Annotated in this window: 113 protein-coding genes (2 of these 113 running past the window's edge); 51 read left to right on the forward strand and 62 right to left on the reverse strand. The window is 65.4% G+C overall.

The window, feature by feature from the left end; genetic code table 11:
- Positions 1–83: the final stretch of an AEC family transporter gene (locus ASE39_RS22860; RefSeq protein ID WP_057230056.1), read on the forward strand. 871 nt of this gene lie to the left of the window's left edge; the window shows 83 of its 954 coding nt (coding positions 872–954); its start codon lies off the left edge, out of view; it ends in the stop codon at positions 81–83.
- A 78-nt stretch (positions 84–161) separates the two neighbouring features.
- Here the strand turns inward: ASE39_RS22860 and ASE39_RS22865 are convergent, their stop codons facing one another.
- Positions 162–890: a hypothetical protein gene (locus ASE39_RS22865; protein ID WP_057272634.1), complete on the reverse strand. Its 729-nt coding sequence runs from the start codon at positions 888–890 to the stop codon at positions 162–164.
- A gap of 346 nt (positions 891–1236) precedes the next feature.
- Here ASE39_RS22865 and ASE39_RS22870 point away from each other — a divergent pair, with 346 nt between their 5' ends.
- Positions 1237–1647, forward strand: coding sequence for a DUF2141 domain-containing protein (locus ASE39_RS22870; protein ID WP_057272684.1), 411 nt, complete (start codon positions 1237–1239; stop codon positions 1645–1647).
- A gap of 18 nt (positions 1648–1665) precedes the next feature.
- Complete coding sequence (locus ASE39_RS22875) at positions 1666–3177, forward strand: carotenoid oxygenase family protein (protein WP_057272635.1); 1512 nt, start codon at positions 1666–1668, stop codon at positions 3175–3177.
- A 57-nt stretch (positions 3178–3234) separates the two neighbouring features.
- Here the strand turns inward: ASE39_RS22875 and ASE39_RS22880 are convergent, their stop codons facing one another.
- The 3 genes from ASE39_RS22880 to ASE39_RS22890 form a co-directional block, all read right to left on the reverse strand.
- Positions 3235–4062 carry a hypothetical protein gene (locus ASE39_RS22880; protein ID WP_140426863.1) on the reverse strand — a complete coding sequence of 276 codons (828 nt, stop codon included), beginning with the start codon at positions 4060–4062 and terminating at the stop codon, positions 3235–3237.
- Positions 4063–4452: a hypothetical protein gene (locus tag ASE39_RS22885; protein WP_057272637.1), complete on the reverse strand. Its 390-nt coding sequence runs from the start codon at positions 4450–4452 to the stop codon at positions 4063–4065.
- A gap of 233 nt (positions 4453–4685) precedes the next feature.
- Positions 4686–4961: a hypothetical protein gene (locus tag ASE39_RS22890; RefSeq protein ID WP_010466213.1), complete on the reverse strand. Its 276-nt coding sequence runs from the start codon at positions 4959–4961 to the stop codon at positions 4686–4688.
- A gap of 157 nt (positions 4962–5118) precedes the next feature.
- Here ASE39_RS22890 and ASE39_RS22895 point away from each other — a divergent pair, with 157 nt between their 5' ends.
- A complete protein-coding gene (locus tag ASE39_RS22895) occupies positions 5119–5991 on the forward strand; it encodes an alpha/beta hydrolase-fold protein (RefSeq protein ID WP_057272638.1) in 873 nt (290 codons plus the stop codon).
- Positions 5992–6132: 141 nt separating this feature from the next.
- Here the strand turns inward: ASE39_RS22895 and priA are convergent, their stop codons facing one another.
- The 3 genes from priA to ASE39_RS22910 all read right to left on the reverse strand — a co-directional run bounded on the left by priA (position 6133) and on the right by ASE39_RS22910 (position 11085).
- Positions 6133–8256: a primosomal protein N' gene (gene priA, locus ASE39_RS22900; protein WP_057229842.1), complete on the reverse strand. Its 2124-nt coding sequence runs from the start codon at positions 8254–8256 to the stop codon at positions 6133–6135.
- A gap of 651 nt (positions 8257–8907) precedes the next feature.
- The gene (hemE, locus tag ASE39_RS22905; RefSeq protein WP_010466210.1) at positions 8908–10020 is read right to left on the reverse strand and encodes a uroporphyrinogen decarboxylase; all 1113 of its coding nucleotides are present in this window, start codon (positions 10018–10020) and stop codon (positions 8908–8910) included.
- A gap of 69 nt (positions 10021–10089) precedes the next feature.
- Entirely contained in the window at positions 10090–11085 is a 996-nt protein-coding gene (locus ASE39_RS22910) for an MBL fold metallo-hydrolase (protein WP_057272639.1), read from the reverse strand.
- Between the two features lie 82 nt (positions 11086–11167).
- On the opposite strand from ASE39_RS22910, the gene ASE39_RS22915 reads away from it, so the two are divergent.
- Entirely contained in the window at positions 11168–12019 is an 852-nt protein-coding gene (locus ASE39_RS22915; protein WP_057272640.1) for a helix-turn-helix transcriptional regulator, read from the forward strand.
- A 42-nt stretch (positions 12020–12061) separates the two neighbouring features.
- On the opposite strand, the gene ASE39_RS22920 is transcribed toward ASE39_RS22915, so the two are convergent.
- Entirely contained in the window at positions 12062–13642 is a 1581-nt protein-coding gene (locus ASE39_RS22920) for an MFS transporter (RefSeq protein WP_057272641.1), read from the reverse strand.
- Positions 13643–13905: 263 nt separating this feature from the next.
- Between ASE39_RS22920 and ASE39_RS22925 the strand changes: the two genes are divergently transcribed.
- Positions 13906–14499: a hypothetical protein gene (locus tag ASE39_RS22925; RefSeq protein ID WP_057272642.1), complete on the forward strand. Its 594-nt coding sequence runs from the start codon at positions 13906–13908 to the stop codon at positions 14497–14499.
- 66 nt (positions 14500–14565) lie between these two features.
- Here the strand turns inward: ASE39_RS22925 and ASE39_RS22930 are convergent, their stop codons facing one another.
- Both ASE39_RS22930 and ASE39_RS22935 read right to left on the reverse strand, forming a co-directional pair.
- Positions 14566–14745 (reverse strand): hypothetical protein, encoded by a 180-nt coding sequence (locus ASE39_RS22930; protein ID WP_057272643.1) that lies wholly within the window; start codon positions 14743–14745, stop codon positions 14566–14568.
- 197 nt (positions 14746–14942) lie between these two features.
- Positions 14943–15494 carry a MarR family transcriptional regulator gene (locus ASE39_RS22935; protein WP_082615552.1) on the reverse strand — a complete coding sequence of 184 codons (552 nt, stop codon included), beginning with the start codon at positions 15492–15494 and terminating at the stop codon, positions 14943–14945.
- 115 nt (positions 15495–15609) lie between these two features.
- Here ASE39_RS22935 and ASE39_RS22940 point away from each other — a divergent pair, with 115 nt between their 5' ends.
- From ASE39_RS22940 to ASE39_RS22955, 4 genes are all read left to right on the forward strand, one after another.
- Entirely contained in the window at positions 15610–16563 is a 954-nt protein-coding gene (locus ASE39_RS22940; protein WP_010466198.1) for a tripartite tricarboxylate transporter substrate-binding protein, read from the forward strand.
- A 146-nt stretch (positions 16564–16709) separates the two neighbouring features.
- Positions 16710–18044, forward strand: coding sequence for a sulfatase-like hydrolase/transferase (locus tag ASE39_RS22945; RefSeq protein WP_010466196.1), 1335 nt, complete (start codon positions 16710–16712; stop codon positions 18042–18044).
- A 100-nt stretch (positions 18045–18144) separates the two neighbouring features.
- Positions 18145–19113 (forward strand): helix-turn-helix domain-containing protein, encoded by a 969-nt coding sequence (locus ASE39_RS22950; protein ID WP_057272644.1) that lies wholly within the window; start codon positions 18145–18147, stop codon positions 19111–19113.
- Positions 19114–19255: 142 nt separating this feature from the next.
- Positions 19256–19984: an alpha/beta hydrolase gene (locus tag ASE39_RS22955; protein ID WP_010466192.1), complete on the forward strand. Its 729-nt coding sequence runs from the start codon at positions 19256–19258 to the stop codon at positions 19982–19984.
- A gap of 193 nt (positions 19985–20177) precedes the next feature.
- On the opposite strand, the gene ASE39_RS22960 is transcribed toward ASE39_RS22955, so the two are convergent.
- Entirely contained in the window at positions 20178–21080 is a 903-nt protein-coding gene (locus tag ASE39_RS22960) for a LysR family transcriptional regulator (protein ID WP_010466190.1), read from the reverse strand.
- Between the two features lie 164 nt (positions 21081–21244).
- Here ASE39_RS22960 and ASE39_RS22965 point away from each other — a divergent pair, with 164 nt between their 5' ends.
- The 3 genes from ASE39_RS22965 to ASE39_RS22970 are packed head-to-tail and all read left to right on the forward strand — an operon-like array spanning position 21245 to position 22976.
- On the forward strand, positions 21245–22225 hold the full coding sequence (locus ASE39_RS22965; RefSeq protein ID WP_029414296.1) for a TerC family protein: 981 nt from the start codon (positions 21245–21247) through the stop codon (positions 22223–22225).
- A 17-nt stretch (positions 22226–22242) separates the two neighbouring features.
- Entirely contained in the window at positions 22243–22404 is a 162-nt protein-coding gene (locus ASE39_RS26950; protein WP_010466186.1) for a hypothetical protein, read from the forward strand.
- A gap of 11 nt (positions 22405–22415) precedes the next feature.
- Positions 22416–22976 carry a DUF2062 domain-containing protein gene (locus ASE39_RS22970; protein WP_242421540.1) on the forward strand — a complete coding sequence of 187 codons (561 nt, stop codon included), beginning with the start codon at positions 22416–22418 and terminating at the stop codon, positions 22974–22976.
- 105 nt (positions 22977–23081) lie between these two features.
- Here the strand turns inward: ASE39_RS22970 and ASE39_RS22975 are convergent, their stop codons facing one another.
- The 4 genes from ASE39_RS22975 to ASE39_RS22990 form a co-directional block, all read right to left on the reverse strand.
- Complete coding sequence (locus ASE39_RS22975; RefSeq protein ID WP_010466182.1) at positions 23082–24050, reverse strand: tripartite tricarboxylate transporter substrate binding protein; 969 nt, start codon at positions 24048–24050, stop codon at positions 23082–23084.
- 120 nt (positions 24051–24170) lie between these two features.
- Positions 24171–24431: a DUF2783 domain-containing protein gene (locus ASE39_RS22980; protein WP_010466180.1), complete on the reverse strand. Its 261-nt coding sequence runs from the start codon at positions 24429–24431 to the stop codon at positions 24171–24173.
- 24 nt (positions 24432–24455) lie between these two features.
- Entirely contained in the window at positions 24456–26108 is a 1653-nt protein-coding gene (locus ASE39_RS22985) for an FAD-dependent oxidoreductase (RefSeq protein WP_010466178.1), read from the reverse strand.
- Between the two features lie 28 nt (positions 26109–26136).
- Positions 26137–27096: an MBL fold metallo-hydrolase gene (locus tag ASE39_RS22990; protein WP_057272645.1), complete on the reverse strand. Its 960-nt coding sequence runs from the start codon at positions 27094–27096 to the stop codon at positions 26137–26139.
- 143 nt (positions 27097–27239) lie between these two features.
- Here ASE39_RS22990 and ASE39_RS22995 point away from each other — a divergent pair, with 143 nt between their 5' ends.
- On the forward strand, positions 27240–28052 hold the full coding sequence (locus ASE39_RS22995) for an IclR family transcriptional regulator (RefSeq protein WP_057272646.1): 813 nt from the start codon (positions 27240–27242) through the stop codon (positions 28050–28052).
- Positions 28053–28076: 24 nt separating this feature from the next.
- Here ASE39_RS22995 and ASE39_RS23000 read toward each other — a convergent pair whose 3' ends face one another.
- A complete protein-coding gene (locus ASE39_RS23000; RefSeq protein ID WP_010466172.1) occupies positions 28077–28670 on the reverse strand; it encodes a Crp/Fnr family transcriptional regulator in 594 nt (197 codons plus the stop codon).
- Positions 28671–28760: 90 nt separating this feature from the next.
- Between ASE39_RS23000 and ASE39_RS23005 the strand changes: the two genes are divergently transcribed.
- Complete coding sequence (locus ASE39_RS23005) at positions 28761–29216, forward strand: isoprenylcysteine carboxylmethyltransferase family protein (RefSeq protein ID WP_010466170.1); 456 nt, start codon at positions 28761–28763, stop codon at positions 29214–29216.
- 51 nt (positions 29217–29267) lie between these two features.
- Here the strand turns inward: ASE39_RS23005 and ASE39_RS26670 are convergent, their stop codons facing one another.
- From ASE39_RS26670 to ASE39_RS23015, 3 genes are read right to left on the reverse strand one after another with little or no spacing between them, the layout of a single operon-like run.
- Complete coding sequence (locus ASE39_RS26670) at positions 29268–30269, reverse strand: hypothetical protein (protein WP_139019230.1); 1002 nt, start codon at positions 30267–30269, stop codon at positions 29268–29270.
- A gap of 40 nt (positions 30270–30309) precedes the next feature.
- A complete protein-coding gene (locus ASE39_RS23010; RefSeq protein WP_057272647.1) occupies positions 30310–31638 on the reverse strand; it encodes an O-acetylhomoserine aminocarboxypropyltransferase/cysteine synthase family protein in 1329 nt (442 codons plus the stop codon).
- Positions 31639–31698: 60 nt separating this feature from the next.
- A complete protein-coding gene (locus ASE39_RS23015) occupies positions 31699–32214 on the reverse strand; it encodes a CoA-binding protein (RefSeq protein WP_010466166.1) in 516 nt (171 codons plus the stop codon).
- A 105-nt stretch (positions 32215–32319) separates the two neighbouring features.
- Here ASE39_RS23015 and ASE39_RS23020 point away from each other — a divergent pair, with 105 nt between their 5' ends.
- On the forward strand, positions 32320–32667 hold the full coding sequence (locus tag ASE39_RS23020; protein ID WP_010466164.1) for a hypothetical protein: 348 nt from the start codon (positions 32320–32322) through the stop codon (positions 32665–32667).
- 127 nt (positions 32668–32794) lie between these two features.
- On the opposite strand, the gene ASE39_RS23025 is transcribed toward ASE39_RS23020, so the two are convergent.
- The 5 genes from ASE39_RS23025 to ASE39_RS23045 all read right to left on the reverse strand — a co-directional run bounded on the left by ASE39_RS23025 (position 32795) and on the right by ASE39_RS23045 (position 41853).
- Positions 32795–33400 carry a thioredoxin family protein gene (locus ASE39_RS23025; RefSeq protein WP_057272648.1) on the reverse strand — a complete coding sequence of 202 codons (606 nt, stop codon included), beginning with the start codon at positions 33398–33400 and terminating at the stop codon, positions 32795–32797.
- A gap of 106 nt (positions 33401–33506) precedes the next feature.
- The gene (gene lgt / locus ASE39_RS23030) at positions 33507–34349 is read right to left on the reverse strand and encodes a prolipoprotein diacylglyceryl transferase (RefSeq protein ID WP_010466160.1); all 843 of its coding nucleotides are present in this window, start codon (positions 34347–34349) and stop codon (positions 33507–33509) included.
- A gap of 65 nt (positions 34350–34414) precedes the next feature.
- Complete coding sequence (locus ASE39_RS23035) at positions 34415–36658, reverse strand: thioredoxin family protein (RefSeq protein ID WP_057272686.1); 2244 nt, start codon at positions 36656–36658, stop codon at positions 34415–34417.
- 292 nt (positions 36659–36950) lie between these two features.
- Positions 36951–40793 carry a DUF748 domain-containing protein gene (locus ASE39_RS23040; RefSeq protein WP_057272649.1) on the reverse strand — a complete coding sequence of 1281 codons (3843 nt, stop codon included), beginning with the start codon at positions 40791–40793 and terminating at the stop codon, positions 36951–36953.
- Between the two features lie 298 nt (positions 40794–41091).
- On the reverse strand, positions 41092–41853 hold the full coding sequence (locus ASE39_RS23045) for an alanyl-tRNA editing protein (RefSeq protein WP_010466152.1): 762 nt from the start codon (positions 41851–41853) through the stop codon (positions 41092–41094).
- Between the two features lie 112 nt (positions 41854–41965).
- Between ASE39_RS23045 and ASE39_RS23050 the strand changes: the two genes are divergently transcribed.
- The 3 genes from ASE39_RS23050 to ASE39_RS23060 are packed head-to-tail and all read left to right on the forward strand — an operon-like array spanning position 41966 to position 43720.
- Positions 41966–42325, forward strand: a complete 360-nt coding sequence (locus tag ASE39_RS23050; protein WP_057272650.1) for a hypothetical protein — start codon at positions 41966–41968, stop codon at positions 42323–42325.
- A 31-nt stretch (positions 42326–42356) separates the two neighbouring features.
- Positions 42357–43217 (forward strand): creatininase family protein, encoded by an 861-nt coding sequence (locus ASE39_RS23055; protein ID WP_057272651.1) that lies wholly within the window; start codon positions 42357–42359, stop codon positions 43215–43217.
- Between the two features lie 38 nt (positions 43218–43255).
- Complete coding sequence (locus ASE39_RS23060) at positions 43256–43720, forward strand: GNAT family N-acetyltransferase (protein ID WP_057272652.1); 465 nt, start codon at positions 43256–43258, stop codon at positions 43718–43720.
- A 176-nt stretch (positions 43721–43896) separates the two neighbouring features.
- Here ASE39_RS23060 and ASE39_RS23065 read toward each other — a convergent pair whose 3' ends face one another.
- From ASE39_RS23065 to ASE39_RS23120, 12 genes are all read right to left on the reverse strand, one after another.
- On the reverse strand, positions 43897–44568 hold the full coding sequence (locus tag ASE39_RS23065) for a histidine phosphatase family protein (RefSeq protein WP_057272687.1): 672 nt from the start codon (positions 44566–44568) through the stop codon (positions 43897–43899).
- A 96-nt stretch (positions 44569–44664) separates the two neighbouring features.
- On the reverse strand, positions 44665–45648 hold the full coding sequence (locus ASE39_RS23070) for a threonine dehydratase (RefSeq protein WP_057272653.1): 984 nt from the start codon (positions 45646–45648) through the stop codon (positions 44665–44667).
- Entirely contained in the window at positions 45645–46286 is a 642-nt protein-coding gene (locus tag ASE39_RS23075) for a LysE family translocator (protein ID WP_010466140.1), read from the reverse strand. Before ASE39_RS23075 ends, ASE39_RS23070 begins: the two co-directional genes overlap by 4 nt.
- A gap of 5 nt (positions 46287–46291) precedes the next feature.
- Positions 46292–47005: a VOC family protein gene (locus ASE39_RS23080; protein WP_199864324.1), complete on the reverse strand. Its 714-nt coding sequence runs from the start codon at positions 47003–47005 to the stop codon at positions 46292–46294.
- The gene (locus tag ASE39_RS23085; RefSeq protein ID WP_057272655.1) at positions 47002–47877 is read right to left on the reverse strand and encodes a PhzF family phenazine biosynthesis protein; all 876 of its coding nucleotides are present in this window, start codon (positions 47875–47877) and stop codon (positions 47002–47004) included. The genes ASE39_RS23080 and ASE39_RS23085 overlap by 4 nt, the downstream gene beginning before the upstream one ends.
- A 177-nt stretch (positions 47878–48054) precedes the next feature.
- Positions 48055–48918 (reverse strand): PhzF family phenazine biosynthesis protein, encoded by an 864-nt coding sequence (locus ASE39_RS23090; RefSeq protein WP_010466133.1) that lies wholly within the window; start codon positions 48916–48918, stop codon positions 48055–48057.
- Positions 48919–48926: 8 nt separating this feature from the next.
- On the reverse strand, positions 48927–49553 hold the full coding sequence (locus ASE39_RS23095; protein WP_010466131.1) for a glutathione S-transferase: 627 nt from the start codon (positions 49551–49553) through the stop codon (positions 48927–48929).
- 3 nt (positions 49554–49556) lie between these two features.
- Positions 49557–50768: a PLP-dependent aminotransferase family protein gene (locus ASE39_RS23100; RefSeq protein ID WP_010466129.1), complete on the reverse strand. Its 1212-nt coding sequence runs from the start codon at positions 50766–50768 to the stop codon at positions 49557–49559.
- Positions 50769–50855: 87 nt separating this feature from the next.
- Positions 50856–51185, reverse strand: a complete 330-nt coding sequence (locus ASE39_RS23105) for a DHCW motif cupin fold protein (RefSeq protein ID WP_057272656.1) — start codon at positions 51183–51185, stop codon at positions 50856–50858.
- Positions 51186–51190: 5 nt separating this feature from the next.
- Positions 51191–51661, reverse strand: coding sequence for a RidA family protein (locus tag ASE39_RS23110; protein WP_057272657.1), 471 nt, complete (start codon positions 51659–51661; stop codon positions 51191–51193).
- Entirely contained in the window at positions 51658–52572 is a 915-nt protein-coding gene (locus ASE39_RS23115; protein WP_057229779.1) for a DMT family transporter, read from the reverse strand. The genes ASE39_RS23110 and ASE39_RS23115 overlap by 4 nt, the downstream gene beginning before the upstream one ends.
- Complete coding sequence (locus ASE39_RS23120; RefSeq protein WP_057272658.1) at positions 52569–53183, reverse strand: LysE family translocator; 615 nt, start codon at positions 53181–53183, stop codon at positions 52569–52571. The genes ASE39_RS23115 and ASE39_RS23120 overlap by 4 nt, the downstream gene beginning before the upstream one ends.
- 147 nt (positions 53184–53330) lie before the next feature.
- Between ASE39_RS23120 and ASE39_RS23125 the strand changes: the two genes are divergently transcribed.
- Positions 53331–54821, forward strand: a complete 1491-nt coding sequence (locus ASE39_RS23125) for a PLP-dependent aminotransferase family protein (protein WP_010466119.1) — start codon at positions 53331–53333, stop codon at positions 54819–54821.
- A 157-nt stretch (positions 54822–54978) separates the two neighbouring features.
- Here the strand turns inward: ASE39_RS23125 and ASE39_RS23130 are convergent, their stop codons facing one another.
- From ASE39_RS23130 to flgB, 12 genes are all read right to left on the reverse strand, one after another.
- A complete protein-coding gene (locus tag ASE39_RS23130; RefSeq protein WP_057229777.1) occupies positions 54979–56214 on the reverse strand; it encodes an HDOD domain-containing protein in 1236 nt (411 codons plus the stop codon).
- 74 nt (positions 56215–56288) lie between these two features.
- Positions 56289–57542: a flagellar hook-associated protein FlgL gene (flgL, locus tag ASE39_RS23135; RefSeq protein WP_010466115.1), complete on the reverse strand. Its 1254-nt coding sequence runs from the start codon at positions 57540–57542 to the stop codon at positions 56289–56291.
- A 27-nt stretch (positions 57543–57569) separates the two neighbouring features.
- Entirely contained in the window at positions 57570–59546 is a 1977-nt protein-coding gene (flgK, locus tag ASE39_RS23140) for a flagellar hook-associated protein FlgK (RefSeq protein WP_010466114.1), read from the reverse strand.
- Between the two features lie 20 nt (positions 59547–59566).
- Positions 59567–60484 carry a flagellar assembly peptidoglycan hydrolase FlgJ gene (gene flgJ, locus ASE39_RS23145; RefSeq protein ID WP_010466112.1) on the reverse strand — a complete coding sequence of 306 codons (918 nt, stop codon included), beginning with the start codon at positions 60482–60484 and terminating at the stop codon, positions 59567–59569.
- A gap of 140 nt (positions 60485–60624) precedes the next feature.
- Complete coding sequence (locus ASE39_RS23150) at positions 60625–61767, reverse strand: flagellar basal body P-ring protein FlgI (RefSeq protein ID WP_057272688.1); 1143 nt, start codon at positions 61765–61767, stop codon at positions 60625–60627.
- A gap of 410 nt (positions 61768–62177) precedes the next feature.
- Positions 62178–62867, reverse strand: a complete 690-nt coding sequence (locus ASE39_RS23155) for a flagellar basal body L-ring protein FlgH (protein ID WP_010466107.1) — start codon at positions 62865–62867, stop codon at positions 62178–62180.
- 29 nt (positions 62868–62896) lie between these two features.
- The gene (flgG, locus tag ASE39_RS23160) at positions 62897–63679 is read right to left on the reverse strand and encodes a flagellar basal-body rod protein FlgG (RefSeq protein ID WP_010466105.1); all 783 of its coding nucleotides are present in this window, start codon (positions 63677–63679) and stop codon (positions 62897–62899) included.
- A 174-nt stretch (positions 63680–63853) separates the two neighbouring features.
- Positions 63854–64594 (reverse strand): flagellar basal-body rod protein FlgF, encoded by a 741-nt coding sequence (flgF, locus tag ASE39_RS23165; protein ID WP_010466103.1) that lies wholly within the window; start codon positions 64592–64594, stop codon positions 63854–63856.
- Between the two features lie 179 nt (positions 64595–64773).
- On the reverse strand, positions 64774–66054 hold the full coding sequence (gene flgE, locus ASE39_RS23170) for a flagellar hook protein FlgE (RefSeq protein WP_010466101.1): 1281 nt from the start codon (positions 66052–66054) through the stop codon (positions 64774–64776).
- Positions 66055–66095: 41 nt separating this feature from the next.
- The gene (locus ASE39_RS23175) at positions 66096–66752 is read right to left on the reverse strand and encodes a flagellar hook capping FlgD N-terminal domain-containing protein (protein WP_057272659.1); all 657 of its coding nucleotides are present in this window, start codon (positions 66750–66752) and stop codon (positions 66096–66098) included.
- 18 nt (positions 66753–66770) lie between these two features.
- The gene (gene flgC, locus ASE39_RS23180) at positions 66771–67175 is read right to left on the reverse strand and encodes a flagellar basal body rod protein FlgC (protein ID WP_010466097.1); all 405 of its coding nucleotides are present in this window, start codon (positions 67173–67175) and stop codon (positions 66771–66773) included.
- A 36-nt stretch (positions 67176–67211) separates the two neighbouring features.
- Positions 67212–67670 carry a flagellar basal body rod protein FlgB gene (gene flgB, locus ASE39_RS23185; protein ID WP_057272660.1) on the reverse strand — a complete coding sequence of 153 codons (459 nt, stop codon included), beginning with the start codon at positions 67668–67670 and terminating at the stop codon, positions 67212–67214.
- A 212-nt stretch (positions 67671–67882) separates the two neighbouring features.
- On the opposite strand from flgB, the gene flgA reads away from it, so the two are divergent.
- The 3 genes from flgA (at position 67883) to ASE39_RS23200 (ending at position 69524) form a co-directional block, all read left to right on the forward strand.
- Positions 67883–68686, forward strand: coding sequence for a flagellar basal body P-ring formation chaperone FlgA (gene flgA / locus ASE39_RS23190; RefSeq protein WP_241777093.1), 804 nt, complete (start codon positions 67883–67885; stop codon positions 68684–68686).
- Positions 68687–68780: 94 nt separating this feature from the next.
- Positions 68781–69101 (forward strand): flagellar biosynthesis anti-sigma factor FlgM, encoded by a 321-nt coding sequence (flgM, locus tag ASE39_RS23195; protein ID WP_057229764.1) that lies wholly within the window; start codon positions 68781–68783, stop codon positions 69099–69101.
- Between the two features lie 48 nt (positions 69102–69149).
- Positions 69150–69524, forward strand: a complete 375-nt coding sequence (locus tag ASE39_RS23200; RefSeq protein WP_010466090.1) for a hypothetical protein — start codon at positions 69150–69152, stop codon at positions 69522–69524.
- Positions 69525–69806: 282 nt separating this feature from the next.
- On the opposite strand, the gene ASE39_RS23205 is transcribed toward ASE39_RS23200, so the two are convergent.
- From ASE39_RS23205 to motA, 9 genes are all read right to left on the reverse strand, one after another.
- Positions 69807–70523: an RNA polymerase sigma factor FliA gene (locus ASE39_RS23205; protein WP_057272661.1), complete on the reverse strand. Its 717-nt coding sequence runs from the start codon at positions 70521–70523 to the stop codon at positions 69807–69809.
- A 145-nt stretch (positions 70524–70668) separates the two neighbouring features.
- Positions 70669–71466 carry a hypothetical protein gene (locus tag ASE39_RS23210; RefSeq protein ID WP_010466086.1) on the reverse strand — a complete coding sequence of 266 codons (798 nt, stop codon included), beginning with the start codon at positions 71464–71466 and terminating at the stop codon, positions 70669–70671.
- Positions 71459–72958, reverse strand: a complete 1500-nt coding sequence (gene flhF, locus ASE39_RS23215; RefSeq protein WP_057272662.1) for a flagellar biosynthesis protein FlhF — start codon at positions 72956–72958, stop codon at positions 71459–71461. Before flhF ends, ASE39_RS23210 begins: the two co-directional genes overlap by 8 nt.
- On the reverse strand, positions 72955–75036 hold the full coding sequence (gene flhA, locus ASE39_RS23220; protein WP_010466082.1) for a flagellar biosynthesis protein FlhA: 2082 nt from the start codon (positions 75034–75036) through the stop codon (positions 72955–72957). The genes flhF and flhA overlap by 4 nt, the downstream gene beginning before the upstream one ends.
- Positions 75033–76187, reverse strand: coding sequence for an EscU/YscU/HrcU family type III secretion system export apparatus switch protein (locus ASE39_RS23225; RefSeq protein WP_010466080.1), 1155 nt, complete (start codon positions 76185–76187; stop codon positions 75033–75035). Before ASE39_RS23225 ends, flhA begins: the two co-directional genes overlap by 4 nt.
- 243 nt (positions 76188–76430) lie before the next feature.
- Positions 76431–77057, reverse strand: a complete 627-nt coding sequence (locus tag ASE39_RS23230) for a protein phosphatase CheZ (protein ID WP_010466078.1) — start codon at positions 77055–77057, stop codon at positions 76431–76433.
- Positions 77058–77061: 4 nt separating this feature from the next.
- A complete protein-coding gene (gene cheY / locus ASE39_RS23235; RefSeq protein WP_010466076.1) occupies positions 77062–77448 on the reverse strand; it encodes a chemotaxis response regulator CheY in 387 nt (128 codons plus the stop codon).
- A 72-nt stretch (positions 77449–77520) separates the two neighbouring features.
- Complete coding sequence (motB, locus tag ASE39_RS23240; protein ID WP_010466074.1) at positions 77521–78453, reverse strand: flagellar motor protein MotB; 933 nt, start codon at positions 78451–78453, stop codon at positions 77521–77523.
- 30 nt (positions 78454–78483) lie between these two features.
- On the reverse strand, positions 78484–79344 hold the full coding sequence (gene motA, locus ASE39_RS23245; RefSeq protein WP_010466072.1) for a flagellar motor stator protein MotA: 861 nt from the start codon (positions 79342–79344) through the stop codon (positions 78484–78486).
- Between the two features lie 474 nt (positions 79345–79818).
- Here motA and rfbF point away from each other — a divergent pair, with 474 nt between their 5' ends.
- Genes rfbF through ASE39_RS23280 form a run of 7 tightly spaced genes read left to right on the forward strand, consistent with a single transcriptional unit; the run spans position 79819 to position 85562 of the window.
- Positions 79819–80589: a glucose-1-phosphate cytidylyltransferase gene (gene rfbF / locus ASE39_RS23250; RefSeq protein ID WP_057230042.1), complete on the forward strand. Its 771-nt coding sequence runs from the start codon at positions 79819–79821 to the stop codon at positions 80587–80589.
- Between the two features lie 6 nt (positions 80590–80595).
- Positions 80596–81654 carry a CDP-glucose 4,6-dehydratase gene (rfbG, locus tag ASE39_RS23255; protein ID WP_057272663.1) on the forward strand — a complete coding sequence of 353 codons (1059 nt, stop codon included), beginning with the start codon at positions 80596–80598 and terminating at the stop codon, positions 81652–81654.
- The gene (locus tag ASE39_RS23260) at positions 81651–82211 is read left to right on the forward strand and encodes a dTDP-4-dehydrorhamnose 3,5-epimerase family protein (RefSeq protein WP_057272664.1); all 561 of its coding nucleotides are present in this window, start codon (positions 81651–81653) and stop codon (positions 82209–82211) included. The genes rfbG and ASE39_RS23260 overlap by 4 nt, the downstream gene beginning before the upstream one ends.
- The gene (locus tag ASE39_RS23265; protein WP_057272665.1) at positions 82208–83449 is read left to right on the forward strand and encodes a class I SAM-dependent methyltransferase; all 1242 of its coding nucleotides are present in this window, start codon (positions 82208–82210) and stop codon (positions 83447–83449) included. Before ASE39_RS23260 ends, ASE39_RS23265 begins: the two co-directional genes overlap by 4 nt.
- Positions 83450–83938, forward strand: a complete 489-nt coding sequence (locus tag ASE39_RS23270) for an acyltransferase (protein ID WP_057272666.1) — start codon at positions 83450–83452, stop codon at positions 83936–83938.
- A complete protein-coding gene (locus tag ASE39_RS23275) occupies positions 83935–84786 on the forward strand; it encodes an NAD-dependent epimerase/dehydratase family protein (RefSeq protein WP_057272667.1) in 852 nt (283 codons plus the stop codon). The genes ASE39_RS23270 and ASE39_RS23275 overlap by 4 nt, the downstream gene beginning before the upstream one ends.
- The gene (locus ASE39_RS23280) at positions 84783–85562 is read left to right on the forward strand and encodes a cephalosporin hydroxylase family protein (RefSeq protein ID WP_140426865.1); all 780 of its coding nucleotides are present in this window, start codon (positions 84783–84785) and stop codon (positions 85560–85562) included. Before ASE39_RS23275 ends, ASE39_RS23280 begins: the two co-directional genes overlap by 4 nt.
- Before the next feature lie 127 nt (positions 85563–85689).
- On the opposite strand, the gene ASE39_RS23285 is transcribed toward ASE39_RS23280, so the two are convergent.
- Both ASE39_RS23285 and ASE39_RS23290 read right to left on the reverse strand, forming a co-directional pair.
- Positions 85690–87891, reverse strand: a complete 2202-nt coding sequence (locus ASE39_RS23285; protein WP_057272668.1) for an acetylglucosamine transferase — start codon at positions 87889–87891, stop codon at positions 85690–85692.
- A gap of 102 nt (positions 87892–87993) precedes the next feature.
- A complete protein-coding gene (locus ASE39_RS23290) occupies positions 87994–89478 on the reverse strand; it encodes a flagellin (RefSeq protein ID WP_010466054.1) in 1485 nt (494 codons plus the stop codon).
- A 321-nt stretch (positions 89479–89799) separates the two neighbouring features.
- Between ASE39_RS23290 and ASE39_RS23295 the strand changes: the two genes are divergently transcribed.
- From ASE39_RS23295 to ASE39_RS23310, 4 genes are all read left to right on the forward strand, one after another.
- Positions 89800–91287, forward strand: coding sequence for a flagellin (locus tag ASE39_RS23295; RefSeq protein WP_010466051.1), 1488 nt, complete (start codon positions 89800–89802; stop codon positions 91285–91287).
- A 198-nt stretch (positions 91288–91485) separates the two neighbouring features.
- A complete protein-coding gene (fliD, locus tag ASE39_RS23300) occupies positions 91486–92919 on the forward strand; it encodes a flagellar filament capping protein FliD (protein ID WP_057272669.1) in 1434 nt (477 codons plus the stop codon).
- Between the two features lie 65 nt (positions 92920–92984).
- On the forward strand, positions 92985–93440 hold the full coding sequence (gene fliS, locus ASE39_RS23305; RefSeq protein WP_010466047.1) for a flagellar export chaperone FliS: 456 nt from the start codon (positions 92985–92987) through the stop codon (positions 93438–93440).
- A gap of 3 nt (positions 93441–93443) precedes the next feature.
- Positions 93444–93743 (forward strand): flagellar protein FliT, encoded by a 300-nt coding sequence (locus ASE39_RS23310; RefSeq protein ID WP_010466046.1) that lies wholly within the window; start codon positions 93444–93446, stop codon positions 93741–93743.
- Between the two features lie 370 nt (positions 93744–94113).
- On the opposite strand, the gene fliE is transcribed toward ASE39_RS23310, so the two are convergent.
- Positions 94114–94425: a flagellar hook-basal body complex protein FliE gene (gene fliE, locus ASE39_RS23315; protein WP_010466044.1), complete on the reverse strand. Its 312-nt coding sequence runs from the start codon at positions 94423–94425 to the stop codon at positions 94114–94116.
- A 172-nt stretch (positions 94426–94597) separates the two neighbouring features.
- Between fliE and fliF the strand changes: the two genes are divergently transcribed.
- The 13 genes from fliF (at position 94598) to fliR (ending at position 105894) form a co-directional block, all read left to right on the forward strand.
- Positions 94598–96289: a flagellar basal-body MS-ring/collar protein FliF gene (gene fliF, locus ASE39_RS23320; protein ID WP_057229743.1), complete on the forward strand. Its 1692-nt coding sequence runs from the start codon at positions 94598–94600 to the stop codon at positions 96287–96289.
- A 24-nt stretch (positions 96290–96313) separates the two neighbouring features.
- Positions 96314–97309, forward strand: a complete 996-nt coding sequence (gene fliG, locus ASE39_RS23325) for a flagellar motor switch protein FliG (RefSeq protein ID WP_010466039.1) — start codon at positions 96314–96316, stop codon at positions 97307–97309.
- Positions 97293–98018, forward strand: coding sequence for a flagellar assembly protein FliH (locus tag ASE39_RS23330; protein WP_029414290.1), 726 nt, complete (start codon positions 97293–97295; stop codon positions 98016–98018). The genes fliG and ASE39_RS23330 overlap by 17 nt, the downstream gene beginning before the upstream one ends.
- Positions 98008–99402 carry a flagellar protein export ATPase FliI gene (gene fliI / locus ASE39_RS23335; protein ID WP_057229740.1) on the forward strand — a complete coding sequence of 465 codons (1395 nt, stop codon included), beginning with the start codon at positions 98008–98010 and terminating at the stop codon, positions 99400–99402. The genes ASE39_RS23330 and fliI overlap by 11 nt, the downstream gene beginning before the upstream one ends.
- A gap of 19 nt (positions 99403–99421) precedes the next feature.
- Positions 99422–99886 (forward strand): flagellar export protein FliJ, encoded by a 465-nt coding sequence (gene fliJ, locus ASE39_RS23340; protein ID WP_057229739.1) that lies wholly within the window; start codon positions 99422–99424, stop codon positions 99884–99886.
- Positions 99887–99888: 2 nt separating this feature from the next.
- Positions 99889–101238 carry a flagellar hook-length control protein FliK gene (locus ASE39_RS27235; RefSeq protein ID WP_242421541.1) on the forward strand — a complete coding sequence of 450 codons (1350 nt, stop codon included), beginning with the start codon at positions 99889–99891 and terminating at the stop codon, positions 101236–101238.
- 361 nt (positions 101239–101599) lie between these two features.
- Positions 101600–102181: a flagellar basal body-associated FliL family protein gene (locus ASE39_RS23350; RefSeq protein ID WP_029414288.1), complete on the forward strand. Its 582-nt coding sequence runs from the start codon at positions 101600–101602 to the stop codon at positions 102179–102181.
- Positions 102182–102199: 18 nt separating this feature from the next.
- Complete coding sequence (gene fliM, locus ASE39_RS23355) at positions 102200–103204, forward strand: flagellar motor switch protein FliM (RefSeq protein ID WP_010466026.1); 1005 nt, start codon at positions 102200–102202, stop codon at positions 103202–103204.
- Complete coding sequence (gene fliN / locus ASE39_RS23360; protein ID WP_010466023.1) at positions 103194–103631, forward strand: flagellar motor switch protein FliN; 438 nt, start codon at positions 103194–103196, stop codon at positions 103629–103631. The genes fliM and fliN overlap by 11 nt, the downstream gene beginning before the upstream one ends.
- A gap of 7 nt (positions 103632–103638) precedes the next feature.
- Positions 103639–103995 carry a flagellar biosynthetic protein FliO gene (locus ASE39_RS26145; protein ID WP_081474695.1) on the forward strand — a complete coding sequence of 119 codons (357 nt, stop codon included), beginning with the start codon at positions 103639–103641 and terminating at the stop codon, positions 103993–103995.
- Positions 103988–104758: a flagellar type III secretion system pore protein FliP gene (fliP, locus tag ASE39_RS23365; RefSeq protein ID WP_010466020.1), complete on the forward strand. Its 771-nt coding sequence runs from the start codon at positions 103988–103990 to the stop codon at positions 104756–104758. The genes ASE39_RS26145 and fliP overlap by 8 nt, the downstream gene beginning before the upstream one ends.
- Before the next feature lie 11 nt (positions 104759–104769).
- Positions 104770–105039, forward strand: a complete 270-nt coding sequence (fliQ, locus tag ASE39_RS23370) for a flagellar biosynthesis protein FliQ (RefSeq protein ID WP_010466018.1) — start codon at positions 104770–104772, stop codon at positions 105037–105039.
- 84 nt (positions 105040–105123) lie between these two features.
- Positions 105124–105894 (forward strand): flagellar biosynthetic protein FliR, encoded by a 771-nt coding sequence (fliR, locus tag ASE39_RS23375; RefSeq protein ID WP_010466016.1) that lies wholly within the window; start codon positions 105124–105126, stop codon positions 105892–105894.
- Between the two features lie 25 nt (positions 105895–105919).
- Here fliR and ASE39_RS23380 read toward each other — a convergent pair whose 3' ends face one another.
- Both ASE39_RS23380 and ASE39_RS23385 read right to left on the reverse strand, forming a co-directional pair.
- Positions 105920–106549, reverse strand: coding sequence for a response regulator transcription factor (locus ASE39_RS23380; RefSeq protein ID WP_057272670.1), 630 nt, complete (start codon positions 106547–106549; stop codon positions 105920–105922).
- Entirely contained in the window at positions 106546–107658 is a 1113-nt protein-coding gene (locus ASE39_RS23385; RefSeq protein ID WP_057229736.1) for an ATP-binding protein, read from the reverse strand. Before ASE39_RS23385 ends, ASE39_RS23380 begins: the two co-directional genes overlap by 4 nt.
- 182 nt (positions 107659–107840) lie before the next feature.
- On the opposite strand from ASE39_RS23385, the gene ASE39_RS23390 reads away from it, so the two are divergent.
- The 4 genes in view from ASE39_RS23390 to ASE39_RS23405 are tightly spaced (at most 56 nt apart) and all read left to right on the forward strand, a layout consistent with a single transcriptional unit that may run on beyond the window.
- Positions 107841–108287 carry a hypothetical protein gene (locus tag ASE39_RS23390; RefSeq protein WP_010466010.1) on the forward strand — a complete coding sequence of 149 codons (447 nt, stop codon included), beginning with the start codon at positions 107841–107843 and terminating at the stop codon, positions 108285–108287.
- Between the two features lie 49 nt (positions 108288–108336).
- Positions 108337–108699, forward strand: a complete 363-nt coding sequence (locus ASE39_RS23395; protein ID WP_010466008.1) for a response regulator — start codon at positions 108337–108339, stop codon at positions 108697–108699.
- Between the two features lie 39 nt (positions 108700–108738).
- On the forward strand, positions 108739–110889 hold the full coding sequence (locus ASE39_RS23400; protein ID WP_057272671.1) for a chemotaxis protein CheW: 2151 nt from the start codon (positions 108739–108741) through the stop codon (positions 110887–110889).
- Positions 110890–110945: 56 nt separating this feature from the next.
- Positions 110946–111308, forward strand: the 5' portion of a protein-coding gene (locus ASE39_RS23405; RefSeq protein WP_010466005.1) for a chemotaxis protein CheW. 126 nt of this gene lie beyond the right edge of the window; only the first 363 of its 489 coding nucleotides appear in the window; the start codon lies at positions 110946–110948; its stop codon lies off the right edge, out of view.

Raw genomic sequence — 111308 nt, forward strand, 5'->3', positions numbered from 1 at the left:
ACGGGCGTGTGGCGCGGATCATTCTGGTGTCCACCGCGCTGGCGTTTCTGAGCTTTTCGGCGGCGGTGGCGTTGCTGACCTGATTGCTATATTTTGATAGCTTGTAGCGCTTTCCCATAAAGCGCTGGCGGCCAAAAACACTTGAAATTTTGTGCCGCCCTCTACCTGGGGCGCATTCCCTGGCCGCGCCGCAGCCAGGCACCGGTCGCCAGCAGCCCCAGGCAAAGCACCACCAGCGCCCAGGGCGAGTTGACGGGGATGTTGCTGGATGCCACCTCCTCCAGAACCAGGTCGTCGTGGTAGCCCGCTGCGTCGAAGGTGAAGAAGCTGCCGGTTTTGAGCGCAATGGTCACCTGGCTGGAGGCTGCGGTGAAGGTGGCGCCAAAAGGCTCCCACTCGAACTGGAAGACCCCGTTGAGCGCCAGGTTCGACACGTCGCGCCGGGCGATCAGCGTGTCCAGCGGGCCGGGCGCGGCATCGATGGTGGCGGCCCCCACGGCGCCGTCGTAGGCCACGACTTCCCACCAGGTGGCGTTGCCGCCCGCATTGCCCGTCACACCCCCCGACCAGGCGCCGCGCAGCCGGTACACCCGCCCGGGGGTGACCGCCACGGTCTGGAACAGGCCCCCGTGCGCGTTGCCCCCACCACTGCCTTTTTTCTGCGCGTGGGACGTTCCGGCGCCACCGAACGGGCACTGGGTGGGCACCCAGATGTCGCAGTCGTTGCTGTGTATCCAGGTGCCGTTCCAGAAGCCCGGCGGCGCCGTCCAGGTGCTCCAGCCGGTGAGGCCGGATTCGAAGTTGCCGTTGGTGAGCAGGTTCTGGGCACGCACGGCGGTTCCGCCCGCCAGGAAGACCAGCAAGATCAGGGCACGAACAATGGCTGTCATTGGTAAGGCTTTCTGAAAATGGAAGAAGCACGGGCGGGGCGTACATCCGGTGCCGGTCCACCGGACCCGCGCAGCACAGGCATGCCCCGAGGCGATGCCGTGTGAGGCCGCAGTATCTGGGGCGAGCCCACGGCATGCAAGTTTTATCGGGCACGGGGGCGCCGCAAGGTGGGGGATTGCGCGGGGCCGCCCTTGCCAGGCCCGCGTGCCTCGCGCCTGCGGGTTGCAGATCACACCGTGTTTTCTGCACTTCGTCGCAAACGCCTCGCAGGGCCTGGGCGGGCTGGGCACAGTGCGGGTCGATCCGGGCGTGGTCCCGGCTTGTACCCCCACAGAAAGCCCTTTCATGAAAAAACGGATTCTTTTCCTGGCCGCGTTGACCGCCCTGGTTGCCCACGCCGCCGACCTGCGCATTGAAGTCACCGTGCCTGCGCAACAACAAGGCACCGTGCTGGCAGCCCTTTTTGACCAGAGCGAGGGCTTTCCGCGCGGCAAGCCGCTGCAGACCGCCGCCGCCCCGCTGGGCGATGGCAAGGCCGTGGTGCAGTTTGTAGGGGTGCCCGCAGGCGACTACGCCGTCTCGGCGTTTCTGGACGAGAACGGCAACATGAAGCTGGACACCAACCTGTTCGGCCTGCCGACCGAGTTGTATGGCTTCAGCCGCAATGCACGCAGCCCGGTGGGCCCGCCCACGTTTGCCGACGCAGCCTTCCGCGTGGGCGCGGATGCGGACCCCCAGGCCATCGAACTCAAGTAAGCCGACAAGGAGCCCGCGATGACCCACCCCCATCCACCGCGCCGCGCCGTTCTGGCGGCCCTGGGCGCCAGCCTGCTGCCCGCCCTGGGCCACGGCGCCGATGCGCCCCACGCCTGGCGCAGCAGCTACACCCCCTACAACGGGCCCTTGAAGGCGCCGCTGGTCAGCGGCCCGCTGCCCGTGCGGGGGCGCTGGCCAGCCGCATTGCAGGGCACGCTGTACCGCATCGGCCCCGCACGGCGCGAACTCGGCGGCGTGGCCATGAACCACTGGTTCGATGGCGACGGCATGCTGCAGGCGTTTCGTTTTGAGGGAGGTCAGGCTTCAACGCAAACACCGCCCCGCATATCCCACCGGGGCGCCCTGCTGGCCACCCCCAAGCTCACGGCGGAAGAGGCCGCTGGCCGGCTGCTGTACTCGGGCTTTGCCACCACGCTGCCCGGTTCGCCGCCGCTCAGCGGGCCCGACGCCGTCAACCCCGCCAACATCAACCTGCTGGCCCTGCCCGCGCGCAAGGAGCTTTTTGCGCTGTGGGAAGTCGGCTCCGCGCTGGCGGTGGACCCGGTCACGCTGCAGGCCCAGGGGTTCAAGGCCTGGTCGCCGCAGACCCAGGGCGCGCCATTTTCGGCGCACCCGCGCGTGGCGCCGGATGGCTCGGTATGGAATTTCGGCTACATGCCGGGCTCCGGGAAACTGCTGGTGTACGACATTGCACCGACAGGCCAGCTGCGCCGCCAGCATGTCCTGACCACGGAGCAGGCCGACATGGTGCATGACTTCGCCATCACAGAACGGCACCTCGTGTTCCTGCTGATGCCGCTGCAATTCAACGGTCACCCCGGCGCAGGGAGCCCGCTGTCCCACTACCAATGGAACGACAAGGCGCCGCTGGTGGTGCTGCTGGTGGGCAAGGCGGACTTCAAGGTCCAGCGCTTCGAGTTGCCCGCCACAGGCCTGTTCCACCTGGCCAACGCCTGGGAAGAGGGCGGCACGGTGCAGGTACGGTTTGTGGCGCAGCCCGACATCCTGAACGCACTGCACCACCTGAATGTGGATGGCGCGCGCAGCACCCCGGCTGCGGCCGCCACCCGGTGGGCACACATCACGCTCACCCCGTCCACGGGCCAGGCACGGCTGGAAACCCCGGGGCTTGCCCACGTGGAGTTCCCGCGTATCCACCCGGCACGCAACGGCCTGCCCACGCGCTTCACCACCCTGATGGCGCGCAGCCCGGGCATGGATGCCCAAGTGCAGGGCTTTGACACGGTGCTCACGCTGCAGGGCGACAAGACACCGCAGCGCCATCGGTACGGCGCGGGCTGGATCGCAGAGGAGCATGTCTACATACCCGCCAGCCCTACCGCCACCGAGGGCCGGGGCTGGGTGCTGGGCACCGCCTACCACTGGCCCAGCGAGCGCACCACGCTGTCGGTGTTCGACGCGCAGGCGGTGAATGCAGGGCCACTGGCCAGCGTCACGCTGCCCTATGGCCTGCCGCTGGGCCTGCACGGCCAGTTTGTTCGGGCCTGAGGCCGCCCCGGTCCTTGGCGGCGGGTCGCCAAGGACCGGGCGCGCGCGCAGTGCGTGTCAGCACACTGCGCGGGCGGATGCTTCCAGTGCGCCCAGGGCATGCGCCAGCACAAACGCGCCGCCCAACAAAATGGCGCCCTCCAGATGGATCTGCAGCCCGAAGCCCGGCCTGTGGATGCGCGTGACCATGGTGTGGATCATCTTGCACATCCATGCCAGGGGGGTTGCCAGCATGCCCAGGTGCGCCCACATCTTCCAGCCGTACAACGCGGAGCCTATGTGGGTCGCCATGTTGCATTTGATGACGGCGCCGGTGCGTGGCCAGTCGCTGTAGTCGAACAGGAGGGACAAAAAAACGACGCCGGCAATGGGCACCATCACAAAGAGCCAGAAAACCACCCATTTGCCGTCGTGGGGGTTCCAGCTCGGTCCTGCCTCGGAACCTGCCGTGCTGCGGTCACCGGGATGTTCATGCGCCTGCTTCGTGTGCGAGCCTTCCGACCGCACCACCTCGTCGGCCACGTCGGCGGCCGTGTCCAGCCAGTGGCGCCACTCGCGCACGCGGGGTTGTCGGCCCAGCGCTGCGACATAAACGCGTTGATCGTCCACACACGCCTGTTGCACGGACGTGATGCGGTGGGGCGGCAAATACCAGTCCTTGGATTTGCGCGGCAGCCGCATCACGAAGACGGTGGTGGTATCGGTCCCGCTTTCGGCGGTCAGGCCCGTGGCCCGGTGTTCAAGCTCGATGACCATCCAGTCGTAGCCCCGGTGCTGGCCCTTCACGATCCACTGCGGCCGCAGCCCTGACAGGTTCAATCTTTCCCACAGCGGAGCGGAAAAACTGTCGAGCAATCCGGGGGGTGGAGCTTCCTTGACGGCCATTTACAAGTCCTCCAGGTCGGCGTCGTCCTGCGCTGCGCGCCCGGCCTGGAACCCCACGACGAAGGCGACGATGGCACAGCCGAGCAGGTTCCACGGGCTGGGGATGCCATACACGGCGAAGCCCACCCCGACCACGCCCAACAGGATGGCCATGCGCAACAGGGCCTGGCCTTCGCCCAGCTTGATGCCAAAACCCAGGATCACGTTGAACAGTACCAACATCAGAGGCCAGCCGATGAGGCAGCCGAACATCAGCAGGAAGGCCGCCATGCCTTTGGCCTGGGAGAACCACGATCCCCAGATCCAGTTGGTCGCCAGTGTTGCCACGGTGATGGTGATGGTGGCCCACAGGGGCTGCAGTTTGTGCAGGTCGTTCAGTTCTTTGTACATGGAAATCTGGCGTGGGAGGGGACGGTCACGTCCCGGACATCAAGGGGCCGTGTGTGCTGCAACGGGACAACGGGAGGTAGCTTTACGGAGTTGTCCGGGAGCGTGGGCTCTTTTTGTGGACAAGGCTGCCCGCCACTACCTGCGGTAGCGTGGCGCGGTACGCGGAGACGCCGAACGCGTGAAGCACGGGCCAGGTGCGATATGGAGCATGCGACCTTGCGCGCCTGCGGCCCTCAGGGCGGGGGCTTTCGGCCCACCAGATAGCTCACCCCGGCGGGCCCATAGAACTCTGAATGCGGTTCCTGGGCCTGCAGGTGAAAGACCTCGCCCATGCCATACACGCGTTCCGCCCGTGCCGTCACGATGCGGATCTCGCCGGACAGGATCAGCGCCTTGGCCTCGAACGGATGGGTGTGGTCGTCCAGCATGCCGCCCGCATCGCGTGTGACGGTGACGGGGTGCTCGAAGCCTTCACGGGCCAGGGTCTGGGCAAATTCCTCGGAGGTCATGGGCGTGCTCCTGTGTGGGCGGCGGCGCAGTGCCCGGGAGGACCTTCCCCCAGGCCTGTCGCCGGCGAAACGCTCGCGGCGGCCTGGCCGCGCACACAATGCTATCGCCTGTGCCACTGCAGCATGGGCGTATCCATCCATTCATGAGGAGACATCCATGCGTTTTGCGAAGCCTTGTTTTCGGAGCTGGCTGGCAGCGGCCGTTGTTCTGTCCGCCGCCGCCACCGCGCACGCCGGCCAGGTGTTTGCCGACCAGGCGCCTTCGACGGCTTTGGGCCGCGACGTGAAGTTCACGGTGTATGTGCCCGACGGTTACCAGCCCGGCGGCACGGTGAACTATCCCGTGGTCTACCTGCTGCATGGCGCGGGTGGCGATGAGAACGAGTGGCGCACCAAGGGAGGTGCGGTCGAGACCCTGGACGGGCTCATCAAGCGAGGGCTGATCCGCCCGTCGGTGGTGGTCATGCCCACGGCGGGCCCGGCGTCGTGGTGGGCCGATGGTGCGGCAGAGAAGGCGGGCACGGCCATCATGAAAGACCTGCTGCCCTACGTCGAGTCGCGCTACCGCGTGCACAAGGAGCGCAGCGGCCGGGCCATCGGTGGCCTGTCCATGGGGGGCTATGGCGCGTTGAACCTGTCGCTGCGCAACCCCACACAGTTCTGCGCTGCGGCGGTGATCAGCCCTGCCATCTATGACCCGCTGCCGCCGGACACCTCGGCGGCACGGCGCACCCCGCAGTTCGTGCGCGACGGGCAGTTTGACCCCGACACCTGGAAGTCGCTGAACTACGCGGCCGCGCTCGATGCCTACAAGGCGGGCACGCCGCGTGTCCCGATGTGGATTGTGTCGGGCGACCACGACTACCTGGGCATCGCCCCCATGTCGGCCACCCTGTACTGGCGGCTGTACCAGATCCAGCCCAAGCTGGTGGAGCTGCGCGTCATCGACGGCGACCACGAATGGCTGGTGTTCCGCGACGCGTTGCCCGACGCCCTGCAGTACGTGGACCGGCAGTGCCGCCAGGGGTGACCACCTGGCTGTCGCGCACCCTGGCCCGGAATCTGCCGGAGGTCAGGATGCGCTGGGGTGCGAATGATTTTGCTATTAATTAAATAGCTGTTTGCGCATATCCATCAAGCGCCAGGGCCGTAAAACGCTTGGATTTTCAGCCTAGATCGCCAGGGGGTCCACGTCCACCAGCCACCGGATCAAGCCCTTGTGCTCGGGCTGGCTGCGCGTGGTTTGCAGCATGGGCTGCCATGCGGCCAGAAAGCGCTGCAGTGCGGTGCGGCTGCTGCTTTCCATGAGCATCTGGGCGCGTTCGACATTGGCCACGCGCTGGATGGTCAGGGGCACGGGCGGGAACAGCGTCACCACGTCCAGCCCCGGCAGCCCGGCGGCTTGTGCGGCGGCCGTGGCGGCGGTCAGAAACCCTTGTGCCACGTCCTGCGTGCGGGCGTCGGCGCGCACCAGGGCCTGGTAGGAGAAGGGTGGCATGGCGGCCTCTTCGCGCTCCTTGAGCTGCTGGGCGGCAAAGGCCTCGTAGTCGTGCGTGCGCAGCGCCTCGAACACGGCGTGTTTGGGGTGAAAACTCTGCACCCACATCTCGCACGGTGTGCCCTGCGCGGCCATGTAGGCGGCGTCGCGCCCGGCGCGGCCGGCGGCCTGCATGAGCAGCGCAAACAGCCGCTCCGACGCGCGAAAGTCGCTGCTGAACAGGGCGCCGTCGGGCTGCACGGCCGCCACCAGCGTGATGCGGCGAAAGTCGTGGCCCTTGGCGATCATCTGCGTGCCCACCAGCACATCCACCTCGCCGGCGTGCACCTGCGCCAGCTGGGCCTCCAGCGCGCCCTTGGCCTTGGTGGTGTCGGCGTCGATGCGGGCGATGCGCGCGGGCGTGCGGTCGGGCCGCAGCACTTCGGACAGCAGGGCCGAGAGTTGTTCCTCCAACTGCTCGGTGCCCCGGCCCATGGGGTGGATGTCGGGGCTGCCGCAGGTGGGGCAGTGGCGCGGTACCCGCAGCGTGTAGCCGCAGTGGTGGCAGCGCAGGGTGCGGTCGGTCTTGTGGAAGACCTGGTGCGCGCTGCAATGGGGGCAGTCGCTTTTCCAGCCGCAGTCCACGCAGTGCAGCACGGGGGCATAGCCCCGGCGGTTGAGCAAAATCATGCTTTGCTCGCCGCGCGCCACACGTTCGGTGATGGCCTGCAGCAGCGGCGCGCTGAACACTGCGCGCCGGGGCTGCTGGTTCATGTCCACCCGCCGCACCCGGGCCAGGGCGCCCGCGCCAATCCGGCTGGGCATGTGCAGGCGCACGTAGCGCCCGCCCTCGGGGTCTTCGGGTGTAGGCGGCCGGCTGGCGTGCCAGCTCTCGAGCGACGGTGTGGCAGAGCCTAGCAGCACCTTGGCGCCTTGCTCGCGCCCGCGCCAGATGGCCAGGTCGCGCGCTGAGTAGCGGGCACCCTCCTGCTGCTTGTAGCTGGGGTCGTGCTCCTCATCGACCACGATCAGCTTGAGCCCCGGCAGGCTGGCAAACACCGCCATGCGCGTGCCCAGCACGATGCGCGCGTTGCCGCTGTGGGCGGCCAGCCAGCTTTTGAGGCGCTGCGGGTTGGTCATGCCGCTGTGCAGCGACACCACGGCGCCCGCGCCAAAACGCGGGGCGAAGCGGCCCACGAAGCGTTCCTCGAGCTGGGGCGTGAGGTTGATCTCGGGCACCATCACCAGCGCCTGGGCCGTGGGATCGGCCTCCAGCATCTCCTGCACGCAGCGCAGGTAGACCTCGGTCTTGCCGCTGCCGGTGCTGCCAAACAGCAGAAAGGGACCTTTTTCTGCAGAAATTCGGGACCTGGCGCTTTCCTGTTCTGCGGTGAGTGCTATGTTTTGAATAGCATCTGCGGTCTCCCCAGCCGCCTTGCCGGGGCGGCGAAGGCGGCGCGCCAGTTGCTCGGGCCGCAGGTCGCGCAGCTGCGGAGGCAGGGCGGCCATGGCGATTTCGCCCAGGGCGCGCTGGTAGTAGCGCGCCGCAAACGCCACCAGGCGGCGCCAGGGCAGATCCAGCGGGGCCACGCCGTCGAGCACGCCGGCAACCGCGCGCAGCGTGGCGCCATCGGGCAGTTCGCCCGTGGCTTCGTCGGCATCCCACACCACACCCAGCACCTCGCGCGTGCCCAGAGGTACGCGCACCAGCGTACCGGGCGCGAGCGGGCGCTCACTGGCGTAGCTCAGCAGGTCGCCCACGCCGCTGTGCGACGGGGTGTGCAGGGCAACCTGAACGAGGGTGGAGGGGGCGGGCACGGCGAAGGGCGGGTTACAGCGGCTTGTGGAGGTCGCGCGGAGGTTTGGAGGCTAAGTGCTTGATTTGACAAGATCGGGGGAGTAATCCCGACTTTCTGTGGATAACTTTGTTGACATCCTGCCCGGACACCCTGCCAACCCGCATGAATGCTGGCTGCGAACAGATTGCCCGGAAATGCGGCACGCCCAAAAAATCCTTATGAATCAATCATCTGAAGAAATTTTGCTGCAAATTCTGTGCTATGGCTCCGGTCTGGCTTTATGTTGCGCCGCATCACGTTTTGTGTGCATAAGTCGGACATCGGTGGCCCGTCAAGGGGGTGGGAGGCCCCAAATTTGTGCTAGCGGCTTGCCTGCGTGTTGAGGGTTTGGTGCGAAACAGGCTGCAAGTGCTTGATTTGACTGGGAATTTGTAAGAAATCCAGAATTTCTGTGGATAACTTTGTTGATATCCCTTGGGTTTGCAGCGCAAGCCCTTGAAAAACCGTGCTTTCGGTGGATTGCCTGTCAAAAAAGCACGGGATTAAATTCCTTATGAATCAATGGCTTATGAGATTGGAATTGTTTTTTTACAAACCAGGGCGCCGCTGGGCGACAGCCCCGCGCACGCTCCATTTTTGTGCATAAGTACGCCGTGCTAACGCCGGGCGCTCAACCCTGGCGCTGCGCGCGCGAGTAGCCGTGCACCGCTTCCACCAGCGCCGCCACATGCTCGGGCGGAGTGAACTGGCTGATGCCGTGGCCCAGGTTGAAGATGTGCGTGGGGCCGGTGGTACTGCGGTCGGTATGTGGCCGGCCAAAGCTGTCCAGCACGTGGCGCACCTGGGTGGCGATCTGCGCGGGCGGAGCGAACAGCACGTTCGGGTCGATGTTGCCCTGCAGCGCCTTGCCGGGGCCGCCGGCCTGGCCGCCCACGATGGCGCGGGCCTTGCCCAGGTTGGCGGTCCAGTCCAGGCCGAGCACCTCGCAGTCGATGTCCTTCATGTCTTCCAGCCAGATGCCGCCGCCCTTGGTGAAGACGATGCGCGGCACGTCGGTGCCGTCCACGCCGGTGCGCTTCAATTGCGCGAGCACCCGCTTGGTGTAGGCCAGGCTGAACTCCTGGAAAGCGCCGTCGGCCAGCACGCCGCCCCAGCTGTCGAAAATCATCACGGCCTGGGCGCCCGCGTCGATCTGGGCATTGAGGTAGGCGGCCACGCTGTCGGCGTTGATGGCCAGAATGCGGTGCATCAGGTCGGGGCGCGCATACATCAGGCTCTTGACCAGGCGGTAGTCGTCCGATCCCTTGCCTTCGACCATGTAGCAGGCCAGCGTCCAGGGGCTGCCCGAGAAGCCGATCAGTGGCACCCGGCCATTCAGGGCCTTGCGGATGCTGGTGACGGCGTCGAACACATAGCGCAGCTTGTCCATGTCGGGCACGGCCAGCTGTTCAACCGCGGCTTCGTCCCGCACCTGCTTGGCAAAACGCGGGCCCTCGCCCTCGGCAAACGTCAGGCCCAGGCCCATGGCGTCGGGCACGGTGAGGATGTCGCTGAACAGGATGGCCGCGTCGAGCGGGAAACGCTCCAGCGGCTGCAAGGTCACTTCGGTGGCGTAGTCCACATTGGTGGCCAGGCCCATGAAGCTGCCGGCCTGGGCGCGCGTGGCCTTGTATTCCGGCAGGTAGCGGCCCGCCTGGCGCATCAGCCACAAGGGCGTGTAGTCGGTGGCCTGGCGGCGGCAGGCGCGCAGGAAGGTGTCGTTGGAGAGGGGGGCAAAGCTCATGGCCTGAATTGTCGCAGGGTGCGCAGTGCGCCCCGCAGGCCCGGCCTGCCCCGGGTGCTTGCCATCACGTCACGGCGCGAGTTTCTGCTGCACCAGCTCGTAGACGCTGTAGCCCACCAGGTCGGGCATCGCATGGCTGGGGAAGGCCTTGGCCATTTCCGCCTGGATGGCCTGATGGTGCGCGCCCTGGCGCGCGGGATCGCTCAGCTCGCTGGCGCGGCTGCCCAGGCGCTGGAGGTAGCCCGTCACCACCGCGTCGGCCTTGTCGAGATAGGCCGTCTGCTCGGCCACCGCCTGTGCCACGGGCACGAACACGCCCCGCCCGCCGTAGACCTTGCCGGTGCCCAGGCGGGGCAGTTCGGCCAGGCCGGCCTTCCAGCCCTCCAGTGTGGGCAGGGGCTTACCGTTCACGATGCCGCCTTCGAGCCAGGCGTGGGTGTGCGTGTGCACCAGGTCGCCCACGGCAAGGTCGCCGGTCTGGTCAAAGCGCACCACGGTCTGGTTGCTGGAGATGCCTGGCTGGGGCAGCTCGAACAGCGTGATGGTTTCGCCCGACTTGAGCGTGATGCGGTGCTGGCCGGAATACGTGGTCTTGATGGCCTCTGCGCGCGGGTACGTTGCGTCCGTGAACGCCTTGGCGATCTTCACCCAGAAGTGGCGTTTGTACGCGTCCGTGTCCGGCACGGCGGCGGCGGTCTTGGCGGAGGCAATGCTCTCGATGCCCTGTGCGTGGAACACCGAGAGGCCGTTGAATTTGTCGGGGTTGGGGTGCGTCACGACCACACGGGTCACCGGGGACTTGGTCTGGCCGCGGATGGACGCGAGCAGGGCCTCGGCATGGGCGGGGGTGAACTGGGCATCGACCACCGTCACCTCCTGGCCGTCGTCGTACCAGACGGAGTGGGTGTTGAAACCGGCGGCATCGGAGGTGAACACTTGCACGGCGCCCGCCCAGGACGTGATGCTGGCGAACGTGAGGGCGATGGCAGTCAGCGTGCGCAGAGCGCGAGGGCGGCGCTGGGAGCGGAAGGGGCTGAAAAAACGGGTGGAATAGGGGGCAGTCATGGTGTGGGCTCTGTGAAGTGGAAATGAGCCTCTAAGGTAAATTTGCGAGGCGTGGCCGTCTCGGCGCACCACGACAAAAAATATGCCCAAACAGACAAACGCAACGAACGCTGCCCAGACGCCTGCGCCGGGCCGCCGCAGGCCGCGCACTGCGGTGCTGGCCCCGCCGGTGCTCGACAACCCGGTCGATGCCGATACCGCCGGGCGCGCAGTCTGTGCGGTTTCTGACCGCTACCCGCCGTTTGACGGCCACTGGCACGCCCACCAGAGCGCCCAGTTTGTCTATGCCTGCGAGGGCATGCTGACCACCCACACGCAGCGCGGTACCTGGATCGTGCCGCCCCACCGCGCGGTGTGGCTCCCGCCCGGCATGGTGCACAAGGTGGCCGCCGATCGCCCGGTGTGGCTGCGCACGCTGTACGTCAAACCCGGCGCGGCCGACACCCCGTCGGAGCCAGGCGTCGTCACGGTCGATCCGTTGCTCGACGCCCTGCTGGCCGAGGCCGCGAGTTTTGGCATCGACTACCCGCTGGGCGGGCGAGAGGAGCGCCTGATCGCCGTCATCCTGGACCGCCTGCCGAACCTGGAAACCGTGCCGTCGTACCTGCCCACTCCGGCCGACCCGCGCCTGCTGCGCCTCACCACCGCGCTGCAGGCGCAGCCCGCCGATGCACGCACGCTCGATGAACTGGCCGCCGCCTGCGGCATGACTGCCCGCACCGCCGCGCGCCTGTTTGCCAAGGAGACGGGGCTGACCTTTGCCCAGTGGCGCCAGCAGTTGCGCCTGCTCAAGGGCATGCAATGGCTCAGCCAGGGCCGCAGCGTGACCGAGGTGGCGCTCGAAGTCGGTTATCTGGATGTGTCGGGCTTCATCACCGTGTTCAAGCAGGCGTTTGGGGAAACGCCGGCGCGGTACTTTCGGCGCGGAGGTTGAGCAGGGCTTGCTCCGCAGGGTGGCTGGTCGGGTACGAACGAACTACCGCTCTGCGATGTAGTGCGACATGCGCACCACCTCGCCGGGCGCGAGGAATGTCCGCACCTCGGTCTCCAGCGCCTGGTCGGCCATGGTGGCGCGGGCGCGCTGGTGCAAATAGTCGGCCCAGGACTCGACGATGAAACGCTCCACATAGCGTGAAGGCTCGCCCAGGTCCTTGTACACCCGCCAGAAGGTCGCGCCATCGCGCCGGCGCGGGGCCTTCATGCGGCTGATGGTGTCAAGAAACTCGGTGTCGGTGCCGGGCGCAATGCGGTAGCCCACCTCCACGGCCACGGGCCCGGCCTCCGGCAGGGGCTCGGCCTCGATGAAGAGTTCATCCCAGGGCGTGGCCTGCGTTACCTCGTGCAGAGCCCCCATGCGCAGCGGCATCGGCCGCGCCAGCAGCAAGCCTGCGCCCATGAGCGCAGCGGCCACATACAGCGTGGGTGCCAGGCCCACGATGTCGGACGCCGCCCCCCAGAAGGCCGATCCCATCGCAAATGCGCCCAACGCTGCCACCATGTGCATGGCCACCGCGCGGGAGCGCACCCACTGCGGTGCGCTGGCTTGCGTGGCGGTGTTGAAGGTGGACATCGCCGACATCCAGGCCGCGCCCGCAAACAGCATGCCGATGTAAACCACCCATGCTATCTTGGTCAGTGCCGCCACCAGCATGGCCGCTGCAAACACCACGCCGCCCACGCCCACGATGGCTTCCATGCCAAAACGCGCGCGCAGCCGCCCCAGCACCAGGCCCACAGCCACGGCGCCGGTGCCGAGGCACCCCATCAGCAGGCCAAAGCCCGGCGCGCCGGTGCCCAGGCGCTGGGCAATGACGGGGAGCAGGGCCCACAGGGCCGAGCCCGCGGCGCTGAATGCCATCACCCGCACCAGTTGCGCCAGGATGATGCGCGAGTGCCATGCAAACCGCAGGCCGCTCAACGTGCCGCCCCACAGGCGCTCGGCGGGCAGCTTGGACGGCGGGTGGGCCTTGGGCGGCCAGCGGCGGATGGACTCCCACATCACCAAGGTGGTGGTTACCGTGACGGCGAACACCCAGCCCGCGCCCAATTGGGCAAACACCAGCCCGGCCAGCGTAGGTCCGATGGCGCGCGCTGCGTTGTACGCAATGCTGACCGCAGTGATGGCCTGCGGCCACTCGTCGCGCGGCACCGGGTCGATGACCGAAGAGTTCCACGCCGGCGTGAGCACCGCCGTGCAGCAGCCGCAGATGAACACCAGGAACAGCACTGATGCCGGGCCACCCCAGCCCCCCAGGACCAGCAGTGTCAACAGTGCGCAGGCCCCCACCTGCGCCAGCAGCGCCCCCGAGATCAGGCGCCGCCGGTCCGTCGTGTCGGCCAACACACCCGCCGGCAGTGCCAGCAGGAACATCGGCATGAACACCGCCGTCTGCACCAGCGCCGCCAGGAACGACGAGCCCGTGAGCTCCACCATCAGCCAGGCAGCTGCCATGGTCTGCATGCCGCTGCCGATGAAGAACACGCCACCGCAGACCCACAGGCCCCGGAATGCTGGTTGGCGCAAGGGGCTCCACAAAGAGGTTGGGGGCGATGACATGTAGGGGGGGTGTAGGCAAGCGGATGAAGATTGAGAAGGACCGGCCAACTGCGCAGGTCGCCGTCACTGGCGCCGCACCATTGTGCGTGCGCCCGGGGCGTTGTGCTGAAAGGAGGCTTCTACAGCCTCCCTGTGGCGGCTGTCATCCCCAAAATGAGGGATAGACGGGTGCCAGCCTACTGTTACGATGGATACACGCTGTAACAGTATGTTTGCTGTCCACGGCGGCCACATAGCAACTTTATTGGTGAGAGGAGAGGGAAATGGACATGAAAAAATGCGTGATGTCGATGGGCATCTTGCTGGCAGCGGGGCTGGCCCATGCGGACTTGCAAAACATCAGTTCGGGTACCGTGCACTCCGCGTCTGACCTCCAAGGCGTGGCCTGTACCGTCGTTGGGACGGCCGGCCCGTTCTACCGAGGTAGAAAGATTCTGTATGTACTCGCCGAGTCGGTGGGCAACGGTCGCGACACCAACCTCCAACTCCGCTCGCTCAAATACGACCTGGTGCTGCAAAACGACGATTGGCAAAAACCCTGGTACGTCAACGGCGTGGCGCAGGACCCCGTGCCCCTCATCCTGTACACCGAATTCCTGCGCACGCCCAACCGAACCACCGATGCCGGTGTGATCTATTTTGCCGACCCGGGCGAGGCCCTGTGCGTGTTCACCAACGAGCGTACCAACGACGGCAATCTGTACCAGGTGCAGATCTCCATCACAGACCGCACCGCCGCCATCACCGCCGCAGGCATCAAGTCGGCGCAAACCGGCGAGTTGCTCGACCCCACCGGCGCTGTGCGGGCCGAGCTCGACCAGTTCATGCTGCAGCAGCAGTCCAGCACTGGCAAGTAAGCAGGCAAGCAGGCGCTCGCCCAAGAACGTTTGGGCGGCTGGCACTTTCTGCATCTGCGCAGTGCGCTACTGATTCAGTAGCGTCCCGCTTTCTCCCGCCTGCAGCAGCCGCGTGAGCAGAGGGTGCATCAGCTTGCGGGCGCTGTAGATCAGGTGGAACTGCTCCTGCATGTCGGGTGTGGTGCCCACCTGCACCAGCTCCAGCATCTTGGCAAGGTGCTCGCCCAGTGATACCGGCGCGGGCATTGCGCCATGCCGGAATCAGCTCGGCGCAAAAAGGTTCTGCCATTGACCCGAATGGAATGCCGCGATCTGGTTTGAATCAGATCATGGTTATTCATTCCAATGCGCAGCAATAAAAGTGTGCGGTTGCACGGTACGGTGCCAGGTAAACAAGATGGGTCACCGCCGCAGCCTTCCGCGTCCATCGCCTCCCGGGCCATTCAAGGGTGCTGCCGCCCACCCCGCAACCGGTAGGTGCGCGGCACATCGGTGCGGCTGGCTACCAGCGCTTCCGCCCGCTTTTGCATATCTGCCAGTGCGTGGTCCAGCGCTTGCACAGCCCCCTCGTCCAGTCCCGCCAGCAGATCCTGGTTGAGCGCCTTCACTTGTGGGAACAGGGCATCGTGCAGCGCTTGCCCTGCCTGGGTGAGTGAGAGCACGGCCTGGCGCCGGTCGCCCGGCATCGCATCGCGGGTGAGCAGCTTCTTGGCCAAGAGTGACGTGATGGCGCGTGACGTGCGCGCCCGGTCCAGTCCCAGGCGCTGCGCCAACTCGGCCGGGGGCATGCCGGGGTGCTGCGCCAGCATCATGAGCAACCCCCACTCGCGCCGCGTGATGCCATAACCCCCTTCGCACAGCCGCACTACCAGGCTGCCTGCCACTGCCAGCAGGCGGTTCAGGCGGTACATCAGCAGGTCATTGGCGGCCGCGGGGTGGGTCAGTCGGTGGCCCATTTCGGCGGGGTCGCAGGGTGCCGGGGCAGGCGCAGGCATCAGGGTATTTCCGGGCAAGAATTGATTAGATCAATTGATTGTGTGGGCAATACAGTGCGCCCATCAACCTGCGCAGCCGCGCAGAGCCCTGCCATCGCCCCAGGAGACCCTGACCATGTGGAAACCTCTTTCCTCCTTGCTGGCCACCGTGCTGGCCTTGTCCGCATCGCTTGCACAGGCGCAGGAAGCTCCCCTGCGCATCGTGGTCGGCTACGCCCCCGGCGGCGCGACCGACCGCGTGGCCCGTATCGTGGCCGACAAGCTGGGCACCAAGCTCGGCACGCCCGTCATCGTGGAGAACAAGACCGGCGCCGGCGGCCGCCTCTCGGCCCAGGCCGTGAAGGCCGCGCCCGCCAACCAGCCCACGCTGCTGCTGGCCAACCCGGCCGTCATGCTGGTGGCACCCCTGGTGTTCCCCGACGCAGGCTACGACCCCGAGCGCGACTTCCGCCCCGTGAGCCATGTCAACAGCTACGAGTTCGGCGTGGCCGTGGCCAGCGCCGTGCCGGTCAAGGAGCTGCCGCACCTGATGGCCTGGCTGCGCGCCAACCCCGACAAGGCCAACTTCGGCGTGCCAGCCACGGGCAGCCTGCCGCACTTCTTCGGCCTGATGGTGGGCGACGCCGCCAAGGTGCGCGCCGAGGTGGTGGGCTACCGCGGCTCTGCGCCGCTGCTCAACGACCTGCTGGGCGGCCAGGTGCCCGTGGCGTTCGACACCTTCGACACCCTGCTGCCCCAGCACGAGGCCGGCAAGATCCGCATCCTGGCCGTGTCGAGCGCCAAGCGCAGCCCGCTGGACCCCAAGATCCCCACCTTCAAGGAAAGCGGCATGGACCTGGCCGCGACGGGCTGGAACACCTTCTACGCCCCCATGAGCATGCCCAAGGCCCAGGCCGAGCGTCTGGCCGGGTTGATCGTGGAAGTGATGAAAGACCCAGACACCCAGCGCAAGTTCGAGGCCGCCAAGATGGAGCCGGTGGTGGCGACCATGGCGCAGACCGAAGCGATGCTCAAGGCGTACCGCGCGCAGTGGGCGCCGGTGGTGCAGCGCTCGGGCTTCAAGCCTTGACAGGAAGCCCCCCTGAGCGGCTTCGCCGCTTCCCCCTCGAGGGGGACGGCGGCCTTGCTGCGGGGCGGCCCTTGCTAGCCGCCCCTCGCCTCGGCCGTGCCTGTCGCGAAGACTGCGGGCCACGTTGAGTGAAACTGGATTTCGAGATGACCTTACAACCCCGCCCGAACATCATCTTCATCGTTGCCGACGACCTCGGCTATGCCGACCTGGGCTGCTACGGCGGGCGCGACGCCAGCTTCGGCGCCGTGTCGCCGGTGCTCGACGGCCTGGCCGCCCACGGCCTCCAGCTCACGCAGGGCTACTCCAATTCACCGGTCTGCTCGCCCACGCGTTTTGCGCTGATGACCGCGCGCTACCAGTACCGCCTGCGCGGCGCGGCCGAAGAGCCCATCAACAGCAAGAGCCGGGGCAGCACCACGCTGGGCCTGCCGCCCGAGCACCCCACGCTGCCGTCGCTGCTGCGCGCATCGGGCTACCGCACGGCGCTGATGGGCAAGTGGCACCTGGGCTACCCGCCCGCGTTTGGGCCGCTGCGCTCGGGCTACGAAGAGTTCTTCGGGCCCATGTCGGGTGGGGTGGACTACTTCACCCACTGCAGCTCCAACGGCACGCACGACCTGTACCTGGGCGAAGAAGAAAAGCAGCAGGACGGCTACCTCACCGACCTCATCACCGACCACGCGCTCGACTACGTTGCACGCATGGCGCCCGGCGCACAGGCCGGCACGCCGTTCTTCTTGAGCCTGCACTACACGGCGCCCCATTGGCCGTGGGAGACGCGGGACGACGAGGCGCTGGCGCAGGAGGTCAAGGGCAACCTGTTCCACCTGCACGGCGGCAGCATCGACACCTACCGCCGCATGATCCACCACATGGACGAGGGCATTGGCCGCATCATGGCCGCGCTGCAGCGCCATGGCATCGATCGCGACACGCTGGTCGTTTTCACCAGCGACAACGGCGGCGAGCGCTTCTCGGACAGCTGGCCCCTGGTCGGCGGCAAGATGGATTTGACCGAAGGCGGCATCCGCGTGCCCTGGATCGCCCACTGGCCCGCCGTGATCGCGCCGGGCAGCGTGAGCCCGCAGACCTGCATGACCATGGACTGGTCCGCCACGATGCTCGATGCAGCGGGCGCGATGCCGCACGCCGACTACCCGCTGGACGGCCGCTCGCTGATGCCGCTGCTGCGTGATTCGTCGGTGCTGCACGAGCCCGCGCTGTTCTGGCGTATGAACCACCGCGGCCAGCGCGCCATGCGCCAGGGCGACTGGAAGTACCTGCGGGTGGACGGCAACGACTACCTGTTCAACCTGGCGCAGGACGAGCGCGAGCGCGCCAACCGCGCGCCGCTGGAGCCCGCGCGGCTGCAGGCCATGCGCGCGGCGTGGGAAGCGTGGAACGCCTCAATGCCCCCGATTCCGGACGATGCGACGGTGAGCCTGGGCTATTCGGTCAAGGACATGCCGCAGCGCTGAGAACCCGTCGACGATCTCTTTGGGGCCGCCGCACGCATTCGGCTGGAAGGGTGGGCTTGCCCTGTTGCCTGCGGGCAGGGCTTGCCGCTAGATTGGCGCCATGCCTGCAGTTCCTGCATCCGCCACCCCGCCTCCACTGCGCCAGTGGACGACCGATGTGGTCGCGCCCGCAGCGCGCCTGGACTATTGGGTGGGGGCCATCTGCGAAGCGTTCCTCGAGATGGAGTGCAGCTCGCGCGAAGCACCCACGTTTGATGGGGTGCTGCACAGCCTGCCGGTTGAGACCCTGTCGGTCAACCAGGTTCGCGCTTCCACGCAGGACGTGTACCGCACGCCGTCCGGCATTGCGCGCAGTCGGCAACTGCCGTTTTACCTGATCGGCCAGGCAGAGTCCGCCTGGCATGTGCGGCAAGACGGCCAAGTGGCCTACCTGCGCCCCGGCGATGTGGTGCTGGTGGATTCGGCCCGGCCGTATGAATTGCATTTTCCGGACGGCGTGAACTGTGTCTCGTTGCAGTTGCCGCGCGTCTGGGTGGGGCAATGGCTGGCTCAGGCCGAGGCACACGGGCCCCGCGTGGCCTGGCGGGACCAGGGCTGGGGCCAGAGCCTGGGCGCACTGGCCGTGCAGCTGGCGCGCGACCCGGCTTCGGCGCAGGCCCTGTCGCCTTCGCTGTTGTCGAACCACCTCGGAGCCTTGCTGAGCGCAGCGCTGGAGCCGTCCCAGCCGCCCACTCCCTCCGCCGTGCGAAGCCTGCATGTCCGCCTGTGCGCACTGCTGCGCGCCCGCATCGACCAGCCAGGCGTTTCCGCCGAGGCTCTTGCAAAGGAGGCGGGTGTCTCGGTACGCACCCTGCACCGCGCGTTTGCGGCGCAGGGCCACACCTTTGCGGGCACGCTGCGGCAGATGCGCCTGGAGCGCGCGGGCGAGCTGCTGCGCCGGCCTCAGCTGGCCCATGTGGCGGTGGCCGAGATTGGGCGGCGCTGTGGTTTTGCCGACGCGTCGCACTTCGCGCGGGCGTTTCAACGCGCCATGGGGGCATCCCCCGCGCAATGGCGGCGCGGCGGCTGAGCCTGGTCGCGATGTGGCCCATTTGGCGCATCCGGCACACCGGGCTGGCACGCGCAGGCCATTTTGGACAGCGCTCTCTTCGTAAGGTGGCGGCAGGGCAGATCACCCTGTCCATCCCGCAACAAAACCGAAGGAGACACACATGGCGGATACCTATGTTCTGGTCCATGGCGCCTGGCACACCGGCGCCGAGATGGAGGCCACGGCCGGCCACCTGCGCGCACGCGGCCACACCGTGCACTGCCCCACCCTGGCCGGCAACCGGCCGGGCGATGACCGCGCAGCCACGGGCCTGGCGGATGCGGTGGACTCGCTTGCGGCTTTTATCGAGGGCCACGGCCTCACCGATGTGCGCCTGGTCGGCCACAGCTATGGCGGCATGGTCATCAGCCACATGCCCGCGCGGCTGCCCGGGCGCATCCGCCGGCTGGTGTACTGGAACGCGTTTGTGCCGATGCACGGCGAATGCCTGAACGACTTGGTGCCGCCGCACTACCGCGCGCTGTTCGACCAGGTGGCGGCGGCCAGCGGCAATGCCGTGATGCTGCCGTACGCCATCTGGCGCGAGGCCTTCATCAACGACGCCGACGAGGCCTTGGCGCGCAGCAGCTACGCGCAGTTGAATCCGCACCCGTACCGCACCTTCACCGAGCCGGCGCAGTTGCCCGTGCCGCTGGCGGCGCTGGAGATTGGCAAGAGCTACCTCAACGCCCAGCAGGATGCGGCGCTGCCCCACAGCCTGCCTTGGCACCCGCGCCTGTCGGAGCGGCTGGGCCTGTTCCGGCTGGTGGAGTGCGCGGGCAGCCACGAGATCTGCTTTTCGGACCCGGAGATGGCGGCGGCGAGCATCGAGCGGGCCGGGCGGGATTAGCTGGATACCCCCTGAGCGGCTGCGCCGCGTCCCCCTGGAGGGGGACGACGCCATCGCTGCGGGGCGGCCCTTGCTGGGCGCCTCTGGCGTGGGGCGTGCCTGTTTCGTGGAGGGGGCGATTGGCGCTGCCGCAGGGAGAATAGTTTTTAGTCTTTTTGGTCCCCGCCGCTTGATAGAAAAGCGTTAATAGCTATTAATTTAATAGCATTCCGCTCTTCCCCACCTCCAGCAGCCGCGTGAGCAGCGGGTGCATCACCTTGCGGGCGCTGTAGATCAGGTGGAACTGCTCCTGCACGTCCGGCGTGGTGCCCACCTGCACCAGCCCGTGGGTCTGTGCCAGGTGCTCGCCCAGCGACACCGGCGCGGGCATCACGCCCATGCCGGTGGCGGCAAAGGTGCTCAGCAGCGCGCTGTCTTCAAACTCGCCCGCGATGCGCGGGCGGATGCGTTCGCGCTCCAGCCAGTGGTCGATGCGCGCGCGCATGGCGGCGTGGTCGGTGGGCAGCAGCACGGGCACCACGGCCAGGCTGTGCGGGAAGTCCGTGGCGGCCGCATCGGCCCACAAGGGCGGGGCGTACCAGGCGATGGCGCTCGTGCCCAGCAGCTGGCTGGTGGTGCGCAGCGCGCGGTTGGGCGGTGCGGCGCGGTCGGCCAGCACCGCATCGAGCTTGTGCAGCGCCAGCTCGCCCAGCAGCGGCTGGAACTCGCCCTCGTGGCACAGCAGGCGCAGGTGGGGCTCGTCCAGCACGGGGGTCAGCAGCCGGTGCACGGCCAGCTTGGCGATGCCGTCGGAGATGCCCAGGTTCAGCCGCAGCGTCTGGCCGGTGGCGGCCTCGCGCACGCGCACGGGCAGTAGCTCGCCCAGCGCAAAGATGTGGTCCGCCTCGTGCAACGCGGCCACACCGGCGTCGGTGAGCACCAGGTTGCGGCCCTCGGTGCGCAGCAGGCTCACGCCCAGGGCCTTTTCCAGCTCGCGCACCTGGGCGCTGATGGTCTGCACGGCCATGTCCAGCCGTTCGGCGGCGCGTGCGATGCCGCCCTCCTTGGCCACGACCCAGAAGTAAAAAAGATGGCGGTAGTTGAAGCTCTGGCTCATGATTTCTCGCAATCGGCACAACGGTGCGGTGGCATTGGTTCGTAAAAACCGAACCAATGGTACTGATATGACAGGTTTTTAAGAATCGATTCCGCCCCTACAGTCCGTCCAGTCATCGGCAGGTCTTGCCCGGTGAAACATTTTTCCCCTCGGAGCTATCAATCATGGAAACCATAGGAACCTGGTGGATGTGGGCGGGTTTTGCCGTCTTTGTGGTCGTCGCGATCGGCGTCGACCTGTTGGTGATGGAGCGCCAGGGCGCGCACAAGGTCACGATGAAGGAAGCGCTGCGCTGGAGCCTCTTGTGGTTCTCGCTGGCGTTCGTGTTCGTCGCCATCCTCTGGTGGTACCTCGACAGCAGCCAGGGGCGCGAGGTGGCCAACACGGTGTCGATGCAGTTCATCACCGGCTACCTGGTCGAAAAGAGTTTGTCGATCGACAACATCTTTGTGTTTCTGATGCTGTTCAGCTACTTTGCCGTGCCGCCGCAGTACCAGAAGCGCGCGCTCATCATCGGCATCATTGGCGCGATCGTGTTGCGCACGCTGCTGATCCTGGCGGGCGCCTGGCTGCTGGCCACCTTCCACTGGCTGCTGTACGTGTTCGGCGCGTTCCTCGTGGTCACGGGTGCCAAGATGTGGTTCGCTGCCGGGCAGGAGCCCGACATCGCCACCAACCCGGTGCTCAAGTTCCTGAAAAAGCGCATCCGCATCACCGACCAGTTCGACGGCGAGAAGCTCTCCACGCTGGTCAACGGCGTGAAGCACTACACCCCGCTGTTCGTGGTGCTGGTGCTCATCGGGACCACCGACATCATCTTCGCGGTCGACAGCATTCCTGCCATCTTCGCGATCACCAACGACCCGTTCATCGTGCTCACGGCCAACATCTTCGCCATCCTGGGCCTGCGTGCGCTGTACTTCCTGCTGGCCGACCTGGCGGACCGCTTCCACCTGCTGGCCTACGGCCTGGCGCTGGTGCTGATCTTCATCGGTGGCAAGATGCTGCTCATCGACCTGGTCAAGATCCCGATCGGCTACGCCCTCCTGGTGACAGCCGGCCTGATCGCAGGCTCCATCTTCCTGTCGCTGCGCAACACGGCCCCGGGCGCCCACAAACCTCTGGCACTGCCGCCCAAGGACTGAACGGAGCATAGAAGACCATGGAACTCCTCGATGCAATCATGTTGTGCGTGTGGTGCGGCTTGGCGTTGGCCACGGTGACGGCGCACCGCGCTGGCAATGAGCGGCGGGATGTGCGCCTGCTGGCGGGCCTGACGGCCCTGTGGGGCGCCGGAACGGCCACGGCCCTCGCGTGGGGCTGATCAGGGTGGTGATGCAAATGCTGTGCACCCTGCGCCGTTGGCTGCGTGGCCTGGAACCCCGGGCCCGTGTGCACCTGGACCGCGGCTGGCTCGCCAGCTTGCGGCCTTGGCTGGAGCGGCGCGAGCTGTTCCGCTTCCAACGCCAACCCCTGGCGCGCGGTGTGGCTGCGGGCATGTTCTGCGGGCTCATCCCCGGCCCGCTGCAGATACCGGGCACGTTGATGGTGTGCGCCTGGCTGCGCGGCAACATCGTGGCGGGGGGCGTGGCTACTTTTTATACCAACCCCCTCACCACCGTGCCGCTGTATGCGCTGGCCTTTTACTTGGGCGCGCTGGTGATGCCGGGCGAGCAGACGCTGCCTGCCTGGAGCAGCGTGGCGCCGGGTGGCGATTTCTCGGTGCAGGCGATGGCTGCCTGGATCCAGGCCCTGGGAACACCGCTGCTTGTAGGCCTGCCCACGCTCGGTGCGTTGCTGGCGGCGCTGGGCTATGCCACGGTGCAGTTGCTGTGGTTGGCCCCCGCACTGCAGCGCAAGCGCCGACTGGCACGCTGCCGCAGAGCAGCCGCTTGACGCACAAAACGGGCGCTGCCCACACCAGTGCCACCGTGGAACTGGCTTTGCCAGGCCAGGGGTGGAGTTCCCCTTCAGGGGGAGGCGGCGCAGCCGCTCAGGGGGTCAATCCAGCTTTACGCCCACCTTGGTAATCACCCGGCCCCACTTCTCGCGCTCGGTGCGCGCAAAACTGCCCATTTGCGCTGCGGTGCCGGGCATGGGCTCCACACCCAATGCCTGGAGGCGCGCCTTGGTGCGTGTGTCGCCCAAAGCGGTCTGCAAGGCATTGCTGAAGGTGGCCACGGCATCGGCAGGTGTGCCTGTCGGGGCCACGATGCCCTGCCACGCAAAACCTTCAAAACCCTGCAGCCCTTGTTCTGAAATGGTGGGTACATCGGGCATGGTGCCCACACGCTGTGGGCTGGCCACACCGATGGCCTTGACCTTGCCACCGTTGAGAAACGGGTACACGGTGGCGCTGTCGATCCACATCGCCGGCACTTGGCCGCCGATCACATCCTGAATGGCCGGGGCCGCACCACGGTACGGCACATGCGTGAGCTTGAGGCCGCTCTGCTCGCGGAACAGCTCGCCCACCAGGTGGTGCGGGCTGCCCGGCCCGGCCGACGCCCAGTTCACACCATCGGCCTGGCCTTTGGCCCAGGCCATGAATTCCTTGAGGTTCTTGGCGGGCACGTTGTTGGACACCACGAGGAACATCGGGAAACGCACCAGCAGGCCCACCGGCTGGAAGTCCTTCTCGGCGTTGTAGCTCAGCTTGCTGAACAGGGACGGATTGGCCGCCAGCGTGGCGAAATCGGCCGAGAAGATCAGGTTGCCATAGTCCTTGTTGCGTGCGCTGTACTCGGCGGCAATGTTGGTGCCTGCACCGGGTTTGTTGTTGATGACGATGGGGCGCCCCAGCGTGGCCGACATCGACTCGGCGATGGTGCGTGCCACGATGTCGGAACCCCCGCCTGCGGCATAGCCCACCACCCATTCGAGCGGCTTGGCGCCTTGCGCATGGGCCAGGGGGAGGGCGGTTGCCAGTGCCAGCCCGGCAAGGGTGGCGAGGAAGTGTTTGCGCAGCATGTTGGTGTGTCTCCGGTGGTTGTGTGTGATGGGCGAGAAAAGGCCATGCACCGTCTTTTTGCGGCGCTTGGGGGCGGGTGTGCATTCAGGAAGGCAGGATAGCCCTGGCGGTGGGGCGTCTCAGGCGTTTGCGTGGGTGGGCACCACGGGCGTGATGGCTTTGCGCTCTGCCGCAGCGGGCAGGGCACCGTGGGGTGGGTTGCCCCGTGCCAGCTGCAAGGCCTGCAGCAGTGTGGCCTGGTCGCCGATGTGGTTGGCCAGCAGCAGCACCAGGCGTGCATTCATGGCGTGGCTCTCGGGGGTCGACAGGCCTTGGTGTGCGGCGATCAGTGCTTCGTAAAAGTCGTCGCAAGCCTGCAGATGGGGTTGGGTGTTCAGCATGTTGGTTTCCTTGTCCGAGGCCGCTCACAAGACCGTTGCCGTGGCACGGGCCAGAGCGGCGCGCACGGCCGCTTCGGTGGGGGCGTGCCAGCGGGCACACACATGCTGATCGGGCCGCACCAGGTACGCCGTGCCTGGCAGCGCGTCCAGCCGCTGCGCCGCCAGCGCCTGGGCGTCGATCACGTCCAGTCCGATCTGCAGCACCCGCACATGGGGCAGTGCGCCAGCCCAGGTGGGAGCAGGGCCAAACACCAGCAGCGTGAACTCCGGCCCCAGCTCGCGCAGCAACCAAGTCGGCTGGCCTTGTTTCGTCAGAGGCGCATCGAGCAGCACCGCGCCAGGCACCTGGGTGCCCACAAAGGTATCGGTATCCGGCGTGTTCAGCGGCGATGTGTGCAGCGTGGCCGGCACCGACAGGCGCCCGCTGTTGACGATGCGGCGCGCAAAGGCATGGTCGCGCGCCAGGTGCAGCGCGGCGTCGCGGAACAGGCGGCTCACCTCGCTCTTGGGCGTGATGAAGTCGGTAGCGCGCGTGGAGTTGCACAGGTTCTCATCGGCCGCGTATTCGCGCTCGGGTCCATACGTCGCCAGCAGGGCGGTGCCTGCACGGCCCTTGAGCACCCAATCGAGCTTCCAGGCCAGGTTCTCGGCGTCCTGCACGCCGCTGTTGGCGCCGCGTGCGCCAAAGGGCGAGACACCGTGCGCGCTGTCGCCGGCAAAGACCACGCGGCCGTGCACGAATTGGTCCATGCGCAGGCAGGCAAAGGTGTAGACACTCGCCCAATCCAGTTCGAACTGCGCATCCGCGCCCAGCAGTGCCTTCACGCGCGGAAGGATGTTCTCGGGCTTCTTTTCTTCTTCCGGGTCCGCGTCCCAACCGAGCTGGAAGTCGATGCGCCACACGTTGTCGGGCTGGCGGTGCAGCAGCACGCTCTGGTTGGGGTGAAAGGGCGGGTCGAACCAGAACCAGCGCTCGGTCGGGAAGTCCGCATCGCCCGCCAGCTTCACATCGGCGATCAGGAAACGGTCCTGGAAGATGCGGCCTTTGCTCTCCAGCCCCAGCATCTGCCGCGTGGGCGAGCGTGAGCCATCGCAGGCCACCAGCCACTGGGCGTCTATTTGGTAGCTGCCTTCGGGCGTCTCGATGCCGAGCAATGCGCCGTCCTCGCGGCTGGCCACGGTGGTCACCTTGTTGTGCCAGCGGATGTCGATGCCGGGCAGCTGCAGTGCCCGCTCCACCAGGTAGGCCTCGGCGTAGTACTGCTGCAGGTTGATGAAGGCCGGGCGTTCGTGGCCCTGCTCGGGCAGCAGGTTGAACTCGTACAACTGCTCGTCCTTGAGGAACACCTTGCCCAGGTTCCACGACACGCCCTTGTCCACCATGCGCTGCCCCACGCCCAGGCGGTCCCAGATTTCGAGCGTGCGCTTCGCGAAGCAGATGGCGCGCGAGCCGATGGAGAGCTTGTGGTCGTTGTCCAGTACCACCACGCGCTGGCCGCGCTGCGCCAGGTCAATCGCGAGCGACAGGCCCACGGGGCCCGCGCCGATGATCACGATGGGGTGCCGCGCGGGTTGGGCGCTGTCCTGGTCGGGCGAGTGCACGTAGCCGAAGTCGATGGCCTGCACTTCAGGGCCGCTGGCGTGGAAGGCTTCGGTGGGAATGTCTCTGGGGTTCATATCTTTTGTCTCTTCCAACCTCGGCGGCTCAGCCTTCCAAAGCCTTCCACATTTGAATGTCACGCTCGGCGGTCCAGATGCGTGGGTCGGGGTATTGCGTGGCCTCGTCGTACGCACGGGTCACGTCAAAGGGCATGCAGTGGTTAAAGATCACCCAGTGCCCGTACTTGGGCTGCAGCTTGGCGAACGTGGCCTCGTACACCTTGCGCAGGTCTTCGCCTTGCGCAGCACTGGCCTTCACGCTCTCGTACAGGTCGCTGATGAAGGCGCGCGTACCGGCCAGGCCCGCCTGCACCTGCTCGGGCGTCTGCAGTGCGGCGCCCCGGCCAGGCACCAGCTTTTCGGGCTTCAGGGCCGCGATGTTGTCCAGGGTCTGTGGCCAGTCCTGGAAGTACGCATCGCCCGCATACGGCGTGGCGTCGAATTCCACCAGGTCGCCGCTGAAGAGGATCTTTTCCTGCGGCAGCCAGGCCACCGTGTCGCCCTTGGTGTGGCCTCGGCCCAGTTGCAGGATTTGTACTTCCACGCTGCCCAGCCACAGCGTCATCTTCTTGTTGAAGGTCATGGTCGGCCAAGTCAGGCCGTCAGGCACGCTCTCCACGTTCTGGAACAGGCGGGGGAAGCGGCCAATCTCGCTGTCCTTGTCGAACTGCCCGCGCTCCACGATGAGGTCGCGCGTGTCTTCGCTGGCGATGATGTGCTCGGCCCCGTAGGCACTGGCGCCCAGCACGCGCACTGCGTGGTAATGGGACAGCAGCACGTACTTGATGGGCTTGTCGGTCACCTCGCGGATGCGGCGGATCACGTCCTGCGCCATCACGGGAGTGGCCTGGGTGTCGATGACCATCACCGCGTCGTCGCCAACGATGATGCCGGTGTTGGGGTCGCCTTCGGCCGTGTAGGCGTAGGCGTGGTCGGATAGCTGGTCGAAGCTCACCTTCTTCACTTCGAGGTCAGCGGCGGAGGCAAAGGTTTTGACGGTGCTCATGGTGGTGATTTGTTAATGGTGAATGCGTTTATCTAAACGGAATGTTTTGATGTTAGGCAAGAAATTTGTTTATGTCTAACGCATTTGTTTAGGTGAAAACCCGAAGGGCGAGGCGGTGCCATGGTGCGTGGACAATCGGGCCTATGGCCTCCACGACCCTCGACCTGCCCCATGCCGACGACGAAGACACGCCCCGCACCCCGCGCGGCATCCAGAGCGTGGAGGTGGGCGGGCAACTGCTGAAGGTGCTGGCGCGCACCGGCCGCCGCATGGCGCTCAAGGACCTGGCCCGCGCGGCCGACATGACGGCCGCCAAGGCCCACCCCTACCTGGTGAGCTTCGGCAAGCTGGGCCTGATCGAGCAGGACGCCGTGAGCGGCCATTACGGCCTGGGCCCCTTGGCCATGCAGCTGGGCCTCATCAGCCTGCAGCAGGTGGACCCCGTGCGCCTGGCGATCGCCGAGCTGCCCGCGCTGGCCCAGCGCATCGGCTACACCGTGTCGGCCTCGGTCTGGGGCGACAGTGGCCCCACCATCATTCGTGTGGAAGAAGGCCCCACCGCCGTGTATGTGGCCATGCGCCACGGCACCACGGCCTCGGTGCGGCATACGGCCACGGGCAAGGTGTTCGCGGCTTTCGGCCCGCGCGAGCGCGCTGCCGCCGCACTGGCGGCCGAAGGGTTTGCGGGCGCGCTGGATGAGCCCGCATTTGCGGCCGAACTGGAGGCCGTGCGCCAGCATCAGATCAGCGCAGTGACAGATCAGCTTTTGCCCGGCATCAGCGCGCTGGCCACGCCGGTGTTCGATGGGTTCGGGCAGCTGGTGCTGTGCATCGCCGTGATCGGCCCCAGCGCCACGCTGCAGACCGGGCCCGCGAGCCCGGCGGCGCAGCACCTGCGCGACACCGCGCGCAACCTGTCGCAGCGCCTGGGCGCCGCTCAGGGCGGCAACCCCTGAGCAGCCGCCTCTGAGCCGCTGTCGTCAGCCGCCGCGCAACATGCGCGCCTTGATGCGGCTGAGCGCCACCGGTGTCACACGCACATAGCTGGCAATGTCGCGCTGGCGTACCTGGGTGGCGATCTGTGGGTGCTGCTGCAAGAAACGCCGGTAGCGCTCCTCGGGCGACAGCGTGAGCAACTCCATCTCGCGCTGTTCCTTGCGCTGGCCGTACAGGCGGTAGGCGTTGCTCAGCGCACGTTGCCACAGGCTGTGGCGTGCGGCCAGCGCCTCCAGCGCTGCATGGTCGATCTGCTCTACCGTGCAGGGTCCGCCCTCGGCCAGGGCGGCATAGCTGGTCACGCCGCCCGGCTGCAGGGCTGTGAGACTGGCAAAACACAGGCCGGCGGGCGCAAACCCCTTGACCCAGGCGTCGCCCCCGGCTGTCTCGTACACCATCTTGATGAGCCCCCGGTTCACCACAAACACCCGGGGCTGCGCCTCGCCCGCGTGGAACAGCACCTCGCCGGGCTGCAGCTGCCGCACCGTGGTGGCGCGCTCCAGAGCCTCCCACTCGGGCAGCGGGGCCTGTGCCAGTTGCTCCAGCACCGTGTGGGTGGAATGAGAAAAGGTCGGCAAAAGAGGACTCCGTTAACCCAGGTTATCGCCAGCACAGCGCGCCATCGGCAGACTGCGGCCCATGTCTTGATTTTGCAAGGAGAGGTCGGAATGCAACGTTTGCTGCTGCCCCCTGTGGTCTGGTTTGCGTCGGTGGGTGTGATGGTGATTTTGCAGCGCACTTGGCCCCTGGCCGCGCTGCCCACCGATGCACGCGTGCTGGCCTGGTGGGCGGGGGGTGTGCTGGTGCTGGCGGGCCTGGCCATGGCCCAGTGGCATGCTCGCCTGTTCAAGCGCATCGGCACCAATATCAACACCTTCGGCGAGCCCGGCACGCTCACCACGGCGGGCCTGTTTGCGTACACGCGCAACCCCATGTACCTGGGCATGCTGCTGGCCCTGGCGGGCGTGGCGCTGGCGCTGGGTGCCTTGTCGCCGTGGATTCTGGTGCTGCTGTTTTTTGTGCTGGCGCAGTGTTGGTACATCCCCCTGGAAGAGCGCAAGCTGGTAGCCCGCTTTGGGCGCCAGTATGCGGACTACCGCCGGGATGTGCGGCGGTGGTTGTAGCCCATCAAACACAGGAATGCCGGAGGTTGCGACCAAGTCTGCTCAGGTTTTTCAAACTAATGGCGGCAGGTTGTCGCCAAGAATTTTGGCTGTTGCGCTTACTGCTGCAAACGCTTGCCTTTGAGTTGGGGATTCGCCTCTGTGCGCAACCATATTGCGAGGTTCTACGAGGGCGGATTTGATATTTTCAGGAACAGCGAAACCCATTGCTCTCGCTAGTTCAACTCTGCCACTGAGCATTCTGAACTTCTCGAGGATCTTGTCTGTATACGGGAGTTGATCGAGGCGGAGGCGATTTTCAATGGCCTGCGTGAGAGCAATCTCCGACGCAACTGCAGTTTCAACAATAGCTTTTCTAAAGTCCTTTTCCTTGATGGCCCGATACGCCGCCAGTTGAAACCGATATGGAAGCGACAACTCTGTATCGCTCGACGCCAACATACAAGCCTTCTCGATCTGAGTTTGAGTCAAAGCAGGATCGGGGGCCGCCGGATCTTCGTAAACAGCGACTTGAGTTCCCTTTTTTTTATATGGGCGTTCCTGTTTGCCTGATTGATCAAAAACAAATAAGTTCAGATCGCCTGGGGACGGACTTACTACTGTCGTTGAATTGGCAAACCATCGCGTGCTGAACAGGTCAAACCCGTCAAAAAGTCGGGTTCTCCATCGATCGAAATTTTGATAGACAGCGGTACTCAGTTCTGCCGTCTTGTCGGGGATAGTGTCAAACCACAGCAGCGCACGCAATACTTCAGGATGACCGTCCGGGTACTGGTATGCATGCCGAAGTCCCCACAAAATTGGTGGATCTCCCTGCCTCCACGTCTTTGCATCCTTAGGCGGTACAAGGGGTTCGCGCAGTGGGTCAGCCGGCCGCCCTGATTCGATGGGTTCCGAGGGGAACTCAAAGTGTCCTTGAACACCACCGATACAGATGGGGAAGCTAGTACCAAGTACCTCTTTGAGACAAAGCAACGGTTGTTCGAACTTAACGATGCCGTAAATTCGAACTGCTGCCAAATTTCCAGCCGAGACTGCGTCGGAAGTTTCCACAGTAGTAGTCTCCTAGCGGCGCATTGTTCCAAAAATTGGCTCAGAGGGATTCTGTCGCCCGCCCCAGCGCCTGGTCCACATCCCACAGGATGTCATCCAGATCCTCAATCCCCACCGACAGCCGCACCATGTCCGCGCTCACGCCTGCGCGGGCCAGCTCTTCTTCGCTCAGCTGGCGGTGGGTGGTCGATGCGGGGTGGATCACCAGCGTCTTGGCGTCGCCGATGTTGGCCAGGTGGCTCAGGAACTCGCAGGCGTCGATGAATTTCTCTCCGGCCGACGCACCGCCTTTGACGCCAAAAGTCAGGATGCCCGAGGCCCCGGGCGTGCCATCCACGGCACGGAACTGCTTTTGCGCCAGATCGAAATACGGCGAATCCGCCAGACCGGGGTAGTTGACCCACGCCACCTGCGGATGGCTTTGCAGAAACTTCGCCACGGCCAGCGCGTTGCGGCAGTGCTCGCGCATGCGCAGGTGCAGCGTTTCGGCGCCTTGCAGCAGCTGCCACGCGTTCATGGGCGACAGCACGCCGCCGAAGGTGCGGTTGACCTCCATGCGCGCCTTCATGGTGTAGCCAAAGTCGCCAAAGGTCTCGTAGAACTTCACGCCGTGGTAGGCGCGGCTGGGCTCCACCATCTCGGGGAAGTTGCCGTTGTCCCACGGGAACTTGCCACCCTCCACCACCACGCCGCCCATGGTCGTGCCGTGGCCGCCGATGTACTTGGTGGCGCTGTGCACCACTATGTCGGCGCCCAGCGCCAGCGGGTTGCACAGGTAGGGGCTGGCCACCGTGTTGTCGATGATGAGCGGCACGCCGTGGGCATGCGCCACCTCGGCCACGGCGGCGATGTCAAGCACGTTGACCAGCGGGTTGCCGATGGTTTCGCCATACACGGCGCGGGTGTTGGGGCGCATGGCGCGTGCAAAGTTCTCGGGGGCGGCCGGGTCCACAAAGGTGGTCTCTATCCCTAAGCGCGCGAAGCCCACGCCCAGCTGCCCCACCGTGCCGCCATACAGCGTGCTGGCCGCCACGATGTGGTCGCCGGTCTTCAGGATGGCCAGCAGCGCCGCCATCTGCGCGGCCATGCCGCTGGCACAGGCCAGGGCGGCGCGGCCGTTTTCGAGGCTTGCAATGCGCTCCTCGAACACCGCCACCGTGGGGTTGCTGATGCGGCTGTAGACGTTGCCAAAGGTCTGCAGGTTGAACAGGCTGCTGGCGTGCTCCGCGTTGTCGAACACAAAGCTGGTCGTCTGGTGGATGGGCGTGGCACGAGCGCCAGTCACGGGGTCGGGCTGGGCGCCGGCGTGGATGGCGCGGGTGCCAAAACCGAAGTCGCGGTCGGCGCCGGAGGGGTGGTTGGAAGACATGATTTTGAATAAAATTGGCCGCCAGCGCTTGATGGATAAGCGCTAGGAGCTATGAATTTGCTAGTAAGGCAGCTGTCGCAGGCGTTTGGCGCTGATGACGCGGGTGTTCACGCCCATCCAGCCCAGGCCGCCAAACAGCCGCGCGTGTTCGATCTTCACGCAGCGGTTTTCGATCACCTGGAGCCCGGCGGCCTTCGCCTGCAGGCGGGCAGTCTCATTGAACACGCCCAGCTGCAGCCACAGGCAGCGCGCGCCGATGGCAATCGCCTCCCCGGCCAGCGGCGGAATGTCCTCGCTCTTGCGAAAGCAGTCCACCATGTCGATCCGTTCGCCCCGGGCCGCCAGCGCCTGGGCGGCATCGGCCACGCTGGCGTAGGCCGTCTCGCCCAGAATCTGCCCGCCCTCGCGCGCGACGAGCGGATTCACCGGCACGATGCGGTAGCCGTGCGCCTGCATGTATTTGGCCGCGAAATAGCTGGGCCTGTGCCATTGGGGCGACAGTCCCACCACCGCAAGGGTGCGGCAGTGCGTCAGAATATCGCGCAGGGTGCTGATGGTGTCGGGCGTGCGTTTCATACATGGCAGTGTATGGGGGCGAACTGCTGCGGCGCCAGAGCCCCGCGTTGTCCACCAACACTGCCATCAACACTGTGGCCCCGCCCCAGATTCCGAGGAGATCCCGTGCAGAACCCCCCACGCGCCCGCCGCGCCACTGGCCTTGTGGCCGCCGTTGCCCTGTCCACCATTGCCCTGAGCGCCTGCACACCGCCGCGCGCCCCCGATGTGCCCAAGGTCCAGCGTGTCACGACCTACGCCTGTGACCGTGGCCCCATGCTGGTGGTGCACTGGCCCGCCCAGCCCGATGGCCCTGCGCTGCTGGAGATGAACGGCCGCACCGTGCCGCTGCAGCCTGAGCGTGTGGTCACCGGCTTTGGGTACGGCGACGGTGGCACTTACATCCGTGGCCAGGGCAACACGATGTTCTTCCAGGCGCCCCGTGTGCTGCGCGTGAACTGCGTGGCGCGCTGAGCCGAGCCCGCCACACTCGTAAAAACTGGCGTGCTCCCCACACCAGTGCCACCGTGGAACTGGCTCTGCCAGGCCACAGGTGGCGTCCCCCGCCGGGGGAAGGCGCGCAGCGCCTCAGGGGGGCTTCCTACTTGTACTTGATGCTGCAGCCATACGGCTGTGTCGTCGCCGCCGAGATCGGCTTGCCCGCCAGCGCCTCCGACAGCCCCACCTTCACGTAGTTGGTGGCTTTCTCGATGTCGGCCGGGCGGGCCGAGGGGATGCTGTCGATGCCGCCCGCATAGACCAGCACGCCCTGCGGGTTGACGATGTACAGGTGCGGCGTGGTGCGCGCACCATAGCTTTTGCCCACGGTGCCTTCCTCGTCCATCAGCACGGCGGTGGGCACGGCCTTGCGTTCGGTGACCCAGGCCGTGAGTTTGGCGGGCTCCAGGTAGTCGCTGCTGGCCTTCTCGGTGGAATTGACCGCCAGCCACACCACGTTCTGGCCAGTGGCATCCTTCTGTGTGGCGGGCATGTTGCCGCTGTCGTAGTGCTTGCGCACAAACGGGCAGCCGGGGTTGGTCCATTCCAGCACCACGTGCTTGCCCTTGAAGTCCGACAGGCGCACCGTCTTGCCGGTGGCGTCCTTGAGCGTGAAGTCGGGGGCGGGCTGGCCCACGGTGGCGGCGGCCTGGGCGCCCAGCGCGACCAGGGCGGCGGTGGCGATCAACGTACGGCGAAGCAGCTTCATGGCAGGTCTCCTAGCGGTTGGCGGGGGGCGAATTGTTCTGGCAATCAACAGGGCAGCGTGGAGGGGTGCTACTCGGCGCGCAGTGACCGGGTGGCCCCTCAGACAATCAATTTGGACGGGGTCGAAGCTCGCCAGGGGGGACTCCTGGGCGGGCCTTGCTGTGTGCCCACAGCCCCACGCCCGCCGCGATCATCGGCAGGCACAGCCACTGCCCCATGCTCATGCCCAGCGACAGCAAGCCCAGGTGGGCATCCGGTTCTCGGAAATATTCGGCGATGAAGCGGAACACACCGTAGCCCACCAGGAAGGCGGCGGCCACCTGGCCCGGGCGGCGTTCTTTGCGCGCATACAGCCACAGCAGGATGAACAGCAGCAACCCTTCCATCAGAAACTGGTAGACCTGCGATGGATGGCGTGGCTGCAGCGAGCCGCTGTGCGCAAACACCATGCCCCAGGGCAGGTCCGGGCTTGCAACACGGCCCCACAGTTCGCCGTTGATGAAGTTGCCCACGCGCCCCGCAGCGAGGCCTGTGGGCACACAGGGCGCCACAAAGTCGGCCACCTGCAGCCAAGGGCGCTTGCGCGAATGCGCAAACCACAGCATGGCAACCACCACGCCCAGCAGGCCACCGTGGAACGACATGCCCGGGGTCCAGATCATCAGGATTTCCAGCGGATGGCTCAGGTAGTAGGCGGGCTTGTAGAACAGGCAGTAGCCCAGGCGCCCACCCACCACCACGCCCACCACGCCAAGGAAGAGGATGTCCTCCACATCCTTGCGTGACCAAGCGCCAGGGCCGCTGATGGAGGCGAACGGTGCGTGGTGCAGGCGCAGACGGCCCAGCAGCAGGAACAGCCCGAAGGCTGCGAGGTAGGTCAGGCCGTACCAGTGAACGGCCAGCGGTCCAAGCTGCAGCGCGACGGGGTCGATGGCGGGGTAAGTCAGCATGGGGCGGCGTTATGGCTGGGGGTTTTCAAATACATCGCATGCCGTGCGCTTGCAGTATTCCTGCCCTATAGCTGGGCAATGGTGGCGCGCACCTCGTCCACGCTGAGCACCTCGGTCAGCACCACGGGCGGCTTGCCGGCCCGGTAGAACACATACACGGGCACGCCGCTGCGGCCCAGCGCCGCCAGCGCGGCCGTGATGGCGGGGTCGCGGCGCGTCCAGTCGGCGCGCAGCAGGGCCACGTTTTTGGTCTGCAGGTCGGCGACCACGTCGGTGTTGGCCAGCGTGGTCTTCTTGTTGTACTGGCAGGTCACGCACCAGGCGGCGGTGAAGTCCACAAACACGGGGCGGCCCGTGGCCACGATCTGCTCGGCCGCGCCCGGTGCCCAGGGCTGCCAGCCGTTGGCGGATGCCTGGGGGCTGGTTGGTGTGGTGGGCACGTTGGTGATATGCGGCGCAAAGGACCAGACCAGCAAGGCCATGGCCGCGACGGACACGGTGGCCATCCACACCCGGGCGCGGCCCGCCAGCGACAGCGCCCACACCACCAGCGACAGGCCCACCAGCAGGATCAGCAGCGCACCGGCGCCGTCGATGCCGCTTTGCTGGCCCAGCACCCACACCAGCCAGACCACGGTGGCCAGCATGGGGAAGGCCATGAGCTTGCGGAAGGTGTCCATCCACGCGCCGGGGCGCGGCAGTGCGCGGGCCACGGCGGGGATAAAACTGGCGGCCAGAAACGGCAGCGCCAGGCCCAGGCCCAGCGCCGCGAACACGGCCAGCGCCTGTGGCGCGGGCAGCGTGGCAGTGAGGCCGAGCGACGCGCCCATGAACGGTGCGGTGCAGGGCGATGCCACGGCAACAGCCAGTACGCCGGTGAGGAAACTGTCGGCCACCGGGTGGCGCGCCTGCAGGCTGGCCACCGAGGAGGGCAGGAAGTGCCCGAACTCGAACACGCCTGCCAGGTTGAGCGCGATCAGCGTGAACAGCGCCGCCAGTGATGCCACCACAGCCGGCGACTGCAGCTGAAAGCCCCACCCAACGGCCTCGCCCGCCGCGCGCAGGCCCAGCATGAGCGCGCCCAGCGCAATGAACGACAGCACCACGCCAGCGGTGTAAGCCATGCCACTCAGCCGGTGCGCCCTGCGGTCCTGCGCATGCTGGGTGAAACCCACCACCTTGATCGCCAGCACAGGGAACACACAGGGCATGAGGTTGAGGATGAGGCCACCCAGCAAGGCTCCCAGCAGCGCGGCCGTGAGCGTGAGCGACGATGCGCCCGAGCCCGCAGCCGATGTTGCCGCTCCCCCCGCTTGCGCTGCATTGGCTTTGAGCGCGGCCTCCAAGGCAGGCGATACGCTGGCCACCGAGGCTGCGGGAGGCCAGGTGCCCAGCACCTTCAGCTCGGCCCGGTAGCCCGTGCGGGTGTCGGGGCCGGTGCCGTGGCCTGGCGCTGCCTGCTCGGCCACCACAACGGGCATCAAGTTGGGGCTGGCGCTGCGCTGGGCCGAAAGGGGAATCTGCGCCGTCCATACGCTGCCATTCCAGGCCTGCTTCCAACTGGCGGCGTTGTCGATGACCTCAGCGGTTTCGGGGAACAGGTCCAGCGTCTTGCCCCGCAGCGCCACGGGCAGGCCGTGCACGCTGACCTGCAGCGTATTGCCATCGGCAATCTGCGCCTGGCTGTCCGGCACGATGCCGGTGGTGCCCGCCAGCACCGGCCGGGGCTGTGCTTTGGCGGCGGCGTCAAACGCGGCACCGTTCAGCGCGGTGGTGCTGCGGATGGGCAGCTGCAGTGTGAACTCGCCCTCTTCGGGAATGCACTCCTTGCGGCACACCAGCCACGAGGCGCGCAGCTTGATGGTCGCGTCCTGCACCAGCGGGGCCGCCGCGAAGGTGCTGGCCACCGTGACGGGGATGGGCAGCAGCACCGTGCCTTCATAGCCATAGTTGGCCAGCGTGCCGATGGGGATCTTCCTGGGCAGGGGCCAGGCGATCTCGCCCGCGTCCAGGCCTGCGGGCAGTGTCCAGGCCAGGTCGGTGGGCAGGCCGGAGTCGCCGGGGTTTTTCCAATAGGTATGCCACTCGGGCTGGTGGGTGATTTGCAGCCCCAGCCACAGCGGCTGGCCGGGCGCCACGCCCTGGGGCGCATGGGCCAGCAGCTCGGCACGCACATAGGGCGTGGTGACCACGCTGGTGCCTGGGGCACCGGATTTGGAGCCAAATTGGGCGCTAGCGCTTGTCCATAAAGCGCTGGCAGCTATCAAAAGCAGAGTAACTGCAAGGCGGTGGAGCAGGCGGTGGGGCATGGTTGCAGTGTGGGAGCGGGCGCAGCGCCGTTGGTTCCGGTGCTCGCCCGTCCATTCCAGTGAATCCGACATTGTGCGCGGGGACGCACCGCCCCCGGAAACTGTCGCCCCACGCGGGACACCCGTGTGGGACGCAGCGCAGCGGCCCAAGGGCCATCGCGCGCCGCCCCATGCTTGGAGCCCTCCGCCTTTTGAAACTGGCGCGCCCTGGGCGAGTGCACCCGTGGATCCGGCTTTGCCGGTCCACCGGGTGCGTCCCCCTCTGGGGGAAGCCGCGCAGCGGCTCAGGGGGCTACTGAGTAGTCAGGGTCAATTCCGCACGCGGTGTCCACTTTTCAGGCGGGTTGCCCGCCTTGGGGGCGGCCACGAACAGCCGCTCCACGGGCAGCTTCTGCGACACCAGATACGAACGGATGGCCTGGCCGCGCTGCGTGGCCAGATCAGCCGCCATGGCCTCGGTGGCCGGCTGGTTGGCCAGCAGCAGGGCTTCCATCTCGGGCACGGTGAGTTCCTTGGCCAGGCCGACCAGGTTGCGCGGCTTGGGCATGTCGGCGCGGCGGTACACCTCCTTGAGCAGGGCGGGGTATTCAGCCGCCGACACGGGGGCGGTGTCCGCCGGGTTGGCGCGGCGCTTTTCGGCCAGCACCAGCTGCTGCACGCGTTCGCGCTGCAGGCCTTCGCGTTCCTCCTTGAGGCTGGCCATGCCTGTCACGGTGATCTTGAGGGTGGGACGGTCGGTCAGGGCCTTGACCACCTTGCCCAGGTTCTGCTGCGCCTCGGGCGTGAGCGCGGCGCTGCCGGGGGCAAAGGGCACGTTGCTCATTTCGTCGCCACCGCCAAAGGCACTGGCCAGCAGGCTGAAGGGCGAGGTCAGCGCCTTGCCGATCAGGTTCACGATGATCTTGAAGATCACGGGGCCGACGCGGAACTGCGGGTCGTTGAGCGAACCGCTGATGGGCAGGTCCAGGTCGATCACCCCGTTGCGGTCGGCCAGCAGGGCCACGGCCAGTTTCACAGGCAGGCTGTTGGGCGCGCCTTCCACGGGTTCGCCAAAGGTCAGCTGGTTGAGCACCAGCCGGTTGCTGGCGGTGAGCTGGCCATTGGGCAGCACCTTGTAGTTCACGTCCACGCTGAGCTTGCCGCGTTCGATGCCATGGCCCGCGTACTTGACCGCGTACGGCGTGAGCGGTGGCAGCTCCAGGTCGCGCACCTTGCCCACGATGTCGAGCGCCAGGGGCTTGGCCAGCGGGTTGAGCTTGCCGGTGACTTCGAGCGACGCCGAGCCCTCGGCGCGGCCGCGCAGCTCCAGGTCGGCCAGCAGGGGCTCGCCGCCGGGGGCTTCGGACGAAAACGCGCTGAGCTTGCCGGTCAGCTCGGAGAGGTCGGCCGAGTAGTTGGGCTTGATGAAAAAGTCCGAAAACAGCACCTTGCCATTGACCAGGCTCACCGGGCCAAACACCACCACAGGGGCCAGCGGGTCAGCCTGGGCCACGGCGGCCGGGGCGGTAGACGCTGCGGCGGCGGGTGCAGACGCTGCGGGCGCTGCGGCGGTCTGGGCGGCTGCAGGGGCGGCTGTAGGGGCGGCTGTAGGGGCGTTGGCGCTGGCTGCATTGGCGGCCTGGGCCTCGGCCGGGGTCTTGGCGATGTCGGTGAGGTTGATGCGGCCCGCTTCGTTGATCGTGATGCGGGCGAAAAAATCGACCAGGCTGGTCTCCTTGACCTCCACGCGCGGTGCGGTGCCGGGGGCGGTGGCCACGGAGAGGCCCCGCAGGTTCAGGCTCTTCCAGGCCAGCAGTTCCTCGCCCACTTGGGCTTCGGTCTTGGGGGTGGATGCGGCGGTGCTGTTGGCCTTGAGTTCTTCGACCACCGCATCGCCCGCCAGGCGCAGGCTGATGCCTTTGTCCGTCTGCGCCAGGGTCACCTGACCGCGATAGCCCACATCGGCGCGCAGCAGCTCCACCGCGAACTGGCTGGCCAGATAGCCGTCCAGTGTGTGCAGGGGCAGGCGGGTGGCGTCGAGCTTGCCCTGGGTGGCCAGCGGCTGCAGCGCCAGCGTGCCCTGGTAGTCGAGCTTGCCCGGTGCTGTCTTGTTGCTACCGCCCTTGCCCGGCGCGGCTGCGCGGGCCGTGAGCTGGAAAGCCTCGGGCTTGCTGCCGTCGGTGGCCAGGTTGCGGGCGGTGATGCCCAGGGAGGTCACTTCCAGCGCCACGGGGCGCTGTTGCGCGTTGTCGGCCAGCGAGACGGTGCCGCCTTGCAGCGAGAAATCGGCCACGCGCAGCTTCCACGTTGGGGCGTTGGGGGCAGAAGATGGTGTGCTGCCTTGCATGGCGGGTGCCGCTTTCAGCCAGCGCTCGAACATCCAGCGCCCGTCCGCGCCCCGTTCCACCGCCAGTTGCGGCTGGCTGAGCGCCAGGCGCTCCAGCGTGGCGGTGCGCGCGTCCAGGAGCACTTCAGCGCCCGCGATGTCGAGCTTGCCCAGGCTGGCCAAGGTGGTCTTGCCCTGCTTGACGGCCAGCTGCTCCAGCGCCAAGGGGCCTGCCTTGACCGTGACACCCGTGGCACCGGCCTGCGCGGCCTGTGGCGTAGGTGCTTGCCACACCACACCCACGTCGCCGGTGAGCTGGCCGGTCACCACGGGCTCCAACGTCTGGGCCAGGTAGGGGGCGGCCAGCTGCAGCGCCAGGGCGTTGAGGGTCGCGTTGACCTGCGCCTTCTGGTCGGTGGCTTCGCCGGTAAAGCTGAGCGTGCTGCCCTGCAGGTTGAGCCCGCCTTTGAAGGTGAAGGGCTTGGCATTCTCTTTGGCAAAGGGCACGGCGACGTCGGCCGCATCCAGCGTGACCTCGGTGGCCTGCAAGGCCGCTGCGGGGCGCGTGGTCTGGTCGGCCCAGCGCAGGGTGCCGCCGCGCACGGCGGCGGTGGCGACTTCCACCACCCAGGCGGGAGCGGCCTTGGCCTTGGCTTTGCTGGAGGAAGCGGGGGAGGCAGAGGCCGATGCTGCGCTGGCGCTGGCCAGTGGCGAAGATGCCGGTTCAGCAGAAGATGCAGGCGCCGCAGGTGTGGTGGTCTTGCCCTTGACCGGCGAGGGGGGCGGTGCGGGCGGAGCCAGTTGGGCGAGGTTGATCTGCCCGGCTGCATCGCGCGTAGCAGTCACCACGGGCGCCGTCAGCTCGATGTGCTGCAGGCGCACTACCTGGTCCAGCGGGCGCACATCGGCCATGTCGATTTTCAGGCGCTCGTAGCTCAGCAGGTCGGCGCCCTGGCGGTCGGTCATGCGCACCCCGCTGGCTTGCACGGTGCCGGTCAGCTTCACGGCCATGCGGGGGTGCTGTTCGAAGGCCACCTTCACATCCGCGTCCAGCGTGGCGCCCTGCACCCTGACGGGCAGGTCGGCCGGCAGGTAGGCCAGGTACGGTGCCAGATTCAGCCCGTCCAGGCGCAGCTGTGCATCGGCCTTGCCGGTCTGCGCAAACGGGGTGCCCTGGGCAGACGAGTCGAACCGGCTGCCATCGAGCGTGAACGCCAGGTGGGGTTCCACCTTCACCTCGCGCTGCGAGGGCAGGGTGCTGATGAAGGGTACCGTGAAGGCCAGCGCGCGCACTTGGTGGGTCTTGTCCACGGCCTGGTCGATGAAGTCGATGCTGCCGCCTGTCAGCGCCAGGTTGTACAGCGCCAGGCGCGCGGGGCCGGTGTCGGGCTCGCCCGTGGGCGCCGTGACCTTGGCGATGATGTCGTCCACGTCGTAGTGGCCGTCACCCAGGTGGGTGAGGCGCAGCACGGGGTTTTCGATGGTGAAGGCGTCCACCACGGGCGCCAGGCGCAGCAGCGATTGCAGCTCGCCATCGGCGTAGATCCGACCAATCGTCAGCTGCGGGGGCGCACCTTTGGCGCCCGCCACGGCCACGTCGCGCAGTGCGAATTCCAGGCTCCAGGGCTGGAAGTCGATGCCCCCCACGGTGACTGTGCGGCCCAATTGCTCGGAGGCGATGCGCTCCAGCGGCCCCTTGACCAGGGGCGGGATAGCCAGCCAGGTGACCAGCCACAACACGATCAAACCCACCAGCGCGCGGACGGCGGGGCGGAACCAGCGGTGCTGGCGCAGGGAGGCAAACGAGACGGAGCGCAGAGAGATCGGCATGGCAGCAGGCAAAAGTGAGCGCCGCAGCCCCAGGACGCCTGGTGCAAGAAGTCCAAAAAAAGCCGCGCGCGCGGGCCGCTATTGTCCCCGTTGTGGGTCCGGCGGGGTAAGCCACTGCAACCGGGGGCTGCGGCGGCTCAAGATTGTTGACATTTGAGGGGCGTGCTCGTCGCTGCGCTCACTGGGCAAAGCCCAGCACCATCCTGCGGGTGGTGGTTGATGCCAAGGCTTTTGGTGCGCACTCACTTGCGTTGCACGCAAATGAGTGCACCCCAAAGAAAAGCGCTCTTCGCTACGCTCACTGGGCAAAGCCCAGCACCACCCTGCGGGTGGTGGCGCTTTTCTTTTCAATCTTCGTCACCACGATGGCGCCGAGCTCCGACGTATTGGCCACATGCGTGCCGCCGCAGGGCTGCAGGTCGATCAGCGGTGCGTCGTTGTCGCCCCCGATGCGGATGGTGCGGATGCGTCCGGTGCCACGCGGGGGCTGCACGCTCATGCTTTTGACCAGGGCAGGGTTGGCGTCCAGTTCTTCGTCACTGATCGAAGCCACCGTGAGCGGGTGCGCGGCGGCCACCAGGGTGGCGATGGCGGCGGTGAGGGCTTCCTTGTCGAGCGGGTCGGTCATCGCAAAGTCCAGCCGCGCGTAGTCGGGCGTGATGGAGCAGCCATTGACCAGCTGCGGAACCACATGGCACAGCAGGTGGGAGGTGGTGTGCAGGCGCATCATGCGGTGGCGGCGCTCCCAGTCGATGCGGGCCGTGACGGCGGTGCCTGGTCCCTGTAGGGCCAGCTGCGCCACGCGGTCTTCCTGCCCGGGGGCGGGGATGTGCACGATGTCGCTGGTGGGGTTGCCTTCGGCGTCCTTGCCCTTGCGGGTGTCGGTGATGGCGATCTCGGTGCCGTCGGCCAGCACCAGCACGCCGCTGTCACCGGCCTGGCCGCCGCCCAGGGGGTAGAACACGGTCTGGTCCAGCACGATGCCGGTATCGGTGACGGCGGTGATGTGGGCACTGCATTCGCGCAGGTAGGCGTCTTGGCGGAAGAGGTCTTGGGTCATGCGGTGATGGTAGCGGGATGGGCGGCGGCGCGCGGCGGTGGGGCGGGCGCTATGCTGGGCTGCAGGGGTTTCTGCCACCCATCATCCCGCGCCGCTCCACCTTCGGTTTTTCATGAACACGCCCTTGCCCTCATCGCCACAGTCGTCTTCTTCGGCCCCGCTTTCGCGCAGGGCGGTGTGGGTCTCGCGCACGCTGGACGTGCTGTTGCTGGGGCTGTGCGTGGCATTGGGGGGCCTGTCCTACTACACCTTCACGCTGTACTGCGAGAGCTTTGGCTGCCTGGGCGTGGGTCTGTTGTGGATGCTGTGGGTCGGGCTGGCAGCGGTGGGCTGGGTGGTGGCTCTGGTGGTACGCGCCTGGCAGCGCCGCCGTGGCCTGGGCAGCTGGGCCAGTGGGTTGGCATCCACCGCTCTGCTGGTGATGGGCGTGGCACACCTGCTGGTCTGGCTGGGCAAGATGGCGCTGAAGTGACGCGGCCCGGAACAGGCCCTAACATCGCGGCATGACCGCTGCCGCCGCGCCCCAATCTGCACCACTCTCCTTGCCCTCGCACTTTTGGGCCGACCTGTCCACCCGCGACTTTGCTGCGCTGCAGCACAGCGGCCAGGCCGATCAGGTCGTGGCGGTGTTGCCCGTGGCCGCCGTCGAGCAGCATGGCCCGCACCTGCCGCTGTCGGTGGACGCCACGCTACTGCAGGGCGTGATCGACGCTGCATTGCCGCAACTGCCTGCCGACCTGCCCGTGCTGTTTTTACCGTCACAGAACGTGGGCCTGAGCCCGGAGCACATCCGCTTTCCGGGCACGCTCACGCTGTCTCCCGCCACGGTGATAGCGTTGTGGACCGAGATCGGTGAATGTGTCGCCCGTGCGGGCATCAAGAAGCTGCTGCTGTTCAACGGCCACGGCGGCCAGGTCAGCGTGATGGACATCGTCGCGCGCGAGCTGCGCACGCGCTGCGACCTCATCGTCTACAGCGCCAGCTGGTTCAGCTTGCCGCTGCCCGACGCGGTGGCCAGCCAGTTCAGCGGCGAGGAGCACCGCTTTGGCATCCACGCGGGCGAGATCGAGACCTCGATGATGCTGCACTTGGCACCCGGCACGGTGCACATGGAGCATGCGCGGGATTTCCGCTCCACGTCGCAAGACCGGTCGGAGCGCTACGCCATTCTGGGCAACGGCAAAAGCGCCAAACTGGGCTGGCAGATGCAGGACTACCACCCGGCGGGTGCCGTGGGCAATGCGGCAGGAGCCACGGCGGACAAGGGGCGGGCGGTGGTGGATGCTGCGGCAGGGCAACTGGTGGCGCTGCTGCAGGAGCTGGTGCACCTGCCGCTGCAGACCGTGCGCCCCGAGACCGAATGAGCGAGCGCATTGGTGCAGTCCCTCCCGTCCGCCTCCGCATGACCACGATCCGGCGCGCCATCTTCCCCGACGATCTCCCCGCAGTCACCGCAATCTTTCGCGAGTATGTCCAGAGTCCGACGGCCAATCTTGACTTTCAGGACTATGAGCAGGAGTTCGCAGCGTTGCCCGGCAAGTACGCGGCGCCCGATGGCTGTGTCCTGCTGGCCCTTGTCGAGGGCAGCGTGGTGGGCTGTGCGGCCCTGCGCCGCGTGGAGGGCGGCACCTGCGAGTTGAAGCGTGTGTATGTGCGGCCAGCAGCCCGGGGAATGGACTTGGGGCGACAACTGGTCGAAGAGATGCTGCGCGTTGCTCGCCAGGCCGGCTACCGGCGCATGTGCCTGGACGTGCTTCCCGAATTTGTTGCGGCCCAAAGGCTCTATGAATCCTTGGGCTTTGTCACGGCAGAGCCCGTGAGCTTCAACCCGGTGCCGGGAACCCGGTTTCTGGCGCTGGATTTGTAGAGGGGCGGTAACGCCTCCCCACACAGGTTCCGGTGTGAGAGCGGCCTGGGGTCGCGGTGCTGCTGCCTGGCCCAGTTGGGGGCAGGCATGTCAGTTTGCTATAAATTACATAGCTATTGACGCTTTTCCAATAAGTGCTAGAAGCCAAAAATACCCAAAAATTCCGGCCTCAGGCGTCAAGCATGTGTCACCCATCCCGCATGCTCCAGCTCATTCAAATGCGGCAGGGTGTTGAACGTCTGCAGCATCAGCCGCTTGGGCGCAATCGAGAACTCCGTCACCGCGCTGTTGCGGATGCGCATGTTCAGCGCAATCGTCACCTCGGGTGCGGTGCCCAGCACCTCGCCCACGGCCGTGGAGATGGGGCCGCCGCTGCTCACCAGCAGTACGTTGTGGCCCGCGTGGTGGTGCCGCACATGGTCCAGCGCGCTGCGCACACCGGCTGAAAATTCGTTCCAGCTGGGCATGCCCTGGGGGCTGATGACGCCTGCCATCCACTGCGCCAGCGCGTCGCACAGGATGCGAAAGTGCGCGCGGTAGCGCTCTGGCGTGTCGGCCGGGCCCAGGGGCTGGGGGTGAATGGCCGCGATGAGTGCGTGGCTGTCGTATTCGTTGAGGCCTGGCAATTGCAGCACTTCGTGCGTGGTCTGCAGGCCTTCGGCGATGCCTTCCAGCGTTTGCGTGTGGCGGCGCAGCGTGCCGGTGATGACGGCGTCGAACGCCATCCCCCGCGCTCGCCAGTATTCGCCCAGGCGCACGGCCTGTTCGCGGCCCCGGGCGCTGAGCACGTCATAGTCATCTGCGCCAAACGAGGCCTGGCCATGGCGCACGAGGTAGAGGGTTCCCATGCGGCGGATTGTGGCCAGAACAGGGCCCTGGCGCTTGTCACGCAAGCGACCAATGCTACTGAATGAATAGCATGGTAGCTTGTGTCTGCAACGGGATCAGCCCGCCAGAACGCTGCTGAACATGGGCGCATCGACGTTGCCGCCCGTCAACGCCAGGCCCACGTGCAAGCCCTGGAGCTGGTCGCGCTCCTGCAGCGCCGCCGCCAGCGCGGCAGCGCCTGCGCCCTCGGCCACGTTGTGCGTGTCGGTGAACAAGGCGCGCATGGCGGCGGCCACTTCGGCATCGCTCACCTGCACGATGTGGTCGATGTGCGGGGCCATCACGGCCAGGGCTTCGGGGTCTGCCACGCGGCAGGCCATGCCGTCGGCGAGTTGGGTGGTGACGGGCGCCTCGACCACGCGGCCTGCCGCCAGCGAATCGGCATAGGTGGTGGCGTGGCTGCTGACCACGCCCACCACGCGCACGGGGTGCTGCAACGCCAGCTTGGCAGCGATGGCCGAGCACGCGCCCGAGCCCTGGCCGATGGGCACATACACCACGTCGAGCTGCGGCACTGCGCGCAGGAATTCCCACCAGTAGGTGCTCACGCCACGCAGCAGGTCGGGGTGGAAGCTGGGCACCATGTGGGCGCCGCGCTGGGCGGCCAATTGAATGGCGTGTTCGCGCGCTTCCTGAAAGTCGTCGCCGTGTTCGATGAGGGTGACGCCCAGCGCGCGCATGGCGGCGTTCTTCTCGACCGAGTTGCCACGCGGCACGACGATGGTGCAGGCCACGCCGTGGCGGTGCGCGGCCCAGCCCATGCTCTGGCCGTGGTTGCCGCGTGTGGCGCTGATGACTTCAGAGGGCAGTGCGCCGCGCTGGGCGAGCTGGTCGAAGTAAGTCAAGCCACCGCGAATCTTGAAGGCGCCCACGGGCGTGTGGTTTTCGTGCTTGAGCCAGCAGTCGGTGCCCAGGCGCTGGCTGAGCAGGCCCCAGCGGTACTGGGGCGTGGCGGCGAAGTCGCGGTACACCACCTCGGCAGCGGCTTCGATGTCGGCCAGGGTGGGCAGCAGGGCGGTGGGGTCGAGGCGGGTGTTCATGCGGCGGCTTTCTTTTCGGTGAGGAGGCGCAGGGCCAGCAGACCCAGGACGGTGCCCATGAAATAGCGCTGGGCGCGCATCCATGCGGCGTTGCGGTTCAGGAACAGCGCCACGCGGGCGGCGCACAGGATGAGCAGCGTGTTGACGGCTGCGCTGGTGGTGATCTGCACGGCACCCAGCGTCAGGCTCTGCAGCAGCAACTGGCCGCGCTCGGGGTGGAGGAACTGGGGGAAGAACGACAGGTAGAACATGGCCACCTTGGGGTTGAGCAGGTTGGTCATGAAGCCCATGAGGAACAGCGTGCGCGGCCGGTCGTGGGGCAGGTTGCGGGCTTCGAACGGCGCGTTGCCGCCGGGTTTGACGGCCTGCCATGCCATCCACAGCAGATACGCGGCACCGGCGTAGCGGATGGCGTCGAAGGCCAGCGGCACGGCGGCCAGCAGCGCCGTCAGGCCCAGGGCAGCCGCCAGCAGGTGCACGACAAAACCCAGCACCACACCGGTCAGCGAGATGAGCCCGGCGCGTGGCCCCTGGGTGAGGCTGCGCGAGACGCAGTACACCATGTTGGGGCCGGGCGTGAGCACCAGCACGAGGGCGGCGAGTGCGAAGAGCAGCAGTTCCTGTACAGAGAAAAGCATGGCGGTTACTCCTGGGGGGTGAACGACGAGAGAGTGACCGGGCCCCGTGGCGTGCTGAGCTGCGCGGTGAGCCGGGGAGTGTTGCCGGGTGTGATGGCGACGGAGTTTGCTACCCCCACGGCTTCGCACGCGGCCTGCAGCGTGGCGGCCTGCGGATGCTGCAGCGCGAGCTGCTGCAGTTGCACACCACTGGCGGGCAGGCTGCTGCACGGGTGCACGTCGCCCCACTGGATGAGGGTGGGCAGGCAGCCGTCCATGAGGCGCAGGCCGTCGTCGCGCACGGTGATCTGCCATTGCAGCAGGCCATTCGGCGTGGGGCGGCTGGCGGTGACGATGGCGCCGCGCTCGATGCCCCGCGCCGCCAGCGCGGCACACCGCTCGGCCACGTCGGGCACGCTGGCCACCCAGTGGATGAGCTGTGGGCCGTGTTGTGCCACCTGTTGTCGCAAGGCAGCATCATCCATATCAAACCAGCGGCTGGCGCTTTCTGGTATTGCGGGAATAGCTCCCTTGTTGATAGCAATGATCTCCAGGTAGGCGCGCGGGTGGGTGGGCCCGGAGACATTGAAGATGCGGTTGTGCGTGCCCATCAGAGGGTGTTCACCGCCCGCTGTGGGGGTGATGCCCAGCGTGCGTTCGCACCAGGCTACGCCGCTGACCAGGTCGGCGGCCAACACGACCAGATGGTCTACGCACGGGGCCAAGGGGCTCGCTGTCACAGCAGCACCTCGCCCGACACGCAGGTGACCGAACTGCCGCCCACCCAGATCGTGTCGCCGTCCTGCTCCACATAGACGCGCCCGGCGCGGCCCAGGCAGGTGCCCTGGCTGGCCACGTATTTTGTGGGGGCCAGGCCCGCGCCGATGAGCCACTGGGCCAGCGCGGCGTTCAGGCTGCCGGTGACGGGGTCTTCGGCCAAGCCGTTGTTGCCGGGGAAAAAGGCGCGCACTTCAAAGGCGATGCCTTCGGCGTCGGTGCTGCCGATGACACCGACCTTTCCGCGCGGTCCGACCACGCCCACATCCAGCTGGCCCAGGATGCTGGCGTCGGGCTTGAGCGCCAGCACCTGTTCGCCGCTGCGCAGCATCACACCGCGCCAGTTGGGGCCGTTGTCGCACCAGGCGTGGTGCAGGATGTCGCTGCGGTCCACCCCCAGACCCCGGGCAATCAAGGCCACGTCGTCTTCCGCCAGCGGGCCACTTTTGATCAACGCAGGCGCGGCAAAAGCCAGGCGGTCGCCGTCCTGGCGCAGCGCGACCAGGCCCACGCCACATTCCTGCACCACCTTGCCGGCCACCTGGGGCTGGCCCCCGGCCTGCAGCCAGGCGTGGCAGCTGCCCAGCGTGGGGTGGCCGGCAAAGGGCAGTTCGCGCCCGGGGCAGAAGATACGCACGCGGTAGTCGGCACCGGCGGCGCGGCCTTGCAAGGTGGGTGGGAGCAAGAAGGTGGCTTCTGACAGGTTGGTCCAGTTCGTGAACTCCTGCATGGTTTCGGTGGACAGGCCCGTGCCGTCCAGCACCACGGCCAGTGGGTTGCCCCGGTAGGCCTGGGCGGTGAAAACATCGACTTGTTTGAAGGGGCGTTGTTGCATGGTGGTCAGGGTCCTTGAAGCAAAAAAGCGGTGAAACGGGCGGTGGATCGGTCGCGCTGGGCACGCCGGGGGCTGACCGGGGGCCTGGGGTTCTTGGGCTTGTGTTCGGTGGGCACCTGGGGGAAGGAGTCCGCCGGGGTGGGGGTCAGCCGCTGGGGCGCGGGGTTTTGGACCAGCTCATAGCAGCACCGAGCCTTCAATGCAGGTGACGGCGCGCCCGCCCACCCAGAGCTGGTGGTCGTTGTCCTGCCGGATGTGCACGCGGCCCGCGCGGCCCAGGCATTCGCCCTGGGCCACCAGGTAGCTGTGCGGGGCCAGGCCGTCGGCAATCAGCCATTCGGCCAGGCTGGCGTTGAGGGTGCCGGTGACCGGGTCTTCGGGGTTGCCCATGGGGGCGGCAAAGGCGCGCACCACCACGCCGGGCTGGGTGGTGTCGCTGGCGGTGGGGCCGACATGGATCACGCCCACGTCCTGGCCCAGGTCTTTCAGGCGCGCGTGGTCCGGGCGCAAGCCGAGCACGGTGTCCGCGCTGTCGAGCAGCAGGCCCAGCCACACGGGGCCGTTGTCCAGCAGTTGCGCACCCAGGATCTGCTGGGGGCGCAGGCCCAGCGCGCTCGCAATCAGCGGCACCAGGGCGGGGCTGGGCGCGCTGCGCTTGAGGGGCGGGGCGGCAAAGGCCAGCGTGTCATCGGTCTGCGCGATACGCACCAAACCCAGCGCGCACTCCTGGATCACCATGCCGCTCTGGCGCGGTGTGTTGCCCGCCTGCAGCCACGCGTGGCAGGTGCCCAGCGTGGGGTGGCCGGCAAAAGGCAGCTCGCCGTTGGGGCTGAAGATGCGCAGGCGGTAGTCGGCGCCCGCAGCGTGCCCTGCCTCGGTGGGGGGCAGCAGAAAGGTGGTTTCCGACAGGTTGGTCCAGGCCGCAAAACGGCGCATGTCGCTGTCGTTCAAACCCTCGGCATCCAGCACCACGGCCACGGGGTTGCCGTAGCCGGGGCGGTCGCTGAAGACGTCGATCTGCTTGAAGGGGCGCTGGTGCATGGTGAGGTTCAGGAGAGAGGCTGGTCCAATACGCCCCGAGCGCCGGGGCGGGTGCTGACCGCGTTGTACCACCGCTCCAGGTGCGGCCGTGCGATGCGGTCCTGTGGCAGGCCCCACCAGCGGTGGATCTCGCAGCCCACGGGAATGTCGGCCATGGTGAACTGCTCCCCCGCCATGAAGGGCTGGCGCGCCAGGTGGGCGTCCAGCATTGCCAGCAGGGGCTCGGTGGCCGCCACCGACGCGGCAATCAGCGCATCGTTGCGCTGGGCTGGGGGCGTGCGTATCCACTGAACAAAGGCATCGCGCCCGGCCGGGTTCAGGGTGGTCTGCTGCCAGTCCATCCACTGCTCGGCCACAAAGCGCTCGCGCAATGCGTCGGGGTACAGCGCACCCATGGAATGCCGGGCACACAGGTAGCGCACGATGGGGTTGGATTCCCACAGCACGGTGTCCGTATCCTCATCCTCAATCAGCGGCACCAGGCCGTTGGGGTTGAGGCCGAGGTAGTGTGCCTCGCGCACGATGCCGTACTGGCCGCCCGCGTCGGTGCGCTGCAGCGTGATGCCCAGCTCCTGCGCTGTCCACACCACCTTGCGCACATTGATGGACGACAGGCGCCCCCAGAGCCTCAGCATGGATCAGCCTTTGTTCTGCTCATCGCGTATCGAAGCGGCCAGTGCCGCGATGCCGGTCGCGATCTGCTCCACGCTGGAGGTCACGAACGACAGGCGCAGCGTGCGCGGGTCGGCGTTGTCGGCATAGAAGGCCGCGCCGGGCACGAAGGCCACGTTGCGCTCCACGGCCTTGGGCAGCAGTTCGACGGCACTCATGCCTTCGGGCAGGCGCACCCACAGGAACATGCCGCCGTCGGGGCGGTTCCATTGCACGGAGAGGCCCTGCATTTCCTTGTCGAGTGCCGCCAGCATGGCCTCGCACTGCTGCTTGTACAGCGCGCGGATGGTGGGCACATGGCGGTCCAGGAAGTTGCCCTTCATCACCTCGGCCACCAGGCGCTGGTTGTAGCCGGGGGTGTGCAGGTCGGCCGCCTGCTTGGCCTGCAGCAGCTTGGGGTACACCGCCTTGGGCGCCACGACGAAGCCCAGGCGCAGCCCGGGGGCCAGCACCTTGGAGAACGAGCCCATGTAGATGCAGCCATCGGGGTTGCGGGCGGTGAGCGGGGCGGGTGGTGGGTTGTCGAACCACAGGTCGCCGTAGGGGTTGTCCTCCACCAGCGGCAGGTTCAGTTCGGCGGCAGCCTGCACCAGGGCGGCGCGGCGGGCTTCGCTCATGGTGCGGCCCGTGGGGTTCTGGAAGTTGGGCAGCACGTACAGGAAGCGCGCCTTGTTGGCACCCGTGCCCACCTTGGCCTTCAGGTCATCAATCAGAACGCCTTCATCATCGCTGGCCACGGACACCACGGCAGGCTCCATGGGCGTGAAGGCCTGCAGCGCGCCCAGGTAGGTGGGTGTTTCCACCAGCACGCGGCTGTCCGTGTCGATCAGCACCTTGGCGATCAGGTCCAGGGCTTGCTGCGAGCCGGTGGTGATGAGAATCTGCTCGGGGTCCACGCTCCAAGGCAGGAAGTCGGCGATGGCCTGGCGCAGCGGGGCATAGCCTTCGCTGGCGGCGTATTGCAGTGCAGCTGGGCCATCATTGGCCAGCACGGCGGCGGAAGCTTCGGCGAAGGCCGACACCGGGAAGGTCTTGGGTGAGGGCAGGCCACCCGCCAGGCTGATGATGCCGGGCTTTTCCGTGACCTTCAGGATTTCGCGGATGACCGAAGGGTTCATGCGCTCGGCGCGGCGTGCCAGGGTCCAGGTGCTGGTCTGTGGGAGGTCGTTCAGTTTCACTCTCGTTCTCCTGTGGGCGGTTCGCAAATGACCACCCTGTTGCAAAGTCTAAAAAATCGGAATGCGCGGGCCGTGCCGGGCGCTCTGTCAGTCCACGATGAACAAGGTGGCACCCTGTGGGGATGTGGACCGATGGGGTTCTGCATTGTCGGCCACCTGGTAGCTCATGCCCGGCGTCAGCGTGAACCGGCGGCCGTCGGCCAGCTCGGTGTGCAATTCTCCGCCCAGGCACAGCAGCACGTGGCCCTTGACGCACCAGTGGTCCGACACGTAGCCCGGTGTGTACTCCACCATGCGCACGCGCACGTCGCCGAACTGTTGCGTGCGCCAGAAGGCCTGGCCGGCCTCTGCGCTTTTTTCTTCGCGCGGAATGCCAGACCAGTCGGTGGTGGCAAACGGGATGTGGTGCATTTGCATGAATATCAGTCCTTCAAGGAAACCACCGCTTCGATCTCCACCGCGAAGCCGCGCGGCAGCGAGCCCACGCCCACGGCCGAGCGCGCATGCCGCCCCGCATCGCCGAACACCTCGACCAGCAGGTCGGAGCAGCCGTTGATGACCTCGGTGTGCTGCATGAAGTCGGGGGTGGCGTTGACCATGCCCAGGACCTTCACGACGCGGCGCACGCGCGACAGGTCGCCCAGTGCAGCCTTCATCGTCGCGATCAGGTGCAGTCCCACCTCGCGGGCATGGTCCCTGGCTTGCGCGGCGCTGATTTCGCGCCCTACCTTGGGCACGTTGGCCATGTCTTCGCGGGCGGGAGAGCCCTTGCCCGACAGGTACAGCGTGTTGCCGTCGAGCACATAGGCGTCAAAGTTGCCACGGGGTGCGGTCATGGCGGGCAATACCAGGCCCAGTTGCTGCAGGCGTTGTTCCGGGGCGATGGGGGTCATGCGGGGGCTCCTTGGTGAACGGGCATCTTCTTGCCCACAAATACGGTCGCGATCACGGCCAGTGCAAACACCACCGTGACGGTATCCAGGCGCTCTCCGAGCAGCGGCACGGCGAAAAGCAGGCTCAGGAAGGGCTGGATCAGCTGGATCTGGCTTACGCGCACAGCGCCCAGTGCCAGCGCCCGGTACCAGGCAAAGAAGCCGATCCACATCGAGAACAGCGCCACATAGACAAAGCCCAGCCAGCTCATGCCGCCGATGGCCGAGGGCACGGCGGGTGCAAACCACCAGGCGATGGGAATGGTCAGTGGCAGGGAACACACCAGGACCCAGCAGATGACCTGCTCGGCCCCCAGCCTCGGCGTGAGGCGGGCGCCGCCGATGTAGCCGAACGCGCCCGTGGTCATGGCAATGAGCAGGTAGATGTTGGCTGCGCCCAGGTAGACGCCACCCGCACGCCACACCATGAACCCCAGTACCAGGCCGCTGCCCAGCACGGCGCAGGCCCAGAAACCGGCGGAGGGCCGTTGCCGGAACCACAGTGCGCCCAACAGGGCGGTGGACAGTGGCAGCAAGGCGGTGACCACGGCCCCATGGGTGCTGGGCACATGGCGCAGCGCGAGGGCCAGAAACAGCGGAAACCCCACGATCACGCCAAAGGCCGTGATGGCCAGCAGCGGCCATTCGGCTTTCCGTGGAAGGTTGAGGCGCCCGCGCACATGCTGCAGCCACAGGTAGGCGATGGACAGCAGCCCTGCCACGGCAGCGCGGCCGAACGTGACAAACCAGGGCGACAGCTGCGGCGCGTCGGTGGGCCCCACGGCAAGGCGGGTCATCGGCAGGGTGGCCGCAAACAAGGTGACGCCCACCAGCCCCCAGATCAGCGCTTCGCGTTCTTGTGCGTTGTTCATAGGGAAAGCATCCAGAGGGCGGTGGCGACGAGCACCAGGGCCAGTGCACGGTTGAACCAGAGCAGGCGCCGGCCCTGCGCCAGCCACTGGCGCAGCAGCGAGCCGATGAGCGCGTAGGCAAAGTTGCTGGTGAAGGCAAACACCATCATCACCACACAGATGATGGCGAGGCGCTCGCCCGGATTGGTCGAGGGCTGGCCTGCGGCGTTGACCACCCAGCCTGCGCTGAGCGTGAGCGCCAGCATCCAGGCCTTGATGTTCACGAACTGCAGGCCCACGCCTTGCCAGAAGGTCACGTTCAGGCGCGAGGTGTCGACCTCGGTCATCTGGCCTGCGCGGCTGAGCTTCCAGGCCAGCCAGAGCATGTAGGCCACGCCCAGCAGCGTCACGGCCCAGCGCAGCGCGGGCACGCCGGTGATCAGGGCGCCCAGGCCCAGGCCGCTGCCCAGCATGAGCAGTGTCCAGCCCGTGGGCACCGCGAAGCAAAAGCGCAGCGCGCGCTTGAGACCCAGGTTCGCGGCCAGTGCAGTGGACAAGGTGGTGTTGGGCCCCGGCGAAAAACTCATCGCGGTGCAGAACAGCAGCAGGGCAGTCAGTTCGGGGGCGGTCATGGGCAGGTGTTTCCGGGCTTTTTGGCGGGTGGCTTGTCAGCGCCTGGGCTTCAATGTAATCTTCGATGCCAGTACACAATCAATACAGTTAAGCAGCGCAGTTCGTGATCTGTATTGGCTGCGATAACAGTACACAAGGACACGGCCATGCTGATGAAAACCACCACCCAGTCGCTGACCGAGCAGCTGTCGGCGCGTTTTGGCGAGCGCATCCGCAACCGGCTGTTGGCACCTGGCGCGCGCCTGCCTTCGGTGCGGCAGTGCGCGCAGCAGCATGGCGTGAGTCCTTCCACTGTGGTGGCAGCGTATGACCAATTGCTGGCGCAGGGCCTGGTGGAGGCGCGCAAGAATCGGGGCTTCTTTGTGCGCGAGATGGCCACAGGACAGGTGGAGCGGGTGCCGGAGGACGACGAGACGGGAGCCCAGGAGGTCGAGCGTGCCATGGGCAACTGGAGCACCGCGCACTGGTTTGCGGCCCGTGGCGCCGGGCGCGGCGCTGCGCGGGGGGCGCCGCCGGTCAATGCCACAGCGCTGATCCGCGGCATGTTCCACAAGATCAGCGACAAGCCGCAGCCCGGCATGGGGGTGTTTCCGCCCGCCTGGCTGGAGTCCACGTTCATGCCCGCCGCGGTGCGCAAGGTGACCAGCACGCGCGCGCTGAATGATTTTTCACTGCAGTACGGCGAGCCACTGGGCGACACGGGGCTGCGCCGGGTGCTGTCCAAGAAGCTGGCCACGCTGAACGTGCATGCGGCCCCCGAAAACATCATCACCACCGTGGGCGCCACACACGCACTCGACATCGTGAGCCGCACGCTGCTGCGCCCGGGCGACCCGGTGATGGTGGAGGAGCCCGGCTGGGCGGTGGAGTTTGCGCGGCTGGCGGCGCTTGGCATGCACATCTTGCCCGTGCCGCGCCGCGCCGACGGGCCCGACCTGGAGGTCATGGCGAAATACTGCGAGGTGCACCAGCCAAAGCTCTACGTGAGCGTGAGCGTGTTCCACAACCCCACGGGCTATTGCCTGTCGCCGGGCAGCGCACACCGCATCTTGCAGCTGGCCAACCAGTACAACTTCCATGTGGTGGAGGACGACACCTACAGCCACATTGCCCCCGAGCACGCCACGCGCCTCACGGCGCTGGATGGCCTGCAGCGCACCATCTACGTGAGTGGCTTTGCCAAGATCCTTGCGCCCAACTGGCGCATCGGTTTCATGGCGGCACCGCCTGCGCTGGTGGAGCAATTGCTGGACACCAAGCTGCTGGCCACGCTGACCACGCCCGCGCTGCTGGAAAAGGCCCTGGCCCTGTGCATCGAACAGGGCCAACTGCGCCGCCACGCCGAGCGCATCCGCACGCGGCTCGATGCTGCGCGTGCGCGCAGTGTGAAGCTGGCGCTGGGGGCCGGATGCACCTTTGCGGCCGAGCCTGTGGGCCTGTTTGGCTGGGTGGAGACGGGGGTGGACACCGACGCGCTGTCGCAGCGCATGCTGGACGAAGGCTACCTCCTGGCGCCCGGCGCGCTGTTCCATGCAGAGCGCAAACCCAGCACCCTCATGCGCATCAACTTTGCCACCACGCAAGAGGCGGAGTTCTGGAAGACTTTCGAGCGTGTGCGGGCAGAGCAGGGCCGGTGACCCCAGGCTATCGGGCTATTGCGAATGGGCCGACGGAGGCCTGTCGCGCAGCCTGTGAAACTGGCACAACGCAAACCAGCAGACGCGGCGGAACTGGCTTTGCCAGGCCGCTTGCGTCGTCCCCCTTGGGGGGAAGGCGCGAAGCGGCTCAGGGGGATTACTTTCTCTCTACTTCCAGATCGGCCAGCACACGCAGCAGGGCGCGATTGACCTCTTCCAGGTCCAGCTCGTAGGTTTCGCAAAGCTGGCGGATGGCGCTGGCGTCGTCCGTCTCCAGCGCGCAGGCCATCTGCAGGCCGCCGGTGTAGGGGCCGGTGCGCAGCACCGTGGCGTCGTAGATGCGCTCGGACAGGGGCAGGCGGCGCAGGATGGTGCCCAGCGGCTCGCCCAGCAGGTCGTCCAGCTGGGAAACCAGACCACACAGGTAGATCTCGCGGCGCAGGTCGTTCTCGACGCCCGCATCGAGCAGGTGGGCGGTGAGCTCGGCACGCATCACCATGGCCTCGCGCACCGGCTGCATGTTGGGGTCGGTGCTGGCATGGGGCAGTTGGTCGGACAGCCAGCGCTTGATGGAGCCGTAGCCCATCATCACCAGGCCCCGGCGCAGCGAGTCGATGCCCGTGCGCAGGCCCAGGGCCGCAGAGTTGGTGTACACCATGAAGCGGTAAGCAAGGATTGGGTCCTGGCCCATGATGTCTTCAAAGGTTTCCAGCGACTGCTCTGCGTCGATGGCCTTCATGAGCTTGAAGATCACCGCGTGCGAAGGCTGCTGGGGATGGTGGCGCAGGCTGTAGAGCACGTCTTCCGCCGGCCATCCCGCCAGTGCCAGTGCGTTGTGCTGGTCCAGGCAATGCTCCATGAGCGCACGGCTGGCGATGCCTTCGTACATCTGCCCGGCCAGCACGGGGCTGGTGGCGCGTATTGGCTGCGGGGGAGCGCCGCCGGGGCGGGTGGCAGGGGCCGCCTTCAGGGCTGCCACGGCGTCTTCGGGGCGCAGGGTGAGCAGGCTGTTGTCAAAGCACTGGGCAATGTCGGGCTCGGGCAGCCGGCCCAGCTCGCCGCGCCACACGAGCTTCAGGCCCCGCTGGTGGGCGGCCTTGACGTGTTTGTAAATGGTCGAGTCGGACAACCAGTCGCCGCGTACCTCGATCCACGGCGCACCCCGCGGCGCATGCTCCAGCATGTTGGACAGCAGCTGGTGGCTTTGGGGGGACAGCAGGATCGGAGGGGAACTGGCGGACCACAGCTCCTGCAGCGTGCGCAGCAGGTGGGCGGTATCGACCAGGGCCGAGGCCTCGCTGTGCACATAAAGCTGGATGGCCGCGAGTTTGCGGGCGCGGTTCCACAAGGGGCGGTAACCCAGAATCAGGCTGCCAAGGACAGATTGGACCATGTGCTCTCAGGCAATGTGACGGGGGCCTGTTCCCGGGGCGTGGGGGGCTCACCCCATCACCGCGTGAGCAAGTCCTAGCTAATGAAATTGAACAGGGACAGCTTCTGAACCTGCGCATAGGACTTGAGCGCTGCCTCATAGCCCACCTGCTGGTTCTGGAAGTCTGAAATTCCCTGGATCATATCGAGATCCTCGGCCCGCGAGCGGTCGCCTTCGAGCTGGATGGACCGCTTTTCCTGGTCGCCCGTGATGCGGTCCGCGCGGTTGAGCAGCTCGCCCGCGTAGCCGCGCATGTTGTGCATGCGTTCCAGGCCGATGTCCATGTTGCCCAGGGCCTGCCCCACCGCCTGTGCCGCCGCATTGCTGTCGGGGGCATTGCGGATGTCGCGGATCGCGTTGTCCATGGTGCTGAACATGCTCGGGCTGGGCTGCAGGGTGATGGCGTCCCCGGTGGCGGGGTTGCCCTTGATGTCGAAGCTCAGGCCCGGAATGCTGGTGATGGAGATGGTCACCGGCTTGTCCGATGGATAGTCGGGCACCACCACGGCCGGCGACACGGCGCCGGTGGTGGTGTTGGTGAGCGTGTAGGTGGCGGTGGTCGTGCCCGGTGTGGCGCCCGGGCCTACCGCGCTGAAGGTGATGGTGTAGTTGTCGCCGGTCACCAGGCTGGGGTTCACGGGGGTGACCGCCGTGGTGTTGAGGAAGCGGCTGGAGGGGATGGCGCTGACGCCTGCGGTGTAGACCCCGTCGCGCTGCGGATCGAACATGAAGGTGGCTTCGCCGTCCAGCGCGCCGGGAATGGATACGCCACTGCTGGCTGTCTGGCCGGGCAGCCCCTCGAAGGTGTAGTCGGGGCTGCTGCTCAAGGGGCCGAGGAACGGTGCGAGCGCGCTGCCCAGGGAGCTGAGCAGCGGAACGCCGTTGGTGTCCTTGCGGTTGGCCACCTCCAGAAGCTGCTCGCGCAGGCCCTGCAATTGGTTGGCGATGGTGGTGCGGTCGTTGGGCGTCAGGGCCGCACTGCCGGCGTTCACCACCAGCTCGCGGAAGTTCTGCACCAGGTCCACCGCATCGCCCAGGGCAGACTCGGCCTGGGCAATCGCGTTGCGCTGGGTTTCCAGTGCGCGCTGCTCGGTCTGGACGCGCGCCAGCCGGTTGATGGCGCGTTCTGCCTGTGCGGCCGACACGGGGTCGTCGCTGGCCCGCACCACGCGTTTTCCCGAGGTCAGGTTCTCCTGCAGGTTCGACAGGTTGGTCTGGCGCGTGCCCAGGTTGCGCAGGGCGTTGTCATACATGTTGGCCGTGCCAAGGCGGTAGATGCTATTGCTCATGTCGAACTCCTAACTCCTGTCCCGCCGTCAGCGGCCGAGGCCTTGCAGCAGCGAGTCAAAGATGTTTTGCGCGATCTGGATCATTTTGGACGATGCCTGGTACGCCTGCTGGTATTGGATCAGCCTTGCGGCCTCTTCGTCCAGATTGACCCCGGAAATCGCAGTGCGATCCCGCTCCAGATTGGACGCGATGGTGGTGGACAGCTCGGCCGCGAACAGCGCGCTCTGGGTGCGGGTCCCCACCTGGGAAATGGCGCCCGCATAGCCGTCGGAGAGCGTGGATTCATCGAACATCTTCACGTCCCGCAGGCCCATGAGGGCGTTGGCGTTGCCGGAGTTGCGCGTGAAGATGTCGCCGTACTGCGGGTCCGAGGCATTGCCGATGACCACGGTATCGCCCGTGTTGGGGCTGCCCTGCAGCTTGATCTCCCACCCGTTGATGGAAATGGGCGTACCAGGCGTGTAGGGCTGTGCGGCGGCAATCGTGGTGGGCGGTGCGGTGCCGCGGTCCAGCACGTCGTAGGTGGTGGGCGGGCCGGCCGTGAACTGCAGCTGGATGCCGCCCAGGATGGGGGGCAGTGCGGCGGGGTTGGCATTGGGCGGCAGTACCAGCCCCGGCGGGTTGGGCAGGCCGGTGGCCTTGAGGCCGGCCAGCTGCATCGTGCCGCCGTTGGAGGTGCCCATGGCCGCATTGATGGGGTTGGCCGCTGCCAGATCGCGTGGCGAATACACCAGCGACTGGATGTTGGCCGCCGCCGTGCTGAACGGCTTGAACAGCATGCGCTCGCCCGGGTTGCCGGGCGTGGTCAGGTTGAAGTTGAGGCCGTCGATCTGCAGCGTGGCCAGGTTGGCCGCGTCGGTGAACGGGGTGGAGGTGCCGTCCGACAGCCGCACCACCTGCCCGGCCGTGCCGGTGGTGAAACGGATTTCATAGTCTGACGCCGCGAACTGCGTGGGGCCGGTGAAGGACACCGTGCCCACGCCCGCGCCGTTGGTGTGGCCTGGCATGCTGGCGGGCAACGCGAACAGGTCCTTGCCCAGCGCACCGTCGAGCGTGAGGCCCAGGTTGTGCTGGTCGTTCATCGTCATGCCGATGGCCATGGCCATGCGGCCCAGCAGGTTGCGTCCCTCGGCCAGATCGGTGTTGTTGAAGCGCAGCAGGCCCGACATCGAGCCCCCGCCGAGCACGTTCTCGTCCATTTCCACGGCCGGTGCACCGGGCCGGTTGAAGAACAGCTTGATCTGGCCGCTGCCGGGGAAGGCGGTGGCATCGTCTACCGAGAGGCTGGTCGCCGTGGTGCCCAGCACCAGCGGCTGGCTGCCCGCCACGAACAGGCCCACCGTGCCGTCGTCGGCCGGGATCTGTGTGGTCTGCACGTACTGGTTGATGTCGCGGATGATCTGGTCGCGCTGGTCCAGCAGGTCATTCGGGGTCTGTCCATTGCCCTTGGCGCGCGCGATCTGCTCGTTCACACTGGCCATCTGCCCGGCCAGGCTGTTGACGGCGGTGATGCTGCTTTGCAGCTGCTCGGTGACGGTGTACTGGATCTCGTTGATGCGGTCGGCGGCCGAGCGCATGCGCGACGCGGTTTCGTCCATGCGCGTGAGCACCACGGTGCGTGCGGTGATGTCGGTGGGGGCGCTCACCACGTCCGAGAACGCATTCATCATGTCGTTGATGGCGGCACCCAGGCCGGCCGTGCCGCCGCTGAAGACCTCCTGCAGCTGGCGCAGGCGCTCGGCCCGCACGATGTCGGACGACTGCACGGAGCCCGCCGTGGCCGACTGGCGCGTGAGCAGCTCGCTCTGGTTGCGCAGGATGGTCTGCACATCCACACCCTGGCCGATATAGCCACCCCCCGTGAACTGGCCCTGCACGGTCTGCAGCACCACGGTCTGGCGCGAATAGCCGGGCGTATTGACGTTGGCGATGTTGTGGCCCGCCGTCTGCAGGGCCACCTGGTTGGCCAGCAGGGCGCGGGCGCCGACGTTGAGAAGACTCATGGCTTACCTCGGCTTTCTCATCACGCCTGGGCGCGCTGTACGCGCAAAGCGCTGTTGATGGCGCCGCTGAGCTTTCGGGCGTACTCGGGGTCGGTGGCGTATCCGGCCTTTTGCAGCTCGGCCGCATAGGCCACGGCCGAACCGTTCTTGGCGGTGGCCTGCGCCTTTTCGTAGCGGGGGCTTTCAGTGATGAGGCGGGCGTAGTCGCGGAACGAGTCCTCGTACGAGTCGTAGGCGCGGAACTTGGCGGTCACCTTCTGGGCCTTGCCGTTGATGTATTCGGTGGTGGTGATCTCGGCCACCTTGCCCGTCCAGCCCTTGCCGGCCTTGATGCCGAACAGGTTGAACGAGTTGGAGCCGTCCTTGTGTTTGATCTCGCTCTTGCCCCAGCCGGTTTCGTGGCCGGCCTGGCCCAGCATGAAGCTCGCCGGAATGCCACTCTCCTGGGCCACGCGCTCGGCGGTGCCGGAGAGGTGCTGCACAAATCCATCGCGCCCCTTGGGTGCGGGTGCCGTCGCCTCAGCCGGGGTGCCGGTGGCCGGTGCCGCTGCACGCGGCAGTGCCTGCGGCAGGCTCAGCGTGGAAGGCACGGAGAAGTTCGCATCGGCACCGCCCATCTGGCGCGAGAGCTGGCGCGCAATCGCTTCAGAAAGCCCGCCCTGCTGGCCGGACATGCTGACCGACAGCTGCTGGTCCAGCATGTCCTGCCCCAGGTTGGCCTGCTCGCCTTCCATGAGGCCGGATTTCATCGTGGCGTCGCGCATGCTCTTGATCAGCTCGCGCATGAACAGCGACTCGAACTGCTTGGCCACTTCGCGGGTGGTCTGGGCGTTGTTGGCCGTGCCCGCGTCGTACTTGAGCGTGTTGAGCGAGCGGATGTCCACCGCCAGCGCATTGGACGTGCTGGTGGTGCTGGACGAAGGGAGTGTGAGGGCCATGGTCAAGCCTCCTGCGCTGGGCTACCCACAGACAGTGAATTTGGCGCTGCCCAGGCCTGTGCACCCGTGGAACTGGCTTTGCCAGGCCACCGGGTGCGTCCCCCTTTGGGGGAAGGCGCGAAGCGACTCAGGGGGAGCATTTAGATCACTTCCAGCTCGGCGTTGAGCGCGCCAGCGGCCTTGATGGCCTGCAGGATGGCCAGCAGGTCTTGGGGTGTGGCGCCCAGTGTGTTGAGCGCCTTCACCACGTCCGCCAGCTGGGGCGAGGGCGGCATCTGGATGATGTTGCCCGGCTCCTGGTTGATGCGGATGTCGCTTTGCTGCGCCACCACGGTCTGCCCTTGCGAGAGCGGTGCGGGCTGGCTGATGATGGGCGTCGAGCTGATGGTGATCGAGAGGTTGCCGTGCGCAATGGCGCAGGGGCCCAGCGTGACCGCCTGGTTGAGCACCACCGAGCCAGTGCGTGCGTTGATGACGACCTTGGCCGAGGGGGTGGACGACTCCAGCGCCAGCTCTTCGAGGTCGGCAATGAAACCCACGCGTGCGCCGGGGTCGATCGGCGCGCGCACCTGCACCGTGCGGCCGTCGAGCGCCGTGGCCAGGCCACTGCCGAGCTTGGTGTTGATGGCCTGCGCCACGCGGCGCGCAGTCTGGAAGTCCGAGGCGTTGAGCCCGAGGTTGATGGTGTCGCCTTCGTTGAGCGGCGTGGGCACGGCGCGCTCGACCTGCGCGCCCTGCGGAATGCGGCCTGCGCTCAGGTGGTTGATCTGCACCTTGCTGCCGCCGGCCGATGCTCCGGCGCCACCGACCACCACATTGCCCTGGGCCAGCGCATAGATCTCGCCGTCGGCGCCGCGCAGCGGCGTGACGATCAGCGTGCCGCCCTTGAGCGACTTCGCGTTGCCCATGGAGGAGACGTTGATGTCGATCGTCTGCCCCGGCTGCGCAAAAGCGGGAAGCTGCGCCGTGACGATCACGGCCGCCACGTTCTTGAGCTGCAGCTGGCCCGCCGCGCTGGGGGGCAGGCTGATGCCCATCTGCTGCAGGTAGTTGGACATGGCCTGCGTGGTGTAGGGCATCTGTGTGGTCTGGTCGCCCGTGCCGTCCAGCCCCACCACCAGGCCATAGCCCGTCAGCTGGTTGCTGCGCACCCCTTGCACCGCCGCCACTTCCTTGATGCGCAAGGCATGTGCGGGCGCCGCCACACCAGCGGCCACAAGGGCCAACAACAGCCACAGCGCGCGCACGGGGCGTGACAGGAGGGAGTGGGACAAGGCTTTCATGGCATCCATTGTGGGCGGCCCCGCCAGGAACTAAAACCCAAAAAGAAGCGGGTTCACCGGCCTATTGCGTGGGTTCCAGGGCAGGTGGTGAACGGCCAGTGGCGCGCGTAGAGCCAGGCAGGCGCCGGTGCCGCACGACAGGAGAAAGTATGAATAAAAACAGCCTATACCGCTTAATAGATAAGCGTTATTAGCTATAAATTATGTAGCAAATTGGGGCGAGGATTTTTCACAACGGTCAGACATCCCGAAGCCTCAAAACCCCAGGCTTTGTGCCCCCGGCGCATCCAGAAACCACACCCGTAAAAACTGGCGCCGCCAAAGGCCAGCGCCACCGCGGATCCGGCTTTGCCGGGCCGGGGGTGGCATCCCCCTCAGGGGGGACGGCGCGCAGCGACTCAGGGGGGAATCTAGAACGGCGTGATCGTGTTGAAGATCCGGTTCATCCACCCCATGGCCTGGGCTTCGTTCTGCGCCCCACGGCCACGCGATTCGACGCGCACGTTGGCCACCTGGGTCGAGTTCACGATGCTGCCCGGCTGCAGCGCACGCGGGTCGATGGTGCCCGAGAAGCGCAGCACATCCACGTTCTGGTTCACGCCGATCTGCTTTTCACCCGTCACGACCAAGTGGCCATTGGGCAGCACGTCCACCACGGTGGCAGTGATCGAACCGGTGAAGGTGTTGGCGCTTTCGGTGCCGCCCTTGCCGGAGAAGGTGTTTTCCGACGCGGCGCCCAGCGTGGTGCGGTCGGCCAGCGACTTCTTCACGAAAGGCAGGTTGGTGATGCCGGCTGAGGCCTCCGAGGTGCGGTCCACGGTGGATGAGGATTTCTGGCTGGCCGTCACGTTCTCGACGATCATGATCGTCACGTTGTCGCCCACCATGCGCGCGCGGCGGTCTTCGAAGGCGGGGCGGTAGCTGGCGTTGTGGAACAGCCCGCCCGTCACGGGTGGTGGGGTGCGCGGCGCGGCGGCCAGCGGCGGCGGCGTGGTGGGCAGGATGTCCACTGGCGGCGGGGGTGACATGGTGGCGCAGCCCGTGAGCAGCAGTGCGCCCAGGGCGGCCGGCAGGGCAAAAAGGCGAGTGAACTGCAGCATGGCGAAAGCTCCTGTCGTCGTCATCTTTGTCACAGCTGGCTGAGCTTGGCCAGCATCTGGTCCGAGGTCTGGATGGCCTTGGAATTCATTTCGTAGGCGCGCTGGGCCTGGATCATGGTGACCAGCTCTTCCACCACGTTGACGTTGGAGGCTTCCAGGAAGCCCTGCTTCAGGATGCCCAGCCCGTTGGTGCCGGGCGTGCCCTGCTGGGGCTGGCCCGAGGCGGCAGATTCCTTGAACAGGTTCTGGCCGATGGGCTCGAGGCCAGCCGGGTTGATGAAGGCTGACATCGCCAGGTTGCCGAGCGGCTGGGGCTGGGTGTTGCCCTGCACAGTGGCAGACACCACGCCGTCGGCGCTGATGGTCACGCTCGTGGCATTGGCGGGCACCGTGATGCCGTTGGCCACGGGCAGGCCACTGGAGTTGACCAGGCGGCCTTGCGAATCGACCTGGAACGAGCCGTCCCGCGTGTAGCCCAGCGTGCCGTCGGGCATGGTCACTTCAAAAAAGCCGTTGCCATTGATGGCCACGTCCAGGTTGTTCTTGGACTCCTGCAGGCTGCCCTGCACGAAGTTGCGGCTGGTGGCCACCGTGCGCACGCCCAGGCCCAGGTGCAGGCCGGTGGGCAGCTGGTTCTGCTCGGTGGTGTTGGCGCCCACCTGGCGCAGGTTCTGGTAGATCAGGTCTTCGAACACCGCGTTGTTGCGCTTGTAGCCGGTGGTGGAGACGTTGGCCAGGTTGTGCGAGATGACGTCGAGCTGGGTCTGCTGGGCAGACATGCCGGTCTTGGCGATCCAGAGGGAGTTGATCATGATGGGTTCCTCGGTCGTATCAATGGGTCGTTGCCTGCGGGACTGGCGCGGCCGAAGCCAGCGGACGCCGCGCAAGGGCCGCCCCGCCGCGCTGGCGTCGCCCCCCTTCCCTCGCGTTAGCGAGTAGAGAAGGGGGGAGCGGCGAAGCCGCTCGGGGGGATGTCGTTTTCATCTTCAGCCGTTCATGCTCAGCAGCTGGCTGGCGGTCTTGTCGTTGGTTTCGGCGGACTGCAGCAGGCGCATCTGCTGCTCGAACTGGCGCGATGCGGCAATCATCCCGACCATGCTTTCGACCGGGTTCACGTTCGAGCCTTCCACCGCCCCGGCCAGCATGCGGGCGTTGGCGTCGCTCGGGATCGGGTCCCCCGACGCAGCGCGAAACAGGCCGTCGTCGCCGCGCTTGAGCGGGTCTTCCAGTGTGGGGGTGGCCAGCTTGAGGCGGCCAATGGCCTGCGCGGGCTGGCCTGCCGCCTTGGCGGTGACCGTACCGTCCGAGCCCAGTGTGACCTCGGCGCCCGGGGGAACATCAATGGGCGCGCCGCCGTCGGACAGCACCGGCAGCCCGGTGGGGGTGAGCAGCTGGCCCGTGGCCGACACCTCGAAGGTGCCTGCGCGGGTGTAGGCCTCGGTGCCGTCCAGACCCTGTACGGCAAACCAGGCATTGCCCACGGCCATGGCGTCGAGGTTGCGGCCGGTGCGCTGCACGGGGCCGGGCGTGCTCACATGGCCCGAGGTGGCCTCCAGCGCAAAAACGCGGGTCTTGGAGCCATCGCCCTGGATGGGCACGGAGCGGAAGGTGGACATCTCCGCGCGAAACCCCTGGGTGGAGGCGTTGGCGAGGTTGTTGGACAACACGGCCTGCCGGTGGGCGGCCGCGTTGGCGCCCGTCATCGCGGTGTAAATGATGCGGTCCATGGTGCGATGTTCCTTTCAGTACCCTGCAGTGCTGCGTGCCGTGCGCAGCGTGTGCAACCGGCGCGGCCCAGGCGCGGGCAGCCGCGCAAGGGCCGCCCCGCCGCGCTGGCTGCGTCCCCCTCCCGGAGCGCGCAGCGCGCAGAGAGAGGGGGAAGGCGCGAAGCGACTCAGGGGGTGTTTCATCTCAAGTTCACCAGGGTGGACATCACCTGGTCTTGCGTCTTGATCGTCTGGGCGTTGGCCTGGTAGGCACGCTGCGCGGTCATCATGTTCACCAGCTCGGCGGTCAGGTCCACGTTGGAGTCTTCCAGCGCGCCCGAGCGGAGTGATCCGAAGTTGCCGTCCGTGGCCGTGCCTGCTACGGGTTGGCCGGATTCAAAGGTGGCCACCCAATTGTTGCTGCCCACCGCTGCCAGGCCCTGCGTGTTGCGGAAGCTCGACAGCGCAAGCTGGCCTTCCGCGCGGGTCACGCCGTTCGAGTAGCGGGTCATGATCATCCCGTTGTTCTCGATGTTGATGCCGGTGAGCTCGCCCGTGGTGTAGCCGTCCTGGCTCAGGTTCGAGACCGAGAACTTGTTGCCGCTCTGGGAAACATCGTCCAGGCTCACCGCCACATCAAAGGCGGGCAGGTTGTTGGGGTTGGGCGGGGTCGGGTTCACGTTCAGCGTGAGCGCGAAGCCCGTGGCGGGTGGCGTGGCCACCGGGCCGGTGATGGCGCCATTGTTGTCAAACGTGATCTGCCCGATGGGTGCAGCCACCACTGGGGGCACCGCCGTCGGGTCGTCGAGTGCGTCGTACACGTCCCAGGTGTTGTCGGTGGCAGTCTTTTGGAAGTACAGGCTCACCGGCTTGGCCACGCCCTGGCTGTCGAACACGTTGATGGACGTGCCATAGGTGGCGCGTGGCGTGGCCGGGATCGGGGGTGTCGCGGCAGGGTCGCCGGCCGCGTCGGTGGCCGTGGCGGGCAGGTTGAAGGCGGCAGTGACCGTCGTGGTCTGCTTGGCGGGGATGGGCTCGGAGGTGGGGAACACCATCGGGATGGGGTCCGTGCCCGAACGCAGCCCGGTGACCGGGTCCACGGGGTACCCCATCACGTTCGCGTTGTCGTTGGTGATCATGTTGCCCTCCTTGTCCAGCTTGAAGTTGCCGGAGCGGGTGTAGGCGGGCGTGCCATCGGGCAGCGTGAGCGTGAAGAAGCCGTTGCCGTTGATGGCGACATCCAGGCTGTTGCCGGTGATCGTGAGATTTCCCTGGGTGAACTGCTGGGAGACAGCGCCCACTTCGACGCCGATGCCGGCATTGGTGCCACCCGCCGAGCCGATGGCCGAAGCCACCATTTCGGCGAATTCTGCCCGCGAGGCCTTGAACCCGACGGTGTTGGAGTTGGCAATGTTGTGCCCGATGACGTCGAGGTTCTTGCTGGCGGCGTTCAAGCCAGAGAGGCCTTGCTGAAAACTCATGGTGTTCTCCTGATGGGGGCGGTCACTGAATCGGCCGGGGGTTAGACCAGGGCCTTGATCTGGCTGTAGTTGATGGTTTTGCCGTTGGCCAGGGTCAGCACCAGCTGGCCGTCCTCGGCACCTGCGGCCGTCACCTTGGACAGGGCCAGCGACGTGCTGTCGATCTTGGTCGAACCATTGACGGCACTGACGCGGAACTGCAGCCCCTCGGTGGAGCCGGTGTACTTGCTGGCATCCCACTCGAAGGTGTGGCGTCCTGCGGCCTTGGCGCCCAGGTCCATGGTCTCGATCACCTGGCCGCCAGCGGTCATGACCTCGACCTTCACCTTGGTGGCGGCCGAGCCCAGCTCAAAGCCGCCCTTGCCGGCCTTGTCGGCCACGGCCAGCGTGGAACCTTCGGTCATCACGTTGCGGCCAATCAGGGCCGTTCCCTGCATGACCTGCAGCGAGTTGAACTGCGCCGACATGCTCTCCATCGTCTGGTTGAGCTGCTGAATGCCCGTCACCGTGTTGATCTGCGCAATCTGCGAGGTCATCTGGGCGTTGTCCAGCGGATTCATCGGGTCCTGGTTGTTCAGCTGTGCAACCAGCAGTTTCAGGAAGCGGTCCTGCGCGGCCGCCGGGTCGGTGGCGGCGGTGTTGGCCTTCGTGCCGGTTGCGTCGGTCACGGTGGGGGCGTTGGTGGCACTGAGAATCATGGTGGGGTCTCCCGGAAATTACTGGCCCATCTGCAGGGTCTTGAGGAGCAGCGACTTGGCCGTGTTCATGACCTCGACGTTGTTCTGGTACGAGCGCGAGGCGGAGATCATGTTGACCATCTCCTCCACGGCATTGACGTTGGAGTGCGTCACATAGCCCTGTTCGTCGGCCGACGGGTGGCTGGGGTCGTGCACGCGGCGGCCGGGCGTATTGCTTTCGCTGATGGAGCTCACGCGTACGCCGGCCGAGCTGTCTGCGCCCATGGGGGCGGTCTGGAAGACCACCTGGCGGGCCTTGTAAGCCTTGCCATCGGGGCCGGCCACCGCATCGACGTTGGCCAGGTTGCTGGCCACCACGTTGAGCCGCTGCGACTGCGCGCTGACGGCGCTGCCCGACACATTGAAGATGGAGAACATGGACATGGGGAGACTCGCTTTCTGCGCTGCAATGCGGGTGGCTTATTGGCCCTGGATCGCGCTGAGCATGGTTTTGGCGTTGCCGTTGATGAAACGCAGCGTGGCTTCGTAGCGCACCGCGTTGTCCACAAAATTGGCGCGTTCCCGGTCCAGGTCCACCGTGTTGTTGTCCAGGCTGGGCTGTGCCTGCACGGAGTAGCCCAGCGTACCGGGTGCGCCGGTGCCTGTGCTGGCGGCGGGCAGAGGAATGTGGCGGGGGTCTGTGGCGCCCTTGGCCCCCAAGTTGCCCGCAGTGCCCACGGAGCCCCCTGTGGCGAGGCGGGTCACACCAGATCCAGAGCCTGTGGCTTCGCGCATCGCATCGCCAAAGCTGAAATCGCGAGCCACGTAGCCAGGGGTGTCGGCGTTGGCGATGTTGCTGGCGATGGCACGCTGGCGCTCGGCACGCAGCAGTAGCGCGTTGCCGTGGAAGTCCAGCCGGTTGGTCATCTTGTCAAGCATGGTTGCCTCACACCCTGGGTTGCAATAGGGGCCGGTTTGGGGGTTTCCGGCGTGGTTCGATTGTGAAAGCCGCCGTTTTTTTCTAAAGCGCGAAGAACGCGGAAATGGGCGCGCAGTTTCGGGTTTTGCGCAGGGCCCGTGTGCCTATAGTTCCAGTCGTGAAATAGTCTTTGCCGCCAGCGCGGGAAGACCTGCGATGCCCAGGAGGCCCTATGCCAGCGATCTTCGTTTCCCCCTTCATTTCCCGTTTGGTGCGCTCTGGCGCCCTGGCTGCGGCCGGGCAGCGGCGCGCTGCGGTGCGCCACGCTCTGGCGGTGGTGCTGGGGCTGGCAACGGTTGTCGGCGGCAGTGGGGCCGCATTGGCCCAGGCTGCAGCCGACCCCAGCACCGACCTGGGGCCTTTGACCCAGCGCTGGCTGAATGACGCGATGTCGCGCAATCAGGCTTCCGGGTTGCCGTTGCGCATGGAAGTGAGTGTTGGCTCACTCGACTCCCGTTTGCGGCTTGCGCCCTGTGCGCGGGTCGAGCCTTACCTGCCAGCGGGCGCCCGCCTGTGGGGGCGCACCCGCCTGGGGCTGCGCTGCGTAGAGGGCCAGACCGCCTGGAATGTGTACCTTCCTGTGACCGTCAAGGCCTTTGGCCCAGCCTGGGTGTTGACCGGCCCGGTGGCCTCGGGGGCCGTCCTCACCGCCAACGACGCCACGGAAGCCGAAGTGGATTGGGCTGAAGAGTCGGCGGCGGTCATGGCCAACCCGGACATGTGGGTGGGACAGGTGGCCGCGCGCCAGCTGGTGGCGGGCCAGGCATTGCGCCAAACCATGGTGCGGCCCCCTCAACTCTTCCGCGCAGGTGCCCAGGTCAAGGTGGTTGCCCAGGGGCCTGGCTATGCGGTGACGTCGGCGGGGCAGGCCATGTCTGCAGGCGCTGCGGGGCAGATTGTTCGCATCCGCATGGACAATGGTCGAATGGTTAGTGGTACTGTCAATGAAAATGGAACTGTGGTCGTAGCTCTTTGATGACGCTGCCGCGATAAATGGCTAAAGTCCGGGCCAAATGGGTCGAAAACATTGCTACTGATGCCCCACATCCAACGGGGTGGTGGAGAGAGCGATGAAGATTGGTCAAAAACCGGAACTCCCGGGCGCCTTGGCGCAGACGGGGCTTGCCAAGCAAGCCAAAAGTCCTGCCAGCGCTGCTGAAGGAGCCGTCAAAGACGCTGCGGCTGTGTCAACCGCCGGTGTGCCCGTCACGGTCTCCACTGCTGCCCGCGCACTGGACCAGACGGCCCGTTCCACTGGTGATTTTGATGCCAGCAAGGTCAAGGCTGTGCGGTCGGCCATCGAAAAAGGCACCTTTTCGGTAGATGCCGAGGCCATCGCCGACAAGATGCTCTCCAACGCCCAGGAAATCCTGGCCCGCTCCCGCGGCTGATTCGTCAACTCACTTGGCAGCCGGGTGCCATAGAACGCACAATGCGCCATGTCGCTGGAAGAATCCCTCTCGGCTGTTGAACAGCTGATCGAAAAAGTCTCTGCCGCCCTTCTCGCGGCAGATCCCCAATCCCTGGAAAAGAACAGCACGGCCCTTCGGGATGCAGCGGCTCAGTTCGCGCGCATTCTGGAGCAGACGGCGGCCAGAGGCCTGCCTTTGCCGGTGCAGTTGCAAAAGCGGGTGGATGCTATCGGCGGCATGCTGGCCAACCACCGCGAGGGCCTCGCCCGCCTGTCCGCCAACGCCGACCGCCAGGTTGCCAGTCTGCTGCCCCAGGCCGGCTCCCCCGCCACCTATGGCGACGGCCGCGGCGCCCAGCCCGGCAAGCCCGGCGTGGCACGGATCTACAAGTCGGCGGGCTGAGTCGAGTCGCAACTCAAAAAAGATAGCTGCCAGCGATTGAGCTACCTGCGTTTGAATCGTCAAACCGGTTTTATCCGACGCCAGTCAAGCGCGAGCAGCTATCCCATCGATAGCAAACCGGGTTCAGTACGTCGGAGTTCGGCCGAGCGCAATGGCCGTCGAAACGGTCGCAGCCCAATACCAGTGCCACCGTGGATCTGGCTTCGCCAGTCCAGGGGTGGCGTCCCCTTCAGGGGGAAGGCGCCGCAGGCGACTCGGGGGGAGTCATGGCCTCAGGGGGAGCTAATGCGCGCGCATCTTGGCGCGCAGCCGGGCGATGGACTGGCTGTGCAGCTGGCACACCCGTGACTCGGTAACCCCCAGCACGGCTGCGATCTCCTTGAGATTCATGTCGTGCTCGTAGTACATGCCCATGATGTGCTGCTCACGCTCGGGCAGGGTCTTGATGGCATTCACCAGCGACATCTTGAGCCGCTGGTCGCGCAGCATTTCCATCGGGTCGGCATCGCCATCGGCAACGTGGCGGTCGAGGAAACCATCGTCGTCCTCGTTGCCATGGGTCATGTCTTCCAGGTACACGAGTTGTGTGCCCCGGACCTTGCCCAACAGGTTCTGGTAGTCGGGCAGACTCATGCCCATCTCACTGGCGATTTCAGACTCAAGGGGGCTGCGGCCCAGCTTTTGTTCCATCCGGCGCACTGCGTGCTCGATGTCTTTCTGGCTCTTGCGAGAACTGCGTGACATCCAGTCCCCCTCGCGCAACTCGTCGAGCATGGCGCCGCGGATGCGCTGGGTGGCAAAGGTCTCGAACTGCACGCCCTGGGCGACTTCGTAGCGCGACAGGGCATCCGCCAGGCCCATCATGCCGACCTGGATCAAATCGTCCAGCTCCACATTGGGGGGCAGCTTGGCGATCATGTGGTGCGCAATCCTTCGCACCAGCGGGACGTGCTGGCGGATCAGCGCATCACGATCGAGCTGGCCTTTGGCGGTGTACATCGTGTTATCCACCTTCAAGTGCCTGCAAAGCCGCCGGGCAGGCCGGTTTGGCCTGGCCCCGCATGTGCCAGGGCCTGAACGCCGCATGCGGCGGCCAGCAACGGCATGGGGTTAAACAAGTACATCACACGCTCTGGTACGCTGGTCAATGGCTCCGGACGAAATGCGCAGGCATTTCTGTCATGTTGCAAGGCGGCAGGGCCGTCAGCGATTCACTGATAGTGCCCGCATTTTCCAGCAGTTGCAAGGCCAGGCGCTGGAGGTCCTGGGGGTTCTGCGTGGCGATGGTGGTCGTGCGCACCGGGCCACCCAGGTGGCGCTCGGCGCAGTCCTGCAAGGTCAGCAGTGCGTGTTGCGTCTTGCGCCGTTCGGCCGCGGTGTTGCCATGCAGCAAGGCCGCCACCATGCAGGGCAGGGTCGTGTGCTGTGCGATTTGCTTGAGGCTCTTGTAACTGGTGAGCACACCTGCCGAACCGTCACCCATCACCACCAGCGGTATGGTGGACGTGTGCGTCAGCAGCGGCCCGAGTGTGGCCGCAGGCGCGTGCAGCACGATCAGTCCGTACGTCCGAAAATAGGGCAGGAGGCCGGGCAGCGGCGCCGTTTCATTGCGGCTGGCCTCCCGGCTGATGCGCAAAAGGCCCTTCGCCGCCGGAATCACCGCCAGTGACGATGCCATCGCCCCCATGTTGAGGCTGACGCCCTCGTTCCACGGTGCCTGTTGCAATAGGTGCAGCAGCCCCGGGCAGTCGTCCGTCTCCTGGGCGGTGCCGTCGAGCACCACCACCGGGTAGCCCAGGCGCTGCAGGCTCGCGCAGATCTGCCACAGCGTCTCCAGCCCGGTGCCTGCGTTGTCCTGGCTGGCGACCGCCACCACCCGCAGCTCTGACTGCGGGGTGAAGCTGTGCAGGCCGGCCGCCTGGTGAAAGCCGATATCAAGCATCGACCATCCCTCGCTCGTTCATGGTGTCAGGCGAATGCGAGAAGAAGAAGTTCAGGTCGGTCGCCTTGGGATCAAAGGCCGATTTGGCGGGTGCGCGCATGGAGGTGCTGATGAGCTTGTGTGCATCGGCGCGCTCCCAGTCTTCCGGCACGCGCTGGCCGTTGGTCACGCCGCGCAGCACCATCTGGTGGCGGATCAGTGCGTCGATGGCGGGGCCGAGTTTTACGGCTTCGTCCACCTTGGACAGGATGGCCTGCTGGGAGCCCTCGGTCTTGAAGGCAGTAAGCACGTCATCGAGCGTGTCACCATGGCAGCCCGCATTGAGCACCAGCAGGCGATTCACGTGGGGCAGGTCCAGCACGTCGAGCATGTCACGCTTGCGCGGGTCGCGGGGGGCAACGCCCGTGGTATCGATCAGCACCATCTTCTTGCCGCTGAGCAGGCCCAGAAGGTCCTGCAGCGCGGCGCGGTCGTGCGCCAGATGGGCCACGATGCCCAGCATGCGGCCATAGGTGCGCAGCTGCTCGTGGGCGCCGACGCGGTAGGTGTCGAGCGTGATCAGGCCCACGCTGCCGGGGCCGTGGATGCGTGCGCACAGTGCGGCCAGCTTGGCCGTGGTGGTGGTCTTGCCCACACCGGTGGAGCCCACCATCGCGAAGATGCCGCCTTGCTCGTACAGCGGAGGTTCGACCAGGTCGGTCTTGAGATTGCGCTCCAGCACTTCCATTAACCAGCGCACCGACTCTGCCGCCGACAGCTCTTCGGGCATGCGTTCCAGCACGGCGCGGGCCAGCGAGGGCGAATAGCCCGCGCGGATCATCTTGAGCATGAGATTGGACTGGATCGGGTTCTGGCGCGCCTGGCCCAGCCAGGCCAGTGTGTTGAAGCGGTCTTCGATCAGCTCCTTCATCGCATGGAGTTCGTTCATCACGCTTTGCTGGTTGTTCGACTGGATCAGGTTGGCGCTGGCGGCTTCCTGCCGGCGGCGTGGCGGCTCGGGCGGGATGTCCATGGGGATGGTGCGCAGCGGGTTGTGGCGCACCACGGCGGGCGCGGGCATGCGTTCACGTTCCGGCTCCTGGTCGCGGCTGCGCTCCGACAAGGTTTGTGGTTCGGCTGGGCCGTTGAGCGCCTCGTGGCGGCGGCGCAGCATGCGCTCACGCACGTAGTCCTGGAACGACAGCGTGCTCATCGCCAGCTGCTCGGTGTCTTCCTCCACCGGGTTGCGGCCCAGGGTGTTGGCCGTGGCTGCCTGGTTTGTGCGCTGGGGTGCGCTGCGCGCCGGTGTGGGGGCCAGCAAGGGCGGGTTGCTGGAAGAGCCGGCACTGCCGCCGCCATCCAGAGCCGACAGTGTGTCTTCGGCCGTGGCCACGACTTCGACGCCGTTGGCCGTGGGGCGGTTGGACAGGATCAGTGTGCCGTCGCCAAAGGCCATGCGCGCTTTGGCCAGAGCCTCCCGGGATGTGGGAGCGTGGAAGCGTTTGATGTTCATGCTGATGCACCTCTAAGGATCGGCCCAATGCGGATGGTGTGGGTCTCGGGGATTTCACTGTGCGCAAGCACCTGCAGCCGGGGGGCCACGCGGCGCACCAGGCGGGAGATGGCGTTGCGGATCTGGTCGGGAACCAGCAGGCAGGCGGGCAGGCCCATCTCTTCCTGCTTGAGGGCCACCTCGGCGGCCTTTTGCGTGAGGATGTCGGCCACGCCCGGGTCCAGGGCGGGGCCGGCCGTGTTGCCCAGCGCCTGTACCAGCAGGCGTTCGAGGCCGGGTTCGATGGCGATGACGTTGAGTTCGCGGGTGGGGCCGTAGATCTGTTGCACGATGGCGGGCGACAGCGCGATGCGCACGCGGCGGGCCAGCTCGACCGGGTCGGAGATGCCACCGGCGTGCTCGGCCAGCGTTTCAATGATGGTGCGGATATCGCGGATGTGCACAGACTCTTCCAACAGCAGCTGGAGGACTTTCTGGAACGTTGCGATGGAGACCATTTTGGGGACCACTTCTTCGATGAGCTTGGGAGCCAGCTTGGCCACGTGTTCCACCAGTTGCTGCGTTTCCGTGCGACTGAGGAGCTTGGCGGCTTGCACTTGCATCAAGTGTGACAAATGGGTGGCCATCACGGTTTCGGAATCAACGACCGTAAAACCAGCCATTTGTGCGGCTTCCTTCTGCCGGTCGTCGATCCAGTGTGCTGGGAGTCCAAAAGCAGGGTCTGTGGTGGGGGTGCCAATCAGCGGCGTGGTGATGCCGCCCGGGTTGATGGCCAGGAACATGCCGGGGAAGGCTTCGCCTTCGCCCACCACCACGCCACGCAGCGTGATGCGGTAGCCGCTGGGCTTCAATTCGAGGTTGTCGCGCACGTGGACGGCCGGAGGCAGGAAGCCGACTTCCTGCGCAAACTTGCGGCGCACGCCCTTGATGCGTGTGAGCAGGTCGCCCTGGCGGCTCTTGTCCACCAGGCTGATCAGGCGGTAGCCCAGCTCCAGGCCAAGCAGGTCCACGGGCTGCAGATCGTCCCAGGTGGCTTCGCCATCGCTGACGGGGGCGGGCGGGGCCTCGACTTCGGGCGGTACCTTTTGACGCTCGTGCAGCACCCAGGCGCCATAGGCGAGCAGGCCACCCATGGTCAGAAACACCACGTGGGGCATGCCCGGGATCAGGCCCAGCAGCAGCAGGATGCCAGCGGTCACGCCCAGCACGCGGGGCGACATGAAGAGCTGCTGCACGATCTGGCGGCCCATGTCGTGGTCCTTGCCCACGCGTGAGATCACCATGGCGGCGGCTACCGAAATCAGCAGGCCGGGGATCTGCGCCACCAGCGCATCACCAATGGCCAGCAGGATGTAGCTGTCGGCCGCCTGCTTGGCCGAGAGGTCATGCTGCAAAACACCGATGGCAAAGCCACCGATGATGTTGATCAAGAGGATCAGGATGCCGGCGACCGCATCGCCGCGCACGAACTTGGAGGCACCGTCCATGGACCCGAAGAAGTTCGCTTCTTCCGCCACTTCGGCGCGGCGGCGCTTGGCTTCCTTCTCGTCGATCAGCCCGGCGTTCAGGTCGGCATCCACCGCCATCTGCTTGCCGGGCATGGCGTCCAGCGTGAAGCGGGCCGACACTTCGGCAATGCGCTCGGCGCCCTTGGTGATCACCACAAAGTTGATCACCACCAGGATCGCGAACACGATCAGCCCGACGGCAAAGTTGCCACCGATCAGGAAGTGGCCGAAGGCCTCGATCACCGCACCGGCGGCGCCCGGGCCCGTGTGGCCTTCCAGCAGCACCACCCGGGTAGAGGCTACGTTCAGCGACAGGCGCATGAGGGTGGTCAGCAGCAGCACCGATGGGAAGGCCGCGAAATCCAGGGGGCGCAGCATGTAGGCCGCCACCATCATCACCATCAGGGCCACGGCGATGTTCAGCGTGAAGAATGCGTCGAGCAGCCACGGCGGGATCGGCAGCACCATGAGCGCGAGAATGGCGACCACCAGCAGCGGCGCCGACAGGCCCTGCAGGGCGCCTGCATTGCTGCCAGCCCATTGCCGAAGAGACGTTACGGAGGTGTTCATACGGCAGCGCCTTGCACGGGAGTGCGGTTCAGCGGATCGAGTTCAGGGGGCACAAACGGCTCCACCAGGCCGTCAGGCATGTGGCCTTCACCACGCAGGGCGGCCTTCAAGCGGTAGACATAGGCCAGCACCTGGGCCACGGCGGTGTAGAGCGCGGTGGGAATGGCCTGGTCGAGCTCGGCATGGGCATACAGCGCCCGGGCCAGCATGGGCGACTGCAGCACGGGCACGTTGTGCTCCTTGGCGACATCGCGGATCTTGAGCGCGATGAGGTCGGTGCCGCGCGAAATCACTTGTGGGGCGCTCATGGTCTTTTCGTCGTACTTGAGCGCCACGGCGTAGTGGGTGGGGTTCATGACCACGAAGTCGGCCTTGGGAACGGCGCCCACGCTGGCACGGTCGGCAATCTCGCGCTGCTTTTGGCGGATGCGGCCCTTGGTGTGCGGGTTGCCGTCGGATTCCTTGTGCTCTTGCTTGATTTCTTCGTGCGACATCTTCAGGCGCGCCTTGAAGAAGTAAGCCTGCAGGGGCACGTCCACCAGCGCCGCCAGAAACACCACCAGCAGCAGCAGGCTCATGCCGGACGTGAGCCAGTCCGCCAACTGGCGGATGGCCATGGGGGAGGGTTGCAGCACCAGCATGGCCACGGTGTCGATGCTGTTGCCCATGAACTTCCAGGCCACATAGCTCAGGATCGCGGTCATCAGCACCATCTTGGCCACATTGGCCATCTGCTGCTTGGAGAAAAGGTTGGCCACGCCCGAGATCGGGTTGAGCCGGTTGAATTGGGGGGTGATCGGCTTGAGACTCAGAATCCAGCCGCCCGCGCCAATGGCGCTGATCAGGGCGGCGGCGCTGGTGAGAAGGGCAAACACCGTGCTGGCCACCAGGCCCACCAACATCATGTCCTGCAAGCGCTTGAGCATGGTGCCCGGTGCCATCACGGTGGCGGCATCAAACGCCAGCTGCTGGCTCATCGCCCGCTGCATATGGTCCATCAGCTGGGGGGCCAGCACGAGAAGGCAGGCTGCCCCGGCACCGAGGATTGCCAAGTGAGAAAGATCGCGTGAGCGCGCTCCCTGGCCGTCTTCGCGCGTCTTCTGCAGCTTGCGCTCTGACGCGGGTAGGCTTTTTTCTTGGCTGGATTCCATGATGGCATGACGGCTGGTGTCATGCCATTGTCGTGAGCGACCCGGAAATCTAAAGCCCGATAAAGAGGTGGCAGCCCCCCCTTTTCGATGCGGCGTGAAGCGGCTTCACGCGCATACGGTCACTCGCTGGCAACAGCCCAATGCAGGGGGAGGTTGTCAAAATTGATAGCTTCTAGCGCTTGATGGGTAAGCGCCAGAGATCATTTTGATCAATAAACCGGGGATGAAGCCCCCGGCGGGCTGTCAGAACCCGAGGCTGGCGAGCAGATCGTCCACTTGGGACTGGTCTGTCACCACGTCGGGGGTGTGCTCGGGGTCCACCACGGGCCCCTGCAGGTGCGCGGTGCGGGCTGGCTCGACCACGGCGGCCACCTGCGCATTGGCGGGGGCGGTCTGGATCAGCAGCTGCACCAGCTGGTCTTCGATGGTGGCGGCCAGGTTCACCACGCGGGCGATCACCTGCCCCGTGAGGTCGTGAAAATCCTGCGCCATCATGATTTCGGTGAGGTGCGTGTCGGCTTCCTTGGTCACGCGCTCCACGTCGGTGAGGAAGTTGAAGATCTCGCCCTTGGCCACGGCCGCCACCGGGTCGGCCACCAGTGAATTGACGACCCGGCGCGTTTCCGCCGCGATGTAGTCGTGCTGGGCCTTCGCCTGCTCGACGCGGTTGAGCACCTTTTCGGCCGCTTCACCGGTCAGGCGGGCGATGTAGGACAGGCGGCTTTGCGCGTCGGGCAGCTCGCCCATGGAGCCGCGCAGCTTGTCGGCATAGCCCAGTTCGTTGAGCGAGTCGTGCAGCTGGCGGGTCAGCTGGCCAATTTTGTGGTGTACATCGGCAGGCGGCTGGCTGTTGTCCGGTGTGTCGTCCATGGTGTCATAGCCCCATCTTTTTCAGGATCAAGGTCACTTTCTCTTCGAGCGTGGCCTTGGTGAAGGGTTTGACGATGTAGCCCGCGGCACCGCCCTGGGCGGCCGCCACGATGTCTTCCTTGCGGGCTTCGGCTGTGACCATGAGGACGGGCAAGTGCTTGAGCTTGTCGTCCTTCTTGATTTCCGCCAGCAACTGAAAACCGTTCATGTTGGGCATGTTGATGTCGGTCACCACGAAGTCGAACTTGCTGTTGCGCAGCTTGTTCAAGGCGGCCACGCCATCTTCGGCCTCGTCGGCATCGGCAAAGCCGCTTTCCTTGAGCAGATTGCGCACGATGCGCCGCATGGTGGAGAAGTCGTCAACGATCAAAAAACGAAGGGCTGTGGTCACGTGGGACCCTTTCGGTCGGAAATGGCTGTAAGTATTGTCATGGGTGGCAGGTTTGGTGACAAGTCGTAACTTTTACCTGACAGGGGGGGGATTTTCCCGCTTTTCATTCAACAGTTCTGTCGATGTGATTTCAGGAATCCCCTTGCCCATGAGTCGTTCTTCGGCCTCCCGGGTCAGCACCGTGATGGTGATGCGCCGGTTGGCGGGTGCACGTGGGGTTTTTGGCTCCAGCAGATCACTGGCCGCCAGGCCCACCACACGTCCCAGTTTAGCGTCTGGCATGCCGGCCGAGACAAGCTCGCGGCGCGAGGCATTGGCGCGGTCAGCCGACAGCTCCCAGTTGCTGTAGCCCCGGTCGCTGTTGCCGTAGGGAACGGCATCGGTATGCCCGGCCAGGCTGATGCGGTTTTCCACCCCGCCGAGGGCAGCGCCAATCTCGCGCAGGATGTCGCGCATGTAGGGTTTCACCAACGCGCTGCCACTGTCGAACATGGGGCGGTTCTGGTCGTCGATGATCTGGATCTGCAGGCCATCGGGCGTGATGTCGATGCGGATCTGCGACTTGTATTCGTTCAGGCGCGGGTTTTCGGTGATGAGTGCGTCGATCTTGGCCTCCAGGGCCTTGATGCGGTCCAGGTCCTGCTTGGCCTGCTCGGCCTTGGCGGCGTCGATGCTCATGCGGCGCTGCTTGGCCGCCTCCACGTCGGAACGCCGCACTTGTCCATGCACCTTCGAGAGATCGTTGCCCCCGCCCGGAATCACGCTGGAGCTGTTGCCCGCGCCATCGCCGCCCGTCATCGCCACCTTGAGCGGCGACGCAAAATACGCGGCAATCCCCTGCAGCTCGCCCTTGGCCGTGGAGCCCAGCAGCCACATCAGCAGGAAGAACGCCATCATCGCCGTCACGAAGTCGGCATACGCAATCTTCCAGGCGCCACCATGCACCGCATGGCCGCCCTTCTTGATGCGCTTGACGATGATGGGCTGGAGTTTTTTTTCTGCCATGGCGTTGTGGACTTCGCGGCGCTGCCGTCGCTACTTCTTGCCCTTCACATGCCCCTCCAGCTCGGAGAAGCTGGGGCGGACGCTGGAGAAAAGCACCTTGCGGCCAAATTCGATGGCCGTGGCGGGGTTGTAGCCCTGCATGCTGGCCAGCAGGGTGGACTTGATGCACAGCAGCTCCTTGGCGGCGTCCTCGGTCTTTTGCTCGACCAGGCCGCCCAGGGGTTCGACCACACCGTAGGCCAGCAAGATCCCGAGGAACGTACCCACCAGCGCCGAGCCGATCATGCCGCCCAGCACCGAGGGCGGCTGGCCCACCGAGCCCATGGTGTTCACCACGCCCAGCACGGCAGCCACGATACCGAAGGCGGGCAGGGCGCCAGCCAGGCGCGCCAGCGCGGCCACGGGGGCGTGGGCCTCCTGGTGGTGGGTGTCGATCTCGCTGTCCATCAGCGCTTCGATCTCGTGGGAGTTGAGGTTGCCCGAGACCATCATGCGCAGGTAGTCGGTGGTGAACTCGATCACATGGTGGTCGCTGCCCACGGTGGGGTATTTCTTGAAGATCTCGGACTCGTGGGGCGCTTCCACATCCTTTTCGATTGCCATCAGCCCTTCCTTGCGGGCCTTTTGCAGGATGTCATAGAGCATGGCCATGAGCTCCATGTAGCGGGCCTTGGTGTATTTGGAGCCCTTGAGCGCCATCGGGATGGCGGCCAGGGTGGCCTTGATCACCTTGGGCTGGTTGTTCACCACGAAGGCGCCCAGCGCGCCGCCCAGGATGGTGACGATCTCGAAAGGCAGGGCCTTCAGGATCACGCTGATGTTCCCGCCGTGCACGATGTACACGCCGAAGATGCAGCCTAGGCAGACAACGTAACCGATGATGACGAACATGCTTTAGACGTGTTGGGCGGCAGCCGAGGCAAAACAGGAGGGCGGGCAGGGCCGCTGGCAACGCGGCTTACCGAAGGTTACTGCAAATGTATCGGATTGAAGAGCCTGGAATGCGCTCAAGAGTGCCATCAACACAGGGCTTCTCTGGCAAATGGCGCCATCGCCACACCTGCGTTTCCTTCGGCCGTGCCTCGACCTTCCTTGGCCGGGCCGGTGCGACCTGGCCTCGCCAACCCCCCGCGTTTTGCGCAAAGGTTGGGATGGTGGCGCTGAATAGGGCCAGTGTCAGAGGATTCCCTATAAAAATGCCGCTGGCGCTTGATGGTCAATAACTTGTTGCTATAAATTTGGTAGCTTTATGAGATTGCTTGGCACCCGCTCACACCTGTGCGCAGTGTCAATCGCTGCATTTGGCCCGTATTTCCGCAGTGACAGGGCCTTTTGGTGGCGCAGGGGCTGGACTATGCTGCGGGCATGAAAGCCGTACTGCTCGCGGGGGGGCTGGGAACCCGCATCTCGGAAGAGTCGCACCTGCGTCCCAAGCCCATGATCGAGATCGGTGGGCGGCCCATCCTTTGGCACATCATGAAGATGTACGCTGCCCATGGCGTCAACGACTTCATCATCTGCCTGGGTTACCGGGGCTACGTGATCAAAGAGTATTTCGCCAACTACTTCCTGCACATGTCGGACGTGACCTTCGACATGGCCAACAACCGCATGGAAGTGCACCACCGCCACGCCGAGCCCTGGCGCGTGACCTTGGTGGACACCGGCGAAAGCACCATGACCGGCGGGCGTTTGCGACGGGTGCAGGAATATCTGCCTGCGGGCGAGCCCTTCTGCTTTACCTACGGCGATGGTGTTGCCGACCTCGACATGACGGCCCAGTTTGCCTTCCACCGCGCCCATGGCCGCCAGGCCACGGTGACGGCCGTGCAGCCTCCGGGCCGCTATGGCGCCCTGGTGCGCGATGGCGACACCGTGGCCGGGTTCGAGGAAAAACCGCGTGGCGACGGCGGCTGGATCAACGGCGGCTTTTTTGTGCTGCAGCCCGAGGTGATCGGCCACATCGAAGGCGACGCCACCAGCTGGGAGCTGGAGCCCATGGCCCGCCTGGCCACCAGCGGCCAGCTGCGCGCCTTTGAACACACGGGCTTTTGGCAGCCCATGGACACCCTGCGCGAGAAGAACCTTCTCGAAGACCTGTGGCAATCGGGCCGCGCGCCCTGGAAGTGCTGGTAACCCACGATGCGCCCTGACCCCGACTTCTGGCGCGGCAAGCGCGTGTTGCTCACCGGCCACACCGGCTTCAAAGGCGCGTGGCTGGCCCTGTGGCTGCAGCGCCTGGGCGCACAGGTGACCGGCGTGGCACTGCCGCCGGGCACCGAGCCCAATCTCTTTACCCTCGCCGGGGTGGAGCAGGGCACCGAACGCCATTTTTGCGACATCCGCAGCCCCCAGGCCCTGGCCATGCGCGTGCGCGCCGCTCGGCCCGAGGTGGTGCTGCACCTGGCCGCGCAGGCGCTGGTGCGGCCTGGCTACGCGGCGCCGCTCGACACCTTTTCCACCAACGTCATGGGCACGGCACATCTGCTCGATGCCCTGCGCGGCTTGGCTGGCGTGCGCGTGGCCGTGGTGGTCACCACCGACAAGGTCTACCGCAACCGTGAATGGGCCTACCCCTACCGCGAGGACGACGCCCTGGGCGGGCACGACCCCTACAGCGCCAGCAAGGCCGCCGCCGAGCTGATCACCGCCAGCTACCGCGATTCTTTTTTAGCCGCGCAGGGCGTGGCCGTGGCTACCGCCCGCGCGGGCAACGTGATTGGCGGCGGCGACTGGGCGCAAGACCGCCTGCTGCCCGATGCCGTGCGCGCTTGGGAAAAGGGTGAGACCCTGCACATCCGCCGCCCCCAGGCCACGCGCCCCTGGCAGCATGTGCTGGAGCCGCTGGCCGCCTACCTGCGGCTGGCCCAGCGCCTGTGGGAATCGCCCGCGCTGGCCGGTGCCTACAACTTTGGTCCGCTGCCGCACGAGGCAGCCACGGTCAAAAATGTCATTGAATTGGCCTCTAGCGCTTATCCATCCAGCGCAACCAGCTATGAAAAAGAGAGTGATGGGCCGCACGAGGCTGGCTGGCTGGCGCTGGAGACCGCGCAGGCCCGCCAGGTGCTTGGCGTGGCCCCGCACTGGGCGCTGAACACGGCCGTGGCCCGCACCATGAACTGGTACCGCCAGCAACACGGCGGCGCCGATGCCCGCGCGCTGTGCCTGGCCGACATCGACGCCTGGGAGGCGCGCCCATGAGCCGCCTGGCCCTGGCGCCGCTGCCGCTGGCGGGGCTGTTCCGCGTGCAGCGCCAGCCCCTGGTAGACGAGCGCGGCTTTTTTTCCCGCATGTTCTGCGCCGAGGAGCTGACGGGTGCCGGCTGGACGGCGCCCATCGCCCAGATCAACCAGAGCTACACGGCGCTCCAAGGCACCGTGCGTGGCATGCACTACCAAAAGCCGCCACACGCCGAGATGAAGCTCGTGAGCTGCCTGCGCGGTGAGGTCTGGGATGTGGCCGTGGACCTGCGCCAGGGCTCGCCCACCTTTTTGCAGTGGCATGCCGAGCATTTATCGGCAGACAACGGCAACGCGCTCCTGATCCCGCCCGGTTTTGCCCATGGCTTCCAGGCGCTGAGCGACCATGCCGAGCTGCTGTATTGCCACTCTGCGGCCTACGCGCCCGCCGCCGAGGCGGGTCTGCACCCGCTCGAGCCGCGCCTGGCCATTGCCTGGCCGCTGCCGGTGGGGCAAATGTCGCCCCGCGACGCAGGCCAGCCCGGGATGACCGAAGAATTCGAAGGAGTGCGCCTGTGAAGTGCCGACACTGCGGCAGCCCGCTGCAACTGCCGTTTTTGGACCTGGGCAGCGCGCCCCCGTCCAACGCCTACCTGAGCGAAGCCGCCCTGCGCGCGCCCGAGACCTGGTTCCCCCTGCGCCTGTTGGTGTGCGAGACCTGCTGGCTGGTACAGACCGAAGACCACGCCGGGCGCGAGGCGCTGTTCACCGACGACTACGCGTACTTCAGCTCGTTCTCATCGTCCTGGCTGGCCCACGCCAATGCGTACGTGGAGGCAATGCGCGAACGCCTGGTGCTCACCGCCGCGAGCCGCGTGGTCGAGGTCGCATCGAACGACGGCTATCTGCTGCAGTACGTGCAGGCGGTCGGCATCCCCTGCTACGGCGTGGAGCCCACGGCCAGCACCGCAGCCGCCGCCCGTGCCAAGGGCATCGAGGTGGTCGAGCGCTTCTTCGGCGTGGCGCTGGCCGATGAGCTGGCTGCCGCCGGCCGCCAGGCCGACCTGATCGCCGCCAACAACGTGCTGGCGCATGTGCCCGACATCAACGACTTTGTGGGCGGCTTCACGCGGCTGCTCAAGCCCCATGGCGTGGCCACCTTCGAGTTTCCGCACCTGCTGCGCATGGTGGAGGGGTGCCAGTTCGACACGGCGTACCACGAGCACTACTCGTATTTGTCGCTCACGGCGGTGCAGCGCATTTTTGCGGCCAACGGCCTGGTGGTGATCGATGTGCAGGAGCTGCCCACCCACGGCGGCAGCCTGCGGGTGTTTGCCGCCCGCGCCGACGCTCACGGCCACCCTCAGGCCACGACCGAAGGCGCCGTCCGCGTGCAGCAACTGCTGGCCACCGAGGCCACGGCCGGCATTCTGGGCGCAGGTTTTTACAGCGATTTCCAGGCTCAGGCCATACGGGTAAAGCGCGAGCTGCTCACATTTTTGCTGCGATGCCAGGCCGACGGCATCACCGTGGGCGCCTACGGCGCGGCCGCCAAAGGCAACACCCTGCTCAACTTTGCGGGGGTGCGGCCCGATCTGCTGCCTTATGCCGTGGACAAGAACCCCTCCAAGCAGGGCCAGTACCTGCCTGGCAGCCACATCCCGGTGGTGAGCGAGGCGCACCTGCGCGCCCACAAGCCGCAGCGCATCCTGATCCTGCCCTGGAACCTGCGCAGCGAGGTGGCCGAGCAACTCGACTACACGCGCAGCTGGGGCGCGCAGATGGTGGTGGCCGTGCCCCGCCTGGAGGTGTTCTAGGTGATCGAGATCCATCCCACCGCCAAGGTCTCGCACCTGGCCGACATCGAAGACTCGGTGCGCGGAACGCGCATCGTGGTGGGCGCGCATTCGGTGATCGACAGCTTCGTCAAGGTCAAGCCTGCGGGCGGCAGTGGCGACCTGCTGGTGGGCGAACATGTGGTCATCAACGCGGGCTGCGTGCTCTACACCGGCAATGGCATCCACATCGGCAACTACGTGGCGATTGCCGCCAACTGCACCTTTGCGCCGGTCAACCATGCCTATGCCGACCGCAGCCGCTTGATCCGCGAGCAGGGCTTTCTGCCCAGCAAGGGCGGCATCGTGATTGAGGACGACGTATGGATCGGCGCCAACTGCGTGCTGCTCGACGGCGCCGTGCTGCGGCGCGGCTGCGTGGTGGGCGCGGGCTCCATCGTGCGCGGTGAGCTGCTGGCGTACACCGTGTATGCGGGCCAGCCCTTGGTGGCTGTGGGGGAGCGGCAGTGACGGGTGCGCCTCCTTCGACGTTCACCGTGCTGGGCGCCACGGGCTACATCGGCAGCCGCCTGGTGGCGCATCTGCAGGCCCAGGGCCACACCGTGTGGGCGCCAACGCGTGGCGATGCCGAGGTGTTCACCCGCCCGCTGGGCCACGTGATCTATTGCGTGGGGCTCACCGCCGATTTCCGCGCGCGCCCGTTCGACACCGTGGACGCCCATGTGGGCCTGCTGGCCGAGGTGCTGCGGCGCGCGCAGTTCGATTCGCTGCTGTACCTGTCATCCACCCGCGTCTACATGGGGGCGGCTGATACCCACGAAGACGCGCCCCTGGCCGTGCTGCCGGGCGACCCTTCGTACCTGTACAACCTCACCAAGCTCACCGGCGAATCGCTGTGCCATGCCTGCGGGCGCCCCGGGGTGCGCGTGGCACGTCTGTCCAACGTGGTCGGGCCGGGCATGGACGCGGCCTCCGGCAACCTGGTGGCCGACCTGGTGGGCCAGGCCCGGGCGGGCCGCATCGTGCTGCGCTCCGATCCGCAGTCCGCCAAGGACTATGTGCATGTCGACGACCTGCTGGAATGGCTGCCGCGCATTGCGCTGGCGGGTCGTGCTGCCACCTACAACGTGGCCAGCGGCCGCCAGACCCTCCATGCCCAGTGGCTGGCCTGGCTGCAGGCGCGCACGGGCTGCACCGTGGAGGTGGATGCCCAGGCACCGCTGCAGGCGTTTCCCCCCATCAACGTGCAACGCCTGCGGGGTGAATGGGGTGTGGCACCCCGCGCCGTGCTGGCCGATGACCTTTTGCTGAACGACGCTTCCGTTGTGACCGATCCTGTTGGAGTAACCCCGCCATGAACCCCGTTGACCAATTTGCCCAGGAACGCCGCGACCGCCTTGCGGGCTATGCCCAGGACACCGCGTTCCAGACCCTGTCGCGCGACTGGCTGCAGGCCTCGATGCAGCGGCAGTACGTCTACAACTTCGACTGGATGGGCCGGCCCATCATCCAGTACCCGCAGGACATGGTGGCCATGCAGGAGCTGGTGTGGCGCGTGCGGCCGGACCTCATCATCGAGACCGGCATCGCGCATGGTGGCTCACTGGTGCTCAGCGCCTCGCTGCTGGCGCTACTGGACATGAGCGACGCCATCGAGGCGGGCACCACGATGGACCCGCGCGCCTCGCGCCGCAAGGTGCTGGGCGTGGACATCGACATCCGCGCGCACAACCGCGCCGCCATCGAAGCCCACCCCATGGCCAGCCGCATCGCCATGGTCCAGGGCTCGGCCGTGGCGCCCGACGTGGTGCAGCAGGTGCGCGACTTTGCGAAGGGCTACCAGCGCGTGCTGGTGTGCCTGGACTCCATGCACACGCACGACCATGTGCTGGGCGAACTCGATGCCTATGCGCCGCTGGTCACTCCCGGCAGCTACTGTGTGGTGTTCGATACCTTTGTGGAAGACATGCCGCCCAAGTTCTTTGCCGACCGACCCTGGGACGTGGGCAACAACCCCAAGACGGCGGCGCACCAGTGGCTGGCCGGGCACGCCGAATTCGAAGTGGATGCCGAGATGGAGCAGCGCCTGCAGGTCACGGTGGCGCCGCACGGGTTTCTGCGCCGCAAGGAGTGATCGGTAGTCTCAAAGGCGGAAATTTGAATAAAAATAGGCTCCGGCGCTTGATGGGTAAGCGCTAATAGCTATTAAATTGATAGTAACTGTCGGGGCAGGCAGCCCCTGCTGCCGGGCGCCCCGGGCGTCAGGCGGCTGAAGCGGAGCCCATGCCCATCGCCTGCGTGGCATGTTGCAGGTAGGTCACGGCAAATTCGGTGTGGCCGTGAGCATGCTCCACCTCTGCCAGGCAGGCCAGGGCCAAGGGGTCATGGGGCACGGCGCTGAGCACGGTTTCGGCCAGTTCGGTCACGGCGATCCAGTGGCGGTCGGTGATCTGGTGCTCGGTGGTGGTCGCGGACGCGGGGGGCGTGGCGGCCTTGGCTTTTTCCACCAGGTCCTGCAGGCGCTGATGGGCCTCGTGCAGGCTCACCCGCTGGCCGGGTTTCAAGCCCACGCCGGGCACGGGTGCATGGGTCCATTCCTCAGGCAGCTGGGGCAGCCACTCCTGTATCGCTTGTGCCTGGGCTTCGGCGTTGTTCGGGTGCTCGGCCTTGGCCAGCCACTGCAGCCACATCACACGGAGGCCTTCCGCAAAGTGGTGGTTGAAGATGTCCTCGCGCATGAGGGCCGAGGCCTCCACCTCGCCGCGCAGTCCCAGCCGCAGTGTGTTCAGCGCCTCTACGTCTGCGGCCAGGCTTTTGGCGATGCGCACATAGTCTTCGGGCGTCTCGGCCAGCCACTCGGTGCGGCCCAGGTAGGCCAGCAGGCCCACTCCCATGCGGCTTTTGAAGCTCTCGCCCACCATCGACACGATGGGCAGGCCCATCCACAACACGTCGAAGGTGGTGGTGCCGCCGGTCAGCGGGAAGGGGTCGAGCGCGATGTCGATGCGGTGGTAGGTCAGGTACTGGTTGTCGGTGCGCTGAGCCACCAGGTCGACCTGCCCAGGGGGCAGGCCCAGTCGCTCGCAGCGCTCTCGGTAGGCCTGCGCAAAATCGGGGCGGTCAAGGTTCTTGCCTTCGATCAGCAGGCGCGACCCTGGCACGGCCGCCAGTACCTGGCCCCACAGGGCCAGTACCTCGTCGGTGAGCTTGCCCAGGTTGTTGCACGAGCCAAAGGTGATGAAGCCGTTGGTGAGCGCGGGCGCCGGGCGCACCTGGTAGCGCGGCTGGTAGCGCCACAGCGGGTTGCGGCTCATGGGGCGGTAGCAGGCGAACAGCGTGGGCAGGCGGTAGAGCTGCTCGGTGTACTGCGCGTCGGCGCCGGGCGGGTCGGTGATCTCGTCGGTGAACTTGTAGTCCACGGCCGTGAGCCCTGTGGTGGCCGGGAACCCCAGCCAGGACACCTGCACCGGCGCCGCCTTGTGGGCCAGGGTCAACAGCCCGTTGTTGCCGGTGTGGCCCGCCAGGTCGATCAGGATGTCGATGCCCTGGGCGCGAATAGCCTCGGCCTGTTGCTGGGGGTTGAAGCCGGCCAGGGGCACAAAGTGGTCGGCGTGGCGCTGGACCCGCTCGGTGACGTGATCGTCCCGTGGAAACAGATAGAAGGCGAAAACCTCAAACTGCCGCCGGTCCAGTTGCGCCAGCAGACCCTCCACAAAGTACATCACCGAGTGCACACGGAAGTCGGGGGAGAGGAAGCCGATCTTCAGGCGTTGCCATGGCGAGCCCCGGTGCTCCTGGAAATCGGGCCACTCTGGGCGCAGCGGCGGCTCGAACACAGCGCCGTACTGCCGTGCGGCCGCCGACAGCTGTGCGGCGTCCACCTGGGGATCGGCCAGCATGAACAACAGCTTGTTGGTGTAGTTGCCAGGGTCGTTGTAGCGCAGGGCGATGGCCGTCTCGCAGTCCTTGACCGCCTCGCGCACCTGGCCCAGCTCGCGCCGGTGGATGGCGCTTTGCATGAGCGCAGCGACGCGGTCGTGCAAGGTTTCGGCCAGTGCAGCGGCTGTCTGGCTTGCGTCAAAACCCTTGTCGTGCAGGGTCAGGAGGTAGCAGCATTCGGCCAGCTTGATCCAGCCAATGGCTTGCCGAGGGCGCAGCTTGCAGACTTTCTCCAGAAGGGGGAGCGCGTCAATATTGCGGGCTTGCTCAATGAGTACGTTGGCGTAGTTGATCAGCAGTTCGGCATCGTTGGGCCACAGGACGACAGCCTGCTGATAGGCCTTGAGGGCCGCGCCGAACTCGCGCTGTTTGTTCAGTGAGAACCCGAGTAGGCGGTGCGCAGCGAGGCTGCGTCCGCTTTTTCGAAGCGCATGGCGGCACAGGCGGGTCAGCAGGGGCCAGTCGGCGGCGGTGAGCGCGGCTTGGAGGCGGGCCTCGTCCTGTTCGGGGTGTTTGGGTTGCACGTTGCGACCGATCTACGAGCAAATGGGCGGGATGCGGCAGTGTGCCATGTACAAAGGGGCCCGTTGGGCCCCTTTGTCGTTGTTCCTTCGGCGCGTTGGCTGTTACTTGAGCAGCGACAGCACGCCCTGGGGGATCTGGTTGGCCTGGGCCACCATCGCCGTGCCGGCCTGCTGCAGGATCTGGGCGCGCGACAGGTTGGCCGTTTCTGCCGCGAAGTCTGCGTCCTGAATGCGCGAGCGTGATGCCGAGAGGTTCTCGGACGTGATCTGCAGGCTGGCAATGCTGGTCTCAAAGCGGGACTGCATGGCACCGAGCTTGGCGCGCTCGCCGCTGATGAAGGCCAGGGCCGAGTCCACGGTCTTCAGGGCGTCGGTGGCATTGGTGAACGTGGTCACGTCCAGGTTGGCCACCGTGTGCAGGGTCGAGCCGCCGTTGTCCAACTGGTTGCTGGCCGAGGTCACGGCAAACGACTTTTCCGAGTCCAGCGTGATGTAGCCGCCCGTGTTGACGAATTCCACATTGGCATCCGCAGCCAGAGTTTGGGCCGTGCCGTTGCTGGCGCCCGCGGCGTCGTAGCCGGTGACGGTGACCGCTGCCGCGTTGGCGTTCACGGTGTCGCCAATCACGATGTTGTTCCCGGTGGCGTTGGTCAGGATGATCTGGGTGCCGTCCGAATTCAACGAGGCGTTGATCCCTGTCTTGGCCGATTGCTCGTTGATGGCCGATACAGCGGGGGACAGACGGTCTGTGCCGGTGGCGGAGGTCAGCGTGAAGGAGACCGTGCGGGACGCGCCCACGTTGTCGCCTTCCAGTGTCAGCGAGTAGGAGCCTGCAGCGGCCATGCCGCCCAGGCGCACTTCGGTGCGGGCCGAGGCCGTCACACCGGTGGAGGCCTGCAGCGCATTGATCTGGTCGGCCGTCGCCTTCGCGGTAGCACTGACAGCCACGGTCAGGGTGCCGGTGCCCAGGTAGCCACTGATGGCGGCCGATCCGGTGGTCACCCCGTTGGTGCCCGTGGTGGCCTGCGTGGCCGATGCACCAATGCCCGAGCCATTGGAGGCTACGTTCTGGTTGTTGCCATACACATTGGTGCGCAGGTTGGCCGTGGCGGCCACGATGGTCTGGTTGGCGTTGGCGCCCACCTGGAACTGTTGCGTACCAAAGGTGCCGTCCAGCAATTTCTGGCCGTTGAATTCGGTGGTTTGCGAAATGCGGTCCAGTTCTGCGACCAACTGACCGACTTCCTGTTGCAGGGCCTGGCGGTCGCCAGCGCTGTTGGAAGCGTTGGCCGATTGCACCGCCAATTCACGCACCCGCTGCAAGATATTGCCGGCCGAGCCCATCGCGCCTTCCGCCACCTGTGCCAGCGAAATGCCGTCGTTCGCATTGCGAACAGCCTGGTTCAGGCCACGGATCTGGCTGGTGAAGCGCTCAGAGATGGCCAAGCCAGCGGCGTCGTCCTTGGCGCTGTTGATGCGCAAGCCGGATGAAAGCCGCTGGATGGCCGTGTTCAGCGAAGCCTGGCTGGTGCCCAGATTGCGCTGGGCGGTCAGCGAGCTGATGTTGGTATTGATGGTTGCTGCCATGGCGAAACTCCTTAACGTCGCAAGACGGATCTGTTTGCCGGTTCAAGCGCACCCGTCCGGCTGTCAATGGGGGAACGATGGATGAATTGTGGAGACGCTGCTTTTGGGCGTTTAGGAGATAAGCGGCAAAAAAGTCGTACAACTTGTGCGTTTGCCCCTCAAGTTTTCCGGCGGCGACCCGAAAACAATTGCAACGGTCCGTAAGCGGCCCGCCGTTCACCAGATGGCCTGCAGCGCTGGGAACCCAGGAGGCCAGCGCGGTGCTGGCGCCCCGGCTGGCGGTAACGCCATATTCAGTCAGTTCTTTTCTGGAGATTTGCAATGGCTTCCACCATCAACACCAACATCGCCTCGCTCACCGCCCAACGCAACCTGGGCATGAGTCAGACTTCTCTCAATACGTCGATCCAGCGCCTGTCGTCTGGCTTGCGTATCAACAGCGCCAAGGACGACGCCGCTGGCTTGGCGATTTCCGAGCGCTTCACCAGCCAGATCCGTGGTCTGAACCAGGCTGTTCGCAATGCCAATGACGGCATCTCCCTGGCGCAAACCGCTGAAGGCGCCTTGAAGGCGTCTGGCGACATCCTGCAACGTGTGCGTGAACTGGCTGTGCAATCGGCCAACGCTTCCAACAGCGCTGGCGACCGCCAGGCCCTGCAACAGGAAGTGGGCCAGCTGGTGTCCGAACTGGACCGTATCTCGCAAACCACGGAATTCAACGGTTCCAAGCTGCTGGACGGTAGCTTCGGCACGCAGCAGTTCCAAGTGGGTGCCAATGCCAACCAGACCATCGTGGCTGCCACGGGCAATCTGCGCACCAGCGTCTACGGTAACAACCAGAACGTCGCCTCCAACGGCTCGGGCATCGGCGCATCGGCCACCCAAGCCACCGCAGGCACCAACGGTGTGACCACGGGTACCGTGGCCATCAGCGGCGCTCTGGGTACGGGGACGTTGACCGTGGCTGTCAGCGCTACCGCGAAGGCTACGGCCGACCAGATCAATGCCCTGAAGGCCGATACCGGCGTGACGGCCACGGCCCGCACCGAAGTGCGCCTGGGTGGTATGGCGGCTGTTGGCTCTTACTCGCTGACGCTGGAAGGTGACAACGTTGGCGCGGCTCGTACCGTGTCCTTCACGCTGACCTCCGCCACCGGCACGGACCGCCTCTCGGCTGCTGTGTCCGCCATCAACGACCAGTCTGCCAAGACCGGTATCAATGCTTCGCTGAGCACGGATGGCACCCAGATCATCCTGAGCAACGCCACCGGTAACAACATCGTGGTGGGCGATACGACCAACGCCAATGCGGCCAACGTGACGGTCACCGGCTACGACGCAGCTGGTGCAGCCAACGGCGGTACGACGACGCTGAGCTCTGCTGCAGCAACGGTGGAAAACGTGAACACCGGTGGTTACATCACGCTGGACTCGGAAAAGTCTTTCGCAATTACTTCGACCAGCAATCAGTTGGACAATGGTGGCTCGGCCTTGCAAACGGTGGCCAACCTGGACGTGACCACGTTCAGCAACGCGACCAACGCGCTCAAGACTGTGGATTCGGCCCTGGCCTTCATCAACGGTGAGCGTGCCAAGCTCGGTGCTCTGCAATCGCGCTTCGAAACGTCGATCAGCAACCTGCAAGTGACGTCGGAAAACCTGTCTTCTTCGCGCAGCCGCATCCTGGATGCCGACTTCGCCGCAGAAACAGCCAACCTGTCGCGTTCGCAGATCCTGCAACAAGCCGGCACGGCCATGGTGGCCCAGGCCAACCAGTTGCCCCAAGGCGTGTTGGCCCTGCTGCGTTAAGCAGCGGGCATGGCAGCCAGGGCGTTGCAGCGCCCTGGCGAACCCCAGGCGGCGGCAGATTTCTGTCGCCGCCCTTTGGCTTTCTGGAAGGCGGGTGCCAGGACCGCTGGAATAAGACGGGTTTCCTGGCGTGTTTACGGACGTTCTTGATCGCCATTCGGCGCCATAATTTCCGTTGGACCAGTTCAGGAGGTTTGTATGGCCACCATTTCATCCCCAGGCGTCGGCACGAACGGACTTGATGTCAAGAGCATCATCTCCCAGTTAGTCGCGCTGGAAAAAAAGCCCCTGGACACGCTCAAGCTGCAGGCGGCCACGGTCAATACCAAGATTTCTGCCTTTGGGCAGATCAAGTCGCTGGTGTCCACCTTGCAGGATGCTGCGAGCAAGCTCACCAGCGTGACCGGCTGGAACGGGGTCACCACCACCTCGTCCGACTCCAAATATGTATCGGCCACTGCGGTCGGCGGTACTTTGCCTACCACCTTCAGTGTGGAGGTGCAAAGCCTGGCCAAGGCACAAGCTACGGCCTCTGCTGCACTTTTGCCGGTGGGTGGCGCGTTGGGGTCAGGCACCTTGCGGCTGGAGCTGGGCAAATGGAGTGTGGCGCCCGCGTCCTTCACGCCAGGGAGTGGCCAGCCCGTGGACATCACCATCAGTGCCAGCGACAAGCTGTCGGACGTGGCCAGCAAGATCAACGGCGCGAATGCAGGTGTCACCGCCTCCGTGCTGACGGATGCCTCGGGCGAGCGCTTGCTGCTGCGCAGCAAGAGCACGGGGGAAGAGTCGGGTTTTCGCCTCAGCGTCATGGAGGATGGAGATACCGACCCCCAAAGTGCGGGCAATACCGACGCGACCGGCTTGTCTCGCCTGGTGGCGGGAACCACCGTGACGCAGGCGGCAGCCAATGCCAAGGCGACGGTCAACGGGATTGCGGTGTCTTCGGGTACCAACACCTTTGCATCCACGATTTCAGGCGTGACCTTCAAGGCAGAGCAGGTCACCACTGCTCCGATCGAGATCTCGGTCGGCAAAGATGACGCGGCGGTCAAGTCCAACATTGATGGGTTCGTCAAGGCTTACAACGCCATCAACCAGTTGCTGCAAGAGGCGACGAAATACGACGCCAAGACCAATTCGGCCGGCTTGCTGCAAGGCGACTCCACGACGGTCGCGCTGCAAAACTCTCTGCGCAACGCGATCCAGTCGGTCACCACCGGGGGGGGCGCGTTTCAGCGCCTGGCTGACGTGGGCATCACACAGCAGCTGGGCGGGGATCTGGCAGTGGACAGTACCAAGCTGAACAAGGCGCTTTCCGAAAACCCGGATGACGTCAAAAATCTGTTCCGCAACACGGGCGGCGGCTCTGCCAACGGTATTGCGGTGCAGCTCAAGGCGCTGACCACCACCCTGCTCGCCAATGACGGCTTCTTCAAATCGAAGGACGACACCTTGCAGATGAGCCTCAAGCGCAACGGCAAGGACCAGACGCGGGTGAATGAAAAGGTGGAGGCCTTTGAAAAACGCATCACGCAGCGCTATAACGCACTGGATACGCAACTGAGCAGCTTGAACGGCCTGAACGCGTACATCTCTCAGCAGGTCACCGCCTGGAACAAGTCGACTAGTTAATCAGGGGCTTCAGTTTTTCTGGCGCACGCCGATAACTTAAGTAATACCTCGGAAGGATTGTCAGCATGTTCAGCGCCTACAGCCCCCGTGCAGCCAACGCTTACCAGCGTATCAATGTGGAAACCAGCATGCACACGATGGACCAGCACCAGCTGGTCAGTCTGCTGTATGAAGGCGTCCTCAATTCCATTGCCACGGCACGTGGCTCCATGGCACGCGGAGACGTGCTGGGCAAGGTCAATGGCATCTCCAAAGCCGTCCGCATTCTGGAGGAAGGCCTGAGCACCTCGCTCGACAAGGTCGATGGGGGCGAACTGGCGGAAAACCTGGGCGCGCTCTACGACTACTGCATGCGCCGCCTGATCCTGGCCAACGCCCGCAACGACGACGCGATGATGCTCGAGGTCATGCGCCTGATCGAGCCCGTGGCGCAGGGCTGGAACGAAATCAAGAAAACCGGCACCGCGGCTTCGGCCGATGCGCCTGCCGCCACTGGCCAGCCCGTGCTGGTGGAGGCCTGAACCATGTCCCACATGCTGATTGACTACTACAAGGCGATTGAAGACAGCAGCGCCAAGATGCTGGAGGCCGCCAAGCTCAAGGACTGGGATGGCGTTGTGCGCTACGAAGGTGCCTGCGCGGTACTGATCGAGCAACTGCGCTTCAAGTCGCAAGAGCACGAACTTCTGCCCGAGCACAAACGTGAGAAGACCCGGATCATGCAGCGCATCCTGCGCAACGATGCCCAGATTCGCTGTCTGGCCGAGCCCTGGCTGGCGCAATTCGAACACCTGTTTGAAGGGCAGCCGCAAATGATGCACTGAGGCGTGCGCTGAGCCTCAAGACAAAGCCGACCCCGCGAGGTCGGCTTTTTCATGGGCAAAATGGGGCGCTACCGCTTGTCTATCAAGCGCGAAAAGCTATCAAATTGGGAGTGCATTTCGCTGGCGCTTGGCAAAACCGTGCCACGGCCAGCGATGCGCCGTTCAGCCCCCTGTGACAAGAGCGTGGAGTACCTTTTTGTGAGAAAAACCCCTGTAGCGCTTATCTGTAGAGCGCGAGCAGCTGCGAAATCAGGAGTAAATGCAGGCCCCCACCGCTCGATACCTGGGCACCCCAGGTGAGGGATGCCAAGCAAGGATCACCCCGGAGCGAGGGGAAGCGGCGCAGCCGCTCAGAGGAGCGCCCCTGCTCCTAAACCTGCATGTTCATGATGTCGGTGTAGGCCTGCACCATCCGGTTGCGGACATGCAGCGTGGCCTGAAAGCCGATCTGGGCTTTTTGGATCGCCACCATGGTCTCTTCCAGGCTGACCGAGGGGTTTTCCATCTGGACCTCGGTTTGCAGATTGGATGACTTGTTCTGCGCGGCGCTGACCGACTGCAGCGCGCCCTTGAGGGCGCCCGAGAAACCCACGTCGTTGGCGTCGTTTTGCGGCGCTGCAGCACGGCGCGCCACGCCAGCGCCCGTGAGGGGGGCGGTAGAGCTTGAGATGCGAAGGTCCATGGCTGTATCCGTGGGAATGGCGGTATGCTGCGTATCCTAGCCATCGCGCCGGGATCCATCGCTCTGAATTGATGGCCAAACGCGCGGCTTATCCAGCGAACATTTTGGAGGCGTGACCGAATAATCGACCCCACGCTTTGGTCCTTGCCGGGCCGCCCTACTGGAAAGCAAGATGTCTGCAGTTGCTGAAATTCCTCTCACTCCCCCTGCCAGCCCGAACTGGCTGCAGCGGCTGTCTGCCCTCGACAGGGCACAGCGCATGCGGCTGGGTGTGGGCGCGGCGCTGTTGGTGGCGGTGGCCATTGCGGCCATTGTCCTGGGGCGTCAGCCTGACTACCGGGTGCTGTTTGCCAACCTGAACGACAAGGATGGCGGCGCCATCGTCGCCCAGCTGTCGCAGATGAACGTGCCCTACAAGCACGCAGATGGCGGTGGCGCCATCCTGATCCCCGCAGACCGCGTGCACGACGTGCGCCTGCGCCTGGCCACCCAGGGCCTGCCCAAGGGTTCGGTGGCGGGCTTCGAACTGATGGAGTCCAGCAAGTTCGGGATGACGCAGTTTCAGGAGCGCCTGAACTTCCAGCGTGGCCTGGAAGGCGAACTCACCCGCTCCATCCAGGCGCTGTCTTCTGTGCAGGGCGCGCGCGTGCATCTGGCGCTTCCCAACCAGAATGGCTTCTTCAGGGAGCAGCAAAAGCCGTCGGCTTCGGTGCTGGTGAGCCTGCATCCCGGCCGCATTCTCGACCGAGCCCAGCTGGCGGGCATCGTGCACCTCGTGGCGTCCAGCGTGCCGGAGTTGTCTCCTTCTGCCGTGAGCGTGCTGGACGACACGGGCAAGCTGCTTTCCCAATCGCCCGATACCGCATCCGGAAACGGCGTGGATGCTCAGCAACTGCTGTATGTGCAGCAGATCGAACAACAGTACACCCGTCGGATCCTGGACATTCTGGAGCCCGTGGTGGGCCGCAACAACGTCAAGGCGCAGGTGACGGCCGAGGTGGACTTCACCCAGACCGAATCCACGTCGGAGCAGCACCGGCCCAACCTTGCCACTGACGCCAGCGCCATCCGCAGCCAGCAGATCGTGGAAAGCGCTGGCCCCCAGGGCAATCCGCTGCCCACGGGGGTGCCGGGCGCCACCACGAACCAGCCCCCCGCACCTTCTACAGCGCCCATCAACGGCGCCAACCCGCCGCCCACCGCCGCCGGCCAGCAGGCCCAGGGCACCCAGGCTGTCGGCAGCAAGCGCGAGTCCATCACCAATTACGAGGTGGACAAGACCGTGCGCGTGACACGCGGTGGCAGCGGGGCGCTCAAACGGGTCAGCGCGGCGGTGGTGGTGAACTACCAGTCCACGGAAGACAAGGGCAAGACTGTGACGAAGGCGCTCACGCCGGAGCAACTGGAACAGATGACGGCGCTGGTGCGCGAGACCATTGGCTTCAACCGGGATCGCGGCGACTCCGTCAATCTCATGAACACCCCGTTCCAGGTTGCGGTGACGCCAACCACCGATGTTCCGCTGTGGAAGCAGCCCGAGGTGATCGACCTGGCCAAGACCTTCGCCTGGCCGGTGGGTGCGGTGCTGTTCGCTGCCCTGGTGCTGATGGGCCTGGTGCGGCCTGCGCTCAAGGGTGGCGCCGCCGCCAAGCCCCGCGCCATCCCGGTGGCTGGTGGCCAGCTGGATGCCGTGGAATCCGAAACGCCCGAGCGTCCGGCGCTGCCTGCGCCCGCCAAGAAGAACGAAGTGCTTCCAGCCACGCCGGAGCAGCTGCGCCTGGAAGATGCGCGGGTGCTGGCCAAGGAGAATCCTGTTGCCGTGGCCAACATCCTGAAGACCTGGCTGAACGGCGACCCCGTCTGACCACCGAACCCACGGACGACGACCATGGACGACCAAGGACTCAACGACGCCGCCATCATGCTGATGTCCCTCGGCGAGGAAGAGGCGGCCGAAGTGTTCAAGCATTTCTCGCCCAAGGAAGTGCAAAAGCTTGGCGAGACCATTGCCCGCATGCGCTCGGTGTCGCGCGACAAGGTCGATCAGGTCATCAACAAGTTCTCCAACGCGGCGGCGGCGCAGAGCTTGCTGGTGTCGGACACCGGCAACTATGTCCGCGCGGTGCTCAAGCGAGCGCTGGGGGACGACAAGGCGGGCCTGCTCATCGACCGCATCTTGCAGGGTGGAGATGTCTCGGGCATTGAAAGCCTCAAGTGGATGGACCCGCTGTCCGTGGCGGAACTGCTGCGCAACGAGCATCCCCAGATCGTCGCGGCCATTCTGGTGCATCTGGACAGCGACCAGGCGTCGGGCATTTTGATGCACCTCACCGACCGCCAGCGCAGTGAAATTCTGCTGCGCGTGGCCACGCTGGAAGGCATCCAGCCGACCGCGCTCAAGGATCTCAACGAGGTGCTGTTCAAGGTACTGGCGGGCGGCGACAAGATCCGCAAGAGTTCGCTCGGCGGTGTCAAGGCAGCGGCCGAAATCATCAACCTGCTGGGTGGCAACATGGACGCCGTGGTGCTGGAGTCCATCCGGGGCTACGACCCCGATCTGGCCCAGAAGATCATGGACAAGATGTTCGTCTTCGAAGACGTGCTCAAGCTCGACGACAAGGCGATCCAGACCGTGCTCAAGGAAGTGGCGTCCGAAACGCTCATCGTCGCGCTCAAGGGGGCGGTGCCGGAGTTGCGCGAGAAGTTCCTGTCGAACATGTCTTCGCGTGCCTCCGAGGCATTGCGCGAGGACCTCGAGTCGCGTGGCCCGATGCGGCTGTCCGAGGTCGAGGCCCAGCAAAAGGAAATCCTCAAGACCGTGCGTCGCCTGTCCGACGAGGGTCAAATCGTGATCGGATCTGGCGGTGATGATGCCTTCGTCTAGCCAGCGCTCTTATTCGCGCTTCATTCCCAGCGAGGAAGTGGGCGATTTCACGCAGTGGAAGTTTGGTGCGGTGGATGGCTCTGACCTGGTTGAGCCGGCGGAGCCGGAGCCTGTGGTGGAGATCCCGGTCGAAATTGATGAGGCTGCGCAGCAGGCACTGATTCAGCAGGCGTGTGACGACGCCTATGCCGAGGGCTTTGCCCAGGGGCAAGCCCAGACGGCGCTGGAATGGCAGCGGCGCATGGACGAATACATTGCCCAGCAAGGGCACGAAACGGCGCAGCGGTTGCAAGGCGTGGTGCAGACCCTCGATGCAAGCCTGATTGACATGCAGCAGCAGATGGCACAGCAACTGCTGGAGCTGGCCTGTGACATTGCGCGCCAGGTGGTGCGCCAGGAACTGTCCGTCAATCCCAATGCGTTGCAGCCCGTGGTGAAAGAGGCTGTGGGCATGCTCGTGACCGAAGGGCGACCTGCCATGGTTCGTCTCCACCCGGCCGACATGGAGGTCATGGCACAGCCCCTGCGCGAAGCAATCGACGCCCCGGGTGTGCAATGGATGGCCGATGCGGCGGTGCCGCCGGGCGGCTGTCTGGTCGAATCAGCCGGGACGGTGGTGGATGGCAGCCTCGACAAACGCTGGCAGCGTGCCATTGCCGCACTGGGACTCCAGTCGCCATGGGAAGAGGAGGGCGGCGATGACCGTTGAATCTCCTTCCGCCTGGACGTGCCTCATGGACGATGCGCGTGCGCGTGTTGCCGAAGGCGCGCCGCTGGAGACGCGCGGCACGCTGACCCGGCTGACGGGCCTGGTGCTGGAAGCCGTGGGCATTCGCGTGCCGGTGGGCTCGCAGTGCATGGTCCAGATGCCGGGGCACGCCCCCGTGCTGGCAGAAGTGGTGGGGTTTTCTGCCGACCGTGCATTTTTGATGCCTGCGGGAGATATCCACGGGCTCTCCAGTGGTGCCAGCGTGGTGCCCGCTGCGCCCTACATTCCCGTGCCGCGCCTGGGTGAGCCTGCGCGGGCCATCCAGCGTGCGGGTGTGCTGCGTTTGCCAATGGGTGAAGGCCTGCTGGGTCGGGTGGTGGATGCGCAGGGTTTGCCGTTGGACCACGGTGGGCCTGTGCAGGATGTGGTGTCCGAACCCATGGGACGGCGCCAGATCAATGCCATGGACCGCGATCCCGTGCGCGAATCGCTGGACACGGGCGTGCGCGCCATCAATGCCCTGCTCACCGTGGGGCGCGGGCAGCGCCTGGGCCTGTTCGCGGGATCTGGTGTGGGCAAGAGCGTCTTGCTGGGCATGATGGCCCGCTACACGCGGGCGGATGTGATTGTGGTGGGACTCATTGGCGAGCGGGGGCGTGAGGTCAAGGAGTTTGTGGAAGACATTCTGGGCGACGACGGCCGCGCCCGCTCGGTGGTGGTGGCCGCGCCTGCCGATGCCCCGCCCCTTTTGCGCATGCAGGGTGCGGCGTATGCCACCGCCGTGGCCGAGCATTTTCGGGACAAGGGCAAGCACGTGTTGTTGCTCATGGATTCACTCACCCGCTATGCGATGGCCCAGCGCGAAATTGCGCTGGCCATCGGTGAGCCGCCCGCCACCAAGGGGTATCCGCCCTCCTGTTTTGCCAAGCTGCCTCAGCTGGTGGAGCGCAGTGGCAACGGGCTGCATGGCGTCGGTTCGATCACGGCGTTCTACACCGTGCTTTCGGAAGGGGATGACCAGCAGGACCCTATCGCAGATGCGGCGCGGGCCATTCTGGATGGGCACATCGTGCTGTCGCGGGCCCTGGCCGAGACGGGGCACTTCCCGGCCATCGACATCGAGCAGTCTGCATCCCGGGTGATGCACAACGTGGTGTCGCGGGGGCATTTTGATCTGGCGCGACGCTTTCGGGCCGTGTACTCGCGTTACCAGAAAAGTCGTGATCTGGTGCAGGTGGGTGCGTACATGAGCGGGTCCGATCCCGCCCTGGACGAGGCCATTCGCCTGCAGCCGCAGATGGCAAATTTCCTGCAGCAGGACATGTTCGAGGCAGCCTCCATGGACCAGAGCGTGGCGGGCATGGCTGCGGTGTTGGACCATTGAACGCCTTGGGTAGCGAGCCATGTCCAGCCTCAACTCCCTCGCCGTCGCTGTGGAAGTGGCTTCCCGCAAGCGGGACGACGCGCGCAAAGTGCTGCAGGACATGCTGGCTGCGCAGCAGGCGGCGTGTGCCCAGCTCGACCAGCTCGAAGACTATGCCCGTGAGACGCAGGCGCGTTGGGGCATGAAGGCCGACACGACGATGAAGCCCGAGGTGATGTACCACCACTACCAATTCATGGACCGCCTGGGCCATGCTGCGAGTGTCCAGAGCACTGTGGTGGGGGAGCATGCCAACCGGGTGGAGGCAGCCAGGCGCGCCTTGCTGGAGGCAGAGCTGCGGCTGGCAAGCCTGCGCAAGGTCGTGGAAAAGCGGCGCCATGACCTGGAGTTGGCCGAAATGCGAAGAGATCAGAAACAAACCGATGAGCGGGCTGCATTGCAGTACCGCAGTGAGATTCAGGGCTCTGCGGGCCGGGAGTATTGACAATGGAACCCACAAAAATTTCTTCTTCCCAGGGCACCCAACCCGCCCACGCCGCACGTCCCCGGTCCACTGCCCAGGCCTCGGATGCGAATGCACCGGGGGCTGGAGGCTTTCTCGCACTGATGGCTGCGCTGGGCGATGTGTCCCAGGGGGATGGCGCTCCGCTGGATCTTGCGGCCTCCGTGGAGCCTGCCGACGTTGTCTCTACCGACGCTGCGAAGGGCGCGATGGACGCATCGGCCATGGCGGCATGGCAAGGTCTGCTGGTACCCGGCGCAAGCGTGCGGGTGGATGCTGCCGCGCCTGAGGGGTTTCAGGAAGGCGGCATTCTTCGTACCGGAGTGCAAAACGGATCGACCGTGGGGCCGGGCGCGCAAGGGGGGGGCGTCCAGGGTGGTTTGACTTCTATGGCGAGTTCCCTGGTCGCCACGGACGGCCTTCCACAAGGGATGGTGGCTGAAACTGCCATGCTCGACACCTCGGCGGACCTGAAGGAGGGGCTCCCTCAAGCCGGCGGGACGGCGCACGGCCGGGTTTTTTCACGCATGCAGACTGCGTTGTCCCAAAAGGCAGATGCCTTGGAGATGTCTACAGGGCGCTCACCGGTGGGCGGCGCCATGCTGCAGTCGCCGGGCCACCAGGGGTCGGCCTTGGCTGCGGTGCAGGCCGCCAGCGAGCGGATGGTGGTGGGTGCGCCCGCCGCCGGCGCAGCGGATCGCAGTATCGGTGGTGGGGGGGATCCTGCAGGCGGCGGCGTGGCGGCTTCCATCATGGACGGTTTGTTGTCTCCGGTGGCATCTGCACAGGGTGGTGGCGGTGCAGACGGGGGGGCGCGCTCTGGCGAAGGGCGTTCCGGGGCTGGGGCGTGGTTCGATAGTGGGGGCGGCTCCGGGCCGGTGGAGGCTGGTTCCCTGGATGGGGTCGGCGTGTTCACCGATCCCGCCCAGGCGGGCGCTGAAGAGCAGGTGACTGAGCAGGTGGCTTATTGGGTCAATCAGAAGACACAGAATGCAGAGCTCACGCTCAACCGTGACGGTCAGCCGGTGGAGGTTTCGGTATCGTTGTCTGGCAACGAAGCCCATGTCACGTTCCGCAGCGACCAGCCGCAGACCCGTGAACTGCTGGACCGCAGCATGGCACAACTGAGTGAACTGTTGCGCAGTGAGGGCCTCGTGCTTTCGGGTATGTCGGTCGGCACCTCGGCAGGACAGCGTGGAGATGCCGGGGGCTCCGAGCGCCAGAGCCAACGCGATGGAGCCCGCCAGGCGCAGGTGGTCGCCACCGCGCCCGCGGGCACAGCCTCGTTGCTGCGCGGTGGGGCTGCGGACCGCGCCGTCGATGTTTTTGTGTAAATCCAGGCGGGCAACGGGGCCGTCGGTCTGTCGCCATGCTGCATTCCTGGGCGAGGTCCCGCCATGGGGACGCTACGCTGGCGGCCGCGTGCTGACAACGTGTTGTGCCTCACGTGGCATTTCTTCTTGCGGCGTTGTGACGAAATTCTTGCCTGGATGCCATGAAGGGCATGCGGCCACCGCGAGACCGTGAATGGTTCCTGCGGTTGCGCGCAGAGGGCCTAGCGCAGCGAATGCCATGGTTTTGGGCTTTTATTCTGGCTATTATTGGTTGCAGCCTCGCCCAATAATGGGCCATCCGGTTTTGCCCGCCCAGGGACTGCGCGGGTACCACCCGTCCCCATAGCAAGGAATCCGCACTGTGTCAGCCAATACTCCCGCAACTCCCGCAGCGGCCCCGGCCAAAAGCAAGAAGATGCTCATCATCATCATTGGCGTTGTGGTGGCGGTGCTGGTGATTGGCGGTGGCGCGGCGGCCTGGTTCATTGCCAGCCGTTCTCATGCCGACGAGGAGGAAGGTGCTGCGCCCGCCCGCAAGGAGGCCCCCAAGGTGGCCCCTACTTTTCTGCCCATGGAAAACATGGTGGTGAACCTGGCGGACCCTGGCGGAGACCGGTTTGCCCAGATCGGCATTACCCTGGAACTGGAAGATGCCAAAACGGCGGAGCAAGTAAAGCTCTATCTGCCTTCTATACGCAGTGGCATCCTGATGTTGATTTCTCAGCGGACCTCCAGCGAATTGCTGCAGCGGGAAGGCAAGGAAAAACTGGCTGCCGACATCTTGCGTGAAGTCTCGCGCCCCCTGGGTTACACGGTTTCGACAGAGCGTCCACGGGCTGCGGCGGCCGACAAGGAGGACGACGCGCAGGAGCGGCCTTCACGTCGGCGCACGGAGCGTAACCCGGTGCACCGTGTGCTCTTTTCCAGCTTCATCATCCAGTGACCCGGGCGAGGACCAGTCATGAGTGATTCATTTCTTTCCCAGGAAGAGGTCGACGCCCTTCTCGAAGGGGTTACTGGCGAGAGCCAGAAATCGGTCGAGGAAGTGGCGGAGGCGGGCTCTGTCCGCAACTACGACATCTCCAGCCAGGAGCGCATCGTCCGTGGACGCATGCCGACGATGGAAATCGTCAACGAACGGTTTGCGCGCAACTTCCGGATCGGGCTTTTCAACTTTATCCGCCGCAGCCCTGAAATTTCAGTGGGCACCGTGTCCGTGCAGCGTTACAGCGCTTTTCTGCGCGAGCTGGCGGTGCCCACCAATTTCAACATTGTGGCCATTCGTCCGCTGCGCGGCAGCGGACTGATCGTGTGTGAACCGTCGCTGGTGTTCGGCATCATCGACACGCTGTACGGCGGTGTGGGCAAGTTTCAGACTCGGATCGAGGGGCGGGATTTTTCGCCCACAGAGCAACGGGTCATCAACCGTCTGGTGGACGTGATTTGCGCCGAATACAAAAAGGCATGGCAGGGCATCTATCCGCTGGAGCTGGAGTACCAGCGGTCTGAGATGCAGCCCCAGTTTGCCAACATTGCCACCCCCAGCGAGATTGTCGTGTCCACGGCATTTCAGTTGGAAATCGGGGATCTTTCAGGCGCAATTCATATTTGCATGCCCTATGCGACGCTGGAGCCGATCCGCGACGTGCTGTACTCGTCCACACAGGGCGACTCCATTGAGGTGGATCGCCGCTGGGTCCGTGTGCTGACACGTGAAATCCAGGCGGCCGAAGTGACCCTGGTGGCAGAACTGGCCCGTGCGGATGCCACCGTGGAGCAGTTGTTGGCCATGAAACCTGGTGATTTCATCGAGCTGGACCGTGAGCCTCGTATTCGCGCGTCGATCGGAGGGGTTCCCATTTTTGAATGCCAGTACGGAACGCACAATTCCAAGTACGCCATTCGTATCGAAGAATGCCTGCGCAATGCCGACATGAGCTGGCTGGGAGAAAAAGATGTCAACTGAAGAAGATAACAAGGATGCAGGCGCGGACGACCCATTTGCGGGTTGGGCGGAGGCACTTGAAGAGCAAAAACGCACCGACGACAAGCCCGGCGACGTGGAGCAGGGTGGTCCGTTGTCCGGTGAGCCGGTCCGTCCTTTTTCAGGCGGCGGCGATGGTACGGTCAACGATATCAACATGGTGCTGGACATACCCGTCCAGTTGTCGGTGGAGCTGGGACGCACCAAGGTGCCGATCAAGTACATCCTTCAGCTGGCCCAGGGCTCTGTCGTGGAACTCGATGCCCTCGCGGGTGAGCCAATGGACGTGCTGGTCAATGGCTATCTCATTGCACAGGGCGAGGTCGTCGTGGTGAACGACAAGTTCGGTATCCGTCTCACGGATGTGGTGACTCCTTCCGAGCGCTTGCGGCGGGTCAGTCGTGGATAGTGGCAGCATGACGCAGACGCTGGTTGTTGTTGTCCTTTTTGTCGGCGCCATGGCCTTGTTGCCGTGGCTAGTCCGTCGACTGCAGCAGCGCCACGCGGCGAGTGGTGCGGGTGTTGGTGCTGCGTCCCGGGTGTTGTCTGCGGTGGCAGTCGGACCCCATCAGCGCGTGGTCACGGTGGAGGTCGGACCGGAACATGCGAGGACCTGGCTGGTGCTGGGCGTGACGGCACAGCAGGTGAGCTGCTTGCATGTGCTTCCCGTCGGCCCTTCTGCTGTTCCCAACTCAGCTTCCAAGGCGGAACCTTCTTTTGCGCTGGAAATAGCTTCCGCAGTGAACACTCCCGGAAGTCCTGCCAATGTCTGACGTGTCACCTGTCCGTAGTGTGGTGTTGCTGGGGGCAGTGGTTGCCGTGAGTTTCTTGGTGCATGCCCCGGCCTTCGCGCAGGCGTCCGCTGGCTCCTTGCCGCTGGTGGTGGGTAGCGGGCCGTCTGGCAACAGCTACTCTGTGCCCATCCAGACACTGCTGTTCTTTACCGCACTCTCTTTCTTGCCGGCAGTGCTGCTCATGATGACGGGCTTCACTCGGATCGTGATCGTTTTGTCGCTGCTGCGCCAGGCGCTGGGCACCCAATCGGCGCCTCCCAACCAGGTCATCATTGGGTTGTCGCTGTTTCTCACTTTTTTCGTGATGGGGCCTACGCTGGACCGTGTGTACCAGGATGCCTACGTCCCTTACACCAACAACACCATCAGTTTTGAACAGGCCCTGGAGAAGGCCGAAGCGCCTATGCGCAGCTTCATGCTCAAGCAGACTCGGCAATCCGACTTTGCCCTCTTTTCCCGCCTGGCGCGCCTCGATTCCAGTGTGACTGCGGAGACCGCGCCCTTGAGGGTGCTGGTACCGGCGTTTGTCACCAGTGAGCTGAAGTCGGCGTTTCAGATCGGGTTCATGATCTTCATTCCGTTTCTGGTCATCGACATGGTGGTGTCGAGCATTCTCATGTCTCTGGGCATGATGATGTTGTCTCCGGTGCTGGTGGCGCTGCCGTTCAAGCTCATGCTGTTTGTGTTGGCGGATGGCTGGAACTTGCTGATCGGTTCGCTGGCTGCCAGCTTTGTGCCTTAAAGGAGTTGCCAATGACTTCGCAAATGGTGCTGACGATAGGGCGCGATGCCCTGACACTGCTCCTAATGATCTCCATGCCCGTGCTCGGGGTGGTCATGGCGGTGGGGTTGATCGTGAGCATTTTTCAGGCCGTTACCCAGATCCATGAAGCGACGCTTGCTTTTGTGCCCAAGCTGATTGCCGCCATGGTCGTTTTTGCCATTGCGGGTCCTTGGATGCTCAGCACCCTGGTGGACTTTATCCGGCGGACCATCGAATCCATTCCTTCGATGATCGGCTAGTTCCATGAAAAGGGCGAGCTATGGGCGTGTTTCCCGCCGCCGGATGTTCGCAGTCTCCGTTTCCGGCTGACGCCTGAGGATCGCGTGATCACCTTCACCGAAGCCCAGCTGATGGCTTGGCTGTCTCCCATCCTGTGGCCCTTTTTGCGTGTGTTGGCCGTATTTTCAGTCGCGCCGGTGTTCTCCATGCGAACAGTCCCGATGCGCGTCAAGATCGGACTGGCGTTTCTGGTGGCCCTTTGCGCGCAGGGCGTGCTGGGTGATCAACCGGTCATCAGTGTCAATGGCCGAGAGGCGTTTGGTGCCGTCGCGCAGCAGGTGGCTGTGGGGCTTGCGATCGGATTTTCAGTCCGACTGGTGTTTGCCGCCGTAGAACTGGCAGGTGAAATCATTGGCTTGCAGATGGGGTTGAATTTCGCGTCGTTCTTTGACCCGTCTTCCAATGCGCAGATCAGCGCCGTTGCGCGCTTTTTTGGGCATATGGCGACGCTGCTTTTTGTGGTCATCAACGGCCATCTGTTGATTCTGATGGCGGTGGTGAAAAGTTTCGACCGCTTTCCGGTCAATGGCAACTTTCTGCAGGCGCTGGGGCAAATGCGCCTTTATGAGCTGGGCTCTTCGCTGTTCTCCAGCGCGCTGTGGATCGCGCTGCCCATGATTGCGCTTCTGCTGTTTGTCAATTTGACGCTCGGCATCATTTCGCGTGTCGCGCCTCAAATGAACATCTATGCGGTGGGTTTCCCTGTGACACTGACCGTGGGGATGCTGGGCATTGTGGCCACGCTGCCCCTTTTGGAGCAACCCGTACTGGCACTCATGCAGCAGGCAGTCGATCTGTTTGCCGCTCAGAGATAGAGAGTTAGGGAGCCTGGGCGCGGAGTCAGACCAGCTGGTTCCGGATGGCGTAGACGGTGAGTTCTGCGTTGTTGGAAAGTTTGAGTTTTTCCAGGACCCGGGAACGGTACACGCTCACCGTTTTCGGGCTCAGCATCAATTCCTCTGCGATGTCCGACAGCCTGCGGCCGGATGCTATCTTGACCAGTGTCTGCAGTTCCCGCTCGGACAGCGCCGTGTGCGGCGCTTCCGGCGTAGGCTGGGCCAAGCTGTCCGCCAGCATCTGCGCAACTTCTGCCGTGAGGTACTTGCGCCCCTGCATGACGGTCCGCACGGCGGCAATCAACTCGATGGGGTCTCCGGCCTTGTTGGCATAGCCCTGAGCGCCAGCCTTCAGGCAGCGTAGGGCGTACTGGTCTTCTGGATACATGGAGACCACCAGCACCTTGATGGTGGAGTGGGTTTCGCGCAAGCTGGTGAGCACTTCCAGGCCGCTGCGACCCGGCATGTTCAAGTCCAGCAGCAGGACATCGCAGGGGGCGGAGCGCAGCACCTCGCGCAGCTCGGAATATCCTCCAGCCTCGCCCGTCACCTGGATGTCGGGCGCGTCGGCCAGCGTGTCGCGTATTCCCCGCCGCAAGACGGCATGGTCGTCGCACAGGACCACATGAATCACTGCGCATCTCCTGAGGCTGGTGGTGTAGGGTGCGATGTTAGCGGTATGGACAGGATCACGGAGGTGCCATGACCGGGACGGCTGCTGATATCCAGCCACCCTCCCACGGTCTTGGCGCGTTCATGCAAGCCTTTAAGCCCGAAGGCTTTGGGTTTTTCCAGCATGGCTGGGTCGATGCCCTGGCCGTCGTCGGTCACTTCCAGCGTCAGCACGTCCTCCTTGTCGGAGAGATCAATGTGTACCGTTTTTGGGTGTGCGTGTTTGGCGATGTTGGTCAACGCTTCCTGCGCCGTGCGATAGGCAACCAGCTGGATATCTGCGGCTGCCTGGATGGTTTCGCTGCTGCTTACAACGCGGGCTGGAATGCCGGAGCGGCGTTCAAATCCGGCGGCAAGCCACTGCACCGCTGCGACCAGCCCTTGTTCAAGAATGGGGGGGCGCAGATTCATCATGATGCGCTGGCTGGCCCCGATGGCGTGCTGCAGCATTTCCGTCGCAGACGCCGCGTGTTCCTGCATCTCAGGGTTGGCACTGTGGCGCCCAATCCACGCCACATCGAACCTCACGGCGGTCAACGCGCCGCCAATGTCGTCGTGTATTTCGCGAGCAATGGACGCGCGCTCCTGTTCGATCGATGTTTGCAGATGCTCCGTCAGATCCGCCAATCTGCGCTCGGAGGCTTCGAGTTGCGCAACAGCCCGTTCGCGCGCCTGCCGGGCCTCGTGAACCTCCAGAGCGCGTGCGATGACGTGGGGCAGGCGTTGAAGGTCGTCCTTGAGCAGATAGTCGGCAATACCCAGGCGGATCGCGTCCACAGCCGCCGCCTCGCCGATGGCGCCCGAAAGAAGCACAAAGGGTGGGTGGTGCGGCTTTTGCACCACATGCGCCCATGCGTCCAGCGCAGTGAAGCCGGGCAGCCGGTAATCTGCCAAGATGATGTCGAACGGCTGGGTGTCAGTCAGTCGCTGGAAATCAGGAAGTGAGTCCACCTGACGGAGGTGGCAGTGGAGCCCAGACCGTCGCAGGGTCAATGCGGTCAACTCATGATCCGCCAGTGAATCTTCAAGATGCAGGATGCTGAGGGTCTGGTCTGGTGCTATGGTGACCATAGGAGCGCTATCATAGGATACAAATTGGAACAAACAAGGGTGTTTGTCCGATTGGGATGGTTTCCGCGTCAGCGTCCAATGGGTGCTGACACGAGGGTGCACAAGGGCTTTGGGCCATTGTGCAGGTGTCGTAGTCCTGTGTTTTTGCGTGCTTTGCTGCTGCGTGCCGCGATGGAGAAACGATGCAATCTACGCTAACAACGTCTGGAGGACCTGCTGTCCAGGTTCCCGTCATGGTGGCGGCAGAACTGCAGGATTCGTTGCTGGTCGTTATGCATGACCTGCATCGCCTGGAAGGACTGCTTAACCATGCAACCGACAACCTGCTGGAACGCTTCGGAGAGGCGAATGCCGTGCTAACGGATGCCGCTGTTGCAGATTCCCCTGAGCTGGTGGCCGCCCGTGCAGCACTGCGGAGTGCTGTGACCGAGTTGCAGTTTCAGGACATGGCATCCCAGTTGATCTGGCACACGACCAAAGTGCTGCAAGGATGCGCTTTCCGCCTTGCCTCCGAGGCCATGGGCAACGAAGATGGTGAAGAAGCCGCCCCCTTTGCGGAGATGGCGCCCGACCGGCCCAATCCCGTCACGCAGAGCGAGATGGATGCGGGTTCTGTGGACCTGTTCTGACCCTCACATCACTGGTTCACCTATATATTCAAGTCAGTTGGAGCCTTACATGCAATCGATCCTTGCCGTAGATGATTCACCGTCCATGCGAAAAATGGTGTCGTTCACTCTCACGGGTGCCGGCTATCACGTCGTGGAGGCAGTGGATGGGCAGGATGCCCTGGAAAAGGCCGAGAGCCACAACATTGATCTCGTGCTGGCAGACCAGAACATGCCTCGGCTGGACGGGATTGGACTCACGCGAAAACTGCGTGAAAACCCAAAATTCAAGACCATTCCGATTCTGATTCTCACTACCGAGTCCAGCGATCAGATGAAGCAGGCGGGGCGGACCGCAGGGGCTACGGGCTGGCTCGTCAAACCCTTTGATCCTAATCGCCTGATCGAAGTTATCCAGAAAGTGATCCGCTGAGCCGGTTGTCCAGGATCACCAAGTACACAGGAGCCCACGATGGCGGAAACCTACCAAGAAGGATCGGGTGCAGGCGCTGACTTCGACCTGAGCCAGTTCTATCAGATCTTTTTCGAGGAAGCGGGCGAAAACCTGGACCAGATGGAGCAGATGCTTCTGGACCTGGATTTGAGTAGCGCCAACGACGAAGAACTCAATGGCATCTTCCGGTGTGCCCATTCGATCAAGGGTGGTTCGGCCACTTTTGGGTTCTCGGATGTTGCCGAACTGACCCACCAGATGGAGTCTCTTTTGGATCGGTTGCGCCGCCATGAACTGCAGCCCATCCCCCAGATGGTGGACGTGCTGCTGGAATCTGCCGATGCTTCCCGCAGCCTGTTGGCCCGCCATCAGGCGGGTGGACAGGGTGATGCTGTGTCCACCACTTCACTGGTCCGTCGCATCAGTGAGCTTGCTGCGGGGCTGGTACCCGGTGATGCCCCCGCTGTGGCTCCACCGCCGTCGCCTGCGGCACCTTCACCAGCACCCCAGGTTGCTGCGCCCGCGCCCGCACCGAAGGTGATTGCGCCAGCGGTGGCAGGCCAAGCGCGCATGCTGGAGATTCAGATTGGCCCGTTGGACCGATTGGAGCAGGCGGACGCCATCAAGGAGCTGTTCCGGGATATCCCTGGCCTCGGGGCTATTCGTGACATAGAAAGTCAACAGGCAAATACGCGGCTCTTCGCGGTGGAAACCACCTCCACCAACGACGACCTTCTCGACCTGTTTGCCTTTCATGTGGCCAAGGAGCAAGTGTTGATTCGCGATGCTGGGGGGGCAGCGCCAGCCCAATCGCCTGATGAGGATGAAGAAGCTGCACTCGCAGCCGGTGCTGCTGGGGGTGAAGCCTACGGATTCTTCAGTGACGCGCCTGGTGCGCCACGTGCCGATGCACCTCAGGCGGCTGCCCATGCCCCCGCGCAAGCCTCCAAAACGGTGGTGGCGCCAAAGGCCAGTGAGCCTAAGGTTGCCATGCAGGCACAAATGGAGTCCACAACGATTCGCGTCGATGTGAAAAAGGTCGATCAGCTGATCAATCTGGTGGGTGAACTGGTGATCACCCAGGCGATGCTGGCCCAAAACAGCCGTGGGTTGGATGCGGGCGCTTATCAACAGCTGCTGGCGGGACTGGCCGACCTGGATCGCAACACTCGCGATCTTCAGGAGTCGGTCATGTCGATCCGCATGATTCCGATGTCGATTGTTTTCAGCCGTTTCCCCCGCATGCTGCGGGACTTGGCCAACAAGCTGGGCAAGAAGGTTGAACTGGTGACGCTGGGCGAAGCCACCGAACTGGACAAAGGTTTGGTCGAGAAGATCACGGACCCGCTGACCCACCTGGTGCGCAACAGTTGCGACCACGGGATCGAGATGCCGGCAGACCGATTGGCCAAAGGCAAATCCGAGCATGGAACCATCACGTTGTCGGCCTCTCACCAGGGCGGCTCGATCGTGATTGAGGTGCGCGACGATGGCCGTGGACTCTCGCGCGAAAAAATCCTCAGCAAAGCACAAGAACGTGGCATTGAAGTGTCCGAGCAGATGAGCGACGCCGAAGTCTGGCAGTTGATCTTTGCCCCCGGTTTCTCTACCGCGGATGAGGTGACCGACGTGTCGGGGCGTGGTGTGGGTATGGATGTGGTCAAGCGCAACATTGCTGCGCTCAACGGATCGGTTGAAATCGATTCCGCTGAAGGTTACGGGATGAAGGTCTCTGTGCGCTTGCCGCTGACGCTGGCCATCATGGATGGCATGTCCGTGGGAGTGAGCGATGAGGTTTACATTCTTCCGCTGTCTTCGGTGGTGGAGTCTTTCCAGGTCAACGCAGACGATGTGAGCACCGTGGCCCAGGGCTCGCAACTGGTGAAAGTGCGCGACGAGTACATGCCTGTGATCGCACTGGAGAAAATTTTCCAGGTGCCGCGTTTCGACCCAAACAAATCCAGCAACATCATGGTGGTTGTGGAGGCTGATGGCAGCCGTGTGGCGCTGTTGGTCGATGAGTTGCTGGGCCAGCACCAGGTAGTCGTCAAGAACCTTGAGTCGAACTACCGCAAGGTCCCCAACGTATCCGGGGCCACCATCTTGGGCGACGGCACGGTTGCGCTCATTCTGGACACCGGTGGCTTGGTGCGACGGGCGCGCCACTAGATTTAAGCGGCTGTGTCCGAGAGGGGCATGGCGCTGTCACGAAAGGAGAATGCACCATGAGTGTGATGGGTAAAACTGCAGAAGCGGTGCCAACGGGCACCCGTGAATATCTGACGTTCCGCCTCGACCAGGAAGAGTACGGTATCGACATCCTGAAAGTGCAGGAGATCCGTGGCTATGAGCCGCCGACACGGATTGCGAACGCTCCCAATTTCATCAAGGGTGTCGTCAATCTGCGTGGGACCATCGTGCCCATTGTCGATATGCGCCTCAAGTTCAACTGCGCGCAGGCCGACTACAACAGCTTCACGGTGGTCATCATCTTGAACCTCCGTAACCGGGTGGTTGGAATCGTGGTGGACTCCGTCAGCGACGTCATGGAACTGACGCCGGAGAGTATTCGCTCGGCACCAGATATT

This window comes from Acidovorax sp. Root267 (assembly GCF_001429215.1).
Taxonomy (GTDB): domain Bacteria; phylum Pseudomonadota; class Gammaproteobacteria; order Burkholderiales; family Burkholderiaceae_C; genus Acidovorax; species Acidovorax radicis.

Excerpts from the sequence above, each read along its gene's own strand:
- ASE39_RS22865 (WP_057272634.1), bottom strand. The coding sequence starts at position 890 with ATGACAGCCATTGTTCGTGCCCTGATCTTGCTGGTCTTCCTGGCGGGC.
- ASE39_RS22870 (WP_057272684.1), top strand. The coding sequence starts at position 1,237 with ATGAAAAAACGGATTCTTTTCCTGGCCGCGTTGACCGCCCTGGTTGCC.
- ASE39_RS22875 (WP_057272635.1), top strand. The coding sequence starts at position 1,666 with ATGACCCACCCCCATCCACCGCGCCGCGCCGTTCTGGCGGCCCTGGGC.
- ASE39_RS22880 (WP_140426863.1), bottom strand. The coding sequence starts at position 4,062 with ATGGCCGTCAAGGAAGCTCCACCCCCCGGATTGCTCGACAGTTTTTCC.
- ASE39_RS22885 (WP_057272637.1), bottom strand. The coding sequence starts at position 4,452 with ATGTACAAAGAACTGAACGACCTGCACAAACTGCAGCCCCTGTGGGCC.
- ASE39_RS22890 (WP_010466213.1), bottom strand. The coding sequence starts at position 4,961 with ATGACCTCCGAGGAATTTGCCCAGACCCTGGCCCGTGAAGGCTTCGAG.
- ASE39_RS22895 (WP_057272638.1), top strand. The coding sequence starts at position 5,119 with ATGCGTTTTGCGAAGCCTTGTTTTCGGAGCTGGCTGGCAGCGGCCGTT.
- hemE (WP_010466210.1), bottom strand. The coding sequence starts at position 10,020 with ATGAGCTTTGCCCCCCTCTCCAACGACACCTTCCTGCGCGCCTGCCGC.
- ASE39_RS22910 (WP_057272639.1), bottom strand. The coding sequence starts at position 11,085 with ATGACTGCCCCCTATTCCACCCGTTTTTTCAGCCCCTTCCGCTCCCAG.
- ASE39_RS22915 (WP_057272640.1), top strand. The coding sequence starts at position 11,168 with ATGCCCAAACAGACAAACGCAACGAACGCTGCCCAGACGCCTGCGCCG.
- ASE39_RS22920 (WP_057272641.1), bottom strand. The coding sequence starts at position 13,642 with ATGTCATCGCCCCCAACCTCTTTGTGGAGCCCCTTGCGCCAACCAGCA.
- ASE39_RS22925 (WP_057272642.1), top strand. The coding sequence starts at position 13,906 with ATGGACATGAAAAAATGCGTGATGTCGATGGGCATCTTGCTGGCAGCG.
- ASE39_RS22930 (WP_057272643.1), bottom strand. The coding sequence starts at position 14,745 with ATGCCCGCGCCGGTATCACTGGGCGAGCACCTTGCCAAGATGCTGGAG.
- ASE39_RS22935 (WP_082615552.1), bottom strand. The coding sequence starts at position 15,494 with ATGCCTGCGCCTGCCCCGGCACCCTGCGACCCCGCCGAAATGGGCCAC.
- ASE39_RS22940 (WP_010466198.1), top strand. The coding sequence starts at position 15,610 with ATGTGGAAACCTCTTTCCTCCTTGCTGGCCACCGTGCTGGCCTTGTCC.
- ASE39_RS22945 (WP_010466196.1), top strand. The coding sequence starts at position 16,710 with ATGACCTTACAACCCCGCCCGAACATCATCTTCATCGTTGCCGACGAC.
- ASE39_RS22950 (WP_057272644.1), top strand. The coding sequence starts at position 18,145 with ATGCCTGCAGTTCCTGCATCCGCCACCCCGCCTCCACTGCGCCAGTGG.
- ASE39_RS22955 (WP_010466192.1), top strand. The coding sequence starts at position 19,256 with ATGGCGGATACCTATGTTCTGGTCCATGGCGCCTGGCACACCGGCGCC.
- ASE39_RS22960 (WP_010466190.1), bottom strand. The coding sequence starts at position 21,080 with ATGAGCCAGAGCTTCAACTACCGCCATCTTTTTTACTTCTGGGTCGTG.
- ASE39_RS22965 (WP_029414296.1), top strand. The coding sequence starts at position 21,245 with ATGGAAACCATAGGAACCTGGTGGATGTGGGCGGGTTTTGCCGTCTTT.
- ASE39_RS26950 (WP_010466186.1), top strand. The coding sequence starts at position 22,243 with ATGGAACTCCTCGATGCAATCATGTTGTGCGTGTGGTGCGGCTTGGCG.
- ASE39_RS22970 (WP_242421540.1), top strand. The coding sequence starts at position 22,416 with ATGCAAATGCTGTGCACCCTGCGCCGTTGGCTGCGTGGCCTGGAACCC.
- ASE39_RS22975 (WP_010466182.1), bottom strand. The coding sequence starts at position 24,050 with ATGCTGCGCAAACACTTCCTCGCCACCCTTGCCGGGCTGGCACTGGCA.
- ASE39_RS22980 (WP_010466180.1), bottom strand. The coding sequence starts at position 24,431 with ATGCTGAACACCCAACCCCATCTGCAGGCTTGCGACGACTTTTACGAA.
- ASE39_RS22985 (WP_010466178.1), bottom strand. The coding sequence starts at position 26,108 with ATGAACCCCAGAGACATTCCCACCGAAGCCTTCCACGCCAGCGGCCCT.
- ASE39_RS22990 (WP_057272645.1), bottom strand. The coding sequence starts at position 27,096 with ATGAGCACCGTCAAAACCTTTGCCTCCGCCGCTGACCTCGAAGTGAAG.
- ASE39_RS22995 (WP_057272646.1), top strand. The coding sequence starts at position 27,240 with ATGGCCTCCACGACCCTCGACCTGCCCCATGCCGACGACGAAGACACG.
- ASE39_RS23005 (WP_010466170.1), top strand. The coding sequence starts at position 28,761 with ATGCAACGTTTGCTGCTGCCCCCTGTGGTCTGGTTTGCGTCGGTGGGT.
- ASE39_RS23010 (WP_057272647.1), bottom strand. The coding sequence starts at position 31,638 with ATGTCTTCCAACCACCCCTCCGGCGCCGACCGCGACTTCGGTTTTGGC.
- ASE39_RS23015 (WP_010466166.1), bottom strand. The coding sequence starts at position 32,214 with ATGAAACGCACGCCCGACACCATCAGCACCCTGCGCGATATTCTGACG.
- ASE39_RS23025 (WP_057272648.1), bottom strand. The coding sequence starts at position 33,400 with ATGAAGCTGCTTCGCCGTACGTTGATCGCCACCGCCGCCCTGGTCGCG.
- lgt (WP_010466160.1), bottom strand. The coding sequence starts at position 34,349 with ATGCTGACTTACCCCGCCATCGACCCCGTCGCGCTGCAGCTTGGACCG.
- ASE39_RS23035 (WP_057272686.1), bottom strand. The coding sequence starts at position 36,658 with ATGCCCCACCGCCTGCTCCACCGCCTTGCAGTTACTCTGCTTTTGATA.
- ASE39_RS23040 (WP_057272649.1), bottom strand. The coding sequence starts at position 40,793 with ATGCCGATCTCTCTGCGCTCCGTCTCGTTTGCCTCCCTGCGCCAGCAC.
- ASE39_RS23045 (WP_010466152.1), bottom strand. The coding sequence starts at position 41,853 with ATGACCCAAGACCTCTTCCGCCAAGACGCCTACCTGCGCGAATGCAGT.
- ASE39_RS23050 (WP_057272650.1), top strand. The coding sequence starts at position 41,966 with ATGAACACGCCCTTGCCCTCATCGCCACAGTCGTCTTCTTCGGCCCCG.
- ASE39_RS23055 (WP_057272651.1), top strand. The coding sequence starts at position 42,357 with ATGACCGCTGCCGCCGCGCCCCAATCTGCACCACTCTCCTTGCCCTCG.
- ASE39_RS23060 (WP_057272652.1), top strand. The coding sequence starts at position 43,256 with ATGACCACGATCCGGCGCGCCATCTTCCCCGACGATCTCCCCGCAGTC.
- ASE39_RS23065 (WP_057272687.1), bottom strand. The coding sequence starts at position 44,568 with ATGGGAACCCTCTACCTCGTGCGCCATGGCCAGGCCTCGTTTGGCGCA.
- ASE39_RS23070 (WP_057272653.1), bottom strand. The coding sequence starts at position 45,648 with ATGAACACCCGCCTCGACCCCACCGCCCTGCTGCCCACCCTGGCCGAC.
- ASE39_RS23075 (WP_010466140.1), bottom strand. The coding sequence starts at position 46,286 with ATGCTTTTCTCTGTACAGGAACTGCTGCTCTTCGCACTCGCCGCCCTC.
- ASE39_RS23085 (WP_057272655.1), bottom strand. The coding sequence starts at position 47,877 with ATGCAACAACGCCCCTTCAAACAAGTCGATGTTTTCACCGCCCAGGCC.
- ASE39_RS23090 (WP_010466133.1), bottom strand. The coding sequence starts at position 48,918 with ATGCACCAGCGCCCCTTCAAGCAGATCGACGTCTTCAGCGACCGCCCC.
- ASE39_RS23095 (WP_010466131.1), bottom strand. The coding sequence starts at position 49,553 with ATGCTGAGGCTCTGGGGGCGCCTGTCGTCCATCAATGTGCGCAAGGTG.
- ASE39_RS23105 (WP_057272656.1), bottom strand. The coding sequence starts at position 51,185 with ATGCAAATGCACCACATCCCGTTTGCCACCACCGACTGGTCTGGCATT.
- ASE39_RS23110 (WP_057272657.1), bottom strand. The coding sequence starts at position 51,661 with ATGACCCCCATCGCCCCGGAACAACGCCTGCAGCAACTGGGCCTGGTA.
- ASE39_RS23115 (WP_057229779.1), bottom strand. The coding sequence starts at position 52,572 with ATGAACAACGCACAAGAACGCGAAGCGCTGATCTGGGGGCTGGTGGGC.
- ASE39_RS23120 (WP_057272658.1), bottom strand. The coding sequence starts at position 53,183 with ATGACCGCCCCCGAACTGACTGCCCTGCTGCTGTTCTGCACCGCGATG.
- ASE39_RS23125 (WP_010466119.1), top strand. The coding sequence starts at position 53,331 with ATGCTGATGAAAACCACCACCCAGTCGCTGACCGAGCAGCTGTCGGCG.
- ASE39_RS23130 (WP_057229777.1), bottom strand. The coding sequence starts at position 56,214 with ATGGTCCAATCTGTCCTTGGCAGCCTGATTCTGGGTTACCGCCCCTTG.
- flgL (WP_010466115.1), bottom strand. The coding sequence starts at position 57,542 with ATGAGCAATAGCATCTACCGCCTTGGCACGGCCAACATGTATGACAAC.
- flgK (WP_010466114.1), bottom strand. The coding sequence starts at position 59,546 with ATGAGTCTTCTCAACGTCGGCGCCCGCGCCCTGCTGGCCAACCAGGTG.
- flgJ (WP_010466112.1), bottom strand. The coding sequence starts at position 60,484 with ATGGCCCTCACACTCCCTTCGTCCAGCACCACCAGCACGTCCAATGCG.
- ASE39_RS23150 (WP_057272688.1), bottom strand. The coding sequence starts at position 61,767 with ATGAAAGCCTTGTCCCACTCCCTCCTGTCACGCCCCGTGCGCGCGCTG.
- ASE39_RS23155 (WP_010466107.1), bottom strand. The coding sequence starts at position 62,867 with ATGCTGCAGTTCACTCGCCTTTTTGCCCTGCCGGCCGCCCTGGGCGCA.
- flgG (WP_010466105.1), bottom strand. The coding sequence starts at position 63,679 with ATGATCAACTCCCTCTGGATCGCCAAGACCGGCATGTCTGCCCAGCAG.
- flgF (WP_010466103.1), bottom strand. The coding sequence starts at position 64,594 with ATGGACCGCATCATTTACACCGCGATGACGGGCGCCAACGCGGCCGCC.
- flgE (WP_010466101.1), bottom strand. The coding sequence starts at position 66,054 with ATGAGTTTTCAGCAAGGCCTCTCTGGCTTGAACGCCGCCAGCAAGAAC.
- ASE39_RS23175 (WP_057272659.1), bottom strand. The coding sequence starts at position 66,752 with ATGATTCTCAGTGCCACCAACGCCCCCACCGTGACCGACGCAACCGGC.
- flgC (WP_010466097.1), bottom strand. The coding sequence starts at position 67,175 with ATGTCCATGTTCTCCATCTTCAATGTGTCGGGCAGCGCCGTCAGCGCG.
- flgB (WP_057272660.1), bottom strand. The coding sequence starts at position 67,670 with ATGCTTGACAAGATGACCAACCGGCTGGACTTCCACGGCAACGCGCTA.
- flgA (WP_241777093.1), top strand. The coding sequence starts at position 67,883 with ATGCCAGCGATCTTCGTTTCCCCCTTCATTTCCCGTTTGGTGCGCTCT.
- flgM (WP_057229764.1), top strand. The coding sequence starts at position 68,781 with ATGAAGATTGGTCAAAAACCGGAACTCCCGGGCGCCTTGGCGCAGACG.
- ASE39_RS23200 (WP_010466090.1), top strand. The coding sequence starts at position 69,150 with ATGTCGCTGGAAGAATCCCTCTCGGCTGTTGAACAGCTGATCGAAAAA.
- ASE39_RS23205 (WP_057272661.1), bottom strand. The coding sequence starts at position 70,523 with ATGTACACCGCCAAAGGCCAGCTCGATCGTGATGCGCTGATCCGCCAG.
- ASE39_RS23210 (WP_010466086.1), bottom strand. The coding sequence starts at position 71,466 with ATGCTTGATATCGGCTTTCACCAGGCGGCCGGCCTGCACAGCTTCACC.
- flhF (WP_057272662.1), bottom strand. The coding sequence starts at position 72,958 with ATGAACATCAAACGCTTCCACGCTCCCACATCCCGGGAGGCTCTGGCC.
- flhA (WP_010466082.1), bottom strand. The coding sequence starts at position 75,036 with ATGAACACCTCCGTAACGTCTCTTCGGCAATGGGCTGGCAGCAATGCA.
- ASE39_RS23225 (WP_010466080.1), bottom strand. The coding sequence starts at position 76,187 with ATGGAATCCAGCCAAGAAAAAAGCCTACCCGCGTCAGAGCGCAAGCTG.
- ASE39_RS23230 (WP_010466078.1), bottom strand. The coding sequence starts at position 77,057 with ATGGACGACACACCGGACAACAGCCAGCCGCCTGCCGATGTACACCAC.
- motB (WP_010466074.1), bottom strand. The coding sequence starts at position 78,453 with ATGGCAGAAAAAAAACTCCAGCCCATCATCGTCAAGCGCATCAAGAAG.
- motA (WP_010466072.1), bottom strand. The coding sequence starts at position 79,344 with ATGTTCGTCATCATCGGTTACGTTGTCTGCCTAGGCTGCATCTTCGGC.
- rfbF (WP_057230042.1), top strand. The coding sequence starts at position 79,819 with ATGAAAGCCGTACTGCTCGCGGGGGGGCTGGGAACCCGCATCTCGGAA.
- rfbG (WP_057272663.1), top strand. The coding sequence starts at position 80,596 with ATGCGCCCTGACCCCGACTTCTGGCGCGGCAAGCGCGTGTTGCTCACC.
- ASE39_RS23260 (WP_057272664.1), top strand. The coding sequence starts at position 81,651 with ATGAGCCGCCTGGCCCTGGCGCCGCTGCCGCTGGCGGGGCTGTTCCGC.
- ASE39_RS23280 (WP_140426865.1), top strand. The coding sequence starts at position 84,783 with ATGAACCCCGTTGACCAATTTGCCCAGGAACGCCGCGACCGCCTTGCG.
- ASE39_RS23290 (WP_010466054.1), bottom strand. The coding sequence starts at position 89,478 with ATGGCAGCAACCATCAATACCAACATCAGCTCGCTGACCGCCCAGCGC.
- ASE39_RS23295 (WP_010466051.1), top strand. The coding sequence starts at position 89,800 with ATGGCTTCCACCATCAACACCAACATCGCCTCGCTCACCGCCCAACGC.
- fliD (WP_057272669.1), top strand. The coding sequence starts at position 91,486 with ATGGCCACCATTTCATCCCCAGGCGTCGGCACGAACGGACTTGATGTC.
- fliS (WP_010466047.1), top strand. The coding sequence starts at position 92,985 with ATGTTCAGCGCCTACAGCCCCCGTGCAGCCAACGCTTACCAGCGTATC.
- ASE39_RS23310 (WP_010466046.1), top strand. The coding sequence starts at position 93,444 with ATGTCCCACATGCTGATTGACTACTACAAGGCGATTGAAGACAGCAGC.
- fliE (WP_010466044.1), bottom strand. The coding sequence starts at position 94,425 with ATGGACCTTCGCATCTCAAGCTCTACCGCCCCCCTCACGGGCGCTGGC.
- fliF (WP_057229743.1), top strand. The coding sequence starts at position 94,598 with ATGTCTGCAGTTGCTGAAATTCCTCTCACTCCCCCTGCCAGCCCGAAC.
- fliG (WP_010466039.1), top strand. The coding sequence starts at position 96,314 with ATGGACGACCAAGGACTCAACGACGCCGCCATCATGCTGATGTCCCTC.
- ASE39_RS23330 (WP_029414290.1), top strand. The coding sequence starts at position 97,293 with ATGATGCCTTCGTCTAGCCAGCGCTCTTATTCGCGCTTCATTCCCAGC.
- fliI (WP_057229740.1), top strand. The coding sequence starts at position 98,008 with ATGACCGTTGAATCTCCTTCCGCCTGGACGTGCCTCATGGACGATGCG.
- fliJ (WP_057229739.1), top strand. The coding sequence starts at position 99,422 with ATGTCCAGCCTCAACTCCCTCGCCGTCGCTGTGGAAGTGGCTTCCCGC.
- ASE39_RS27235 (WP_242421541.1), top strand. The coding sequence starts at position 99,889 with ATGGAACCCACAAAAATTTCTTCTTCCCAGGGCACCCAACCCGCCCAC.
- fliM (WP_010466026.1), top strand. The coding sequence starts at position 102,200 with ATGAGTGATTCATTTCTTTCCCAGGAAGAGGTCGACGCCCTTCTCGAA.
- fliN (WP_010466023.1), top strand. The coding sequence starts at position 103,194 with ATGTCAACTGAAGAAGATAACAAGGATGCAGGCGCGGACGACCCATTT.
- ASE39_RS26145 (WP_081474695.1), top strand. The coding sequence starts at position 103,639 with ATGACGCAGACGCTGGTTGTTGTTGTCCTTTTTGTCGGCGCCATGGCC.
- fliP (WP_010466020.1), top strand. The coding sequence starts at position 103,988 with ATGTCTGACGTGTCACCTGTCCGTAGTGTGGTGTTGCTGGGGGCAGTG.
- fliQ (WP_010466018.1), top strand. The coding sequence starts at position 104,770 with ATGACTTCGCAAATGGTGCTGACGATAGGGCGCGATGCCCTGACACTG.
- ASE39_RS23385 (WP_057229736.1), bottom strand. The coding sequence starts at position 107,658 with ATGGTCACCATAGCACCAGACCAGACCCTCAGCATCCTGCATCTTGAA.
- ASE39_RS23390 (WP_010466010.1), top strand. The coding sequence starts at position 107,841 with ATGCAATCTACGCTAACAACGTCTGGAGGACCTGCTGTCCAGGTTCCC.
- ASE39_RS23395 (WP_010466008.1), top strand. The coding sequence starts at position 108,337 with ATGCAATCGATCCTTGCCGTAGATGATTCACCGTCCATGCGAAAAATG.
- ASE39_RS23400 (WP_057272671.1), top strand. The coding sequence starts at position 108,739 with ATGGCGGAAACCTACCAAGAAGGATCGGGTGCAGGCGCTGACTTCGAC.